General features: G+C 73.0%; 106 protein-coding genes and 1 riboswitch (2 of these 107 running past the window's edge). Of the genes, 59 read left to right on the forward strand and 47 right to left on the reverse strand.

Annotation, left to right across the window (positions count from 1 at the left end):
• The 4 genes from JYK04_RS37970 to JYK04_RS37985 all read right to left on the reverse strand — a co-directional run.
• A protein-coding gene (locus JYK04_RS37970) for an ABC transporter permease (protein ID WP_189744266.1) crosses the window boundary here: on the reverse strand, nt 1-272 show its beginning. The gene continues 793 nt to the left of window position 1, outside the view; the window shows 272 of its 1,065 coding nt (coding positions 1-272); it begins with the start codon at nt 270-272; the stop codon falls past the left edge of the window.
• Nucleotides 269-1,819, reverse strand: a complete 1,551-nt coding sequence (locus tag JYK04_RS37975; protein WP_189744268.1) for a sugar ABC transporter ATP-binding protein — start codon at nt 1,817-1,819, stop codon at nt 269-271. The genes JYK04_RS37970 and JYK04_RS37975 overlap by 4 nt, the downstream gene beginning before the upstream one ends.
• Nucleotides 1,820-1,951: 132 nt before the next feature.
• Complete coding sequence (locus JYK04_RS37980; RefSeq protein WP_189744608.1) at nt 1,952-4,771, reverse strand: SpoIIE family protein phosphatase; 2,820 nt, start codon at nt 4,769-4,771, stop codon at nt 1,952-1,954.
• Nucleotides 4,772-4,876: 105 nt separating this feature from the next.
• Nucleotides 4,877-5,824 carry a cyclase family protein gene (locus tag JYK04_RS37985; protein WP_189744270.1) on the reverse strand — a complete coding sequence of 316 codons (948 nt, stop codon included), beginning with the start codon at nt 5,822-5,824 and terminating at the stop codon, nt 4,877-4,879.
• Nucleotides 5,825-5,915: 91 nt separating this feature from the next.
• Here JYK04_RS37985 and JYK04_RS37990 point away from each other — a divergent pair, with 91 nt between their 5' ends.
• Nucleotides 5,916-6,866 (forward strand): NAD-dependent epimerase/dehydratase family protein, encoded by a 951-nt coding sequence (locus tag JYK04_RS37990; protein ID WP_189744272.1) that lies wholly within the window; start codon nt 5,916-5,918, stop codon nt 6,864-6,866.
• Nucleotides 6,867-6,885: 19 nt separating this feature from the next.
• Nucleotides 6,886-10,236 (forward strand): aminotransferase class I/II-fold pyridoxal phosphate-dependent enzyme, encoded by a 3,351-nt coding sequence (locus JYK04_RS37995; protein WP_189744274.1) that lies wholly within the window; start codon nt 6,886-6,888, stop codon nt 10,234-10,236.
• Between the two features lie 10 nt (nt 10,237-10,246).
• Here the strand turns inward: JYK04_RS37995 and JYK04_RS38000 are convergent, their stop codons facing one another.
• The 14 genes from JYK04_RS38000 to JYK04_RS38065 form a co-directional block, all read right to left on the reverse strand.
• Nucleotides 10,247-10,819 carry a toxin gene (locus JYK04_RS38000; protein ID WP_189744276.1) on the reverse strand — a complete coding sequence of 191 codons (573 nt, stop codon included), beginning with the start codon at nt 10,817-10,819 and terminating at the stop codon, nt 10,247-10,249.
• Nucleotides 10,816-11,280: a helix-turn-helix domain-containing protein gene (locus JYK04_RS38005; RefSeq protein WP_189744278.1), complete on the reverse strand. Its 465-nt coding sequence runs from the start codon at nt 11,278-11,280 to the stop codon at nt 10,816-10,818. Before JYK04_RS38005 ends, JYK04_RS38000 begins: the two co-directional genes overlap by 4 nt.
• A gap of 298 nt (nt 11,281-11,578) precedes the next feature.
• Nucleotides 11,579-12,730, reverse strand: coding sequence for an MAB_1171c family putative transporter (locus tag JYK04_RS38010; protein WP_189744280.1), 1,152 nt, complete (start codon nt 12,728-12,730; stop codon nt 11,579-11,581).
• Between the two features lie 229 nt (nt 12,731-12,959).
• A complete protein-coding gene (locus tag JYK04_RS38015; RefSeq protein ID WP_189744282.1) occupies nt 12,960-13,679 on the reverse strand; it encodes a TetR-like C-terminal domain-containing protein in 720 nt (239 codons plus the stop codon).
• A 127-nt stretch (nt 13,680-13,806) separates the two neighbouring features.
• Nucleotides 13,807-14,526, reverse strand: a complete 720-nt coding sequence (locus JYK04_RS38020; RefSeq protein WP_189744284.1) for an LmeA family phospholipid-binding protein — start codon at nt 14,524-14,526, stop codon at nt 13,807-13,809.
• Complete coding sequence (locus tag JYK04_RS38025; RefSeq protein WP_189744286.1) at nt 14,523-16,808, reverse strand: MMPL family transporter; 2,286 nt, start codon at nt 16,806-16,808, stop codon at nt 14,523-14,525. The genes JYK04_RS38020 and JYK04_RS38025 overlap by 4 nt, the downstream gene beginning before the upstream one ends.
• Nucleotides 16,809-16,905: 97 nt before the next feature.
• Complete coding sequence (locus JYK04_RS38030) at nt 16,906-18,294, reverse strand: HAMP domain-containing sensor histidine kinase (protein ID WP_189744288.1); 1,389 nt, start codon at nt 18,292-18,294, stop codon at nt 16,906-16,908.
• Nucleotides 18,291-18,977: a response regulator transcription factor gene (locus tag JYK04_RS38035; RefSeq protein WP_189744290.1), complete on the reverse strand. Its 687-nt coding sequence runs from the start codon at nt 18,975-18,977 to the stop codon at nt 18,291-18,293. The genes JYK04_RS38030 and JYK04_RS38035 overlap by 4 nt, the downstream gene beginning before the upstream one ends.
• Nucleotides 18,978-19,131: 154 nt before the next feature.
• A complete protein-coding gene (locus JYK04_RS38040) occupies nt 19,132-19,905 on the reverse strand; it encodes an enoyl-CoA hydratase (RefSeq protein ID WP_189744292.1) in 774 nt (257 codons plus the stop codon).
• Nucleotides 19,902-20,804 (reverse strand): 3-hydroxyisobutyrate dehydrogenase, encoded by a 903-nt coding sequence (gene mmsB, locus JYK04_RS38045; protein ID WP_189744294.1) that lies wholly within the window; start codon nt 20,802-20,804, stop codon nt 19,902-19,904. Before mmsB ends, JYK04_RS38040 begins: the two co-directional genes overlap by 4 nt.
• A complete protein-coding gene (locus JYK04_RS38050; protein WP_189744296.1) occupies nt 20,801-21,892 on the reverse strand; it encodes an enoyl-CoA hydratase/isomerase family protein in 1,092 nt (363 codons plus the stop codon). The genes mmsB and JYK04_RS38050 overlap by 4 nt, the downstream gene beginning before the upstream one ends.
• Nucleotides 21,889-23,043, reverse strand: a complete 1,155-nt coding sequence (locus JYK04_RS38055; RefSeq protein ID WP_189744298.1) for an acyl-CoA dehydrogenase family protein — start codon at nt 23,041-23,043, stop codon at nt 21,889-21,891. Before JYK04_RS38055 ends, JYK04_RS38050 begins: the two co-directional genes overlap by 4 nt.
• Nucleotides 23,040-24,539 carry a CoA-acylating methylmalonate-semialdehyde dehydrogenase gene (locus JYK04_RS38060; protein ID WP_189744301.1) on the reverse strand — a complete coding sequence of 500 codons (1,500 nt, stop codon included), beginning with the start codon at nt 24,537-24,539 and terminating at the stop codon, nt 23,040-23,042. The genes JYK04_RS38055 and JYK04_RS38060 overlap by 4 nt, the downstream gene beginning before the upstream one ends.
• Before the next feature lie 185 nt (nt 24,540-24,724).
• Nucleotides 24,725-24,895, reverse strand: a riboswitch (cobalamin riboswitch).
• Nucleotides 24,896-25,004: 109 nt separating this feature from the next.
• Nucleotides 25,005-26,420, reverse strand: a complete 1,416-nt coding sequence (locus tag JYK04_RS38065) for a short-chain fatty acyl-CoA regulator family protein (RefSeq protein ID WP_189744303.1) — start codon at nt 26,418-26,420, stop codon at nt 25,005-25,007.
• A gap of 385 nt (nt 26,421-26,805) precedes the next feature.
• Here JYK04_RS38065 and aceA point away from each other — a divergent pair, with 385 nt between their 5' ends.
• The 3 genes from aceA to JYK04_RS38080 all read left to right on the forward strand — a co-directional run bounded on the left by aceA (nt 26,806) and on the right by JYK04_RS38080 (nt 30,634).
• Entirely contained in the window at nt 26,806-28,092 is a 1,287-nt protein-coding gene (gene aceA / locus JYK04_RS38070; RefSeq protein ID WP_189744305.1) for an isocitrate lyase, read from the forward strand.
• A 74-nt stretch (nt 28,093-28,166) separates the two neighbouring features.
• Entirely contained in the window at nt 28,167-29,759 is a 1,593-nt protein-coding gene (gene aceB / locus JYK04_RS38075; protein ID WP_189744307.1) for a malate synthase A, read from the forward strand.
• Nucleotides 29,756-30,634, forward strand: a complete 879-nt coding sequence (locus JYK04_RS38080; protein ID WP_189744309.1) for a 3-hydroxybutyryl-CoA dehydrogenase — start codon at nt 29,756-29,758, stop codon at nt 30,632-30,634. The genes aceB and JYK04_RS38080 overlap by 4 nt, the downstream gene beginning before the upstream one ends.
• A 132-nt stretch (nt 30,635-30,766) precedes the next feature.
• On the opposite strand, the gene JYK04_RS38085 is transcribed toward JYK04_RS38080, so the two are convergent.
• Nucleotides 30,767-31,699, reverse strand: coding sequence for an aminoglycoside phosphotransferase family protein (locus JYK04_RS38085; protein ID WP_189744311.1), 933 nt, complete (start codon nt 31,697-31,699; stop codon nt 30,767-30,769).
• A gap of 91 nt (nt 31,700-31,790) precedes the next feature.
• On the opposite strand from JYK04_RS38085, the gene JYK04_RS38090 reads away from it, so the two are divergent.
• Nucleotides 31,791-31,955 (forward strand): S1 RNA-binding domain-containing protein, encoded by a 165-nt coding sequence (locus JYK04_RS38090; protein ID WP_189744313.1) that lies wholly within the window; start codon nt 31,791-31,793, stop codon nt 31,953-31,955.
• A gap of 21 nt (nt 31,956-31,976) precedes the next feature.
• Here the strand turns inward: JYK04_RS38090 and JYK04_RS38095 are convergent, their stop codons facing one another.
• Nucleotides 31,977-32,696 carry a ZIP family metal transporter gene (locus tag JYK04_RS38095; protein ID WP_189744315.1) on the reverse strand — a complete coding sequence of 240 codons (720 nt, stop codon included), beginning with the start codon at nt 32,694-32,696 and terminating at the stop codon, nt 31,977-31,979.
• A gap of 180 nt (nt 32,697-32,876) precedes the next feature.
• On the opposite strand from JYK04_RS38095, the gene JYK04_RS38100 reads away from it, so the two are divergent.
• The 3 genes from JYK04_RS38100 (at nt 32,877) to JYK04_RS38110 (ending at nt 36,550) form a co-directional block, all read left to right on the forward strand.
• Nucleotides 32,877-35,549: a winged helix-turn-helix domain-containing protein gene (locus JYK04_RS38100; protein ID WP_189744610.1), complete on the forward strand. Its 2,673-nt coding sequence runs from the start codon at nt 32,877-32,879 to the stop codon at nt 35,547-35,549.
• A gap of 175 nt (nt 35,550-35,724) precedes the next feature.
• Nucleotides 35,725-35,922 carry a hypothetical protein gene (locus JYK04_RS38105; RefSeq protein ID WP_189744317.1) on the forward strand — a complete coding sequence of 66 codons (198 nt, stop codon included), beginning with the start codon at nt 35,725-35,727 and terminating at the stop codon, nt 35,920-35,922.
• Nucleotides 35,923-36,196: 274 nt separating this feature from the next.
• Complete coding sequence (locus JYK04_RS38110; RefSeq protein ID WP_229876660.1) at nt 36,197-36,550, forward strand: DUF7144 family membrane protein; 354 nt, start codon at nt 36,197-36,199, stop codon at nt 36,548-36,550.
• Nucleotides 36,551-36,616: 66 nt separating this feature from the next.
• Here JYK04_RS38110 and JYK04_RS38115 read toward each other — a convergent pair whose 3' ends face one another.
• The 3 genes from JYK04_RS38115 to JYK04_RS38125 form a co-directional block, all read right to left on the reverse strand.
• Entirely contained in the window at nt 36,617-37,342 is a 726-nt protein-coding gene (locus tag JYK04_RS38115; protein ID WP_189744322.1) for a class F sortase, read from the reverse strand.
• Nucleotides 37,339-38,163, reverse strand: a complete 825-nt coding sequence (locus JYK04_RS38120; protein WP_189744324.1) for a hypothetical protein — start codon at nt 38,161-38,163, stop codon at nt 37,339-37,341. The genes JYK04_RS38115 and JYK04_RS38120 overlap by 4 nt, the downstream gene beginning before the upstream one ends.
• Before the next feature lie 681 nt (nt 38,164-38,844).
• Nucleotides 38,845-39,447, reverse strand: coding sequence for an HD domain-containing protein (locus JYK04_RS38125; protein WP_189744326.1), 603 nt, complete (start codon nt 39,445-39,447; stop codon nt 38,845-38,847).
• 74 nt (nt 39,448-39,521) lie between these two features.
• Between JYK04_RS38125 and JYK04_RS38130 the strand changes: the two genes are divergently transcribed.
• Complete coding sequence (locus tag JYK04_RS38130) at nt 39,522-40,082, forward strand: hypothetical protein (protein ID WP_189744328.1); 561 nt, start codon at nt 39,522-39,524, stop codon at nt 40,080-40,082.
• A gap of 238 nt (nt 40,083-40,320) precedes the next feature.
• Nucleotides 40,321-40,560 carry a chaplin gene (locus JYK04_RS38135; RefSeq protein ID WP_189744330.1) on the forward strand — a complete coding sequence of 80 codons (240 nt, stop codon included), beginning with the start codon at nt 40,321-40,323 and terminating at the stop codon, nt 40,558-40,560.
• A gap of 67 nt (nt 40,561-40,627) precedes the next feature.
• Here JYK04_RS38135 and JYK04_RS38140 read toward each other — a convergent pair whose 3' ends face one another.
• Nucleotides 40,628-41,374 (reverse strand): carbonic anhydrase, encoded by a 747-nt coding sequence (locus JYK04_RS38140; RefSeq protein WP_189744332.1) that lies wholly within the window; start codon nt 41,372-41,374, stop codon nt 40,628-40,630.
• Nucleotides 41,375-41,662: 288 nt separating this feature from the next.
• On the opposite strand from JYK04_RS38140, the gene JYK04_RS38145 reads away from it, so the two are divergent.
• A complete protein-coding gene (locus JYK04_RS38145) occupies nt 41,663-42,313 on the forward strand; it encodes a hypothetical protein (protein ID WP_189744334.1) in 651 nt (216 codons plus the stop codon).
• 68 nt (nt 42,314-42,381) lie between these two features.
• On the opposite strand, the gene JYK04_RS38150 is transcribed toward JYK04_RS38145, so the two are convergent.
• From JYK04_RS38150 to JYK04_RS38165, 4 genes are all read right to left on the reverse strand, one after another.
• Complete coding sequence (locus JYK04_RS38150) at nt 42,382-43,869, reverse strand: cellulose binding domain-containing protein (protein WP_189744336.1); 1,488 nt, start codon at nt 43,867-43,869, stop codon at nt 42,382-42,384.
• Nucleotides 43,870-44,047: 178 nt separating this feature from the next.
• Complete coding sequence (locus JYK04_RS38155) at nt 44,048-44,419, reverse strand: VOC family protein (protein ID WP_189744338.1); 372 nt, start codon at nt 44,417-44,419, stop codon at nt 44,048-44,050.
• A 39-nt stretch (nt 44,420-44,458) separates the two neighbouring features.
• Nucleotides 44,459-45,565 (reverse strand): PP2C family protein-serine/threonine phosphatase, encoded by a 1,107-nt coding sequence (locus JYK04_RS38160; RefSeq protein ID WP_189744340.1) that lies wholly within the window; start codon nt 45,563-45,565, stop codon nt 44,459-44,461.
• Between the two features lie 124 nt (nt 45,566-45,689).
• Complete coding sequence (locus JYK04_RS38165; RefSeq protein ID WP_189744342.1) at nt 45,690-46,511, reverse strand: LysR substrate-binding domain-containing protein; 822 nt, start codon at nt 46,509-46,511, stop codon at nt 45,690-45,692.
• Between the two features lie 58 nt (nt 46,512-46,569).
• On the opposite strand from JYK04_RS38165, the gene JYK04_RS38170 reads away from it, so the two are divergent.
• Nucleotides 46,570-46,974 (forward strand): DUF5997 family protein, encoded by a 405-nt coding sequence (locus tag JYK04_RS38170; RefSeq protein WP_189744344.1) that lies wholly within the window; start codon nt 46,570-46,572, stop codon nt 46,972-46,974.
• 115 nt (nt 46,975-47,089) lie between these two features.
• On the opposite strand, the gene JYK04_RS38175 is transcribed toward JYK04_RS38170, so the two are convergent.
• Nucleotides 47,090-47,668 carry a YdeI/OmpD-associated family protein gene (locus tag JYK04_RS38175; RefSeq protein ID WP_189744346.1) on the reverse strand — a complete coding sequence of 193 codons (579 nt, stop codon included), beginning with the start codon at nt 47,666-47,668 and terminating at the stop codon, nt 47,090-47,092.
• A 336-nt stretch (nt 47,669-48,004) separates the two neighbouring features.
• Between JYK04_RS38175 and JYK04_RS38180 the strand changes: the two genes are divergently transcribed.
• Nucleotides 48,005-49,213, forward strand: a complete 1,209-nt coding sequence (locus JYK04_RS38180; protein WP_229876625.1) for a sensor histidine kinase — start codon at nt 48,005-48,007, stop codon at nt 49,211-49,213.
• Nucleotides 49,210-49,899 (forward strand): response regulator, encoded by a 690-nt coding sequence (locus JYK04_RS38185; RefSeq protein ID WP_189744350.1) that lies wholly within the window; start codon nt 49,210-49,212, stop codon nt 49,897-49,899. The genes JYK04_RS38180 and JYK04_RS38185 overlap by 4 nt, the downstream gene beginning before the upstream one ends.
• A gap of 32 nt (nt 49,900-49,931) precedes the next feature.
• Here the strand turns inward: JYK04_RS38185 and JYK04_RS38190 are convergent, their stop codons facing one another.
• Nucleotides 49,932-50,387, reverse strand: coding sequence for a DoxX family protein (locus JYK04_RS38190; RefSeq protein ID WP_189744352.1), 456 nt, complete (start codon nt 50,385-50,387; stop codon nt 49,932-49,934).
• A 420-nt stretch (nt 50,388-50,807) separates the two neighbouring features.
• Between JYK04_RS38190 and JYK04_RS38195 the strand changes: the two genes are divergently transcribed.
• The 7 genes from JYK04_RS38195 (at nt 50,808) to JYK04_RS38225 (ending at nt 56,483) form a co-directional block, all read left to right on the forward strand.
• Nucleotides 50,808-51,764: a tellurite resistance/C4-dicarboxylate transporter family protein gene (locus JYK04_RS38195; RefSeq protein WP_229876628.1), complete on the forward strand. Its 957-nt coding sequence runs from the start codon at nt 50,808-50,810 to the stop codon at nt 51,762-51,764.
• A gap of 79 nt (nt 51,765-51,843) precedes the next feature.
• Nucleotides 51,844-52,278: a VOC family protein gene (locus JYK04_RS38200; protein ID WP_189744354.1), complete on the forward strand. Its 435-nt coding sequence runs from the start codon at nt 51,844-51,846 to the stop codon at nt 52,276-52,278.
• 87 nt (nt 52,279-52,365) lie between these two features.
• Nucleotides 52,366-52,998, forward strand: coding sequence for a GNAT family N-acetyltransferase (locus JYK04_RS38205; RefSeq protein WP_189744356.1), 633 nt, complete (start codon nt 52,366-52,368; stop codon nt 52,996-52,998).
• Nucleotides 52,999-53,108: 110 nt separating this feature from the next.
• Nucleotides 53,109-53,795, forward strand: coding sequence for a Rossmann-fold NAD(P)-binding domain-containing protein (locus JYK04_RS38210; RefSeq protein WP_189744358.1), 687 nt, complete (start codon nt 53,109-53,111; stop codon nt 53,793-53,795).
• A 57-nt stretch (nt 53,796-53,852) separates the two neighbouring features.
• A complete protein-coding gene (locus tag JYK04_RS38215) occupies nt 53,853-55,061 on the forward strand; it encodes an RNA ligase (RefSeq protein ID WP_189744361.1) in 1,209 nt (402 codons plus the stop codon).
• Nucleotides 55,062-55,064: 3 nt separating this feature from the next.
• Complete coding sequence (locus tag JYK04_RS38220; RefSeq protein ID WP_229876629.1) at nt 55,065-56,093, forward strand: phosphatase domain-containing protein; 1,029 nt, start codon at nt 55,065-55,067, stop codon at nt 56,091-56,093.
• Between the two features lie 21 nt (nt 56,094-56,114).
• Entirely contained in the window at nt 56,115-56,483 is a 369-nt protein-coding gene (locus tag JYK04_RS38225; RefSeq protein WP_189744363.1) for a PIN domain-containing protein, read from the forward strand.
• A gap of 49 nt (nt 56,484-56,532) precedes the next feature.
• Here JYK04_RS38225 and JYK04_RS38230 read toward each other — a convergent pair whose 3' ends face one another.
• On the reverse strand, nt 56,533-56,979 hold the full coding sequence (locus JYK04_RS38230) for an SH3 domain-containing protein (protein WP_189744365.1): 447 nt from the start codon (nt 56,977-56,979) through the stop codon (nt 56,533-56,535).
• A 479-nt stretch (nt 56,980-57,458) separates the two neighbouring features.
• Here JYK04_RS38230 and JYK04_RS38235 point away from each other — a divergent pair, with 479 nt between their 5' ends.
• The 4 genes from JYK04_RS38235 to JYK04_RS38250 all read left to right on the forward strand — a co-directional run bounded on the left by JYK04_RS38235 (nt 57,459) and on the right by JYK04_RS38250 (nt 59,752).
• Nucleotides 57,459-57,833, forward strand: a complete 375-nt coding sequence (locus JYK04_RS38235; RefSeq protein WP_030717675.1) for a YbjQ family protein — start codon at nt 57,459-57,461, stop codon at nt 57,831-57,833.
• A gap of 50 nt (nt 57,834-57,883) precedes the next feature.
• A complete protein-coding gene (locus tag JYK04_RS38240; protein ID WP_189744367.1) occupies nt 57,884-58,384 on the forward strand; it encodes a GNAT family N-acetyltransferase in 501 nt (166 codons plus the stop codon).
• 526 nt (nt 58,385-58,910) lie between these two features.
• Nucleotides 58,911-59,546 (forward strand): class I SAM-dependent methyltransferase, encoded by a 636-nt coding sequence (locus tag JYK04_RS38245; protein WP_189744369.1) that lies wholly within the window; start codon nt 58,911-58,913, stop codon nt 59,544-59,546.
• Nucleotides 59,543-59,752, forward strand: a complete 210-nt coding sequence (locus JYK04_RS38250; RefSeq protein WP_189744371.1) for a hypothetical protein — start codon at nt 59,543-59,545, stop codon at nt 59,750-59,752. Before JYK04_RS38245 ends, JYK04_RS38250 begins: the two co-directional genes overlap by 4 nt.
• Here the strand turns inward: JYK04_RS38250 and JYK04_RS38255 are convergent.
• On the reverse strand, nt 59,736-60,698 hold the full coding sequence (locus JYK04_RS38255; RefSeq protein WP_189744373.1) for a DMT family transporter: 963 nt from the start codon (nt 60,696-60,698) through the stop codon (nt 59,736-59,738). The genes JYK04_RS38250 and JYK04_RS38255 overlap by 17 nt on opposite strands.
• A gap of 29 nt (nt 60,699-60,727) precedes the next feature.
• Between JYK04_RS38255 and pdxR the strand changes: the two genes are divergently transcribed.
• Genes pdxR through JYK04_RS38275 form a run of 4 tightly spaced genes read left to right on the forward strand, consistent with a single transcriptional unit; the run spans nt 60,728 to nt 63,969 of the window.
• A complete protein-coding gene (gene pdxR / locus JYK04_RS38260; protein ID WP_189744375.1) occupies nt 60,728-62,257 on the forward strand; it encodes a MocR-like pyridoxine biosynthesis transcription factor PdxR in 1,530 nt (509 codons plus the stop codon).
• A 43-nt stretch (nt 62,258-62,300) separates the two neighbouring features.
• Entirely contained in the window at nt 62,301-62,771 is a 471-nt protein-coding gene (locus JYK04_RS38265) for an LPXTG cell wall anchor domain-containing protein (RefSeq protein WP_189744377.1), read from the forward strand.
• Nucleotides 62,772-62,779: 8 nt separating this feature from the next.
• Nucleotides 62,780-63,466 (forward strand): RNA polymerase sigma factor, encoded by a 687-nt coding sequence (locus JYK04_RS38270; RefSeq protein ID WP_229876632.1) that lies wholly within the window; start codon nt 62,780-62,782, stop codon nt 63,464-63,466.
• Entirely contained in the window at nt 63,463-63,969 is a 507-nt protein-coding gene (locus JYK04_RS38275; RefSeq protein ID WP_189744378.1) for a hypothetical protein, read from the forward strand. Before JYK04_RS38270 ends, JYK04_RS38275 begins: the two co-directional genes overlap by 4 nt.
• Nucleotides 63,970-64,158: 189 nt before the next feature.
• On the opposite strand, the gene JYK04_RS38280 is transcribed toward JYK04_RS38275, so the two are convergent.
• Nucleotides 64,159-64,611, reverse strand: a complete 453-nt coding sequence (locus JYK04_RS38280; protein ID WP_189744380.1) for a MarR family winged helix-turn-helix transcriptional regulator — start codon at nt 64,609-64,611, stop codon at nt 64,159-64,161.
• Between the two features lie 217 nt (nt 64,612-64,828).
• Between JYK04_RS38280 and JYK04_RS38285 the strand changes: the two genes are divergently transcribed.
• From JYK04_RS38285 to JYK04_RS38295, 3 genes are all read left to right on the forward strand, one after another.
• Complete coding sequence (locus tag JYK04_RS38285; protein WP_189744382.1) at nt 64,829-66,061, forward strand: MFS transporter; 1,233 nt, start codon at nt 64,829-64,831, stop codon at nt 66,059-66,061.
• 77 nt (nt 66,062-66,138) lie between these two features.
• A complete protein-coding gene (locus JYK04_RS38290) occupies nt 66,139-66,567 on the forward strand; it encodes a GlcG/HbpS family heme-binding protein (RefSeq protein ID WP_189744384.1) in 429 nt (142 codons plus the stop codon).
• Nucleotides 66,568-66,629: 62 nt separating this feature from the next.
• A complete protein-coding gene (locus tag JYK04_RS38295) occupies nt 66,630-68,273 on the forward strand; it encodes a beta-N-acetylhexosaminidase (protein WP_189744387.1) in 1,644 nt (547 codons plus the stop codon).
• Nucleotides 68,274-68,301: 28 nt separating this feature from the next.
• Here the strand turns inward: JYK04_RS38295 and JYK04_RS38300 are convergent, their stop codons facing one another.
• Both JYK04_RS38300 and JYK04_RS38305 read right to left on the reverse strand, forming a co-directional pair.
• Complete coding sequence (locus JYK04_RS38300; RefSeq protein WP_189744389.1) at nt 68,302-68,622, reverse strand: DUF3040 domain-containing protein; 321 nt, start codon at nt 68,620-68,622, stop codon at nt 68,302-68,304.
• Nucleotides 68,623-68,736: 114 nt separating this feature from the next.
• Nucleotides 68,737-69,555, reverse strand: coding sequence for an endonuclease I family protein (locus JYK04_RS38305; protein WP_189744391.1), 819 nt, complete (start codon nt 69,553-69,555; stop codon nt 68,737-68,739).
• A 217-nt stretch (nt 69,556-69,772) separates the two neighbouring features.
• On the opposite strand from JYK04_RS38305, the gene JYK04_RS38310 reads away from it, so the two are divergent.
• Nucleotides 69,773-70,339: a DJ-1/PfpI family protein gene (locus JYK04_RS38310; RefSeq protein WP_189744393.1), complete on the forward strand. Its 567-nt coding sequence runs from the start codon at nt 69,773-69,775 to the stop codon at nt 70,337-70,339.
• Between the two features lie 76 nt (nt 70,340-70,415).
• Here JYK04_RS38310 and JYK04_RS38315 read toward each other — a convergent pair whose 3' ends face one another.
• On the reverse strand, nt 70,416-71,237 hold the full coding sequence (locus tag JYK04_RS38315) for a glutamate ABC transporter substrate-binding protein (RefSeq protein WP_189744395.1): 822 nt from the start codon (nt 71,235-71,237) through the stop codon (nt 70,416-70,418).
• 445 nt (nt 71,238-71,682) lie between these two features.
• Between JYK04_RS38315 and JYK04_RS38320 the strand changes: the two genes are divergently transcribed.
• Complete coding sequence (locus JYK04_RS38320) at nt 71,683-72,225, forward strand: TerD family protein (protein ID WP_189744396.1); 543 nt, start codon at nt 71,683-71,685, stop codon at nt 72,223-72,225.
• Between the two features lie 157 nt (nt 72,226-72,382).
• Here the strand turns inward: JYK04_RS38320 and JYK04_RS38325 are convergent, their stop codons facing one another.
• Nucleotides 72,383-73,015 (reverse strand): TetR/AcrR family transcriptional regulator, encoded by a 633-nt coding sequence (locus JYK04_RS38325; protein ID WP_189744397.1) that lies wholly within the window; start codon nt 73,013-73,015, stop codon nt 72,383-72,385.
• 153 nt (nt 73,016-73,168) lie between these two features.
• Here JYK04_RS38325 and JYK04_RS38330 point away from each other — a divergent pair, with 153 nt between their 5' ends.
• The 7 genes from JYK04_RS38330 (at nt 73,169) to JYK04_RS38360 (ending at nt 80,355) form a co-directional block, all read left to right on the forward strand.
• Entirely contained in the window at nt 73,169-74,029 is an 861-nt protein-coding gene (locus tag JYK04_RS38330) for a phosphatase PAP2 family protein (RefSeq protein WP_189744398.1), read from the forward strand.
• The gene (locus tag JYK04_RS38335; RefSeq protein WP_189744399.1) at nt 74,026-74,919 is read left to right on the forward strand and encodes a DMT family transporter; all 894 of its coding nucleotides are present in this window, start codon (nt 74,026-74,028) and stop codon (nt 74,917-74,919) included. Before JYK04_RS38330 ends, JYK04_RS38335 begins: the two co-directional genes overlap by 4 nt.
• Nucleotides 74,920-75,005: 86 nt before the next feature.
• Nucleotides 75,006-75,272, forward strand: coding sequence for a GlsB/YeaQ/YmgE family stress response membrane protein (locus tag JYK04_RS38340; RefSeq protein WP_189744401.1), 267 nt, complete (start codon nt 75,006-75,008; stop codon nt 75,270-75,272).
• Nucleotides 75,273-75,450: 178 nt separating this feature from the next.
• Complete coding sequence (gene rraA, locus JYK04_RS38345; protein WP_189744403.1) at nt 75,451-75,930, forward strand: ribonuclease E activity regulator RraA; 480 nt, start codon at nt 75,451-75,453, stop codon at nt 75,928-75,930.
• Between the two features lie 115 nt (nt 75,931-76,045).
• The gene (locus JYK04_RS38350; protein ID WP_189744405.1) at nt 76,046-77,677 is read left to right on the forward strand and encodes a peptide-N4-asparagine amidase; all 1,632 of its coding nucleotides are present in this window, start codon (nt 76,046-76,048) and stop codon (nt 77,675-77,677) included.
• A gap of 27 nt (nt 77,678-77,704) precedes the next feature.
• Nucleotides 77,705-79,396 (forward strand): serine/threonine-protein kinase, encoded by a 1,692-nt coding sequence (locus JYK04_RS38355; protein WP_189744406.1) that lies wholly within the window; start codon nt 77,705-77,707, stop codon nt 79,394-79,396.
• Between the two features lie 53 nt (nt 79,397-79,449).
• Complete coding sequence (locus JYK04_RS38360) at nt 79,450-80,355, forward strand: phytoene/squalene synthase family protein (protein ID WP_189744408.1); 906 nt, start codon at nt 79,450-79,452, stop codon at nt 80,353-80,355.
• 223 nt (nt 80,356-80,578) lie between these two features.
• Here JYK04_RS38360 and JYK04_RS38365 read toward each other — a convergent pair whose 3' ends face one another.
• Together JYK04_RS38365 and JYK04_RS38370 are read right to left on the reverse strand one after the other, a co-directional pair.
• Nucleotides 80,579-81,310, reverse strand: coding sequence for a transglycosylase SLT domain-containing protein (locus JYK04_RS38365; protein WP_189744410.1), 732 nt, complete (start codon nt 81,308-81,310; stop codon nt 80,579-80,581).
• Between the two features lie 405 nt (nt 81,311-81,715).
• Nucleotides 81,716-82,624 carry a dihydrodipicolinate synthase family protein gene (locus JYK04_RS38370; protein WP_189744412.1) on the reverse strand — a complete coding sequence of 303 codons (909 nt, stop codon included), beginning with the start codon at nt 82,622-82,624 and terminating at the stop codon, nt 81,716-81,718.
• A 71-nt stretch (nt 82,625-82,695) separates the two neighbouring features.
• Between JYK04_RS38370 and JYK04_RS38375 the strand changes: the two genes are divergently transcribed.
• The 3 genes from JYK04_RS38375 to JYK04_RS38385 all read left to right on the forward strand — a co-directional run bounded on the left by JYK04_RS38375 (nt 82,696) and on the right by JYK04_RS38385 (nt 86,289).
• Nucleotides 82,696-83,682, forward strand: coding sequence for a LysR family transcriptional regulator (locus JYK04_RS38375; protein ID WP_189744414.1), 987 nt, complete (start codon nt 82,696-82,698; stop codon nt 83,680-83,682).
• A gap of 73 nt (nt 83,683-83,755) precedes the next feature.
• Complete coding sequence (locus JYK04_RS38380; protein ID WP_189744416.1) at nt 83,756-84,841, forward strand: S-(hydroxymethyl)mycothiol dehydrogenase; 1,086 nt, start codon at nt 83,756-83,758, stop codon at nt 84,839-84,841.
• 137 nt (nt 84,842-84,978) lie between these two features.
• Complete coding sequence (locus JYK04_RS38385) at nt 84,979-86,289, forward strand: alpha/beta fold hydrolase (protein WP_189744418.1); 1,311 nt, start codon at nt 84,979-84,981, stop codon at nt 86,287-86,289.
• Nucleotides 86,290-86,354: 65 nt separating this feature from the next.
• Here the strand turns inward: JYK04_RS38385 and JYK04_RS38390 are convergent, their stop codons facing one another.
• Nucleotides 86,355-87,146 carry an MBL fold metallo-hydrolase gene (locus JYK04_RS38390; protein WP_189744420.1) on the reverse strand — a complete coding sequence of 264 codons (792 nt, stop codon included), beginning with the start codon at nt 87,144-87,146 and terminating at the stop codon, nt 86,355-86,357.
• 18 nt (nt 87,147-87,164) lie between these two features.
• Between JYK04_RS38390 and JYK04_RS38395 the strand changes: the two genes are divergently transcribed.
• Both JYK04_RS38395 and JYK04_RS38400 read left to right on the forward strand, forming a co-directional pair.
• Entirely contained in the window at nt 87,165-87,926 is a 762-nt protein-coding gene (locus JYK04_RS38395) for a PIG-L deacetylase family protein (RefSeq protein ID WP_189744422.1), read from the forward strand.
• 73 nt (nt 87,927-87,999) lie between these two features.
• On the forward strand, nt 88,000-88,833 hold the full coding sequence (locus JYK04_RS38400; RefSeq protein WP_189744424.1) for an enoyl-CoA hydratase/isomerase family protein: 834 nt from the start codon (nt 88,000-88,002) through the stop codon (nt 88,831-88,833).
• Here the strand turns inward: JYK04_RS38400 and JYK04_RS38405 are convergent.
• The 3 genes from JYK04_RS38405 to JYK04_RS38415 all read right to left on the reverse strand — a co-directional run bounded on the left by JYK04_RS38405 (nt 88,820) and on the right by JYK04_RS38415 (nt 91,797).
• The gene (locus JYK04_RS38405) at nt 88,820-89,623 is read right to left on the reverse strand and encodes a hypothetical protein (protein WP_189744426.1); all 804 of its coding nucleotides are present in this window, start codon (nt 89,621-89,623) and stop codon (nt 88,820-88,822) included. The genes JYK04_RS38400 and JYK04_RS38405 overlap by 14 nt on opposite strands.
• Nucleotides 89,624-89,659: 36 nt before the next feature.
• On the reverse strand, nt 89,660-90,565 hold the full coding sequence (locus JYK04_RS38410; protein WP_189744428.1) for an SDR family oxidoreductase: 906 nt from the start codon (nt 90,563-90,565) through the stop codon (nt 89,660-89,662).
• Nucleotides 90,566-90,657: 92 nt separating this feature from the next.
• Complete coding sequence (locus JYK04_RS38415; RefSeq protein WP_202185967.1) at nt 90,658-91,797, reverse strand: hypothetical protein; 1,140 nt, start codon at nt 91,795-91,797, stop codon at nt 90,658-90,660.
• A gap of 226 nt (nt 91,798-92,023) precedes the next feature.
• Between JYK04_RS38415 and JYK04_RS38420 the strand changes: the two genes are divergently transcribed.
• The 3 genes from JYK04_RS38420 to JYK04_RS38430 are packed head-to-tail and all read left to right on the forward strand — an operon-like array spanning nt 92,024 to nt 95,303.
• On the forward strand, nt 92,024-93,001 hold the full coding sequence (locus JYK04_RS38420) for an NADPH:quinone oxidoreductase family protein (protein ID WP_189744432.1): 978 nt from the start codon (nt 92,024-92,026) through the stop codon (nt 92,999-93,001).
• Nucleotides 92,998-94,191 carry an acyl-CoA dehydrogenase family protein gene (locus JYK04_RS38425; protein WP_189744434.1) on the forward strand — a complete coding sequence of 398 codons (1,194 nt, stop codon included), beginning with the start codon at nt 92,998-93,000 and terminating at the stop codon, nt 94,189-94,191. Before JYK04_RS38420 ends, JYK04_RS38425 begins: the two co-directional genes overlap by 4 nt.
• The gene (locus JYK04_RS38430) at nt 94,188-95,303 is read left to right on the forward strand and encodes an acyl-CoA dehydrogenase family protein (protein ID WP_189744436.1); all 1,116 of its coding nucleotides are present in this window, start codon (nt 94,188-94,190) and stop codon (nt 95,301-95,303) included. The genes JYK04_RS38425 and JYK04_RS38430 overlap by 4 nt, the downstream gene beginning before the upstream one ends.
• Before the next feature lie 419 nt (nt 95,304-95,722).
• On the opposite strand, the gene JYK04_RS38435 is transcribed toward JYK04_RS38430, so the two are convergent.
• Nucleotides 95,723-96,952, reverse strand: coding sequence for an MFS transporter (locus JYK04_RS38435; RefSeq protein WP_229876633.1), 1,230 nt, complete (start codon nt 96,950-96,952; stop codon nt 95,723-95,725).
• 333 nt (nt 96,953-97,285) lie between these two features.
• On the opposite strand from JYK04_RS38435, the gene JYK04_RS38440 reads away from it, so the two are divergent.
• Nucleotides 97,286-97,834: a hypothetical protein gene (locus JYK04_RS38440; RefSeq protein ID WP_189744440.1), complete on the forward strand. Its 549-nt coding sequence runs from the start codon at nt 97,286-97,288 to the stop codon at nt 97,832-97,834.
• A 140-nt stretch (nt 97,835-97,974) separates the two neighbouring features.
• Here the strand turns inward: JYK04_RS38440 and JYK04_RS38445 are convergent, their stop codons facing one another.
• Nucleotides 97,975-98,982 (reverse strand): NAD(P)H-dependent glycerol-3-phosphate dehydrogenase, encoded by a 1,008-nt coding sequence (locus tag JYK04_RS38445; protein ID WP_189744442.1) that lies wholly within the window; start codon nt 98,980-98,982, stop codon nt 97,975-97,977.
• A gap of 291 nt (nt 98,983-99,273) precedes the next feature.
• On the opposite strand from JYK04_RS38445, the gene JYK04_RS38450 reads away from it, so the two are divergent.
• The 4 genes from JYK04_RS38450 to JYK04_RS38465 all read left to right on the forward strand — a co-directional run bounded on the left by JYK04_RS38450 (nt 99,274) and on the right by JYK04_RS38465 (nt 103,986).
• Entirely contained in the window at nt 99,274-99,960 is a 687-nt protein-coding gene (locus JYK04_RS38450; protein WP_229876634.1) for a VC0807 family protein, read from the forward strand.
• A 5-nt stretch (nt 99,961-99,965) separates the two neighbouring features.
• Nucleotides 99,966-101,174: an aromatic ring-hydroxylating oxygenase subunit alpha gene (locus tag JYK04_RS38455; RefSeq protein ID WP_189744444.1), complete on the forward strand. Its 1,209-nt coding sequence runs from the start codon at nt 99,966-99,968 to the stop codon at nt 101,172-101,174.
• A 326-nt stretch (nt 101,175-101,500) separates the two neighbouring features.
• Nucleotides 101,501-101,941, forward strand: coding sequence for a hypothetical protein (locus tag JYK04_RS38460; protein ID WP_189744446.1), 441 nt, complete (start codon nt 101,501-101,503; stop codon nt 101,939-101,941).
• On the forward strand, nt 101,938-103,986 hold the full coding sequence (locus tag JYK04_RS38465; RefSeq protein ID WP_229876636.1) for an SEL1-like repeat protein: 2,049 nt from the start codon (nt 101,938-101,940) through the stop codon (nt 103,984-103,986). The genes JYK04_RS38460 and JYK04_RS38465 overlap by 4 nt, the downstream gene beginning before the upstream one ends.
• Here JYK04_RS38465 and JYK04_RS38470 read toward each other — a convergent pair.
• Nucleotides 103,983-106,196 (reverse strand): serine/threonine-protein kinase, encoded by a 2,214-nt coding sequence (locus tag JYK04_RS38470; RefSeq protein ID WP_189744448.1) that lies wholly within the window; start codon nt 106,194-106,196, stop codon nt 103,983-103,985. The genes JYK04_RS38465 and JYK04_RS38470 overlap by 4 nt on opposite strands.
• Nucleotides 106,193-108,700: a protein kinase domain-containing protein gene (locus JYK04_RS38475; RefSeq protein ID WP_202185968.1), complete on the reverse strand. Its 2,508-nt coding sequence runs from the start codon at nt 108,698-108,700 to the stop codon at nt 106,193-106,195. Before JYK04_RS38475 ends, JYK04_RS38470 begins: the two co-directional genes overlap by 4 nt.
• A 969-nt stretch (nt 108,701-109,669) precedes the next feature.
• Here JYK04_RS38475 and JYK04_RS38480 point away from each other — a divergent pair.
• The 4 genes from JYK04_RS38480 to JYK04_RS38495 form a co-directional block, all read left to right on the forward strand.
• Complete coding sequence (locus JYK04_RS38480; protein ID WP_189744451.1) at nt 109,670-110,758, forward strand: sugar ABC transporter substrate-binding protein; 1,089 nt, start codon at nt 109,670-109,672, stop codon at nt 110,756-110,758.
• A 159-nt stretch (nt 110,759-110,917) separates the two neighbouring features.
• Entirely contained in the window at nt 110,918-111,457 is a 540-nt protein-coding gene (locus tag JYK04_RS38485) for a GNAT family N-acetyltransferase (protein WP_189744452.1), read from the forward strand.
• A gap of 59 nt (nt 111,458-111,516) precedes the next feature.
• Entirely contained in the window at nt 111,517-111,885 is a 369-nt protein-coding gene (locus JYK04_RS38490; RefSeq protein ID WP_189744454.1) for a tyrosinase family oxidase copper chaperone, read from the forward strand.
• A gap of 31 nt (nt 111,886-111,916) precedes the next feature.
• Nucleotides 111,917-112,220: the 5' portion of a tyrosinase family protein gene (locus JYK04_RS38495; protein WP_189744456.1), read on the forward strand. The gene runs 560 nt beyond the window's last position; 304 of the gene's 864 nt are visible here — the first part of the coding sequence; its start codon is at nt 111,917-111,919; the stop codon falls past the right edge of the window.

The following is a 112,220-nucleotide window of genomic DNA, read 5'->3' on the forward strand; positions in this document are numbered from 1 at the left end:
GGGATGGTCGCGCCGAGGGCCAGGATGGCCGGGATCGACTGGTTGGACAGGATCGAGGAGACGTTGTCCCGGGTGGGGAAGGTGTCCGGCAGGACGAGGGAGAAGACCAGGAAGAGCAGGACGGCGAGGACGAGCAGGCCGTAGGTGCCGATGTGGTGGCCCCGCAGGCGGTCCAGCAGGGACCGCGGCGGGGACGGACGAGAAGACGAGGGCGAGGGCGAGGGGGGCGGGGACGGGGGCGGGGACGGGGAAGAGGAAGGGGGCATGGTCATCGGTCCGTCGTGGGGCCGGTGATCGCGGGCATGGCCGAGGCGGTTCGGGTGAGCTCGGCGACCGTGAGGGCCGCACCGCTCAGCTCGGTGCTCACGCTCCCGCGGACGAACACCAGGGCGCGATGGCACACGTCCGCGACCTCTTCGAAATCGGTGGAGATGAGCAGGACCGCCAGGCCCGAGGCCAGCGCGTCGTAGAGCAGCCGGTGGACGGTCGCCTTGGCCCCGACGTCCACACCGGCGGTCGGCTCCTCCAGGACGAGCAGGCGCAGGTGCCCCCGGAGCCACCGGCCGACCATGACCTTCTGCTGGTTGCCGCCGGACAGGGTGGCGATCGGTACCTCGCTGTCGCGGGGGTGCACCGAGAACCGGTCGATGAGGGCGGTGGCCTGGGCGCGCTCGCGGCGGGGGCTGATCCAGTGCGCCGCCGGCGCGCCGGACGCGCGCGGGTTCGCCAGGAAGTTCTCCCGTACGGTCAGGTCGGCGGCGCAGCCCTCCTCCTGGCGGTTGGCCGCCACGAAGCCGACGCCGCGTTCGAGTGCGGAGTGGACCGTGTGCGGGTGGTACGGCCGGCCGTCGAGCAGCACCTGCCCGCCGAGGATCGGCCGGGCGCCGGCGAGGGCGCGGCCCAGCTCCATGTGGCCGGCGCCGGTGAGGCCCACCATGCCGAGGATCTCACCGGCGCGCAGCTCCAGACTGACCTCTCCGGTGGACCCGGTCCGCACCCTGTCGAGGCTCAGCAGGTGCGGGCCGGCGGCAGGGGGAGTGCCCGGCGCCCGTCCGGCCGGTGCGTGGCCCACGATCGCGTGCACCAGCCGGTCCGGGCTGTGACCGGCGAGCGGGCCCCGGTCGACGAGCCGGCCGTCCCGCAGGACGGCGAAGGTGTCGGCGACCCGGTAGACCTCGTCGAGCCGGTGGCTGACGTAGAGGATGCCGTGGCCGCGGTCGCGCAGGGTGTGGAGTACGTCGAAGAGCCGCGCGCAGTCGGCGGCGGGGAGGGTGGCGGTCGGCTCGTCGAGCACGATGAGCTCGGCCCGGGTGGCGAGGGCGCGGGCGATGGCGACGAGCGAGCGCTCGGCGGGGCCGAGGCGGGCGATCCGGGCATCGGCGTCCAGGTGCCCGGCGACGATCCGCAGGGCGTCGTCGCAGCGCTTCCGGGTCCGCCGCCAGGAGATCAGTCCGCGGCGGCGGGGGTAGCCGGTGCCCAGGGCGATGTTCTCGGCCACCGTCATCCACGGGACGAGGCCGAGATCCTGGTGGATGAAGGACATGTTCCGGGTGGCGGCGTGGCTGCCGAGGGGATGGCCGGCCACCGTGACCTGGCCGGTGTCGGCCCGGTGCACTCCGGCGAGCACCTTGATGAGGGTGGACTTCCCGGCTCCGTTGGGGCCGAGCAGGGCCAGGACGCTGCCGCGCCGGATGTCGAGGTCGACCGATTCCAGCGCGAGCGTGCCGCCGAACCGTTTGCTCAGGCCGCGTACGCGGACGAGCGGTGCGGCACCGGACTGCGAGGGTGGACTCGCCCAGGTGTCGGGAGCGTCATGCACAGACTTCTCCGGGGGTCGGCCTCCGAGTTCTTCCCGACGGTACGGGGCACTCTACGGGGACATCACAGTGCATTCCCGGCATGTCGGCGCGCTGTCTGACCCCAATGGCCGAACGGACGGAGTCTCGGGGGGTCATGCGGCGGCCAGGCTGCACTCGGCCCAGATGACCTTGCCGTCGGTGGTGTAGCGGGTGCCCCAGGACTGGGCGAGCTGCGCGACGAGGAAGAGGCCGCGGCCGCCCTCGTCGGTGGTGGCCGACAGGCGCATGCGCGGGGCGCTGCTGCTGGCGTCGTGCACCTCGCAGATCAGGTTCCGGTCGTGGATGAGACGTACCCGGATGGGCGCGGTCCCGTACCGGACGGCGTTCGTGACCAGCTCGCTGAGCAGGAGTTCCGTGGCGAACGCGGACTCCTCCAGCCCCCACCGGTTCAGCTGGCTCACGGAGGCCGCGCGGACCTCGGAGACGAGTGCCGGGTCGGCGGCCAGCTCCCAGGTGGCGATCCGGTCCGCGGGTACGGCGTGGGTGCGGGCGACGAGGAGCGCGATGTCGTCGTCAGGATGCTCGGGTGCCACGGCGTCGAGGACGGCCTGGCAGGTTTCCTCCGGGGCCCGGTCCGGGTGGGCCAGCGCCCGGTTCAGGGCGTCGAGGGCCACGTCGATGTCGCGGTGGCGGTCCTCGATGAGCCCGTCGGTGTAGAGGACGAGCTGGCTGTGCTCGGGGAGCCGGATCTCGGCCGACTCGAAGGGCAGGCCGCCGAGGCCGAGCGGGGGACCGGCGGGCAGGTCGAGGAGGGACACCGTGCCGTCGGGTCGGACCAGCGCGGGCGGAGGGTGGCCGGCCCGGGCCATCGTGCACTGCTGGGAGGTGGGGTCGTAGATGGCGTACAGGCAGGTGGCGCCGACGATGCCGGTGCTGGCGGAGCCGGGGCCGTCCCCGCCCTCCTCCCGGTCGAGGCGCACCATCAGGTTGTCGAGGTGGGTGAGGAGCTCGTCGGGGGCCAGCTCCAGCTCGGCGAAGTTGCGGGCGGCGGTCCGCAGGCGGCCCATGGTGGCGGCGGCGTGCAGTCCGTGGCCGACGACGTCGCCGACGAGGAGGGCGACCCGGGCCCCGGACAGGGGGATGACGTCGAACCAGTCGCCGCCCACGCCCGACTCGGCGGGCAGATAGCGGTGGGCGACCTCGACGGCGCTCTGCTCGGGGAGGTCGCGGGGGAGCAGGCTGCGCTGCAGGGACAGGGCGAGGGTGTGTTCGCGGGTGTAGCGGCGGGCGTTGTCGATGCAGAGGGAGGCGCGGGCGGCGAGTTCCTGGGCCAGGGAACGGTCGTCGTCCCCGTAGGGGGCCGGGTCCTGCGAGCGGTAGAAGCTCGCGACGCCGAGGACGGCGCCACGGGCGAGCAGGGGGACGGTGATCAGGGAGTGGATGTTGTGGGCGAGGAGCAGTTCGGCGTGCTGGGGATCCTGGGCGATCCAGCCGAAGGCGGCCTTCAGATCCTGTTCGAGCACCGGCTGCCGGGTGGCGATGCAGCGCATGTGGGGCGTGGTGGGCCGCAGGCTGATCTGCGAGCCGACCGGGTAGAAGGGGCAGTCCTCGCGGATGCCGTGGACCACCGTGCGGTGCATCTCGGTGGTGGGGTGGGGGGACTCCTCCCCGAGGAGTACGCCCCCGGGCAGGTCGACGGTGACGAAATCGGCCAACCTCGGGACGGCCGTCTCGGCGAGCTCCCAGGCGGTGCGGCTCACGTCCAGCGTGGTGCCGATGCGGTTGCTGGCCTCGGCCAGCAACTCCAGGCGCCGGCGCGCCGCGACGGCGTACTTGCCCACCTCGGGCTCGCCCACCAGCACCAGCCCCCTGACCCGGCCCCGGGCGGGGCCGGCGGCGGGCGCCGCGACGGCCTCCCCGGCGGGGCCTTCGGCGAGCGGTGCGCCGGGTGCGCGGACCGTCACCGGTTCCGGACCGGGGGTGACGCGGGGGTGGAGCCCGGGCGGCGCCGCGCCGGGGGAGGGGGCGTGCGGGTGGGTGGGGGCGGGGGCGTGCCGCTCCGAGTCCTCGGGGAGCAGTGCCTCGACGACGACCCCCTCCACCCCGGCGGCGCTCGTCACGGGGCGGCTGACCAGCGTGACCCACCGGCCGCGGGACAAGGGCACCTCGGTGGCGGCCCTCCGGTCCCCGGACATCAGTTCCGTGGCCTTCTCCTTCAGGGTGGCCTGGTCGCTCTGCTCCAGTTCGCTCTGGAGGAAGTCGGCCATCGCGACCGGGTGCCCGTCGAGTCCGTGCTCGCTGCTCAGGGCGAGGCTCGCGGTGTCGAGATAGGCCTGCAGCAGACCGTGCTCGCGCGCCGAACTCTGGTCCATCAGGCGTCGTTCGATGGCTTCGGCCGCCTTGCGCACCACGGGGATCAGCGCCGGGTCGGCCTCGGTGTAGGGGTAGCCGAGGCACAGGACGCCCTGGATGTGCCCGCTGAGCTGGTCGCGCAGGGGGATCGCGGTACAGGCGCTCGACTGTGACCGCTCGGCGAAGTGCTCGGCGCCGTAGACCTGGCACAGCCGCCGCTCCGCGAGGGTGAGGCCGATGCCGTTCGTCCCGGCGAACTGCTCGGCGAAGACGAACCCGGGCACGGTCTGGATCGGGGCGAGACGGCGGGCCATGGATTTCTCGCCGAAGCGGCGCGCGAGCACCATGCCGTGGCCGTCGGCGAGGCTGATGTTCGTCTGGCTGCCCGCGAAGATGGCCTGGAGCCGGTCGAGCACGGGCTCTGCGGCGCGCAGCAGCGGACCGTCCAGGTCGACGTCCTCCTGGAAGGGGAGCTCGGACTGGTCCGGCGACAGCCCCAGCAGACGGCTGCGCTGCCACGAACTCAGGATCGGACTTCTCACGCTCCCCTCGACCGACTCGCCTTGCAGGAATCGGTCACGGAAGCGCACGGGGCCGATGCGGTCCCCGACGACCCCCATGTGCATCACGTCCCCTCACCGGAGCGCCCTCGATCACAGGATTTGAGTATATTCCTCACATTTCGGCGATGAGTAAGGGAGCGAAGTGATCAGCGGGCGCGGGCGTCACAGGATCGCGACCGGATTGACGGGTGAACCCGTTCCGCCGGGGACGTTCAGCGGGGCCACGACGAGCAGGAACGCGTAACGGCCCGCTTCGGCGCACGCGGCCGAGAGCGGTTCGAGGTCGAGGTTGTCCAGCAGCGGCACGCCCATCGCCGTGACGGCGAGCGCGTGCACGGGGGAATGCAGCCCCTCGACCGGCGAAGGCCGTACATCGCTGTCGCCGTCGCCGCCCAGCAGCGCGACGGCCCGCTCGGCCAGCAGCGGCAGGGCGTGCACGTGCCAGCCCGCGCTCGCCGCGTCCGGGTTCCAGGGGCCGAGCTCCCGGCGCCGGCGCAAGGCCCCGGAGCGCAGCAGCACCGCGTCGCCGTCCCCGACGGTCACTCCGAGCGCCTCCTCCGCGGCGACGAGGTCCCGGGCGTGCACCGCACGGCCCGGTTCGAGCCATTCGACGCCGAGGACGGCGGGCAGGTCGACCAGGACGCCCCGCGCGACCAGGGGGCCGAGCGCCGACACCGCTCCGAAGCGGGCACCCGCCGCATCGACGTGGTCACGCGCCGCGCGCCCGTCGTACAGTCGCCCCCGGTAGGCGACGTGTGACAGCGCGTCGAGGTGCGTCACGGCCTTGCCGTGATAGTCCGCGGCCAGGAAGTCCTTGTGGACGGACGGCTCCGGGGCCTGTACGTCGCCGAGGTCGGACATGTAGTGGAGCGCGGGCTTCGCGTTGTCCGGGCCGGGGCGGGTGTCCCAGGGCCGTGCCATCGGGACGACCGTCCCGTCGCGGACCGTGGCGGTGGCCCTGCGCGCGTGTTCCGCCGTCACCCGGTTCCAGGCCCCGCGGTCGGCCGCCGCCCACCGGCCCCACGTACGGACCGACGCGAACAGCGCGTCGAACTCCTCGCGGGAGACGGCGGGCCCGTTCGCCGGCCCGCCGGCGGGGACGTCGCTCATGTCACCAGTGTCCGGCCGTTCGCACCGCGGCGCTGGCCGGGAGACGTTCTCCGCGGAAGGGGCCGCCGGTCGCCCGCGCTAGGGTGCGCACGTGAGCTTCCATGTCGTCATAGGTTATGGACCCGCCGGCGCCGCGACCGCCCGGCTCCTCGCCGAACAGGGCCGTACCGTAAGGGTCGTCACCAGATCGGGCCGAAGCCCGGAACCCGGGATCGAACACGTCGCGCTGGACGCGTCGGACAGCCGGCGGCTGGCCGACGCCGTGCAGGGCGCGGCGGCGATCCACAGCTGCGCCGCACCGCCCTACCACCGCTGGGCGGCCGACTGGCCGCCGCTGGCCTCGTCGCTCTGCGCCGCGGCCGAGGCGACCGGGGCCGTCCTGGTCATGCTGGGGAACCTCTACGGCTACGGCCCGGTGGACGGCCCCATGACCGAGGAACTGCCGCTCGCCGCCACCGGTACCAAGGGGCGGGTCCGCGCCGCGGTCTGGGAGCGGGCGCGGGAACTGCACGAGCAGGGCCGGATCAGGGCGGTCGAGGTACGCGCCTCGGACTTCTTCGGACCCGGCGTCACCGATGGCGGCCACCTGGCCGCCCGCGTCGTGCCGCCGCTGCTGCGCGGCAAGCCGGTCACCACGCTGGGGGACCCGGACGCCCCGCACAGCTGGACCTATCTCCCCGATGTCGCCCGGACGCTGGTCGAGGTCGCGGGCGAGGAGCGCGCCTGGGGGCGTGCCTGGCACGTCCCGACCCAGCCGGCCCGGTCCGTACGGGAGATGGTCGAGCGGCTCTGCTCCCAGGCGGGAACGGGACCGGTCGCCGTGCGCGGACTCCCGTCCGCCGTGGTCGGCGTGGCGGCGCTCTTCTCCCCGCTGATCCGCGAACTGAAGGAGATCCGCTACCAGTTCGACCGTCCGTTCGTCGTGAATTCGAGCGCCTACGAGGCGGCGTTCGCGGTACGGTCCACCCCCGTCGACGAGCAGGTCAAGGCGACCGTGGAATGGTGGCGCGAACGGCTCGCGGCCGGTGACCGACACGGGTGACAGGACAGGGATGGCCCACATGGAGGACCCCGTAAGACCGCGGCGGGACGACATCGCCGTCGTGGGGATGGCGTGCCGGTTCCCGGGAGCGCGCCATGTGAACCAGTACTGGCGGCTCCTGACGGCACCGCAGCCGCAGTTCGGGGCGGTCCCGGACTCGCGGTGGCGCACCGCGGCCTTCCTGAGCGACAACGTCCGTGACACCTCGGCGGCGTACACGGACACCATGGCGCTGCTGCCGGACGTGGGCCACTTCGACGCGGCCCACTACGGCATCCCGCCGCGCCGGGCCCGGGCGATGGACCCCCAGGCCCGGCTGCTGATCGACCTCGCCCGCGAGGCCATCCAGGACGCGGGGTGGGAGGCCGACGGCTTCGACCGCGAGGAGACCTCGGTGATCACGGCGCTCACCGAGGGCGGCTACCGCGAACTCAGCACCATGCGGATCCGGATGCGCCAGCTGGCCGGTGGCGAGTTCGGGGCGCGGCTCGCCCACCCCCGCCTGCCGGAGACGGTCCGCGCCGTCGACGGACTCAACGGCACCTCGGTGGCCGGGCTCCTGCTCAACATGGGCCCCAACACCATCAGCTCCGTCTTCGACCTGCACGGCGAGAGCTACGCCCTGGACTCGGCCTGCTCGGGCGGACTCATGGCCGTGGCCAACGCCGTGCACGCACTGCGCGCGGGCCGCTCCCGCATCGCCCTGGCGGGCGGCGCCCAACTGATCCTCACCCCCGACCTGCTGGTCGGTCTGTGCCGGATCGGCGCCATCTCGCGCAGCGGCCGCTGCCTGCCCTTCGGCGCCCGGGCCGACGGCTTCGTCCTGGGCGAGGGCGCCGGAGTCCTGGTCCTGCGGCCCCTGAGCGACGCCCTGGCGGCGGGCGACCGGGTCTACGCCGTGATCCGCGGTGTGGGAACGGCCAACGACGGGACCGTGCAGGGCGGTATGCACCCCCAGGCGGCCGGCCAGCTCCGCACACTGCGCCGGGCCTACCGGGACGCGGGACTGGCCCCGGACGCGGTGGGCTACCTGGAGGCGCACGGCACCGGAACCACGGTCGGCGACCCCGTCGAGCTCGCCGTCCTGCGCGAACTGCGCGGTGAACACACCGAACCCGCCCACCTCGGCGCCGTGAAGGCGGTGGTCGGCCACTCGCTGAACTCCGCGGGGATCGCCGGGCTCATCAAGTCGGTCCTGGCCGTACAGCGGGGCGTGATACCCCCGCAGCCCGAGTGCGACCTGGCCGATCGCGCCGGGCTCGACGCCGCTCGGCTGACCGTGGCGTCGACCCCGACCCCGTGGCCGGACCGCGCCGGTCCGCGCCGGGCGGGGGTGAGCGCCTTCGGCTTCGGCGGCACCGGTGTCCACCTGGTGGTGGAGGAGTGCACCACGGCGCCGGCCGGCCCGGCGGCGCCCGCAGCGCGCGGCGACGGACCGTACGTACTGGCCCTCAGCGCGCGCGACCGGGACGGACTGGCCCGCTACGCCCGGGAGCTCGCCGAAACCCTCGCCGAGGACCGGCTCCCGCTGGCCGCGGTGGCGGACACCCTCGCCCGCCGCACACCCCTCACGCAGCACCTCTCCCTGGCGGCCCAGGACACCGCCGACGCCTGCGCCAGGCTGACGGCGGCGGCCGCCGCCGTCGAGGCGGGCCGTACGGAGGAGCTCGGCGACCCCGCGGCCGCCACCGGCGCCGTGTCCCCGCCGCCCGCGACGGTTCGGACACCTCCGTGCACCCTGCCACCGAGCCCGCTGGCTCCGCGCCGCCACTGGGTCGTGGACGATGCGGCGCGCGAGCTGCCGGATCCCGGCGAGGCGATACCCGAGGCACCCGCGGCATCCGCCGTGCCGCTCCCCGGCGGCGCGCCGGCCGCGTCCGCCGCGTCCGCCGCCTCCCTCGTGCTCGAAGAGGTCTCGCGGACCGGTGTCTTCCCGCTCTCCGAGCTGAGCGGGCACCTGATCCTGGTGGCCGATCTCGGATTCGACTCCCTGATGCTGCAGGAGCTCGGGGTCAACATCGCCAAGCGGATACCGGGCTTCCGGTCCGAGGAGCTGTTCTCGCCCGAACTCACCGTCGACCGGCTGATCGCACTCGTGGACCCGGGCCCGGACCCGCACACCGGCCGGGACCGCACGGCGTGGGACGCCGGGACGGCCGTCATCGACGCGTTCCCCGAAGTCGGCGAGTTCGAGGAGCGCCTCGGCGAGATCACCGACGGTGGCGCGGCCAACCCGTACTTCCGGGTCCATGAGGGCAACATCCGCGACACGACCGTCATCGGCGGCCGCACCCTGCTGTCCTTCGGCAGTTACAACTACCTCGGGCTCTCCGGCCATCCCGCGGTCGACGAAGCCGTGCACCGGGCGGTGGACCGGTACGGCACCTCGGTCTCCGCGAGCCGCGTGCTCTCCGGCGAACGGGACCTGACCGTACGGCTGGAGCGGGCGCTGGCGGACTTCCTCGGCGTCGGCGACTGCCTGGCCCTGGTGAGCGGCCACGCCACCAACGTCACCGCGATAGGGCACCTCGTCGGCCCCGAGGACCTCGTGGTGCACGACGCGCTCGCCCACGACAGCATCCTCCAGGGCTGCGCCCTGTCCGGGGCGGCGCGACGGCCCTTCGCCCACAACGACATGGGGCAGCTGGAGCACATGCTGCGGCTCAACCGGCCCCGGTTCCGACGGGTGCTGATCGCCGTCGAGGGCGCCTACAGCATGGACGGCGACCTCGTCGACCTGCCCGCCGTGGTCGAGCTGAAGAAGCGCTACGGCGCCCTGCTCATGGTCGACGAGGCCCACAGCATCGGCACCGTCGGCGAACGCGGCCGGGGAGTCGGCGAGTTCTTCGGGGTGGACCGGTCCGACGTGGACCTGTGGATGGGGACCCTCTCCAAGGCCTTCGCCAGCTGCGGCGGTTACCTCGGCGGTTCGGCCCGGACGGTGCGCTGGCTGCGGCACACCCTCCCCGGATTCGTCTACAGCGTCGGCCTGACTCCGGCCAACGCGGCCGCGGCGCTGGCCGCCACCGAGCTGCTCACCGCGCAGCCGCAGCGGGTGCGTGCGCTCAGGAGGAACTCCGAGCTCTTCCTCCGGCTCGCCGCGGGGGCCGGTCTGGCGACGGGCACCAGCGCGGGCACGCCCATCGTGCCGTGCATCCTCGGTGACTCCGTGAGGACCCTGCGCGTCGCGGACGGACTGTTCACGCGGGGCGTCGTCGCGGACCCGATCTTCCACCCCGCCGTGGAGGAGGGGCTGTCGAGACTGCGGTTCTTCATCACCAGCGAACACCGCGAGGAGGACATCGGGCGGGCCGTGTCGATCCTGGCCGAAGAGGTGGCGGCCGCCGGGGGCCGGCGAGACGTCCCCTAAGTGGTCCATGTCAGATCAGGGTGCGTTCGATGCGGCTGAGCGTGGCGCTGCTGGCGGGATCGCCGTCCTCGCCCCCTGCCGCGGCCGCGCCGTGGGGCTGCCCGGCGTCGCCGATCCGCTGGGACAGGAGGTAGGCGATGATCTCCGCCTCCTGTTCCTGGACGTCGTCGTAGGTCGCGCGCAGGAGCATGTCGCGTACGAGCTGGGGGTCGAGGTTGGGGAAGAGGAGGCGCGCGGCCGCCTCGTCCAGCCCGCCCGCCCCGCGATGGCAGCAGATGATGTGGCCCAGCTCGTGCAAGATGATGTGCTCCTGATGCGCGCCGGTGGTGTTGGCGTCGTAGAAGATGAGGTCCTCGTCGCGAGCGGCCACCCACATGCCGCACGGATGCGACGAGGGCATCTGCATCGGGACCAGCGTGATCGGCCGGTCGCGCACCTCGCCGAGGTGGCGGCACAGTTCGGCCACGTCGGCCGCCGCCGGCAGATCGAGTTCGGCGATCCGCTGCGCGCCCGCCTTCCGGAGCTTCTTGAGCCGGCTGCGGCGTTCCTGGTCGGCCGCCCGCTCCTTGCGGGCGCCCCTCATCCCGACTCGGAGGGGTCGGCGACCGGCGGCAGGCCCTGCATCTGCCGGTACTGGTCCATGATGGCCGTGATGGCCTGGAGGTTCTCCTTCTTCATCCCGGCCGCCCGCATCGCCACGGCGCGCACCCCGGACTGGCGCAGCGCCTCGATGGCGGCGAGTTCGCCGAGCACGGACTCGGCGACCTTGTCGTCGAAGAAGTAGGCGACCGAGACCCCGAAGAAGCGGGCCAGGGCGGACAGCAGGTCGGGTGACGGGTTGGAGCGCTTCCCCGTGCGCAGCTGCGACAGGTACACACCTCCGACCTTGAGTTCGGGGTTGACCCGCTTCAGCTCGTCCGCGACCTCGGCGTTGGTCCAGTGCTTGCCCTTGGGGCGGACCGTTCGGAACAGGTCGTCGAGGCGCGTCGCGAGCAGGGGGCGTTCCTCACTCCCGTTCCCGGTGTCGTTCTCGGTCCCGGTCATGGTGAACCATCCTCCCGTCGCCTGTCGGTATAGCCCTCAGCTATACGTCAGTTTCACAGATTAGCTGTCAGTTGACAATTGACCAGGACTCGGCGAACGTGGGGTCCAGCCGATAGCTGGCAGCTAACTTGCGCTCACGGGGGACGCACGTTGGTCGCCGGTGACATCGGACTGGCCCGGCCCTCGGGGGATGGGCCGGGCCAGTACGGGCGGGAGCAACCCGTCCGGCCGCCGCGAAAGCGGCGGGAAACGGGATACCCGCCCGGTTTGACGGGGGATGCAAACCGGGCGGGAGTTCTCAACTCGCCTTGTCGAGCTTACTGTAGGCGGCTGCCACTTGGGTGAGCCATGCGAGCTCTGCCGCGAAGTTGCTCGTATCACGGTCGTCGAAGTCGCCCGCGTCCTTGTTGTTCCGGGGCACCGTGTGGGTCAGTTTTGCCTGCAAGGCGCGCTTGATCTGTGCAGCTTCGGTGAAGGCCTGCCGCGATTCCGCGCTCGCCTCCTTGGCCGGATCGCGACCCTCGTCGGCGGTGCGGTCGATGTACGGACGCAAGTCCCGCCACCCGTCCCGTATTTCGACGACCCGGCGGTGAAGGCGGTAGTCGAGGTCGGACACCGAGGCGCCGGGCGGCTCCAGGGCGATGTCCGGGGAGGACTCGTACAGGTCCCGCCAGAGCGGGTAGAGCGCCCGGTACGACCGGTACGTGCGGGCCCATTCCAGGAGCCGGGTCGCCGCCGGGCCCCAGGAGGAGTTGGTCAGGCTGAGCGAGAGCATGACGATGCCCGCCGCGCTGAAGACCGACGCGGCCACCTTCCAGGCGCCGATGTCGACCCCGGCCGCCGCCGTGAGGATGTTGACCGTCCTGGCCAGGCAGTAGAGGAACAGCACCACCGCGGTGACCGAGAGCAGCCGCAGCGCCTGGCGCAGCGAGGCGTTGCCGGTCATCCGGGCGTACGGCCCGCACTGGAGGTGGATCGTGACGCACGGGATCGCCTGGGAGACGATGAACGCCAGGAGATAGGTGAGCAGCAGCGGCTCGCTGGTGCCGTCGAAGTCCGAGGCGGGTCGGCCGGTGCCGTCGGCGAGGAAGAAGAGGGCCGTCAGCAGCACGTCGAGGGCGATGCCGGTGATCACCCAGTAGCGGGCCTTGCGCACGGACTCCTCGTCCGCGGCGGCCCAGCGCAGCAGGATGATCTGCGCGCTGACGCAGAAGGCCACCGCCGACAGGTGCATGAGGAGGACGGCGAGGTTGCCGACCCCCAGGAGGGGCGCGCCCCCCATGGCCAGGGCCCCCATGGTGAAGGTGAGGCACTGGAGCAGCAGAGTGGCGATCAGCGCACGGTACGCGCCGTCCTTCCAGCTGCGCCGCGCCTGGCAGAGCCGGTAGACGAGCGCCGCGTACGACGAGAGCGCCGCGATGACGAAGCAGAGGGTTCTGGTGGTGTTCACGTCCTGGTTTTCTCCCGGTGCCGCGCGGGCGGCGGACGGGTCAGTCGGTGTTGTAGGCCGTGTCCGCAAAGTAGCGCCGGCCGCCCGGAGGGCGGGCCCCGCGGCGTCTGGTGCCGTGTATCGCAAGGCGGAGGGTCGCCCGTGTACTGGACGTACTTGGGCGTGCCCGACAACGCGGCGAGGTGCGGTGCCAGGCGTCGCGGGGCAGGCGGGACTTTGCGGACACGGCCTAGGCCGGGGGGACCACGAGGCCGATGCTCTCGGCGGCCACGGCGATGGCGTAGTCGAAGAACGCGGCCTCGTCCCGGACGCTGTCGTGGGTACGGCTGAAGACCTGGAACACCAGGAGGCCGATCAGACCGCTCCACAGGACGATGCCGCGCTCGACGATGTCCGAGAACGGGGCCTCGGGCGTGCCGCCGAAGAGCTGCACGGCCTCCGGCAGGAGCAGCGGCGGGCCGGGCACCGGCCGCCGGGGCGGGGTGAGTTCACCGGCCTCCAGCGCGGAGCGCACGATGCCGGCGAGGACCGCGGGGGTGCGCGAGGCGGACGGGACCGTGTCCTGCGGCGCGTGGTAGCCGGGTACCGGCGAGCCGTAGATCAGGGTGAACTCGGCCGGGTTGTCGAAGGACCACCGCCGCAGCGCGCGGGTGACCGCCAGGAGCCGTGCGCCCCCGGATCCGCCGGCCGCCGTGGCAGCGCCGTCGGCCTGCTCCATCGCCTCGCCGGACGCGTCGTAGGCGTCGACGATCAGGGCGGTCAGCAGATCGTCACGGTGCTGGAAGGCGGCTTCGACATCGGCGACGGGAAGGCCGCTGTCGCGCGCCACGGCGTCCAGGGACAGGCCGGCGGCGCCCACCTTCACCAGCTGCTGACGCGCGATGTCCTTGATCACCACCGCCGGAGTGATGTCGTCGTCCTCGGCCGGACTGATTGCGGAAACATCCATGCCGGAACCGTACCCGCCGCCAACTGCCGCCGTGTGTACGGTCTTTCGAACGCCTTGGTCATGCGCTGTGATCCGGCCACCGGGCGGGTACGGAACGTTCCGGGCGAATGGGGTCGAGCGGTGGCCGTCAGGTGTCGGACAGGGTGCTGGGGCCGCCCGTCAGCGCGACGTGCAGGCCGTCCAGCCGGACCTCGGCGGAGGTGGCGGCGAGCCCGAGCGGGTACTCCTTCGTCGCGCCCGCCTGCGGGCCGAGGCCGCCGGAGGCGATCCCGAGCCGCTCGGTGGGGACGGAGCGGCCGAACAGGGTGAGCCCGTCGACGGCGAGCGTGACCTTGCCGTCCGCGAGCACCGGACGCAGCGTCAGCCGCCCGAGGCCGCCCGGGCCGACGTCCGCGTGCACCGTCCCCTGCCCCGGGTCGGCCGTGACCGCGGCCACCGCCACGGACGGGACGGCCCCGCGGATCGCGGCGGCGAGGGACTGCGTGGAGACCGTCACGTCCGCGTGGGTGGCGCCGACCGTGGTCGTCCCGCCGAGGCGGACGTCGTCCAGCCGGGCCCGGACGCGGACCTGGGAGAGCCGCCCGACCCGGGCGTCGTCGCTGCTGATGTCGAGCCGGGGGATGCTCTCGTGCGCCAGGTCCCACAGGGCCGAGCCGCCCGCGACACCGACCGTCAGGTCGTCACCGAGGCCCGGAGCCGCTCGCGCGACACGGTTGTGGATGTGGTGGCGGACCGCGTACTCGGCCGCGCCGGTGGCGGCGACGGCCGGCAGGAGCACGGCGACCGTGACCGTGAGGACGGGACGGCGGCGCAGGGCGGCCCGGGTCCTCGCCAGGGGGCGCTTCATCGCCGTTCTCCTCGGGCGGGTGCGAGATCGGGTGCGGTGTCGGACGCGGTACCGGGGTCGGCTGCGGGATCCGCTGCCGGATCCGGTCCGGCCAGGGGCTCCGGCGGCACGGCGGGCCCTTCCGGGTCGAGGTGCGGAAGCAGCCGGTCGAGCCAGCCCGGGAGCCACCAGTTGGCGCGTCCGAAGAGGTACATGGACGCGGGAACCAGGAGCAGGCGGACCACGGTGGCGTCGATGATGACGCTGACGCCGAGGCCCAGAGCGAGCATCTTGACGGCGACGTTCGTGGAGAGGAGGAAGGCCAGGAACACGCTGGTCATGATCAGTGCCGCGCAGGTGATGACGCGGGCGGTGGCGGCGAGGCCGGTGGCGACGGCCAGGTGGTTGTCCTCGTGCTGCAGCCAGGTCTCGCGGATCCGGGAGAGCAGGAAGACCTCGTAGTCCATGGAGAGCCCGAAGACGATCGCGAACATCATCATCGGTACGTAGGACTCGACGGGCACCTTCTCGGTGACGCCGAACCACGCGCCGCCCCAGCCCCATTGGAAGACCGCGACGACCACGCCGTAGGCGGCGGCGATGGAGAAGAGGTTGAGCACGGCCGCCTTCAGCGCCACCAGCAGGCTGCGGAAGACCGTGAGCAGCAGCAGGAACGCGGCGCTGACCACCACGGTGATGATCAGGGGCAGTTTGGCGGTGAGGGTGTCGGTGAAGGTCTGGGCGGCGGCGGTCGTGCCCGTGAGGTAGCCGGTGGCTCCGGTGTCCGACAGCGTCCGCGGCACCGTCTCGTCCTGCAAGGTGTGGATCAGGTCGGCGGTGGCCGCGTCCTGCGGGCCGGTGGTGGGCACGACCGTGGTGATGAGCAGGGCGCGGTCGGGGCTGGGCACCGGGGGAGTGACGGAGGCGACGCCCGGTACGGCGGCCAGCTCGCGCCGGAGCGAGGCCGCGAGGTCCTGGCGCAGGCCCTCGCTCTCGGCGTGGCGGCTGTCGAGGTGGGTGACGACGGTGAGCGGACCGTTGGCACCGGGGCCGAAGCCCTCGGTGATCAGATCGTAGGCGCGGCGGTCGGTCCTGCTCGTGGACTGGGCGCCGGCGTCGACATGGCCGAGCTGTATGGACGCGAGGGGGACCGCGAGTACGCCGAGCACGAGCAGGCCGCCGACCAGGAAGAGCCATGGGCGGCGGCTCACCCTGACGGCCCAGCGGTGCCAGACGTCCGCCTCGCCGGTGGGTTCCGCGACCGGCCGCCGGACGTGGAAGCGGTCGATGCGGCGGCCGAGCAGACCGAGGAGGGCGGGAGTCAGGGTCACGGACGCGGCGGCGGCCACGAGGACGCTGAGCCCGGCCGCGACACCGAGGGTGCCGATGAAGCCCACGCCGGAGGCGCACAGCCCGCCCAGCGCCATGGCCACCGTGGCGGCGGCGACCAGCACGGCCCGGCCGCTGGTGGCGACCGTACGGCCGACCGCTTCGGCCGGTTCGGCCCCGGCGTGCAGCAGGGCCCGGTAGCGGGTGGCAAGGAAGAGCGCGTAGTCGATGCCGACGCCGAGGCCCATCATCGCGGCCAGGGTCGGGGCGGCCTGGGCGAAGCCGAACCGCCCGGCGAGCAGTCCGAGCCCGGCCAGGCTCACGGACAGCCCGATCACGGCCGTCGCCAGGGGCAGGCCGGTGGCGGCGACGCTGCCGAAGCCGATCAGCAGCACGAGCACGGCGACGGCCAGACCGATCGCCTCCGAGGCGCGGTCGGCGGACTTGGGCGTGGCCAGCTGGCCGAGCGGAGCCCCGTACTCGACGGTGACGCCGTCGGCGCGCAGCGGCTCGACCGCGGTGTCCACCTCGGCGAGGTAGGCGGGGTCGAAGCTCGCCGGGTTGCCGTCGAAGCGGACGGTCACCTGGGCGGTCCCGCCGTCCGCGGAGACCGCACCGGGGGTGGTGAGCGGGTCGGCCACCGACAGGACGTCCGGGAGCCGGCCCAGGCCGGCGACGGCCGCCTCGATCGCCGCCCGGTGATCGGTGACCGCGCCCCCGTCGGAGGTGAGCACGAGGGCGGAGGCCGTGCCGCCGGACCCGGTGGTGTGGGCCGTCAGCAGGTCGGCACCGGTCTGGGTGCTGGTGCCGGGGAGGGAGAAGCTGTCCGCGTAGGTGCCGCCCCAGGTGTGGTTGGCGAGCCCGAGGCCGACCAGTGCCAGTACCCACAGGGCGACGACCCGCCAGGCGTGCCGGGCGCACCAGCGCCCGCTCCGGTGGAGGAGCCCCGGCCCCTCGGCCGATTCAGTGTTCATAGGGGCCACTGTGCGCGGTGTGTGTAAGGGGGGCGTGGGCGCATTGTTCGGGGAAGGTAAGGGAGGGGAGAGCAAGGGAGCCGCCGCACCTGGGCGCTCAGGCGGCGGGCGCGGACGGGAGGGTGACGGTGAAGCAGGCGCCGCCTTCCGGACCGTGCCCCTCGACGCGGATGCCGGCGCCGAGCCGGCCGGTCAGGCGGTGGGCGATCGCCAGCCCCAGGCCGCTGCCGACCGGGCGGGTGTCCCGGTAGCGCTCGTGGAGGGCGCCGTGGTCGAAGGCGACGCGTACGTCGTCGTCGGTGAGGCCGGGCCCGCCGTCGCGGACCTGCAGCTCCGCCCCGCCGCCCGCGGCGGCCGGGCGGACGGCGAGGACCAGGGGCGTGCCCTCGGGCGTCACGCGCAGCGCGTTCTGCACCAGGCCGTCGATCAGCTGCCGGACCCGGAAGGCGTCCGTCGCGACGACGACGGGCCCCTCAGGCCGTTCGAGCCGGAGATCGACGCCGTGGCGGGCGCACAGGCCGGTCCAGAACGCGGCGGCCTCGGAGACGAGTGCGCGGAGGTCGGCCGGGGCCACGTCCAGGCGGAAGTCGTCGGCCTCCAGCCGGGCCAGGTCCAGCAGGTCCCCGAGGAACCGGTCCAGGCGCCGGGTCTCGTCGGCCAGGATGGAGCCGACCTCGGGCACCCGCTCCGGCTCGATCAGGCCGTCGGCGAGGGCCTCGGCGTAGCCCTGCAGCGCGGTCAGCGGGGTGCGCAGGTCATGGGAGACGGACAGCAGGAACTCCCGCTGCCGGTTCTCGCTGTGGGCCAGCGCCTCGTCCAGGACGTTGAGGGCGCGCCCGATGTCCGCGGTTTCCCGGGGGCCGTCGACCGGGGCCGGTACGCCGCGTTCGCCGTCGGCGAGCCGGTGCGCGATCTGCGCGGCCGTCACGAGCGGACGGGCGATCCGGCGGGCGAGGAGCGCTCCGGCCAGGGCCGCGCCGAGCATGCCGAAGACCAGCGGGGCGATCACGTTGCGGCGGATCTGGTTCGTGTTCTCGGTGACCACCGCGTACGGCTCGGTCAGCACGACGGCGCCGCCGCGTACGCCGGGCTGCCCCACCAGCAGTACCTCCTGGCCGCCGAGGATGCCGGTGGTGGAGACCGGATCCCCGGCCAGCAGGGCCGCTCTGGACCTCCGGTCGACGGCCGGGCCGGCGGTTCCGGTCACGGTGCCGTCCGCGGCGACGACCGCGAGCTGCACTTCGTTCGGCCCCGCCAGGACCTGGGCGCCGGTGAACAGCGCCTCGGACACGGCCGGCAGCCGGCTGAGCACCGTCGCCTGACGGGTCAGCTGGTCGCGTTCCCGCTGTTCGGCGCCGTGCGCGGCGGTCTGCCAGGCGATCAGTCCGGTCAGGGCCACCGCGAGCGCCGCCACCGCGGTGGTCAGCACCACGATCTTGCGGGCGAGGGAGCTACGGTGCGGACCGGTACGGGGGCGGCCGGTCACGGGCCGGGAGCCGTCGCGCTGTACCCGACGCCGCGGACCGTACGGATCGGGCTCGCGTCGCCGAGCTTGGCGCGGACCTGTGAGACGAAGACGTCGACCATGCGGGTGTCGCGGTAGCCGGGGTACCCCCACACCTGGGCGAGCAGTTGCTCGCGGGTGAAGACCTGGCCCGTGTGCCGGAGCAGGTGGGAGAGCAGGTTGAACTCGGTGGCGGTGAGCTCGACCGGCTCGCCGTCGCGGCGCACGGTCCGGCTGACCGGATCCACGCTGAGCCGGCCGGTGCTCCCGGGCGGCGCTCCAGGAGGGCCCGCCGCCCGGCGCAGTACGGTCTTGACGCGGGCGACCAGCTCGCGCGGCGAGAACGGCTTGGTCAGGTAGTCGTCCGCGCCGAGTTCGAGGCCGAGGATCCGGTCGGCCTCCTCACCGCGGGCGGTGACCAGCAGGACCGGCGTCCAGTCGCCGGCGTCCCGCAGGGCGCGGCAGAAGGCGATGCCGTCCATGCCGGGCAGGCCGATGTCCAGGACGATCGCCACCGGGTGCATGCGTCGCGCGGCCGCGAGACCGGCGGCGCCGTCGGCCTCGACGTGCACCCCGAAGCCTTCTCGGGTCAGGTAGAGGCGTTGCACGTCGGAGATGTGGCGCTCGTCCTCGACGATCAGTACGAGGCCCCTGGACTCCGTCATCACTGCCTTTCAACCGCGGTTGGCAGCATCGATGCTAACCGCGCCGCCGCGCCCTTCCGGCGGGCGCGCCGCCATCCGTACATTCCCCGAACAATGCGCCGGCCGCGGGCCGGGTACGGCGCGGTCGCGCGCCGTACCCGGTTCGGGCCCTGCCTCAGCCGTGGCTGAAGCGGGGCGGGCGCTTGTCCACGAAGGCGGACATGCCCTCCTTCTGGTCGGCCGTGGCGAAGACCGCGTGGAACAGCCGGCGCTCGAAGCGGACGCCCTCGGCGAGGGTGGTCTCGAAGGCCCGGTTCACGGCCTCCTTGGCCATCATCGCGACCGGCTTCGACATCCCGGCGACGGTCCCGGCGACCGCGAGGGCTTCGGACAGCAGTTCGCCGGCCGGGACGATCCGGGAGACCAGTCCGGCCCGTTCGGCCTCGACCGCGTCCATGGTGCGGCCCGTCAGGCACAGTTCCATCGCCTTGGCCTTGCCGACGGCCCGGGTGAGCCGCTGGGATCCGCCGATCCCCGGGATCACCCCGAGCTTGATCTCCGGCTGCCCGAACTTCGCGGTGTCCGCGGCGAGCAGGATGTCGCACATCATGGCGAGCTCGCAGCCGCCGCCCAGGGCGTAGCCGGAGACCGCCGCGAGGGTGGGCGTGCGGACCTGGCCGAGCCGGTCCCACGCCGTGAACCAGTCCGAGAGGTACATGTCCGTGTAGCCGCGCGGCCGCATCTCCTTGATGTCGGCGCCCGCCGCGAAGGCCTTCGCGGAGCCGGTCAGGACGATGCAGCCGACCTCCGGATCCCGGTCCAGCTCCTCCGCGGCGGCCACCACCTCGGTCATGACCTGGAGGTTGAGGGCGTTGAGGGCCTGCGGCCGGTCGAGGGTGAGGACGGCCACCCGCCCCTTGCGCTCCAGCAGGATGGTTTCGTAGGTCATGCGGGTGTTCCGTTCCGGGGTCGCAGGGTGTGGACGATCGCCGAGAAGTCGAGCCCCGCGCCCTCGCCGGCGGCGAAGTCGGCGTACAGCTCGGCGGCTTTCAGGCCCAGCGGCGCCGCCACCCCGCCGGCCCGCAGGGCGTTCGCCGCCAGGGCGAGGTCCTTGGCCATGAGGGGCGCGGCGAAGCCGGGAAGGTAGTCACGGTTGGCCGGGCTGTCCGGGACCGGTCCGGGCACCGGGCAGTTGACGGTGAGGGCCCAGCACTGGCCGGAAGCGGTGGAGGCCACGTCGTACAGGGCCTGATGGTCCAGGCCCAGGCTCTCGGCGAGGACGAAGGCCTCGCTCACCCCGATCATCGAGACGGCGAGGATCATGTTGTTGCAGATCTTCGCCGCCTGCCCGGCGCCCGCCGTCCCGCAGTGCACGGCCTTCCTGCCCATCGCGCCGAGCAGCGGCCCGGCCGCCGCGAACTCCTCGGCGCCGCCGCCCGCCATGAAGGTGAGGCTCGCCGCCCGCGCGCCGACCACCCCGCCCGAGACGGGCGCGTCGAGGGAGTGGTGACCCGCCGCCCCGGCGGCCTCGTGGGCCGCCCGCGCGTCGGCCACGTCGATGGTGGAGCAGTCGACGAACAGCGTGCCGGGCCGCGCCGCGGCCAGCAGCCCGCCCTCCCCGTACAGGGCGAGGACGTGCGCGCCCGCCGGCAGCATGGTGATCACCACATCGGCCTCGGCGGCCGCTGCGGCGGCCGACACCGCCGGCTCCACCCCCGTCGCGGCGGCGGTGGCCAGCAGCTCCGGCACCAGGTCGAAGCCGAGGACGCGATGTCCGGCCCGCACCAGGTTGGCCGCCATCGGGCCGCCCATGCGGCCCAGTCCGACGAACGCCACGGTCCTGCTCACCAGGGCACCTCCTGAGTCGAATCCGCACGGGCCAGCCGCAGTTCGCGCGCGCCGAGCGGGGCGAAGAACCGTGCCACGTCCGCCGGCCCCACCTCCGCCAGGGAGGGCGGCGACCACCGCGGGCTGCGGTCCTTGTCGATGACCTGCGCGCGGATCCCCTCCACCAGGTCGGGTGAGGACAGCGCCGCGCAGGAGATCCGGTACTCCTGCTCCAGAGCCCGTTCCAGCGGGCCGAGTCCGCGCACCCGGCGCAGGGCGGCCAGGGTCACCTTCAGCGCCGTGGGCGACCTGGCCGCAAGGGTGGCCGCGGCCTCCTTCGCCGCCGGGACACCGCTGCCGAGCAGGCGCTCCACGATGTCCTCCACGGTGTCCGCCGCGTAGCAGTGGTCGATCCACTCGCGGTCACCGTCGAGCGCGCCGGCGGGCGCCGGACCGACGTACCGTTCCAGCACCTCGTGTACGGAGGACCCCGCCAGGTCGGCGGCCAGCCGCGGCAGCAGCTCGGAGGGCACGAAATGATCGGCGAGCCCGCAGAGCAGCGCGTCCGCCGCCCCGGCCGGCGCCCCCGTCAGAGCCAGGTGCGTGCCCAGCTCTCCCGGTGCCAGCGCCAGCAGGTACGTGCCGCCGACATCGGGGACGAAGCCGATGCCCGTCTCGGGCATGGCCACGCGGGAGCGTTCGGTGACGATCCGTACGGTGCCGTGGGCCGAGATCCCGACGCCGCCGCCCATGACGATGCCGTCCATGAGGGCGACGTACGGCTTGGGATAGCGGGCGATGCGGGCGTTGAGCCGGTACTCGTCGCGCCAGAAGCCGGCCGAGGCCGTGCCGCCCGAGCGGGCGTCCTCGTGGATCGCGCGGATGTCACCGCCCGCGCACAGGCCGCGCTCACCGGAGCCCTCGATGACGACGGTCGCGATGTCCGGGGCGTGCTGCCAGTCGGCGAGGGCCTCGTCGATGCGCAGCACCATGGCGTGGGTGAGGGCGTTGAGTGCCTCGGGGCGGTTGAGGGTGATGTAGCCGGTATGGCCCTCGGTCCGCAGGAGCACGTGGTCCTGGCCGTGGCCCCCGGGGGATCCGTGGTTCATCGCAGGGCCTCCGTGAGCCCGCGGGCGACGATGATGCGCATGACCTCGTTGGTGCCTTCCAGGATCTGGTGGACCCGAAGGTCGCGGACGATCTTCTCGATGCCGTACTCGCTCAGATAGCCGTATCCCCCGTGGAGCTGGAGGGCCCGGTCGGCTACGGCGTAGCCGGTGTCCGTGGCGAACCGCTTGGCCATCGCGCACAGCTGCGGGGCCAGTGGGTCGCCCCGGTCCAGCGCGTCGGCGGCCTGCCGGACCAGGGCGCGGGCCGCGGCCAGCTCGGTGGCCATGTCCGCGAGCCGGAACTGCAGGGCCTGGGCGTCCAGCAGCCGGGCCCCGAAGGCCTCCCGGTCGGCCAGGTACGCGAGGCTGCGGTCCAGCGCGCTCTGCGCACCGCCCAGCGAGCAGGCGGCGATGCCGAGGCGGCCGCCGTTGAGGCCGTTCATGGCGATGCGGAAGCCGTCGCCCTCGGCACCGAGCCGCCGGTCGGCGGGGACGCGGACCCCGTCCAGGATCACCTGGCGGGTGGGCTGGGCGTTCCAGCCCATCTTGCGCTCGTCCGGGCCGAAGGAGACCCCGGCATCTCCCCGCTCGACGACGAACGCGGAGATGCCGCCCGGGCCCTCCCCGCCGGTGCGCGCCATGACGATGTAGACCTCGGAGGCGCCGGCGCCGGAGATGAACTGCTTGACCCCGGTCAGCACATAGCCGTCGTCCGTGCGCTCGGCCCGGGTGCGCAGCCGGGCCGCGTCGGATCCGGCGCCGGGTTCGGTCAGGCAGTAGCTGCCCAGCGACCGGGCGGAGCACAGGTCGGGCAGCCAGCGGGCCCGCTGGTCCGCGTCCCCGTACCGGTCGATCATCCAGGCGACCATGTTGTGGATGGAGAGGTATCCGGCGATGGAGGGGCAGCCGGTGGCGAGGGCCTCGAAGACGAGGACGCCGTCACCGCGGGTGAGGCCGGAACCGCCGTGCTCCTCGCGGACGTAGACGCCGCCGAGCCCGAGGTCCGCCGCCTTGCGGAGCACGTCCAGCGGGAAGTGCTTGTCCTGGTCCCAGGTGACGGCGTACGGGCCGAGCTGCTCCTGGGCGAAGTCCAGCGTGACCTCGGCGAGGGCGAGCTGATCGGGGCTGAGGGTGAGGGTCACCGGGCTCATCCCATCGTCGGGATGGTGAAGCTCGCGCCCTCCTTGGCCCCGGAGGGCCAGCGCGAGGTGACGGTCTTGGTACGGGTGTAGAAGCGGATCGAGTCGGGGCCGTGCTGGTTCAGGTCGCCGAAGCCGGACCGCTTCCAGCCGCCGAAGGTGTGGTACGCCACCGGGACGGGGATCGGCACGTTGACGCCGACCATGCCGGCGCCCACCCGCCGGGTGAAGTCGCGGGCCGTGTCCCCGTCACGGGTGAAGATCGCGACGCCGTTGCCGTACGGGTGCTCGGTGGGCAGGCGCAGGGCCTCCTCGTAGTCGGCGGCCCGTACGACGGACAGCACCGGGCCGAAGATCTCCTCGCGGTAGATCCGCATCTGCGGGGTCACGCGGTCGAAGAGGCTGGGGCCGGCGAAGAAGCCGTCCTCGTGTCCGGGCAGGGTGAACCCGCGCCCGTCCACGACGAGTTCGGCGCCCTCGGTGGCTCCGATGCCGACGTAGCGGTTCACCCGGTCGAGGGCGTCCTGGCTGACCAGCGGCCCGAAGTCGGCTCCGGGGTCGTCGGAGCGGCCCACGCGCAGGGTCGCGATGCGCTCCGTCAGCTTGGTCACGAGGGCGTTCGCGGTCTCCTCGCCGACGGGGACGGCGACGGCGATGGCCATGCAGCGCTCGCCCGCGGAGCCGTAGCCGGCGCCGATGAGGGCCTCCACGGCCTGGTCGAGGTCGGCGTCGGGCATCACGATCATGTGGTTCTTGGCCCCGCCGAAGCACTGGGCGCGCTTGCCGTGGGCCGCGGCGGTGGCGTAGATGTGCGCGGCGATCGGGGTGGAGCCGACGAAGCCGAGGGCCTGGACGCGCGGGTCCTCGAGGAGGGTGTCGACGGCCTCCTTGCCACCGTTGACCACATTGAGCACGCCCGGCGGCAGGCCGGCCTCCAGGAACAGCTCGGCGAGGCGCAGCGGTACGGAGGGATCGCGCTCGGAGGGCTTGAGGATGAAGGAGTTGCCGCAGGCCAGGGCGGGTGCGGCCTGCCACAGGGGGATCATCGCCGGGAAGTTGAAGGGGGTGATGCCGGCGACCACGCCGAGCGGTGAGCGCAGGGAATGCACGTCGATCCCGGTGCCCGCGTTGTCGGTGAACTCGCCCTTCAGCAGGTGCGGGGCGCCGGCGGCGAACTCGACCACCTCCAGGCCGCGTTGCAGGTCTCCGTGGGCGTCGGCGACGGTCTTGCCGTGCTCGGAGGACAACAGCCGGGCGAGGGAGTCGCGTTCGCCCTCGACCAGTTGGAGGAAGCGCAGCAGTACGCGCGAGCGGCGCTGCGGGTTCCACTGTCCCCAGTCGGCCTGCGCCTCCTCGGCGTTCGCGATGGCGGCCTCGGTGTCGGCCCGCCCCGCGAGCGGGACCCGGGCCTGCACGGAGCCCGTGTTGGGGTCGTGGACGTCGGTGAAGAGACCGGAGGATCCGGTGGTGTGCTTGCCGCCGATGAAATGGGTGAGTTCACGGACCATGGGTGCCTGCTCTCGTCAGGTTGGATCCGGGGATGGCACGGCCGGCCGGCGGACGGCACCCGATGGGGTGCTCCGCTGGGAGGGGCGTGGGACTACGAGCGTGCGAAGGGGTGCGCGCGCTCCGCCGGATCACCAGGGTCGTGGGTACAAACCGGTGCCATGCGTGTCTGCTCCATCCTCGTGGACAACACGGAACATCCGCGGCCGGTATCCTGACTCCCGGATCCCCGCGTGCCGCCCGCCTTCCCGACAGACCTCGTCAGTGGCGTGTGGATGGCAGCACACTCCCCGGTCACAGTGGCGGGACCGTGCCGGTTTCTCACCGGCTTCCCTGCACCGCGGACCTTGTGCCACGAACATATAGTTGGACGTCCTAGTAAGTCCAGGGCCGCCGCCGCGCGCCTTCCGTCCGGTCGCGCCGTCTCCGTCGTACCCGCCGTCTGCGGCCCGCGTTCTGACGCCCGCTCAGTCCCGCGCCGGGGCGGGGTTCCGGGTCACCGGGTACGGGATGAAGGTGCTGCTGTTCTCGTCGACGGCCAGCGCCCGCCCGAGCGGCGGCACGGCCCGCTGCGGGCAGTCGAGGCGTTCGCAGAGGCGGCAGCCCATGCCGATCGGAGTGGCGGCCGCCGCATTGTCGAGGTCGAGCCCGTCGGCGTACACCAGCCGCGAGGCGTGCCGGATCTCGCAGCCCAGCCCGATCGCGAAGGTCTTGCCGGGCTCGCCCCAGCCGCCGCGGTGGCGGGTGACGGCCCGGGCGGTCCACAGGTACCGCTGCCCGTCGGGCATGGCGGCCACCTGGACGTGGATGCGGCCGGGCGCGGCGAACGCCTCGTACACGTTCCACAGCGGGCAGGTGCCGCCCGCGCGGGAGAAGTGGAATCCGGTCGCCGACTGCCGCTTGGACATGTTCCCGGCCCGGTCCACCCGGACGAAGGAGAAGGGCACCCCGCGCAGCCTGGGCCGCTGCAGGGTGCTCAGCCGGTGGCAGACCGTCTCGTAGCCGACCCCGAAGTGGTCGGTGAGCCGCTCGATGTCGTACCGGAACTCTTCGGCGGCCGCGTGGAAGGCGCGGTACGGGAGGATGAGCGCGCCCGCGAAGTGGTTGGCGATGCCGATGCGGGCGAGGGCGTGGACCGGGGTGCCGGGCGGGAAGTCCTCGGCGGCCAGCCGGTCCAGCTCGTCCCGGTACTCGATCAGCGCCAGCTGGGTGGCCATCCGGAACGCCTGCTGTCCCGGCCGGAGCCGGTTCGACAGGTGCAGTACCCGGGCGGCGGGGTCGTAGTGGTGCAGCCGGTCGGAGTCCGTGGCCGTCCGGATCCCGTGCCGGTCGGAGAGCCGGCGGGTCAGCGCGCGGATGACGTCCCCCGGGCGGATGCCGATCTCGGCGGCGAGGTCCTCGGCGGCGGCATCGGTGTCGTGCAGGTAGTTCTGCCGCCGGTAGAAGAACTCCCGGATCTCCTCGTGCGGCGAGCGCGGGCTGTCGGCGGCCAGGTCCCGGCCGTCGGCGGCGTCGGCGAGGCGCTCGGCCAGGAGCTGGCCGCGCCGGCCCAGGTCCAGCAGGACCGAGGCGACCGCGGGCATACGGGTGGCCAGTTCGGCCAGGTCGGAGGGGGAGACCCGGGCCTGCGCCACCTCGTTCGCGAGCGCCTCGCGCAGGTCGGCGACGAGCCGGCTGGTGTCGCGCTCGGAGAAGAAGCCCGGATCGACGCCGAAGGCCTCGGTGAGCCGCAGCAGGACCGGAACGGTGAGCGGCCGGGAGTCGTGCTCCATCTGGTTGAGGTAGCTGGGGGAGATGGCGAGCACCCGGGCCAGGTCGGCCTGTGTCATCCGCCGCTCCTCGCGCAGCCGCCGCAGCCGCGCTCCCGCGTACGTCTTGCTCACCGCACTCCCTCGCCGTTCCGGGCTCGACACGCGTCGCCAGAATACGGGGATCTTCATGACCCGAACCCTTCGCAACCTTGGCAATTCCGATGCTGAAGATTCGCAGACCTTGGCAGATGTACCTCCTTGATGGCACTCGGTGTCAATGCCAGAGTCGGTGCAGCGGCCCGCCGGACACGGAGGCCGGGAAGGACGAACTGGCCCGATTCACGCCCTGATTTCGGCCAACCAGGTAGTTCGACCGGCGGTTCGGCAGCATTGCTCAGCTTCGGCCCAGGCTCGGGTTCGGCGGCCGCATCTCCTTACCAGGCACAGAGTGCCAACGCTTCGGGTCCACGGCCCGGCTCATTGGCAAGACAAGCGACGGATGGAAACGGTGACGGTCATGGCAGAGGCGAACACGACGGCGGCGGCCGAGCAGCTCAAGCAGCGGTGGGCCGACGACCCTCGCTGGGCGGGCATCGAGCGCACCTACACGGCCGAGGACGTGGTGCGGCTCTCGGGCAGCGTCCGCGAGGAGCACACCCTGGCCCGGCGCGGCGCCGAGCGGCTGTGGCGACAGCTCCACGAGCAGGACTACATCCACGCCCTCGGTGCCCTCACCGGCGGCCAGGCGGTCCAGCAGGTGCGGGCCGGACTCCAGGCGATCTACCTCTCCGGCTGGCAGGTGGCCGCCGACGCGAACCAGGCCGGGCACACCTACCCGGACCAGAGCCTGTACCCGGTCAACTCGGTCCCGCAGGTGGTGCGCCGCATCAACAACGCGCTGCTGCGCGCCGACCAGATCGCCACCGCCGAGGGCGGCACCGACACGACGGACTGGCTCGCGCCGATCGTCGCGGACGCCGAGGCCGGCTTCGGCGGCCCCCTGAACGCCTTCGAGCTCACCAAGGCGATGATCGCGGCGGGTGCGGCCGGCATCCACTACGAGGACCAGCTGGCCTCCGAGAAGAAGTGCGGCCACCTCGGCGGCAAGGTCCTCGTCCCGACCTCGCAGCACGTCCGCACCCTCAACGCGGCCCGCTTGGCGGCCGACATCGCCGACACCCCGACCCTGATCATCGCCCGTACGGACGCCCTCGCCGCCACCCTCCTGACCAGCGACGTCGACGAGCGCGACGCCGAGTTCTGCACGGGAGAGCGCACCGCCGAAGGCTTCTACCACGTCCGGGGCGGCATGGCCCCGGTCATCGCCCGCGGCCTCGCCTACGCCCCGTACGCCGACCTGATCTGGGTGGAGACCGGCACCCCGGACCTGGCGCAGGCCCGCGAGTTCGCCGAGGCGATCCACGCGCGGTACCCCGACCAGATGCTGGCCTACAACTGCTCGCCGTCCTTCAACTGGAAGGCCGCGCTGGACGACGACCAGATCGCCAAGTTCCAGCGGGAGCTCGGCGCGATGGGCTACCGCTTCCAGTTCATCACCCTGGCCGGCTTCCACTCCCTCAACCACGGCATGTTCGACCTCGCCCGCGGCTACGCCGAGCACGGCATGACCGCCTACGTCGACCTCCAGGAGCGCGAGTTCGCCGCCCAGGCCCAGGGGTTCACCGCCGTCAAGCACCAGCGCGAGGTCGGCACCGGCTACTTCGACCTCGTCTCCACCGCCGTCAACCCGGACTCCTCCACCACCGCGCTCGCCGGCTCCACCGAGGAAGAGCAGTTCCACTAGGCCGTCTGCTTCCGACGGGTGCCCGACGGACCTCCCCCGGGCACCCGCCCACCGCCCCCGCTGAGGAGAACCGCATGCCCCTCTCGCCACTGACCAGCAGCGTCCAGGTCCTCGGTGCGCCGGGTGAGCGCCACGAGGAGATCCTGACCCCCGAGGCCCTGGAGTTCATCGGCCGGCTCGACACCGCGTTCGCGCACCGCCGCCTGGAGGTCCTCAAGGAGCGCGACCGCCGCTCGGGCCACCTGGCCGGCGGCACCCCGCTCGACTTCCCGCTCGCCACCCGCGCGCTGCGCGAGGACCCGCACTGGCGCGTCGCCCCGCCCGCGCCCGGCCTCACCGACCGCCGCGTCGAGATCACCGGCCCGCCCGAGCGCCGGATGGCCGTCAACGCCCTGAACTCCGGCGCCAAGGTGTGGATGGCCGACTTCGAGGACGCCACCGCCCCGGCCTGGGCCAACGTCATCGGCGGCCAGCTGACGCTGCTCGACGCCATCGAACGGCGCATCGACTTCACCACCCCGGGGGGCAAGGAGTACCGCCTCGGCGAGCAGCTCGCGACCATCATGGTCCGACCGCGCGGCTGGCACCTCCTCGAAGAGCACCTGGAGATCGACGGCCGGCCGCTGTCCGCGTCGCTCGTCGACTTCGGCCTGTACTTCTTCCACTGCGCCCAGCGGCAGATCGACGCGGGCCACGGCCCGTACTTCTACCTGCCCAAGCTGGAGAACCGGTACGAGGCACGTCTGTGGAACGACGTCTTCCTCCTCGCCCAGGAACTCCTCGGCATCCCCCGCGGCACCGTCCGCGCCACCGTCCTCATCGAGACGATCACCGCCGCCTTCGAGATGGAGGAGATCCTCCACGAGCTGCGCGAGCACAGCGCGGGACTGAACGCGGGCCGCTGGGACTACCTCTTCAGCCTGATCAAGACCTTCGGCCACCGCACCGACTTCCAACTGCCCGACCGGGCCAAGGTCACCATGACCGCCCCCTTCATGAGGGCCTACACCGAGCTGCTGGTCCGCACCTGCCACCGGCGCGGCGCCCAGGCCATCGGCGGGATGGCCGCCCACGTCCCCAGCCGGGACGCGGAGGCGAACGCCGCCGCCCTCGCCAAGGTCCGCCTCGACAAGGAGCGGGAGGCAGAGGACGGCTTCGACGGCTCCTGGGTCGCCCACCCCGGGCTGGTCCCCGTCTGCCGAGAGGTCTTCGACGGCGTTCTGGGGGAGCGGCCGAACCAGCTGGACCGGACCCGGGAGGACGTCGAGATCACGGCCGCCGACCTGCTGTCCGTCCGCCGGATCGCCGCGCCCCCCACCCGGGAGGGCATCCGCTCGAACGTCGCCGTGGCCCTGCGCTACTTCGACGCCTGGCTGCGCGGCAGCGGCGCCGTGGCCCTGTACGGCCTGATGGAGGACGCCGCGACCGCCGAGATCGCCCGCGTCCAGATCTGGCAGTGGCTGCGCCACGACCAGGCCGACCGCGCGACGGTCCTCGACCTCCTCGACGCCGAATGCGCGGCCCTGGAGGAGGAGAACCCGCGGGCCCGCGTCGCCGAGGCCCGGGAGGTCTTCGTGAACACCGCGCTCACCCCACGCCTGCCCGCCTTCTTCACCCCCGAGGCGTACACCCGCCACCTCGTCCGCCGGACGGAGAACGGCTCATGACCACATCGATCGCATCGATCCACCGGGTCGGCATCGTCGGCGGCGGCCAGATGGGCGCCGGCATCGCCGAGGTGTGCGCCCGCGCCGGCCTCGACACCGTCGTCGCCGAGTCGGACGCCACCGCCGCCCGGGCCGCCCGGGAACGCGTCGCCATCTCCCTCGAACGGGCCGTACAGCGCGGCAAACTGGACCGGATGTCCGCCGAGGACGCCCTCGCCCGGCTCGTCTTCACCGGCGGCCTGGAGGACCTCGCCGACCGGCAGCTCGTCATCGAGGCCGTCACCGAGAACCCCGAAGCGAAGATCGAGGTCTTCGCCGGCCTCGACAAGATCGTGGCGGACCCGGAGGCGATCCTCGCCACGAACACCTCGGCCATCCCGATCATGCGCCTGGGCATGGCCACCGGCCGCGCCGACCGGGTCGTGGGCCTGCACTTCTTCAACCCCGTCCCCGTCCTGCCGCTCGTGGAGGTCGTCTCCTCCCTCCACACCTCGCGCGACACCCTCGACGCCGTGGAGACCTTCGCCCGCGACGCCCTGGGCAAGACCACCGTCCGCTCCCAGGACCGGGCCGGCTTCGTGGTCAACGCGCTGCTGATCCCCTACCTCCTCTCGGCCATCCGCATGGCCGAATCCGGGTTCGCCGCCCCCGAGGACGTGGACGCCGGAATGGAACTGGGCTGCGCCCACCCGATGGGCCCGCTCAAACTCGCCGACCTGATCGGCCTGGACACCGTCGCGGCCATCGCGGAATCCCTCTACGAGGAGTTCAAGGAACCCCTGTACGCGCCGCCCCCGCTGCTCCAGCGGATGGTGCAGGCGGGTCTGCTCGGCCGCAAGAGCGGCCGCGGGTTCCACACATACGGCCGGGGCTGAGGGGCCCCGGCTGGTCTCCAGGGCAGAGGGTGCGCCGGAGACGTACGGGAACGGCGCGGGTGGGGCGAGTGGTGTCGCCGCACCCGCGCCGCACCCCGCGTACGGGGGTACGGGGGTACGGGGATGCTGCGGTCAGGCGGGCCGCGTCAGCAACTGCGCCAGGTCGTCGGCGAACTCCGTGATCCAGTCGAGCGCAGGGCCGCCGCGGGCGACCCGGAAGCCGTGCCGACGACCCCAGAACGCGGCCTGCACGGCATGGAGTTGAGCCCAGCGGCGGACGCGCTCGCGATCGAGTTCCGCGGCCTCCACGAAGACGTCCAGCGTGCGGTGGACCGCCCTGCCGAGGTCCTCGGCCGCGACGAGGGACAGGGCGCGCGTCTTGAGCAGCGTGCCGCCGTCGTAGGCGGGGTCTCCCGCGTAGCCCTTGGGGTCGACCGCGAGCCACGGCTCGCGGTCCGCGCGCAGGATGTTCCGGGCGTGGAGGTCGCCGTGGATCAGGACGTCCGGCTGGGTGCGCCCCAGTTCGCGGACGGTCGCCACCGCCGCGTCCACGACGTACCGCGGCAGCGCGTGCGTCAACTCGACTTCGTCCATGCGGAGTTGCTCCTCCCAGGAGTCGGCCTGCTCCCGCAGCCGGGGGAGGTGGGCCGGTGCCGGGACGGCCAGCCGGCGGCTGAGCCGCCCCGCCACCGTCACCACCTCGTCGCCGTCCTCGACCTCCTCCAGCGTCGAGGTCCGGACCCGCTCCAGCAGCATCGCGAAACGTTCGTCGTCGCGCTCGTGCAGCAGGACGGCCCCACGTCCGCCCCACGCCTCGAACGCGTCCGGCTCGTGGACGTTGCCGGGATGGGGGAAGGAGACCTTCAGTACGGCCGGCACCGCCTCCCGCCGCCGCACCGGAACGATGATCCCGACACCCCCGTGCATGACCTCGCCGTCCGGAACGCACTCCCAGCGCGCCAGTAACTCATCCACGATGCGCGGCAGTTCGGCGAGCCATGCGGCTCCGGCCGCTCCCTCGCGCTCGACGGTGCAGCGCGTGAAAATCTCCGGTGTCCCGATCATCCCGGTACCCTACGCTGGGCCACGTGATCCAACTTTCTGTCCGTCCACGACCGGCCCTCAGGGCGACTTCGAGCCGCCGGGGGCGCTGAGGTTGCCGCCCCTCACCTACCGGCTCACCCCGGGTGTCGAGGGCCTGGTCCACGAGACCGAGTTCGCCGACAGGACCTTCGAGACGGGGGACGGCGTACGGGTCACCCTGCTCGCCGTGGACCTGGAGCGGCGCCGGATCAGCCTTTCCCCGGCCCCGGAGGCCTGAGCGGGCGGCCGCCGGCGGCGCTCACTCCAGGAGGGAGAGCGCACCGGCGGCCGCGAAGCCGAGCACGGTCGACAGGCCCGCGAGCCTGCCGCCCAGCTCGAAGGCCTCCGGCATCATCGAGTTCGCGAGCATGGTCAGGACCGCCCCGGCCGCGAACGCCTGCACCAGCCGCCCCTCGGTGCCGGGGACGAACCCCACCAGCCCGTACCCCAGCGCCGCGCACGCCCCCGAGATCGCGGTGATGCCCCACCAGATCCGGTACACCACACCCGGCCGCCGGCCCTCCTCGCGCAGGCCCGCGGTGGCGCCGAGACTCTCCGGGAGGTTCGACAGGAACACCGCCGCCAGGAACGGGACGCTGATCGAGCCGCCGGCGGCCAGACCCATCCCCAGTACCAGCGACTCGGGTATCCCGTCGAGCAGGGCGCCGAGCACGATCGAGCGGTTCGCGTTGTGCGCGCTCCCGGCCGACCGCTGCGCCGTGGCCTTCTGCGCGAGGGCTCCGTCGAGGAAGAAGAAGGTCAGGGCGCCGACGCCGACGACCAGGAAGTCCCACGCGCTCTCGAAGCGCTCCCTGGGCACGAGCTCGTACGCCACGGCCGCGATCAGCGCTCCCGCGCCGAAACCCAGGACGAGCCCGGTGACCCTCGCCGACGGACGAAAATGCAGCGCCAGCCAGGCACCGATGACCAGGGAGAATGCCGCGAGAGCGCCCCATCCGGCCGCCGCGAGAGCGTTCATCGGACCTCCTGGACGGCCGTCCCGCGTGGGGAAGGCGATCGGTGCCCATGCTCCGGGCCGCCGTGCGCCCCGGCATCCCCCGGACCAGGTGACCAACTGGTGATCACCACCGATCACCGGTTCAGTGGTGAGCGTGGGCCGATCACGAGCCGTATCCCCGCGGGAACCCCGGTGACCTCCATGGACCACCGCGCCCCGACCGGCGACCCCATGCTCACGGCCAGGTTCGCGCCGCCGGCAGTGCCGAAACTGCTGGTCCACCGGCCCGAGCTGCTGGGGCGGCTGACGGCCGGTGCACAGGGGCCGCTCACCCTCATCAACGGTCCGGCCGGATCGGGCAAGACGGTGCTCACCGCCCACTGGGCGGCCGGCGGACGCGCGCCCCGTGCCCCCGTGTGGCTCACCGTCGAGCCCGACGACGCCCCCGGCGCCTTCTGGGCGTACGTCCTGGAGGCCCTCCACCGGGGCGGGGTGGCCCTGCCGGCCGCGGTGGGCAGGCCGACCCGCGCCGAAGGGGTGACCCGGTCGTTCCTGGTGCGCCTGGCGGACGGGCTGGCCGCGTCCGCACAGCCCGCCGTCCTCGTCCTCGACCAGTTCGACACCGCCCAGCCGCCCGCGACGACCGAGGGACTGGACTTCGTACTCCGGCACGCAGCCGGCGGCCTGCGCATCGTGCTCACCAGCCGCTCGGACTCCCTGCTGCCCCTGCACCGCTACCGGGCGGCCGGCGAGATCACCGAGATCCGGCACGCCGACCTCAGGTTCACCGACGCGGACGCCGAGGCACTGCTGGGCGAGCACCGCCTCGACATCTCACCCGCCGGGATCCGTCTGCTCATGGAGCGGACCGAGGGATGGGCGGCCGGGGTACGCCTGTGCGCGCTGGCGATGCAGCGCAGCGCCGACCCGGAGGCGTTCCTGCGCCAGTTCGCGGCCGACCGCACCACCATCGCCGACTACCTCCTCACCGAGGTGCTCGACGCACAGCCGCCGCCCACCCAGGACCTGCTGCTGCGCGTCTGCGTCACGGACCGCGTCCACCCGGATCTCGCCGACGCGCTGACCGGCCGGGACGACGGCGCACGGACCCTGGCGGGGCTGGCCCGCGACAACGCGTTCCTGGAGCAGATCGACGCCTCGGCCTGGTACCGGCTGCACCCGCTGTTCGCCGAGGTCCTGCGCGCGCACCTGCGGCAACGCTGCCCCGGGCTGGAACCCCGGCTGCACGGGCGGGCGGCGCGCTGGCTCGCCCGGACCGGGCGGCTCACGGAGGCGGTGCTCCAGGGCGCCGCCGCCGGAGACTGGCGGTTCGCGGCGGAGCAGCTCGTCGACAACCTGGCGATCGGCCGCCTCCTCACCGGCCTGGAGGCCGATCAGCTGGGCCGGGCCTTCGCCGGGATGCCGGCCGGGACGACCGGGGTGGCGCCCGCACTCGTCGGCGCGGCCTGCCGGCTGGCCGAACAGGACCTGCCCGCATGCGAGGCCGCACTGCGGCGGGCCGATGCCGCCCTGGCGGACGCATCCCCCGAGGACGCCGCCCCCGCGGACTCCTGCGGTCCGGCGGCGCGGTTCGGCCGCGCCTTCCTCGGCGTACTCGCCGGACGCCCGGCCGGTGACGTCACGGCCACCGAACGGGACGCCGCCGACGCCGAGCGGCTCCTGCGGGAGCTGCCGCCGCACCTGGTCGCCGAGCGCCCCGAGCTCCGCGCCCTGCTGCTGGCGCACCTCGGCGCCGTCGAGCTGGGCGCGGGACGCCTGGACCGCGCCGGATCCACCCTCACGGCCGCCGTCGCCGCGTGCGGGCAGCCGGGCACGGAGTCCCCGCTCCGCGAGGCGCTCGGCTCACTGGCCCTGACCGAACTGCTGCGCGGCCGGCTGCGGCGGGCGGCCGAGCACGCCCGCGCCTCGCTCGCCGTCGCCGAGCGCTCCGCCCTTCCACCCGAGCGCCGGTCCGGTACCGATCACCTCGTCCTGGCCGGCGTCGCCCTCGAGCAGGACGACCTGCCGACCGCCCGCCGCCACTTCGACCTCGCCACCGCGGAGCCGGGGCCGGGGCCGCGCCCGGATCCGGCGACCGCCGTCCGGGCCGCCGTCATCGGAGCACGGATCTCGGCAGCCGAGGGCGACGGGGACGCCGCGCTCGCCGCCCTGCGCGCGGTCGGCCCGGACGGACTGCCCGCCTGGGCGGTGGACGAGCTGGCCGTGGCCGAGTCGGCCGTACACCTGGCCCGCGACGACGCCGCGGGGGCCCTGCGGGTCCTGGACGCGGTGGAGGCCCCGGACGGTGACCGGCCCGAGCACGCGGTGGCCCGGGCCCGGGCCCTGCTGGCCGCCGGCCGCGGCGCGTGCGCGGCGGGGGCGCTGGCGGGCGTACCGGCGGACGACGGCGTCGCCACCCCGGTACGGGCCCACGCGTACCTGCTCCACGCGCAGATCGCCGCGGCGGACGGCGACTCCCCGGAGGCGCACCGGTGCCTCGGCGAAGCGCTGGCGCTCGCCCGCCCCGAGGAACTGCGCCGGATGTTCACCGAGAGCGGTCCCTGGGTGCGCCGGACCCTGGGCCGGGATCCGCGACCGGCGCGAGCGCACGGCTGGCTGACCCCCCGCGCCCCGGCCCGCACGGCGCGCGCGCCGCAGGCCGACGGGCAGCCGCCGGTGGTGGAGCCGCTGAGCGCGCGGGAGACCGAGGTGCTGCGCAAGGCCGCGGAGCTGCTGTCGACCGAGGAGATCGCGGCCGAGCTGTACGTATCGGCCAACACGGTCAAGACCCATCTGAAGAGCATCTACCGCAAGCTCTGCGTCACCCGGCGCAGCGAGGCCGTCCACCGGGCGCAGGACCTCGGGATGCTCTGAGCCGCGAGCGGGCCGCCGCGGGCGCGCTTCTCGCCCGCACCGGGCGATGCCGGGCGCGGGGAGGGGGCCGACGATGGCGGGTGGAGGCCGGGAGGGCCCGGGCTCCGGCAACGGGCCCGGGCCCTCGCACCGGCCGGGCCCTGAAGCCTTCGTTCCGAGAGGAGTGGGTGCTCTCATGCGCTACGAATTCCGTATCTCGGGGGTCGTACCGGACACGCTCGCCGCGAGCTTTCCCGAGCTCGACCGGATCCCCGTACCGGAGCAGACGCTCCTGTTCGGCAGCGTGGCGGACGAGGCCCACCTGTACGGGCTCCTCACCCGCTTCCAGTCCCTGGGCCTGCGGGTGCTCGAAATGCGCCGGCTGCCCGCCTGAGCGGGAGCCGCAGGGCGGGCCCGGGTGAAGACCACCCGCTTCGGGTGATCACGGGGACCGGACCGCCGGACGACACTGCGATGTGGGCACCGAAGCCTGAGACCGACCGACGTGCCGGAGCAGGACGGTCCTGCGCTGTACCGCCAACTGTGAGGTGAATTCCATGGGCCAGCCGACACCGACCGGGGGAAACTGGAACACCGGCCCTGCGCCGGGCAGCAACGCACCGTCGTTCCCAAGCGGCGACAGTCAGGGCGCGGGGAACGTGGGCACGATGTTCGCCGCGGTCCTCCTCCTGGTGACCGGCTGCCTGGCGATCTTCCAGGGCATCGCGGCCATCGCCAACGACGACGTCTACGCACGCATCGGACACTACGTCTTCGAGTTCGACCTCACGGCGTGGGGCTGGATCCACCTCATCGTCGGGATCATCGTCGTCCTCACCGGCGTCGGCCTGTTCGCCGGGTCGAACGTGGCCAGGGGAGCCGGTATCGCACTGGCCGGCATCAGCGTGATCCTCAACTTCATGTGGCTGCCGTACCAGCCCTGGTGGTCGATCATCATCATCGCGATCGACGTGTTCATCATCTGGGCCCTGTGCACGAGCTGGACGCACGCCACCGACTGACGCGTGACGCGAGCACGCGGCGGCACCCGATCCGGCAACGGATCGGGTGCCGCCGCGTGGCTTCGGCTAGGCGGCGCCCGTCATGCGGGCGTACACCACCACGTTGCTGTCGTAATAGTGCTTCTTGGGGTCGAAGTTGCCGCCGCAGGTGACCAGACGCAGGCCCGCGTGGTCGATGTTCTTGTAGACCTCCAGCGTGGGGAATTCGGCCTTCGGATACTCCTCGACCTTGTCCACCGTGAACGTGACGGTCTTGCCGTCCTGTCGGGTCACCTTGATGGTGTCACCGCCCTTCATCGTCTTCAGCTTCTCGAACACGGCGGATGCGCCGTTCCACGTGACGTGCCCGGCGATCACGGCCGGTCCCTGGGAGCCGGGGGTCGGCCCCGGCTCGTACCAGCCCGCGAGCGCGGGGTCCTTCGGGGTCTGCATGGTGCCGTCCGGGTTCTGCCGGAGCGTCTCCAGGGTGCTGGACAGGTTGAGGGAGGGGATGGAGATCTTCTGCGGCGCCGACCGGGCCAGGGCCTGCTCGGCCTGGCCCCCGCCCGCACCCGCACCCGCGCCCGTGTCCGTACCGGGGCTCGCGCCGCCCTTCGATCCCGCGGCGGGCGCCTTCCCGGTGGGCGGGGCGCCGGCGGCGGCGGGGGCCCCGCCCTGGGCTTCCTGCCCCGCCGGGGCGGCCGACTTCGCCGCGTCCTGGCCGCCGCACCCCGAGAGGAGGAGCCCGGCGAGGACGGCGGCCGCCAGCGGGCCCACGGTTCGGCGGCGGAGCCGCCCGGGTGCCGGCTTCACGCGCCGCTCCCGTTGGTCTCCCTGCGGACGGGTCCGACACCGGCCCGCTTCCGCCCGATGATCACCGCACCGGCCACCACCGCGAGTACGGTGATCGCCACACCGTCGCGCACCGTCACCGGTACCGCCGTGTGCGCTTCGGTGCCGCCGCCGGTCTCGATGCCGCCGACGGGGATCGACCCCACGGCCGCGCCCTTGACCTCTCCGCAGTTGGTCGGGGCCGTGGCCTCCTGGGGCAGCTTCGGGTCGAGTTCGCTCTTGCCGGCCCCCTCGAAGTCGTACTTCTTGTTCTTGTTGCGGTCGATGCCGTGCTGTACGACGTGCAGGTCCTTGAGGTGGGTGACCACGTCCTGGCCGACTTCGATCGTCCGCTTGTAGCGGATCGTGCCCTGGGCGTCGGCGACCGGCATGCGCAGGACGTCGAGGCCGCTGGTGGGCTTGGTGTCCCCGCCCGTGGTGAGGGAGATGTTGATGTCGCCGTAGTCGTGCGTGGCCTCGGTGTTGCTGAGGACCCCGTCGCCGTCCTTGTCGTCGGTCATGTCGGGGCAGTGGAAGTCGTGCCCCTTCGTCGAGCCGTGCAGGTGCTGGGCCGACGGTTGTCCCGGCACCATGCCCTTGGACTCGATCTGGACGGTGAGCTGGTTGCCCTTGAGGGTGAGCATGACCGTACCGCTGGAGCCCGAGTTGTTCAGCTGCGCCAGGTCGATCTGGTACGCCTTTCCGCCCTCCGCGAGGGCTGGTCCGGAAAGACCGAGGGTCAGGGCCACGGCGGCGGGTATGGCGGCGAGAACCACGTGGCGACCGGCGCGCTTGACTATCACATTCGCTCCTGTTCCGTGGATCCCCAGGACGGGAATCGCAGATCGTACGGGATTACACGAGGCCTTGAAGAGGCTCTCGGTCCTCCTTCGGTGCCCAAACGCCTGTGGATGGGTGCCCATATGAAAAATTTTCAGACGACTTTTCTCGGCTGTGGGAGAGACAGCCTTGCAGAGGCTTTCCGGCAATCGGTGCAATTCCGTGTGCGGTGCACATCGGAACACGTTCACGTAGTGACCGGATCATCGCGTCGTCGAGGACGCGGCCCAAGGTGAGGTCCCTGAAGCTGCATGTCAGCGGCCTGTGTCAGGCCACAGCGGCGCCTTCGCCGAGCAGTAGGGAACAAGTGGGAGGAAACGCGCGGCCGGATACGCAGGGAGGAGGTCGGGGAATCCCTCCTCCCTGCGTCCGGGTCTGCAGTGCACCCGCCTATCGGTACTGGCCGAGGCGGGGCCGGGCGCGTCAGGTGAAGGAGTCGGAACTCGGTCTTCCCGAAAGTAATCTGACCGCTATCCATTCGATTCTGCCGCATCTACGCATGCGCATCCACCGCCTTAGACGTCATTCCGGTGGTCGACGGGTGGTGATCCCCGTCGCCGGTCCGGTCCGGTTCGGTCCCGACCTTTGTAGTCCGCCTGGCGGCGACCGGACGAATAGTTGACCTCTGATGCTAAGAAATGCCGTCAGGGGTGCGCGTGCACCGGGAAGGATGCCTGGAAGGCGAGCCGGCCGTCGGCTCCGTCACCGATGCGCGTGAGCAGATCGTCGAACGCGAGGTACTCCTCCCAGTGCTGCCCGCCCGTCGCCCGCGCCAGGCGCGCGATCACCAGGTCTTCGAGTTCCTGGATGCGCTTGTTCTTCCAGACCTTGTCGGCCGTGCTCACCAGCAGGTCCTCCAGCGTCGTACCGGGAGCCGTCCACGAGGCGTGGGTTGCGGCGAAGCGGGCCAGGTCCGGCCCGAACCCATGGGCCGCCAGCAGCTCACGGCCGGCCTCTTCGTGCGCGGAGCCGGGCCCGGACAGCTCCGCCGTGTGCACGGTCTTGCCGATGTCGTGGGTGGCCGCCCCGAAGAGCACGGCCGCGCGGTCGACGGCGATCCGCGGATGGCGGAGGTCCATCCATTCGACCAGTTCGACCGCCACGTCATGGACGGCACGCAGATGGGCGGCCAGCCGCGGCGGGGCGCCGAGGGACCGGAGCAGGTCCGCGACCGGCGACGGGAGCGGCCGCAGCGGCGGATCGGCAGGAGCGTTCAGGGCCTGGGACAAGGCATCCGAGAGGGACATCGGTTCAGCCTACCGACGGGGTCCCGGGCCGCCGACCGGCCGATGACGAAGGGCACTTACTACCATCTCCCCCCATGATCACATGGGTCGTCACCATCGTTCTGGCGTTCGTCGGCTACACCGTCACCTACTTCAACGGCCTGCGCCTGGCGCAGCGACAAGAGCGGCTCTCGCGCGTCAACCGGCAGCTCAGCGAGCTCTACGGACCGCTGTTCGCCCTCACGGAGGCCAACAGCCGGATCTTCGGCGCGTTCGTGGAGCGCCACGCCCGTTCCGACGGCCGGTCGCCCTTCGTCCATGAGGTGCCGCCCACCGAGGAGGAACTCGCCGAGTGGCGGCTGTGGGTCAAGACCGTCTTCCTGCCGAACATCCAGCGGATGCGCGACCTCGTCGTCAAGCACGCCGACCTCCTCGGCGAAGCGGAGATGCCGCCGATCCTGCTGCAGCTCTGCGCCCATGTCTCCGGCTACGAGATCACGGCCGCCCGGTGGGAGCAGGGGAGCTACGGCGAGCACCAGTCCGTGGTGCCCTTCCCCAGCGAGGAGATAGCCGCGTACGCGCGGCGCGGGTTCGCCGGACTGAAGCGGGAACAAGGCCGGCTCCTGGGGCGACGGCGGCACGGCGACGGATCTTGACGGCCGGGATCCGCGTCGGGGTCTGGGAGCCGGTCGGGCGGTCCGGCAAACGGGTCAGGTCGCCAGGGCCCGAAGGCGCTCCCGTACCCCCGAACGGAGGCGCGGGTCCACCTATTCGAGGGAACCGGGCGGCCGGAACCAGGCCGGGAGGCCGTCGGCTGCCGAAGGAAAGGACGACGACCCCGCTCGGGGCCGTGCGGTGCTCCGGCACCGCTGTGCGGTTACAAGGAGATGTCACGTGTCGCGTGTTCTGAAGAGTGCGGGTCTTGCCCTGGTGCTCGGCCTGGCGGTCATCGGCGGTGCGTCCTCGGCGTCGGCGGACGCCACCGCGGAGGGCCTCGCGGTCGGCTCGCCCGGTGTGCTTTCGGGCAACCTGATCCAGATCCCGATTCACGTTCCGATCAACCTGTGCGGCAACAGCGTCAACGTGATCGGCGCGCTCAACCCGACCGCCGGCAACGTCTGCGTCAACGCCTGACGGCTGTGAACCGTGGTCCGTCCCGGTCGGAGGCTCGACCGGGATGGGCCCGCACACGGCACCGCCCTCAGGCCAGGGTGCGTACGTGCTGGTCGCGCAGTTCGTAGCGGGCGGCGAGCACGGCCAGTTCACCCGACGCCACCTTCCCGGCGAGGTCCGGCTCGGCCGCGAGCCGTCTGCGGACGTTGCGCACGTGTGCGTTGATCGTCGCGTCGACGCGGGCCTCGCCGACCTGGCTGTGGTCGATGGAGGGCCGTATCTGATCGGCCAGGTACTGGACATGAGCGGGGAGCGGCTCGCCCGACGCGTCGGCGCGGACCGCCGCGGCGACCGCTCCGCACGACTCATGGGCGAGGACGAGCACGAGCGGTACGCGCAGCTCCAGAACCCCGTACGCGATGCTCCCCAGAACCGCCTCGTCCAGCACCTCGCCCGCCGACCGCACGGTCAGCAGGTCACCCAGCCCCTGGTCGAAGACCAGCTCGGGCGGAACGCGCGAATCGACGCAGCCCAGCACGATCGCGAAGGGCTGCTGGCCCTGCACGACCCGGCGGCGCACGGCCGCGGACTCGTGCGGGTGATCCTGGTGCCGGGCCCGCCACCGCTGGTTGCCGGCCGCCAGCCGGTGCAGGGCCTGCGCGGGGGTGGTCACGGGCGCGGGGCTCTCGGGATCCCGGGAGGCGGCGAAGGCGGGCAGGGCCGCGCCGAGGGTCAGACCCGCTCCGGCGGCCGCCGCCGTGCCCGCGACGGCGGTGCGCAGCAGTGCGCGGCGGCTGTACGGAGCGGGGAGGGTCCGTAGTTTCGAAGAAGGCATGGCCGGACCGTAACTCGCATGCAGTGCAAGGGAGTTGACCCGGCGCCCACAATGGCGGGATCCGCGCGGGGACGGGCTGGATGGGGCCGGGATCCTCTCGGCATGTGGGCAGTACGTGACCGGTGGCGCCGGGCGGGACGTCGCCGCCCCGGCCAGGAGGCAACGCGGAAAAGCGGGCCGAGGGTCGTACACCGGTTTCCCGGCCGCCGGGCCCATCCGGCCATCGGTATTTCGGCCGGCCCGGGCCCGCGTGCGAGGCTGGGGCGGTACCCGGGAGGAGATACCACGATGCACACGCCGAGCCGGCCCGAAGACCTGGAACACCCCGAACTGCTCTGGGCCAGGGCGGTGACCATGGCCCTGGTCGACACCGCGTGCTCGACGAGCACCGAGTTCGCCCTCGACGACGACGGCCTGTGGTGCCACTCCACCGGCGGAGACGGCTGGTGGCGCCTGACCGTGCTGGACGCCGGGCACGCGGTCTTCTGCGGCCAGGACCCCGACGGCAGCCGCACCCATGTCGGCGGAGAGCAGATCGACTTCCTCGCGGGCGGCCCCGACTGGCTGCCCTGGGACCTCCTGCGCGACGACGCCGCCGGCAACCTCTTCGGCTTCGTCTACTGGTGGGAGAACGGCGCGTGGCACCGCATTCCCTACCCGGACGAGGTGCGCGAGGACGGACTGGACGGGGCCGCCGCCTGGGTGGGCGCGGACGAGGAGGAGTTCCTCGGACTCACCGTGTCCTCGTTCGACGCCCCGTACGCGCTGCAGCGGAGCCTGACCGAGGCCGTCGCCCGGTTCGCGGCACTGGCACGGGAACGCAAGGCCGACGCGGATGCCGTGGCGTCGCTGCTGGCGGCCGCCCACACCGAAGGCCGCCCGGCCCCGCGCCTCGACGCGGCCCTCGACCTCGCCGCCCGCGCGGGCATCCTCGCCTAGGCCCGACGGGCCCGCCGCACTTGACGTGCGGCGGGCCCGTCGGCCGTTCCCCGTCCGGCCCCGCGCGGCTACTTCAGCGCGGAAAACGCCTTCGTGAAGGCCAGCGGCTGCTGGAGGATCGAACTGCACGTCGCGTCGGCGTGGTTGACGGCCCCGGCCGCGCACTGCTTGTCCCGCGTGGAGGACCACATGGCCAGCCGGCCGATCCCCTTCGACGCGGCGAACTGCACGAGCTGCGTCGCGTCCTCCACCGTGAAGATCTCGCTCGCGACATCGTTCACGCCGATCATCGGCGTGACGGCCACGGCCTTCCACGCCGCCGCGTCGGACAGCCCGAGCACGCCCTTGATCTGCGCCTGCGTGGCCGTCGCGGCCTGGATGGCGTACTGCCCCATGTCCCCGCTGTACGCCGGCCCGTAGTCCATCGCCATGATGTTGACGGCGTCGACGCGCACGCCGTTCTTCTTGGCGTCGGCCAGCAGCGCCACACCCGGCTGGGTCAGCCCCTCGGGCATCACGGGCAGGGTGAAGGCCACGTCCAGGCCCGGGTGGGACTTCTGCAGCCGGGCGATGGCCTGCGCACGGCGCGCGTTGGCCGCCGTGTCCGGCAGCGCCGCACCCTCGATGTCGAAGTCGACCTTGGTGAGCCGGTACTGGTCGACGACCTTCCCGTACGCGGCGGCCAGCTCGTCCACGGTGGCGCAGTTCAGCGCCAGTTCGTGACCGGCGGCCCCGCCGAACGACACCCGGACGTCGCCGCCCTTGGCGCGCAGCGCACCGATCTGGGCGGCGACCTTGTCGCTCGCGAGATCCGTGACGCCGCCCCACAGCGGGGCGCAGCCGCCGCCGGAGGTGATGAAGGCCAGGTGGAACTCCTTCACACCGGTCTGCGTCGCGGTGTCGAGCAGGTCGTAGGCGGGATACAGGGAGGTGTCCACGTACGGGGCGAAGCGCGCTCCGCCCCCCGGGGCAGGAGTGGTGGTGGGGGCGGTCGCCGTGGGGGAGGGCGACGCGGTCTTGGTGGGCGTGGCGGACGGGGCGGGCGCGGTCGGGGCCGGGCTCGCGGTGACGGTGGGCCGGGCGGTGGGGCGCCCGCTGGGCTGGACCGTGGCGCCCTGGTCCACCGAGCACTTCACCCCGTTGATCAGACACCCGGTGGGGTTGCCGAGGGTGCCGGTCCCGCTCGCGACGAAGCCGACGGTGACGGAGGCCCCGGCCGCCAGCTGTCCGTTCCAGCTCGCGGGCTTGACGGTCACGCGGCGGCCGGAGACGGTGTGGGTGCCGTTCCAGAGCGAGTCGATCTTCGTGCCCGCCGGCAGGTCGAACTGAAGGGTCCAGTCCGACTGCGCCGTGCCGGTGCTGTTGGTGATGACGTACTGGCCGGTGTAACCGCCGCTCCAGGAGCTGGACTTCGTGTACACGGCTCCGACGGAGGTCGCCTGCGCGGTCCCGGTGAAGGCGAAGGCCGCTCCGCCGATCACCGCCGCCGTCACGATCGCGCCCGTGACCTTGGCCGTACGACTCGTCCTGCGCCGGTGCCCGACTGTGCTGCCCATCGCGTGCCTACCTCTGTGTTACTGGGGAGTTGGGGATCCGGCAGCACGCTAGCCGCACCGAAACGGACATTCGTTCGTTTCGGCGCGGCCCTGATGACTCTTAGGTTCCGCTTAAGGCGGCGGTAAGGACCGGCCAAGGAAGCCGGGGACGCGCGTCCTGCTCCCGCGGTTTCCGGCCTCAGCCGTGCGTGGCGTCGATGACGCAGAAGCGGTTGCCCTCGGGATCGGACAGCACCACGAAATCCGGGTCCTCCGGGTAGGAATCCCAGTCGACGTGCCGGGCTCCCAGCAGGACCAGCCGCTCCACCTCCGCCGCCTGCTCCGCGGCGTCCGCCGCGTACAGGTCCAGGTGGACGCGCGGCCGCTCCTGTACGGGCGTGACACTGCGGCCGAGCGCCAGGCCCGGCCCGCCGCCGTCGGCCGGGACCAGGACCGTCCAGCCGTCGTCGACCCGGCCGTCGCGGGGTACGTACCCCAGCGCCCGGCTCCAGAATTCCGCGGCCCGCCGCACGTCCGCGGCTCCCATGACGATCGTTCCGAGGGTCAGCATGATCGGATTCTGGCAAACCGGCACCGGACAGGACACCTCCTACGGCGTCGCGGGCCGCTCGATCGCGACCATCGCCGCATCGTCGTCCAGGCTGTGGCCGGCCGCGTGCGCGAGCAGGTCCCGGCACAGCAGGTCCAGCAGTGCCTGCGGGCGCAGTCCCGACCATGCGCTCACGCGCCGGGCCAGCGGGTAGAAGGCGCCCGCCCGGTCCCGTGCCTCCAGGACGCCGTCCGTGTACAGGAGCAGGACGTCACCCTCGGCGAAGGCGAAGGTCTGCGCGGTGACCGGCGACGACACGAGCCCGGCGAGCCCCAGCGGCGGCGCCGGCCGCTCCACCTCCAGCTGCTCGGCGCCACCGGCGCGCAGCACGAGCAGCGGCGGCGGATGGCCGCAGCTGACGAGGTGCAGCACCGGCTCGGCGTCGGGGATGTCCAGGACGGCCGCGGTCACGAAGCTCTCGCCCTCGTCCCCGGCGCCGTCCAGGTCCCCGGAGACCGCCGCCTCCAGGTAGTCCACGAGGCCCGGCAGCCCGGCCACCTGGTGGGCGGAGGCCCGGAAGGCGCCCAGGACGAGCGCGGCGTCCCCGACCGCCTCCAGCCCCTTGCCCCGGACATCGCCGATGATCAGCCGCGTGCCGGTGGCCGTCCGGGCGGCGGCGTACAGATCGCCGCCGATCTGGGCCTCGGCCGCGGCGGCCAGGTACACGGAGGCGACTCCCAGCGGGCCGATCCGGTCGGGCAGCGGCCGCAGGACCACCTCCTGGGCGGTCTCCGCCACCGAGCGCAGCTGGGTCACCTCCTTTTCGTGCACCTCGCGCAGGTGGGCGAAGAAGGTCACGAAAACCGAGATCATCACGAGCGCGATGATCTGGAAGGTGTGATTCAGATCGGTCAGGCTGGTGCGCGCCGCCGCGACCACCACCTGGGCCAGTACGGCGACCAGACCGACGAAGGCCGTCATCCGGGGCCCCGCGAACGACGCGGTCACCGCGGGCGCGGCGGCCAGGAAGGGTCCGAGGTGCACCTCCGGCGGAGCGAGCACGTCGATCAGCGTCACGAGGGCGATCAGCGCGAACGGGACCGCCAGCTGTGCGTGGCCCACCTTGGGGGACCGGTGGTGACGGGGGTGAGACGGCCGGAGATCCATCCCTCCTGCATACACCGCGAGGTGAGCGGGATCCCCGAAGCCCGGCCGTCACGCGCGGCCCTGCCGGTCCTACGGACGACGGCCCGGCTCACGGAGACGGCCGGGCTTCGGGCGACGGCCGGGCTCAGGGGCGACGTCCGGGCCTACCGCCCTTGCCGCCCTTCGCACCCTTTCCGCCCTTGGGACCGCCGGAGGCCCCGCGGGGGTTCTTGCCCGCAGGCTTCCCGGACGAGGACTTCCCGGCACCCGACTTCCGCTGCGCGCCGGCGCCTGCGCCACCACCCGTACCCGCGTCCGGGCGCTTGCGCTTCGCCTTGGGCTGCGGCGGGGTCGGCGTGCGCCCCCGCGTGCTGTTCACGGTCCGGCCGCGGACGATCCCGATGAACTCCTCCACCAGATCGGTGGTCTCCTCCCGCGGCCACGACAGCGCGACCCGCGAGGCCGGTGCGTCGGACACCGGCCGGTAGGTCAGGTCCTTGCGGTGGTGGAGGCGGGCCAGCGACTGCGGGACGACGAGCACGCCCACCCCGGCGGCCACCAGCTCGATCGCGTCCGCCGTCGTCTCGGGGCGCTCGATCGCGGGCTTGCCCGGCAGCTGCTCCCAGTCCAGGGTGTCGTCGAGCGGGTGGAACACGATCTCGTCGGCGAGATCCTCGGTGGACACCTCTTCCGCGGCGGCCACGAGGTGATCCTTGGGGACCACGACCACCGTGGTCTCGGTGTAGAGGGGGATCGCGCTGAGATCGTCGCGGTCGACCGGCAGCCGTACGAACCCGGCATCGGCGCCACCCGCCCGCAGCACACCGCACGCCTCGATCGGGGACACCGCGACCAGGGTCAGCGGGACGTCGGGCAGCCGCTCGTTCCAGATGCGCACCCACTTGCTGGGTGTGACCCCCGGGACATAAGCGAGCCGGAACGAATGGGGTACTTCCGAGCCTGTCACCCCGCAAGGTTACCGGTCGTGGTCGGAGGTAGCGCACACGCTCGATACTCTTGACACCATGACGTCGCACCAGAACACCCAGACGATGAAGCCCGCGACCGCGGCGAAGAAGCTGGGCGTGTACCTCGAGGCCACCCCCGCAGAGTTCCAGGAGGGTGTCGTCTCGCGCAGCGAATTGAGTGCGCTCCAGGCCGATCCGCCCCAGTGGCTGAAGGAGCTGCGCGCCAACGGTCCGCACCCCCGACCGGTGGTGGCGGCCAAGCTCGGCGTGTCCATCGCCGGCCTCGCCCGCGGCGGGGTCACCGAGCCCCTCACCACGGAGCAGATCGAAGCGCTGAAGCATGAAGCCCCCGAGTGGCTCCAGCGTGAGCGCGCCACCCAGGCCGAGGTCCGCAAGGAAACGGTCCGCATCAAGGAGAAGCACGCCGAGAAGGCCGAGAAGGCCCGCGAGCAGCGTTCCTGACCTGCGACTCCGCCTTCCGCCAGGCCTGGTCTCCCCGTGGGGAGGCCGGGCCTGACGCCGTCTCCCGGCCCGTCGAGCCCCCTGCGCTCCTGTGCCCGCACGAGATATGCCCGGATCATCCGGCAGCCGCGTCTCCCCGCAGCAGCCGCACCGCCCGGTCGAGCCGGGCCCGTCTGGTCTCCGGCGTGAGCGCCTGCAGCAACGGCAGGATCACCTGGTAGCGCCCGCTCCGGTCGAGTGCCTCGAACGCCTTCGCGGCCGCCGGGTCCGACTCGAAGGCCGCCGCGAGGTCCGGTGGCACCGCCGCCGTCCGCTGGGACTCGTAGGCGTGCGTCCACCGCCCGTCCGCCTGCGCTCTGCGCACCTCCGCGAGCCCGGGCTCACGCATCCGCCCCGCGGCGCTCAGCTCCGCGACCTTGTCCACGTTCACCTGTGACCACAGGCTCTTGGGCCGGCGCGGCACGTACTTCTGCAGGTAGTACCGCTCGTCGAGGGCGCGCCGCTGCCCGGAGATCCAGCCGTAGCACAGCCCGATGTCGACCAGCTCGTCATCGGTGACCGACGGGATCCCGGACTTCTTCTTGGCCAGCTTGACCCACACGCCCTCGTGGCGCGTGTGGTGCTCGGCCAGCCAGCTCTCGAACGCCCCGGCGTCCGCGAAACCGATGACCTCCACCCCGCCCAGTTCCTCCATGCGCCCAGGCTATCGCCCGCCGTCCGGGCCGGACCCGGCCGACACGGTCCGGGAGCCGGAGCACAGTGGGCCCGGCACCCCCTCCAACATCGGCCTGCGGGCGCCGAGTTCGAGGATCACGATGCCGTGCCCGGCGGCCGGCTCGCCGGCCCGGCCACGGCGGTCCGGTCGCCGTGCGTCCGGTGAGCTCCCTGACCTCGATCACCGGGCCCACCCTGCCGGGGCGCCCGGCCCCCGGACATCGGACCGCCGGCGGAGAACGTCCGGCGGCCCCGCCCCGGGGTGTAAGCCCGGGGGCCGATGCCCGGGCCGGGGGCGGCTGGCTACGGTCACGCCATGGACAACCCACCGAAGAGCGCGAAGATCCCGAAGACCGCGCGGAGTTCGACACCGAGGCCCGGAGCGGCCGGCACGGCCTGGGGCGGCGCGGGCCTCTACGTCCTCGTCCTGGGCCTGCTGATCGGCGGAGTCCCGTACGCCATCGGGCCGCTCCTCGGGGTCGTGACGCTGCTGGCCGTGACCCCGCTCGTCCCCCTGCTGCGGCACCGGCCCCTGGCGGCACTGGCCCTGACCCTGCTCGGCGGCACGCTCGTCGCGGGGGCCGCCCAGAACCACAGCCCGGGCCGGTTCCTCGTCTTCCTCGCCTCGAACCTCGTCCTCGGACTCGTCGTCGCCACGCGCCCCCGGCGGGACGCGGTCATGGCGCTCGTCATGGTGTTCGTCGTGGAGCTTCCGGCCGTCGCCTTGGTCGCCTCCGGACCGTACGACCTGATGAGCACGAGCCTGATCGCCTTCCTGTCGCTGGGCGCCGTCTACATGACCGGCCTGCGCTTCCGTGAACGCCGGGAGCACACGGCCGAACTGCGCACGAAGCAGGTGGCCGAGGCCGTGACCGCGGAACGGCTGCGCATCGCACGCGAGTTGCACGACATGGTCGCCCACAGCATCGGCGTGATCGCCATCCAGGCCGGTGTCGGCAGCCGGGTCATCGACACCCAGCCGGAAGAGGCCCGCGCCGCCCTGCGGGCGATCGAGGCCACCAGCCGCGAGACCCTGTCCGGCCTGCGCCGCACGCTGGTCGCGCTGCGCCGGGCCCAGCCGGACGACACCCGCGAACAGGCGCCGCTCGGGCCCGCCCCCGGACTGGCGGACCTCGACGCGCTGGTGGCCACCACCGCCGACGCCGGAGTGCGGGTCGACGTACGGTGGGAGGGGGAGCCCGGTCGACTGCCGCCCGAGACGGACCTGTCGGCGTACCGCATCGTGCAGGAGGCGCTGACCAACGTGGTCCGCCACGCGGGCACCGGGCACTGCCGGGTCACCATCGGCTACGGGGAACAGGAGCTGACCGTGGAGGTCGTCGACGACGGGCGAGGCGCGCCCGACGGCATCGGACGTACGGGATTCGGCATCACGGGCATGCGCGAGCGGGTCGGCCTGCTGCACGGCCGCTTCAGCGCCGGTCCCCGGGCCGGGGGCGGCTTCCGGGTCGAGGCGGCGCTGCCGCTGCCCGTCGCCGCGGCGGCCGTGGACGGGCTCCGATGACCGACGTCGCTCCCGCGCGGGCGATCCGCGTCCTGCTCGTGGACGACCAGCCGCTGGTCAGGTCCGGTCTGCGGGTGCTGATGGCCGACACCACCGACCTGGAGGTCGTCGGCGAGGCCGGTACGGGCACCGACGCGGTCCGCCTCGCCGCCGAACTGCGCCCCGACGTGGTGGTGATGGACATCCGGATGCCGGGCATGGACGGCATCGAGGCCACCGGGCTGATCGCCAAGGGGACCGAGGCCGTCAAGGTGCTCGTGCTGACCACCTTCGACGAGGACGACCACGTCTACGGGGCGCTGCGCGCCGGCGCGAGCGGATTCGCCGTGAAGGACATGGCCGTGGAGGAGATCCTCGCCGCGATCCGGGTGATCGCCGCGGGGGACGCCCTGATCGCGCCGGGCGTCACCCGCAGGCTGATCGCGGACTTCGTCCGGGCGCCCGGACCGGCGGCGCCCGAGGCACGGGCGCCGCGGCTGGTCGCGGGGATCACCGAGCGCGAACGGGAGGTGCTGACCCTGGTGGGGCGGGGCCGTTCGAACGGCGAGATAGCCGAGGAGCTGTTCATCACGGCGGCCACGGCCAAATCGCACGTCTCGCGTCTGTTCACCAAGCTCGGCGCCCGGGACCGGGTCCAACTCGTCATCACCGCCTACGAGATGGGCCTGGTCGCACCGCCCCGCTGAGGGGCCGGCGCGAGCGTCGCCGAATCGATTCCTCAGGCGGTGACGGCCTCCGGGCGGTTCCCGTCCCGCCGCCCGGCGGAGGCCGACGAACGTGAGGAGAACAGCCCGTCCACGGCCAGCGCGCCGGGGCCGGTGAACACCAGCAGGAGGAAGGCCCAGCAGAACATGGCCGAGGCCTCGCCGCCGTTCTGCAGCGGCCACAGCGCACCGGGCTGGTGCACGGTGAAGTACGCGTACGCCATCGAACCGGAGGCGACGAAGGCGGCCGCCCGGGTGCCGAGACCCAGCAGGATCAGGGCGCCGGCGACGAGCTGGATGGCGGCGGCGTACCAGCCGGGCCAGGTGCCGGTGGCGACGGTTCCGCCACCGTGCGCGCCGCCGAGGACACCGAAGAGGGAAGCGGCGCCGTGCGAGGCGAAGAGCAGTCCGGTGACGATCCGGAACAGGCCGACGGCGTAGGGCTGGGCATGGTCGAGACGTGCGTTCATGGGGGGAGGCTCCTTCGGTTGGGGACGGGTCCCGAAGTCGTGCCGACGTTCTCGAGCGTGGGCGAGCCACAGGTTAGGTAGACCTAACCGAGCTGGCAAGCGCGAGTTCCGGCCACTCGCCGAGGGCGGTCCGACGCTACCCCGCATCCGGCACGCCGCACCGGTGGCGCGCGGAGTTCCCCGCCCTGGCCGGCAGGACACCCCTCGGGGATCGGGGACCTGCCGGTCCGCTCCCCTGTGACGGACCGGCAGGTCCGCGTCTGGGTCCGAGCCTAGGACCGGCCCCCGGCCCCGCCTGTGCATCGCGCGCAGGTTTGCTTGATCTTGCGTGCAGGAGGTTTCGCGTCCGGCCGTGTGGTTCCCGCGGCGCGTCGGCCCCGTCCGCCGGGAGCCGGCCGACCCGTGGGGTCCGCTGGACGCGTGAGCATCCTCCCCGGCCGTGACTGGTGGACCGGGCTCCCGCCCGCGGCGGGAGCCGCCGTCATGGCCACCGGCATCATCTCCGTCGGCCTGCACCTGACCGGGCACGAGGCGGCGTCGCTGGTCGCGCTGCTCGTCGCCATGGCGCTGTGGCTCGTACTGGCCGCCGACTTCACCTCCCGGCTCCTGGGCGACCGCGGGCGGTTCCGCGCCGAGGCCGACACACCGGCCGCGCTGACGGCAGTGGCCGCCACCACCGTCATCGGGGCCCGGCTCTCGCAGCAGGGCCGGCAGACGGCGGCCGCCGTGCTGCTCGTGCTGGCGGCGGTGCTCTGGCCCGGGCTGCTGTACAACGTCCTGCGGCACTGGCGGCGGCGCATGCCGGGAGCGGCCTTCCTCGGCTGCGTGGCGACCCAGGGGCTCTCCCTCCTCGCCGCGTCCCTCGCCGACGCCGGCCACCGGGACGTGCTGGCACGCGCGGCGATGGCCGCCTTCTGCCTCGGCCTGCTGCTCTACCTGGCGGCCCTCTTCCGCTTCGACCTGCGCGAGGTGGTGGGCGGTGCGGGTGACCACTGGGTGGCGGGGGGTGCGCTCTCCATCTCCGCCCTGGCCGGATCCAAGCTCACGGCATCACCCGTGTGGACCGGTTCGGCCCACACCGCCCTGCGTACCGTCACGCTGGCCCTGCTCGCACTGTCCCTCGGCTGGTACGTCGTCCTCCTCGCCGCCGAACTGCGCCACCCGCGGCCGCGCTACGACATCCGGCGCTGGGCAACCGTCTTCCCGCTCGGCATGACGGCCACCGCCTGCCTCTCCGTGGCGGAACCGGCCGGCGTCGCCTGGCTGAGCACACTGGGTGAGGTACTGCTCTGGATCGCCGTCGGCGCCTGGCTGCTGACCTTCGCCGCGCTGGTCGCCTCGCACCTCACCGCCGGGCGCGGGGCGCGGGGCCGATGACACCCGCGCCCACGGCCCCGCGCCCCACGCCCCCTCGCACCGTGTGGCGACGGCGGCGCCTCCTCAGTAGGGTCACGGCATGGCGTACACATTCCAGGTGACCATCGACTCGACCGACCCGCACACCCTCGCCGACTGGTGGGCCGAGGCCCTCGGCTGGGAAGTGGAGCCGAGCGACGAGCAGTTCATCCGCGGCCTGATCGAGGCGGGCCACGCGAGCGAGGACGACACCAAGACCCACCGGGGCACCCTCGTCTGGAAGGCGGGCGCCGCGATCCGCCACCCGGAGGGCCTGGAGCGCGCACCCCGCGTCCTCTTCCAGTTCGTCCCCGAACCCAAGACGGTCAAGAACCGGGCCCACTTCGACGTCCGTACCGGCTCCGACGACCCCAAGGCGCTGGTCGAACGCCTCATCGCCAACGGCGCCAAGCACCTCCACGAGGGCCACCAGGGCCCCAGCGTATGGACGACCCTCGCCGATCCCGAGGGCAACGAGCTCTGTGTCTCGCACTAGACGATCGAGCCCGAGGGGTTCGGCCGTCACCCCACGTGTGTAATATCCCGATTCGGATCTCAGTCATTACATCGGAGGGGTGTCCGGATGTGGGAGCTCGCGCGCTCGTGGGTCGACGGATGGGCCGTCTCGCGGCGGGCCCCGAAGCCGGTGGACGTGCCGTGGGGGCTGAGCGTCCCGGTCGGGCTCCCGGCCCAGGCGGTCCGTCACGTCCTGCTCGACGCCGATGCCGAGACCGCCCGCGGGCTCATCGGCACGATCACCGAACCGGCCACCTGGATCAAGGCCTTCCTGGAACCCGACGTCATGGAGCCGTGGTTCTCGCCCGAATGGGAGCCGACCGATCCCGGCTTCCTGATGGCCGTCGACCTGCGTCCGTCCGTCGTGCGCGCGCCTGACGGTTACACGGCCACCGCCGAGACCGACGGCGACGTCGTCGGCGTGCGCATCCTGGCCGCCGGCGGCGAGCTCGCCGCGCGCGGTCAGATCGGTCTGACCGGTACCGCCTGCGTCTTCGACCAGATCATCACCGAGGAGGCGCACCGGCGCCGCGGCCTCGGGACGGTCGTGATGGTCGCACTCACCGACGCGGCCGTCGAGAACGGTGCGGCCACCGGCCTCCTGGGCGCGACCGTCCAAGGCCGGGCGCTCTACGAAACGCTCGACTGGAAGGTCCTCGCACCACTGACCGGCTTCATCCACAAGCCCGTCGCCCCCTGAGACGCACCGCGTCCGACGCCGCGCGCCGCTCCGCAGGCGACGACCGGACACCGCTCCCCGATCCGGCCCGATCCGGCCTGATCGGCACGACACCCCCTAGGCTGCCCTGCGTGAACGTCATCCTCTTCGGCGCGACCGGCATGCTCGGCCGGGGCGTCCTGCGGGAATGCCTGCGCAGCGATTCGGTCGAGAGCGTCGTCGCCGTCGGACGCACCCCGCTCGGCGTCAGCCACCCCAAGCTGCGCGAGTGCGTCCAGAGCGATCCGTCGGACCTGGCCGCCGCCGGGATCGACCCGGCCGCGTACGACGCCTGCTTCTACTGCCTCGGGGTCTCCTCCGTCGGCATGAACGAGGAGGCGTACCGGCGCGTCACCTACGACCTGACGCTCGCCGTGGCCCGGCCGCTGGCCGCCGCCAACCCCGGCATGACCTTCGTCTACGTCTCCGGCGAGGGCACGGACAGCACCGAGCGGGGCCGATCCATGTGGGCCCGGGTCAAGGGGAAGACCGAGAACGACCTGCTGGAACTCCCCTTCCGCGCCTACATGTTCCGCCCCGGCATCGTCCAGCCGGTGCGCGGCGTGCCCTCCAAGGCCCGCCTGTCCCGGGTGTTCTACGCCGTCCTCGGCCCCCTCGTCCCCCTCGTGCGGCGGATCGCCCCGGACCTCGTCATCACCTCCGAGGCCTTCGGCCGCGCCATGATCGCCGTCGCCTCGCCCGGCACCGAGATCCCCGGGCACGTCCTGCGGCCCGCCGACATCAACCGCCTGGGCACTGCGCCGACCAGGCATAATTGACTACCGGGCACACCCTCCCGCACGTGAGAATGAGCCATCTCAAACCGGGAGGACCCCATGAGCCAGGAGACCCTGACTCTGCATGACCTGCTGCCCGCACAGGCACTGGCGGACTCGATCGACGCCGGGTACGTGACCCGCAAGTCGCACCCCGAACTGCCGCTGTCCATCTACACCTACACGCGGACGGCCCAGTACGAACGCGTCTGGAACGACGTCACCACCCGCTGCCGCGGACTCGTCGCCGACGACACCACCGGCGCGATCGTCGCGCTGCCGCTGCCGAAGTTCTTCAACGTCGGCGAGCACGAGTCGGGTCAGCCGTACGCCCCCGCCCTCCCGGACGAGCCGTTCGAGGTCTACGACAAGGTCGACGGCAGCCTCGCCGTCGTCTTCCACTACGCGGACCGGTGGCGGGTCGCCTCCAAGGGGTCCTTCATCAGCGCCCAGGCGACCTGGGCGCAGCGCCTGCTCGACGGCCGGGACACCGCGGCCCTGCGCCCCGGCACCACCTACCTCGCCGAGATCCTGTACCCGCAGAACCGCATCGTCGTCGACTACGGCGACCGCCGGGACCTCGTCCTCCTCGCGGCCTTCGGCCAGGACGGCACCGAGGTCCCGCTCGCCGAGGCCGCGCCCCACTGGGAGGGGATCGGATCCGTCGTCACGGTCTGGCCCGCCATGCCCATCGACGAGCTGATCGCGCTCACCGAGTCCAACACCCTGCCCGGCGGCGCCCCGGCGACCGGCACCCAGGCCGAGGGCTTCGTGCTGCGCTTCGCCTCCGGGGTGCGCGCGAAGGCCAAGCTGGCCGAGTACGTACGGCTCCACCGCGTGCTCACCAAGGTCACCGAGCGGGACATCTGGCGCGCCCACGGCATCCAGCGGTTCGCCGGCCTGCCCGTCAAGCAGCTCGCCCAGGGGCTCGGCACCACGGTCGGCGAGATCGAGGCCACGGGCGGCAAGCCGCTCGACGCGCTGCTCGACCAGGTGCCCGACGAGTTCGACGCGTGGGTGAGTGAGGTGATCGAGCGGATCGAGAACGAGGCCGCGCGGCGCGAGCGCGCCATCGACGAGGCGTACGCGGGACTCGCCCACCTGGCCGCCGACCGGGGGGCCTTCGCCCGGGCCGTGAAGGCACTGCCCGACCGCGAGGTCCGGGCCGCGATGTTCCTGCGCCTGGACGGCCGGTCCACGGAGCTGGCCGTATGGCGCAACGTGCGGCCGGAGACGTCCGACCCCTACACGAACGACGAGGAGAACTGACCCGTGTCCGAAGAGACCCCGACCAGCACGGACGCGACTGCGACTGCGACTGCGACTGCGACTGCGTCCGCGGCCGTGGCCGCCGCCGAGGAGACCCCGCTGCCCGTCGTGCACGTCATGACGGGCCTGCCGGCCTCCGGCAAGACGACGGCCGCGCGCGCCCTGCAGGCCGAGGCCGGTGGCCGCATGCGCCGCGTCAACCTCGACGACCTGCGGCTCATGCTCGACCTCCCGGATCCCGAGCGGGGCCGCAGCTTCCGGCACGAGCAGACCGTGCTGGCCGTCCAGGACGCGGCGGTCCGCGCGGCGGTCGACGGCGGTTTCGACGTGGTCGTCGACAACACCCACCTCACCAAGAACATCCCCAAGCGGCTCAAGGCGGCGGTCGGCGGGCTGGCGACCTTCGTCGTGCACGACTTCACCGACGTCCCGCTGGAGGAGTGCCTGCGCCGGGACGCCGCACGCGAGCGCCAGGTCGGCGAGGAGATCATCCGCATATTGGCCGAGAAGCACGAGAAGGCACGGCGGGGAGGCTGGCGGCTGACGTCGGAGTGGATGAACGGCGGGGCGAGCGGAGTGGCCGCGCCGCCCGTCACGGAGTACGTCCCCGACCCGGCCCTGCCGGCGGCGGTGATGTGCGACATCGACGGCACGCTCGCGCTGACCGGCGACCGGGGCCCGTACGACTTCTCGCGCTGCGAGCTCGACCTGCTCAACGAGCCGGTACGGCACGCGCTCGACGCCTTCCGGCGCGCCGACGGCGACGTGATCGTGCTGCTGTCGGGGCGCGGCGAGGAGTACCGTCAGCAGACGGAGTCCTGGCTGCGGCGCCACGAGGTGCCGTACGACGAGCTGTGGATGCGCCCGGCGGGCGACACGCGCCGCGACGACGTGGTGAAGGCGGAGCTGTTCGACAGGCATGTGCGCCACCGGTACGCGGTACGGGTCTCGCTCGACGACCGGGACCGGGTGGTCGCGATCTGGCGCCGGATGGGCCTGCCCACCTGGCAGGTCAACTACGGCGACTTCTGAGGCCCGGCCGAGGTGAATGCGGTGGACGCCACCGGTCCCGTGCGGAAGGTGCTGATCGTGGACGGCGCGAATGTCGTCGGCTCGGTGCCGGACGGCTGGTGGCGGGACCGGCGGGGCGCGGCCGTCCGGCTGCGTGACCTGCTGGCCGCCCGGGGCGGGGACGAGGAGATCGTCCTCGTCGTCGAAGGCGCCGCCCGGGGCGTCGAGTCCGTTCCCGGCGTACGGGTGGACCCGGCGCCCGGAAGCGGTGACGACCGGATCGTGGAGCTGGCCGCCGCCTGTGCGGAGCGCGGCTGTGTCGTGGTCACGGCCGACCGCGAACTGCGGGAACGGGTCCGGGCGTACGGCGTGGAGTGCGTGGGGCCCCGTGCCGTACGCCCGGTGGACTGACCGCTGACCTGCCTGCCCGCCTACTCACCGCCGGCCGGCCGGGTCGGGGTCAGCGGCAGTACTTCACCTCGGAGAGGTTCTTGACGTAGCGGGCGGAGACCCAGCGCTCCTTGTCGTACGCGCGCTTGGGCGCCTCGGCGTCGTGCTCCCAGCTGCCGTTCTTGTCGGCCAGGCGGTACCAGAGGCGGTTGCCGTCGACCTTCTCACCGCTCTTCTTGCACTCGATCTCGACCTTGCTGTGCGGGTACACGTGGCCGAGGGACTGCGAGTGGGTGGTCGGCTTGCTGCGGACCGTCAGCGGGCCCTTGGACACGACCTTGCCGGTGACGTACTTCTCGGGATACACACCGGGCTCAGCGGACCCTCCGCCGACGACGATCTCCCGCGGCGGCTGGTTCTCCGGACCGTCGTCGGCGACGGCGGCGCCCGCTCCGACCAGACCGAGAACCAGGCTGCCGGCGGCGAGAGCGAGGGTGGTTCTGGTGGGCTTCAGCATGAGCCGGCTCCTCTACGAAGACATCCACCCGGCCGCTTCGCGCGGCACGGGGCGGCAACCAGGCGGTTGCCAGGGACGACTATGACGAGGGCGGGGGGTGTAGGCCCGGTGGCTCACCGTCCTTTAACCCGATATGACCAATTTGCCCTATCGGAGTGCGCGGCCGTGCCCGCCCCCGAGCGGGCACGGCCGCGCAGCGCGGCCCCGGGGGAGAGGGCGGTGCCGGCCGGTGGACCGGCGGAGGAAAATCTACGGGCCGGACGTCCCCGCCGCGCCCGTCCAGGGGATGAGGCCGGAGTACCGCGCTGGGGGCGACGCCGTACAACCTGAGTAGTACACAAGGAGGTTGACGTGCGAACACGCACCCGTCCGGCGGCCGTCCGGATCCGCGCCGGGCTTCCAGCCCGAGCGCCCGGCTCGCGCCCCGCATCGCGTGGCTCGGGGTGCGGGTTGCGGTGGCCCGCGCGAGAGTGGGTGCCATGGGTATCGATGACTACGGCGGCGGCGCCGGCGCGCACGAGAGCGGCGTCCTCGTCGTGACGACCAACGACGTCCCCGGCTACCGGGTCGAGCGCGTCATCGGCGAGGTCTTCGGCCTCACCGTCCGCTCCCGCCACCTGGGCAGCCAGATCGGCGCGGGCCTGAAGTCGATGATCGGCGGCGAACTGAAGGGCCTCACCAAGACCCTGGTGGAGACCCGGAACCAGGCCATGGACCGGCTCATCGAACAGGCGAAGGCGCGCGGCGGTAACGCCGTGCTGATGATGCGCTTCGACGTCACCGACGCCCAGGACGTCGGGACCGAGGTGTGCGCGTACGGAACGGCCGTGGTCCTCGTCCCCGCCTCGACCTGACCCCTCCCCCCGGCCGCCGAGGGCGTGCGCCGGGATGCGATGCTCCCGGGGTGACCGAACCACGTGAGGTTGTCATCGTCCGCCGGCCGGGGCATGCCCTTTCGGCCCCGGACGGGCTGGCCGAGCTGCTGGCCGCCTACCACCTGCGCACGCAGGAGGAGAAGGGCGAGGCCGTCGCCGGTGTGGACGGGCTGCCCGACCGCTACCGCGCGGAGATCACCGATCCGCAGGTGGCGTTCGCGCGCGACGAGGTGCTGCTGGCCTCGATCGGGGGCACCGCGGTGGGCTGCCTGGTGGTGGCCGCCCCGGTGGACGGGCGTTCCGAGGTGAAGAGGCTCTGGACGGCCCCGGAGTTCCGCGGGCTGGGCATCGCGCGCCGTCTCGTCGGCGCCGCGCTGGCACATGCCGAGGAGAGCGGCCTACGTGCGGTCCGGCTCTCGGTCTGGCAGTGGCGGGCGGGCGCGATCGCGCTGTACGAACGGCTCGGATTCACCGTCACCGGGTCGTGGGACGAGCGGGACCGGCTGGTCTGCATGGAACGTTCCGTGTGAGGGGAAAGCCGTCGCAAGTGAGCCGGCCCGGCCCGTCGTGCTCACGCCCGGCCCGCGGCCGTACGGGTGGCGGCCGGTGGCCACGACCGCCGCGATCGGACCGAGCGGGAAGGCGTCGGCCGCGGCGGTGACCGTCCGGCCGGGCGCGTGCTCGGGGGACAGCTACTGCGGCGTCCCGATGAACCAGCCGCTGCGCGTCGGCTGCGTGGTGTCGGTGGCCCGCGCGATACCGAAGTCGATCGCCCACGGGCCGTTCGAACCGAGCGGACCCGGAAGTCCTGCTCCTGGGCGAACGCGCGGCGGATGACCTTCAGGGCGACCGGCTGGTTCCCACGGGTCCGCGAGAGGCAGACGGAACCCATACCGCCTTCGCCGATCTTCCGGACCGAGCGGTCTCGGTACGGCGTCGTCGGCGTTGGACCTGGGCTCCGGCCTTGATGATCACCGGACTCGGATCCTGACGGGGGCGTCGCCTGCCGAGGCGCCGCGCCAGTACGGTGGTGCTCCGGAGACGAAGGGCGGCCCGATGAGTCAACGCAAGTCCGCGGCAGAGGTGTTCGATGATCTGGGAGAGCGCTACGAGGAGGTGTTCGGGCGGGTTCCCGGCCAACTGGCGGCCCTTGACTGGCTCACCGGCCGACTGCCCGCCGGGGCCCGGGTGTTGGACGTGGGAAGCGGCACGGGCCGGCCTACCGCCGAGACGCTGGTCCGGGCCGGCTGCGCCGTCACCGGCATCGACGTCTCGGCGGCCATGGTCGAACTGGCCCGCGCCAGAGTGCCGCAGGCCCGCTTCGAGCAGGCCGACGTACGGACCTACACGCCCGAGCCGGCCGGCTTCGACGCGGTGTGCTCCTTCTTCCCGCTGCTGGTGATGGACCAGCCGGAGGTGGCGGAGGCACTGGACCGCATGGCGTCCTGGCTCGCGCCGGGCGGGTACTTCGTGATGGCCACGGTGCCGGGGGACATCCGGGGCCTGGACATCGAGTGGATGGGCCACGAGGTCACCGTCAGCAGCCTCTCCACGGCGGACCACCTGGCCAGGCTCGCCGACCTGGGCCTGGAGGTGCTGCACCACCACACCGCACACTTCCAGCCCGCCGACGACCGGGCGGTCCCGGAGGAGCACCTCTTCTGCTACGCGCGCCGGAGCGCGGGTTCATGACGGAGCCGGCCCCCGCGTGGGACGCGCGCATCCGGCACGCGCCGGAAACCGACGACTTCGAGGCCCCGGACCGCAGACCGGAGTTCCGGGTCCGGGACGTCCGGCCGCAGGACCGGTCGCGCGAGCCCGTCCTGTGGACCTACGACGTCCACGCCGCGGTACGCGAGCTGGAGCGGCTGACCGCGGACCTCACGCCGGCAGCGTAGGCGTGGACCGCGGGGCGCGGTCCGGGCGCAGGCCCGCGGCCAGCCCCGCGATCACCACCAGCAGGCCCAGCCACACCGCCGGGCCCGGGATCCCGCTGCCCGTGAGGACCCCCGCACCGGCCGCGGCCAGGGGCGCGATCCCGGTCAGCAGGCCGGCGCGGCCGGCGCCCACGGCGGCCACCGTGCGGTACCAGAGCAGGAAGGCCACCGCCGTCACCATGACGGCGAGGTAGCCGGTGGCCGCCCACTGGGCCCGACCCAGCGACGACAGCGCGGCCGGGCTCTCGAAGACGGCCGCGAGCCCCGCCAGCATCAGCGCGCCCAGCCACACCGCGTGCACGGACACCCCCCACGCCCCGTGCCGGCGCAGCACCGGCACCGCGAGCAGGGTGAAGGCGGCCTCGCAGCCCAGTGCGAGGGCCGCCCAGGCCACCCCCGCGGCGTCCGTCCGGCCCGTCCCCTCGACCAGTACCGCCCCGGCCACCACCACCGGAGCCGCCAGCAGCACCCGACGGCTGGGCCGCCGCCCTTCCAGCAAGGGGCCGAGCAGACCCAGCAGGACCGGTACGGAGGCCACCGCGACGGCGATGACGGCCGGTTCGGCATGCGCGACCCCGCGGACCACGGCCACGTTGAACAGCACCAGTCCGGTCGCCGCGATCCCCGCCAGCCACAGCCACTCCCGTCCGCGCGGCCGGTGGACCGGCACCCGGGCGGCCCGGGCCAGACCGAACAGCAGCAGTGCGGCGGCCGCGTACCGGACGGCCTGGGTGGCGAACAGCGGGGCGTCGACGAGCGCCCGCGAGACCGTGACGCTGCTCCCGACCAGCGCCATCCCCGCGATCCCCGGAACCAGGTCACGGAACGCGGCGGAGCGGGCGGGCGCGGCGGAGCCGTTGGGCGGGGCGGACGTAGGGGCGGCGGTGGAAGCGGGCGGTGTCTGCATGGCATCCAGCGTGGCCGCACAATGGCCCCATGAGCAGGTCCAATGAAGGCGCCTATCAGGGGTCCAAAAGCCCGAGCGGCTCGGACTTCCTCCAGCTCGACGTCGGCCAGGCCCCACCGGGCGGCCGCACCGAATGGCTGGCGGGCCGGCTCCGCGCGGCCATCGCCGACGGAACCCTCCCGGTCGGCAGCCGGCTCCCGGCCAGCCGGGTGCTCGCCGCCGAACTGCGCGTCTCCCGGGGGCTCGTCACCGAGGCCTACCAGCGCCTCGCCGAGACCGGCCAGGTCAGCGGCCGCGGCCGGGGCGGCACCGTGGTCGTCGCCGCCCCGCCACCGGTGGCCGGCGCCTCCCGCCCACCGGACCGCGGCGGACCCGTCGACGCCCTGCGCGCCGTGCCGTGCCGGATCGACCTGTCACCCGGGGTCCCCGACCTGACCGCGTTCCCGCGTACGGCCTGGCTGCAGGCCGAGCGCCGGGTCCTCGCCCAGCTCACCCCGGCCGACTTCGGCTACGGGAACCCCCAGGGCGCGCCCGCACTGCGCGAGGCGGTCGTCGGCTGGCTGGCCCGGAACCGGGGGATCCGGGCCGACCCCGACGAAGTGGTCGTCGTCGCGGGCGTCGCCCAGGCGCTGGCGCTGCTGGCGCACGTCCTGCGGGAGGAAGGCGTACACCGGATCGCGGTGGAGGACCCGGGCTCGCTGGGGGCCCGGCAGCAACTGGAGTACGGGCGGCTGGAAACGGTCCCCGTACGGGTGGACGAGGCCGGGCTGGACGTGGCCGCGCTGCGCGCGAGCGGAGCCGGGGCCGTCCTGCTCACCCCGGCGCACCAGTTCCCGACCGGTGTCGTCCTCGACGGCGAGCGCCGCCGGGACCTGCTCGGCTGGGCGGCCGCCGGGGGACTGGTCATCGAGGACGACTACGACGCGGAGCACCGCTACGACCGGGCCCCCGTCCCCGCCCTGCGCGCCCTGCTGCCCGAGGCGGTCTGCTACGCCGGCAGTGTGTCCAAGCTCCTCGCGCCCGCCCTGCGCCTGGGCTGGCTGCTGGTCCCGCCGCGCCTGCGCGACGCCGTGACCGCCGCCAAGCGCTACGCCGACCTCGGCAATCCCGTTCTCGCCCAGCTGGTCCTCGCCCGGCTGATGGACTCGGGCGAACTGGAACGGCACCTGCGCTTCGTCCGGCGCCGTCACCGCCGCCGCCGCGACGCCATGCTCCGGGCCGTCGCCGAGCTGCTGCCCGGCGCCCGGGTGCACGGCGCGGCCGCCGGGCTGCACCTGATGGTCACCTTCGACGGCGCCGGCTTCGACGACACGGCTCTGGCCTCGGCGGCCCTGGCCCTGGGGGTCAAGACCCACCCGCTGTCCTGGCACCGGGTCCGGCCCGGCCCGCCGGGCCTGATCCTCGGCTATGCGGCGGGCTCGGCCGGAGAGATCGAAGAGGGCATCGCCACCCTGGCCACGGCCCTGGAGGGCGTCCTGGACGGGCCCCCGGAAACCGGTCGGAAAGTTTTTCCGGAACGGCGGCAACCTCCCGGGGGGTCGCGCGTCGTGCGGGGGTGAAGGGCGCAGTCCCGCGTCCTCGACCCGACCGTGGAGAACCACCGTGAAGAACCTGAAGCGTGTCCCCCTGGCCTTCCGCCGGACGGCCGTCACCGCTGCCGCCACCGGAGTGGCCGTCGCCCTCGCCGGACCCGCCTTCGCCGCGAGCGGCAGCTCGGCCACGCCCTCCCCGTCGGTCAGCGTGCCCGCCGGTGCCTCGCCCACGGCGGGCGGGCCCAAGCCGTCCCCGTCGGTGAGCACCCCGACGAGCGGGGGATCGGACTCGCCGAGCGCGTCCCCCAGCGTCGCGCCCGGCGTCCGTCCGTCGGCCCCGTCGGCCCCCTCGGACGCCCGTCCCAGCGCGTCGCCCTCCGAGCCCGGCGCCGCACCTGCCGCACCCTCCGCACCCGGCGCGGCGGAGCTCGCGCATACTGGCTCCTCGGCGACCACCGTCGCCATGGGGGCGGGGGCCACGGGCCTGGTCCTCGCCGGCGCGGGAGCCCTGTACGCCGTACGGCGCCGCGCGAACAGCTGAGGAATCCCGTGCTCCAACTCGCATCACCCGGCGGCCCCCTCACGCCCGGCTTCGGCCGGGCGTGGCGGGGCCTTTGGTCGTTGCTGCGCCGGGAACGTTCCGCCCCGCCGGTCTCCCCGCGGTCGTACGACTCCCCGTACGGGTCCCCGTACGACTCCCCTTACGGCTCCTCGTCCGTCCACGACCGCACGGGTCACGGCGACCAGCGGCCGCCCACCGTCACCGAGCTCTACCACGCGCACCGGCTGCGGATGGTCCGGCTCGCGGTGCTGCTCGTCGACGACTTGGCCACCGCCGAGGACGTGGTCCAGGACGCCTTCACCGCCCTCTACCGGCGGCACGGGGAGCAGATCGCCGAGGTCGACAACGCGCTCGGCTACCTGCGCACCGCGGTGGTCAACACCTCGCGCTCGGTGCTGCGCCGCCGGCGCACCGTCCGGGCCTGGACCCCGCCGGTGGCGGCCGACCTGCCGTCCGCCGAGGACCACGTGGTCCTGGACGAGGCGCACCGCGAGGTGCTCGCCGCGCTCGGCCGGCTCACGCCGCGTCGCCGCCAGGTGCTGGTGCTGCGGTACTGGGCCGATCTCAGCGAGGCGGAGATCGCGGCCACCCTCGGGATCAGCCGGGGTGCGGTGAAGTCCAATGCGAGCCGCGGACTGGACGCCCTGGAACGGATTCTGGAGGGACGGATATGACGCGAGACGGCGAACGCCTCGCCGAGCGCCCCGTCGAGCGCCGGCTGCGGCAGGCCCTCGACGCGCGCGCGGACAGCATCGACGTCCGACGGCTGCGGCCCGCGGAGCCGCCGGGGGCGCACCTGGGGCGGCTGCCGATGGCCGGGCTGCGGCGGTTCGCGCTGCCGCTGGCGGGCCTGGCGGCGGCAGCGGCCGCCGGGATCGGATACCTGCTGCTCGCCCCGGATCCGTCACCCGGCCCGGGGCTGCCGGCCACGCCGCCGCGGATCACGGCCCCCGGTCCGTCCGCGCAGGACCCGGCCTCACCCGACCCGCAGCCCTCCGGATCCGGTCGGCGGACCACCCCGTCCGTGTCCACGCCCCCCACCGGGTCGGTGGGCCCGACCCCGTCGGCTCCGAGCTCACCCAGGGCATCGGGATCGCAGCCCCCGTCGGCGAGCCCGTCCACCGCGCGGGGAGGCATCGCCACCTCCTCGCCGCCGCCGAGCCCCGCTCCGCGCTAGGCCGTGTCCGCAAAGTAGCGCCGGCCGCCCGGAGGGCGGGCCCCGCGGCGTCTGGTGCCGTGTATCGCAAGGCGGAGGGTCGCCCGTGTACTGGACGTACTTGGGCGTGCCCGACAACGCGGCGAGGTGCGGTGCCAGGCGTCGCGGGGCAGGCGGGACTTTGCGGACACGGCCTAGCGGGCCGCCCGGTCAGCTCCGGAGGTTCTCCACCGCCGTGACCAGCGGGGCGAGTTCAGGGATGCGCGAGGCCTCGTCCAGGGCCTCGCGCAGGGCGGTGTCGTTGGTGGGGCGGGCCGCGGCCAGCAGGGTCAGGCCCGCCTCGCTGACGTCGGTGTAGATGCCCCGCCGGTCGGTGTCGCAGAGGTAGCGGTTCAGCAGGCCGCGGTCCTCCAGCCTGCTCACCAGCCGGGTCGTCGCGCTCTGGCTGAGCACCACCGAGTCGGCGACCTGGTGCATCCGCAGGTGCCCGCCCGGGCCGCTGTGCTGGCGGCTGAGGACGTCGAGCAGCGAGTACTCGCGCACGCTGAGGCCGTGGCCGGCCTGCAGGGCCCGTTCGATGTGCGCCTCGATCCGTCCGTGCAGGAGGGAAAGGGCGCACCAGCCCTGGGATAGGGCGGTGAGCGCGCTGTCCGTGGCCGTCATGGGCTCCTCCGTCGAAGCGTCCCGGGCTGGGGTGTGTGACCACCAGGATAGTCCACATGTGCAATAGCCCGCGCTTGCAAATATCCCGCGTCTGCAATTAATGTGGACGCACGTAAGCGGCGACCGCATTCAACTGCCTGGGCGTCGTCGATCGCTCCCGATCGCGCCGCCCCCGCCGCACCCCGCACCACCCCCCTCCCTGAAGGACACCTCCCCCATGCCTCTCGCACTCCTCGCCCTCGCCGTCGGGGCCTTCGGGATCGGCACCACCGAATTCGTGATCATGGGCCTGCTCCCCGAGGTCGCCGGCACGTACGGGGTCTCGATCCCCACCGCAGGCTTCCTGGTCACCGGCTACGCCCTCGGCGTCGTCCTCGGCGCACCCCTCATGGCCGTGCTCGGCACCCGCGTTCCCCGCAAGCGCATGCTGATGCTGCTCATGGGCCTCTTCATCGCGGGCAACGTGCTCTCCGCGCTCGCCCCAGCCTTCGGCGTCATGCTCGCCGGCCGCGTCGTCGCCTCACTCGCCCACGGAGCGTTCTTCGGCATCGGCGCGGTCGTCGCCGCAGAACTCGTCGCCCCCGAGAAGAAGGCCGGCGCGATCGCCATGATGTTCACCGGGCTGACGGTCGCCAACGTCGTCGGCGTCCCCCTCGGCACGTTCGTCGGGCAGACCCTCGGCTGGCGCGTCACCTTCCTGATCGTCGCCGCGCTCGGCGTCGCCGGCCTGCTCGGCATCGCCCGGCTGGTACCCGAGCTGCCCCGGCCCGGGGGCGGGGTGCGGATCCGCCGCGAGCTCGCCGCCTTCCGCAACGTCCAGGTGCTGCTCGCGATGGCGATGACCGTCCTCGGCTTCGGCGGCGTCTTCGCCGCGATCACCTACATCACGCCGATGATGACCGACGTCGCCGGCTTCGCCGACACCTCCGTCACCTGGCTCCTCGTCCTGTTCGGCCTGGGCATGGTCGCCGGCAACCTCCTCGGCGGCCGGTACGCCGACCGCGCGCTGATGCCGATGCTGTACGTGGCCCTGGGCGCCCTGGCCGTCACCCTCGCCGTCTTCACCTTCACCGCCCACACCAAGGCCGGCGCGGCGCTCACCCTCGTCCTGATCGGCGCCCTCGGCTTCGCCACCGTGCCGCCGCTCCAGAAGCGCGTCCTGGACCAGGCCGCCGGGGCGCCCACCCTGGCCTCGGCCGTCAACATCGGCGCCTTCAACCTCGGCAACGCCCTCGCCGCCTGGCTCGGCGGGCTGGTGATCGCCGCCGGCCTCGGCTGGACCGCCCCCAACTGGGTCGGCGCGGCGCTGGCCGCCTCCGCCCTGGTGCTCGCCCTCGTCTCGGGCGCGCTGGAACGCCGTACGGCGCGGCGCGCGGCCCGCGGCGACCGGGGCTCGGTCGTGGCGGCCGACGCACCCGAGGCGGCCGTGGCCGTCCCCGCCCACCACTGATCCGCCCCTTCCCCGGTACGCACCCGCACGTACGCATCCCGCACGTACGCACTCCCGCCCGCAAGGAGAAGCACCGCATGTCCACCCCCACCCGCACCGCCGTCGCCCCCCTGACCACCGAGGACGCCGAGCTGCTCGTCGCCACCGCCAAGGCCGCCGCCGAAGCGGCCGGAGCCACGGTCAGCGTCACCGTCCTCGACGCCGGTGGGCACCTGCTCGCCTTCCGCCGCGACGACCGCGCCGTGCTGATCTCCGGCGAGACCAGCACCCGCAAGGCCTACACCGCGCTCCAGCTGAACGCGCCCACCGCCGAGCTCGTCGACACCGTCCTGCCGGGCAGCCCCTTCCACACCCTGCCCACGGCCCTCGACCGGCCCCTGCTGTTCATCGCGGGCGGACTGCCCGTCCACCGCGACGGCAGGCTCATCGGCGCCATCGGCGTCGGCGGCGGCGCTCCCGACCAGGACCACGGCTTCGCCGCGGCCGCGCGGGACGCCCTCGTCTGAGATCGCCGGGTCGCGCACCCGTGTCCCCCGTGCCACGTTGGTACGGGGGACACGGGCACATGATGAGCACACCGAGACGGCACACGAGGGTCCGCACCATCGCGACGGCAACGGTCGCCGCGCTGGTCACCCTTGCCCTCCCGGGCTGCACGGCCGCCTCGGACGCGGCGCGCGCCCGCGGCCCCGCGGACGCCGCCACCGCCCCCGCCCCTGCCCCCGCCACGAAGGCGGCGCCCCCGGCCGAGGCCGCCCCCACCCCCACACCGACCCCGACCTACCCCCTGTCCACCGCCCCGCGCACCATCCCGGCGGTACGGGAGCACGTGCCCGCTCGCGGGCCCGGCTGGAAGCCCACCCCCGACGCCCGCGTGGTCGTCGCCCCGGACGACACCGCCGAGCTCTCCGACGAGGCCAAGCTGCTCGCCGGTGAACTGCGCATCGGGTACGGGGAGTCGGCGGCGCCGCGGGCCGGGGACGTGGAGCTCTCCCTGGACGCGGGAGCCGCGGGCGGGCCCGAGTCGTACACCCTCGACGTCAAGGACGGCCGCGTCCGGATCAACGGCCCCGACCAGGCCGGGGTCTTCTACGGCACCCGCACCCTCAAGCAGGCGGTCAAGAGTGCGGGTTCGGCCCCCGAGGGCACCGTGCGAGACGCCCCCGCCAAGCCGCAGCGCGGCCTCAACCTCGACATAGCCCGCAAGTACTTCTCACCGGACTGGATCGAGGACCGGCTGCGTGAGATGGCCGACCTCAAGCTCAACCAGCTCGGCCTGCACTTCTCCGACGACCAGGCCTTCCGCATCCAGTCCGACACGCACCCGGAGATCGTGTCCACCCCGCACCTGACCAAGGCCCAGGTGCGGGAGATCAACGCGCTCGCCGCCCGGCTGCACATCACGGTCGTTCCCGAGATCGACTCGCCCGGCCACCTCGGCGCGGTCCTGCGCGCCCACCCCGACCTCCAGCTGCGCGATACACAGGGACGGGCGGTCAAGGGGGCCGTGGACATATCGAACCCGGCGTCCGCCAAGCTCGTCGACGAGCTGCTGCGCGAGTACATCCCGCTCTTCCCCGGCGGAGCCTGGCACCTGGGCGCCGACGAGTACCAGGCGCTGGTCTACCGCGACCCGCAGGCCTCCTTCCCCCAGCTCGCCAGCGCCGCCCGGCAGCGGTACGGGCCCTCGGCGCGGGTCCAGGACCTGGCGACGGGCTGGCTGAACGACCGCGCCGCCGTGGTCCGGCCGTCGGGGAAGGCGCTCAAGGCGTGGAACGACGGGTTCTTCGCGGGCGGGGTGACGAGCGCCGCCAAGGACATCCAGGTCGAGTACTGGACCGGCAAGGAGAACGGCGCCCGGCCGCCGCTGGAGTACCTGCGCGAGGGCCGCAAGCTCGTCAACCTCAACGACGAGTTCCTCTACTACGTACTGGGGGAGCCCAACCAGTTCACGTACCCGACCGGGAAGCGGATCTACGAACAGTGGACCCCGCTCGTACTGCGCGGCACCACCCCCGTGCCGGCCTCGTACGGGCCGCAGATCCTGGGCGGGCGCCTGGCCGTCTGGAGCGACCTGTCCGGCGCCCAGACCCAGGCCCAGGTGGCCGCGGGGATCCAGGCGCCGCTGGCCGCGCTCTCCCAGAAGGTGTGGGACGCGCGCACGCCGCGGCTGCCCTGGTCCGACTTCAAGGCCCTCGCCGACCGGCTCTGACCGCTTCCCGGACCTCCGCGGGCCCTGCCTACAGGATCTGGCTGCGGCCGCCCGTACGGTCGACGCGCTGCCGGCGCCGCTGGAGCCACTGGCCGACCAGCGGCACCGCCAGGATCACCGCCGACGTCCAGACGGCGGCGAAAACCCAGATCAGGAGCGGGGAGACGGTGAGCGAGGCCGTCACGAACAGCACCGCCGCCACCACACCGAGCAGCCAGGCGGCCACGGTGCGCCGGCGCCGGTGCGACGTGGACCGCAGGATCCGGTCGAGGGAACGGTCACCCTTGAGTTCGGCCTCGATCGCGGAGAGGGCGCGCTGCTCGCGATCGGAGAGTCCGGCTCCGTCCATCACGACGTACCTCCGCCGGCTGCTGCCGTCGGGCGCGGGTCGCAGCCTCTGGCCGGGGAATACCCTGCCTGACGCCGCCCAACCCCCGGAGGACGCCGTGAGTACGGGCGCCGGTCACCAGATGGAGTCGACCCACTCCGGGTGGTCGATGAACGGGTTGCGGTTGTGCTGGAACCGGTCGAATATGACCTGGTTGCGGCGCTGCTCGAAGGCGTCCGGCGGGTCGATCCGGTTCCACTGCTTCAGCAGGCTGATCCGGCCGAAGAGGGGCGCGGAACCATTGTTGACCTTGTCGTTCAGCTCCAGGTCCGCGAAGCCGTCACCACCGTCGTAGCGGACGGCCATGTACAGCAGCATCCGCGCCACGTCGCCCTTGACCGCGTCGCGGGGCTCGAAGGAGTCGGCGTCGGTCAGGCTGCCCGGGGCCTCGCTCACCGGGCTGCCGCCCTTGTCGAAGTCCTTGTTGCCGCGGGTGCTGTTGACGGTGACGTCCTCCGGGCGCAGGTGGTGCAGGTCGGTGCCCGGGCCGGTGGCGGTGCCGAAGTCGCCGTGGCTCTTGGCCCAGACGTGCTCGCGGTTCCAGTCGTTGACCCCGCCGCCGTTCGTCGCCTTGGACTGGGAGCGGCCGGAGTAGACCAGGATGACGTTGTTCGGGTTCGCGGGATCCTCGTCGGTCACCTTCAAGGCGTTCCACACACCCTCGTAGGTCACCCTGGACTGGGTCTTGATGATGTCGTGCAGGGCGGTCTTCAGGGCGGGCCCGGTCTTGCCCTGGGCGCTCGCGTAGTAGTCCGCGTACGGGTCCGCCGCGGCGGCCGCGGGGTGCTCTGCGGCGGCTTGGCGCTGCTGGCCGGCGGACGCGGCCGCCGGCACGGCGAACAGGGCGGCGGCTGCGAGGCCGGCCGCCCAGGGGGTCAGGCGCGAGATTCTCATCGGGTGGGGGGTACCTCTCCGTACGCACCGTCCCCGCCCGGGGAATTGGCGGAGTGTCAGTGGCAGTGCGAGGGTCACATTGTCATGTGCCGAACAGGTGAAAACCACGTGTCGGGAGTGGGGGATCTTCGTGTGTGCCGGTCGCGCGCCGCGGGCAGGGTAGCGGTGGCCCCGGTGGGGCCGGAGCGACCGTGACCAGCCCTATCTGGAGCAGCCCATGGCAGTGAAGATCCTCATCGTGACCGGCGACGCGGCCGAGTCGCTGGAGGTCCTGTATCCGTACCAGCGCCTGCGCGAGGAGGGGTACGAGGTCCACATCGCGGCGCCGCAGGTGAAGAAGCTGCGGTTCGTGGTCCACGACTTCGAGGAGGGCTTCGACACCTATACCGAGAAGCCGGGCTACACCTGGCCCGCCGACCTGGCCTTCGCGGACGTCGTCACCGACGACTACGCGGCCCTGGTCGTCCCGGGCGGCAGGGCGCCGGAGTACCTGCGCAACGACCCCGAAGTGCGCCGGATCCTGGCCGCCTTCGCGGAGTCCGACAAGCCGATCGCGCAGATCTGCCACGGGCCGCTCATCACGGCCGCGGCCGGGGGCCTGGCCGGCCGCCGGGTCACCGCGTACCCGGCGCTGGAACTGGACATGAAGGCGGCCGGGGCCGAGTTCGAGGACTCCGAGACCGTCGTCGACGGCACCCTGGTCTCGGCCCGGGCCTGGCCGGACCACTCACGCTGGATGCGGGAGTTCCTGACCGTGCTGCGCGGCAAGGCCCCGGTGGCCTGAGCGGGAACACGGATCACACAGGCGGCCGTGACCCCCGTGCGAGGGGGTCACGGCCGCCTGGTCGTGTCGTCGGACGTCAGCTCACGGGGGTGATCGCCGGAGCCGGCTCGTACTTGTAGTTCGCGCCGAAGTTCTTCTTCACGGCCGTCTCCCAGGAGCCGTCCGCGACCATCTTCTTCAGTGCGTCGTTGATCTTGCCCTGGAGTTCCTTGTTGCCCTTCTTGACACCGATGCCGTAGTTCTCGTTGCTCAGGCTCTGGCCGAGCAGCTTGAACTTGCCCTCGTTGCCCTTCCGGGCGGCGTAGCCGGCCAGGATGGAGTTGTCGGTGGTCATGGCGTCGACGCGGCTCTCCTGGAGGGCGACGACGCAGTCCGAGTAGCCGCCCATCTCCAGCAGGCCCGCCTTGGGGGCGAGGTTCTTGCGGAGGTTCTCGGCCGAGGTGGAGCCGGAGACCGAGCACAGGCTCTTGGAATTGAGGTCCTCGGCCTTGGTGATCGAAGCGTCGCCGGCGCGCGTCAGCAGGTCCTGGTGCGCGACGAAGTACGGGCCGGCGAAGTCGACCTTCTCCTTGCGCTTGTCGTTGATCGAATAGCTCGCGACGACGAACTTGACCTCGTTGTACTGGAGCAGCAGCTCGCGGTCGTTGCTGTAGACCTGCTTGAATTCGATCTTGTCCGGCTTGTAGCCGAGCTCCTTGGCCACATAGGTGGCGACGTCGACGTCGAATCCGGTGAAGGTGCCGTCGGTCTCCCGCATGCCTATACCGGGCTGGTCGAATTTGATGCCGATGGCGAGGGTCCCGTCCCCCTGGCCCCCATCGTCGAAGACGCCGCACCCGGAGGCGGTCAGGGCGATCGCGATCACTGCGGCGACCGCACCGGCCTGGGGAACCTTCATGCTGCACTCTTTCCTGGGGAACGCGGGGCACGTCACCGGGATTGCCGATGGCGTGGGGAACCGCGCGAATGTGGGGGACGTCTGGACGCGTGTACGAGGAAGCTAGGAAGCGGAACGGCTTATCGTCACTAGATTTGAGCAAAACTTGAGGATAACGATCCGGACAGCCGCCGATCGTGCGGTTGGGGCAGGTCGGAGCGGGGGATAGGGGCGGGCGCGGAGCGGGTCCGGTGCACCCGGACGGAAATGCGTCGCTCATGACTTAAAGGTGGTAAATCGGTTTTGTCCACACCGGGTGGCGCCCGGGAATCCGGCATGCGCGCACGCCCGTCCGTCCGGGTGGCCCAATCGGCCGAAATGGCTGGAAACATAAGGTCGTTCAGGCCGGGCCGGGGGGCTCGTGGGATCATGGACGGGCAATGCCCGTGGACGAAGGGGGAGTTCGGTGACCGGTGTACGCAAGGGGCTGGCCAAGGTGGAGTTCGCGCTGCGGTGGGACCCCAGCCCGGCGGGCACGCCCGCGAACGACCTCGACGTAGTCGCCGCGGTCTACGGCGCCGCCGACCCGCACGGGACGCCCGTCCAGCTCGTGCACTTCGGCAGCCGGTCGCCCGACGGAACCATCACCTTGAACCGGGACAGCCACACCGGCCAGGGCTTCGGCTTCGACGAGGTGATGACCATCGAGCTGGACCGGATGGCACCGGAGGCGAGCCGGGTGGTGGTCGGCGTGGTCATCCAGAACACCGACGGCGGCGTCGCCGGCCGTATGAAGACCTTCGCCGACATCGGCGGCACCGGGTTCCGGATCCGCGAGGGCCACACCGACCTCGCCCAGGGTGACTTCGCGGCCGTGACCGCGGCCACGGCGGCCACCGTCGCCGAGTTCACCCGCGACGCCTCGGGCCCCTGGTCCTTCGACCTGCGGCTGCACGGCTTCGAGGCCGACCCGGAGGCGTTCGCCCGGACCATGGGCGCGCTCCGCTGACGCCGGCCGTCCGGGCCGGTGCGGAGCCGCGCGGACCCGGCGGCGGCCACCCCTGGGGTGAGTGGCCGCCGCCCGGTCCGGGTGGCGCGCTGCCGCCGTCCCCACGAGGCAGCGCGGGCAGGTCGCCGTCAGGTCATCAGGACGGCGGCCCGCCGGTTCAGGGGGCCTGGTCGGCCGGGGGCCCGGTGGGCCGGGACGGCGCGAGTCCCAGGGACGGGAGCATCACGGCGTCGACGAACCGGACCAGGTAGTCCGCGTCCGCGTACCGTCCCTCCAGCACCGGCCGGATCCGGAGCACGCCCATCAGCTGGGCGGGCAGGAACTCCACGGCCGGATGGTCCGCGGCGATCTCGCCGCGCGCCACGGCCCGTCCGACCATCTCGGCGAACGCGGCCAGCTCCGGCTCGACCAGCGCCTCGCGCAGGGCGGCCTGGAGTTCCTCGTCGCTGAGCACGGCGTGCCCGAGGGCCTGCGTCAGCCGGGTGTCCCTGCCGGAGGTCCCGGCCGCGATCCGGGCCGCCTCGCGCAGATCGCCGGCCAGTGACCCGGTGTCCACGGCGACGAGCGTGCCGCGCCGGCCCGCGCGCAGGGCGGCGGCGACGAGCCGGGGCTTGGTCTTCCACTGCCGGTAGAGCGTCGACTTGCCACAGCTGGCCCGGGCGGCGACGCCCTCCATGGTCAGGGCCTCGTAGCCGGACTCGCGCAGCTGCTCCAGGACGGCGTCGTAGAACTCCTGCTCACGCTCCGGGGTGATCTTGGAGCGGCGCGCGGGGGTCGGCGTCGACGTCATGGATGCGGCTCTCCTCAGGGGCGCCTCGGCGGCAGGTTCCACTACGGAAGTGTACGGGAACGCGACCGTATCGGTACACCCGCGTATCGATACGCCAATGTATCGATACACTGGCGTGTCGCTGTGCGCGTCAACAGGAAGAGAGACCGGGGGATGAGCTCCCACACCACACCTGCCGGGCCGGCAGCCGGACCGAGAGCCGCGCGCCGCCGCCTCATACGCGAGCTGCTGCTCGTCGCGGGCTTCTTCACCGTCTACAAGGCGGGCCGGCTGCTCTCGACCGACCGCACCGACGAGGCCTTCCGCAACGCGGCGCGCACCTGGGACGCCGAGCGCTTCCTGCACCTGCCCGGCGAGGGCGCGGTACAGCGGCTGCTGCTGCACGGGGACGCCCTCGTCACCACCGCGAACACGTACTACGCGGGTGTCCACTTCCCCGCGACCGCGCTCTTCCTGGTCTGGCTCTACCTCCGGCGCCCCGCCCACTACCTGTGGACGCGCCGGGTACTCGCCGGACTCACCGGAGCCGCCCTCGCCCTGCACCTGGCCTTCCCGCTCGCGCCCCCGCGACTGCTCGACGCCGCGGGGCTCATCGACACCGCACAGGTCTACGGGCCCACTGTCTACAAGGCCGCGCCGGTCGAGGACACCCTGGCGAACCAGTTCGCCGCCATGCCCTCACTGCACTTCGGCTGGGCGCTGATGCTCGCGCTCGGCATGATCGCCGCCACCTCCTCGCGGTGGCGCTTCCTGTGGCTGCTGCACCCGCTGCTCACCCTGCTCGTGATAGTCGGCACCGCCAACCACTACTGGCTCGACGCCGTCGTGGCCGCCGTCCTGCTGTGGGCGGCCCTGCTGCTCGTCCCGAAGCCGCGCACGGGCGACCCGGATCCGGACGGGGGTGCGGGCCCGGACCCGGACCGGAGGGCGGTCCCGGAGCCCGGACAGGACCTCCCCGTACGAGGCCTGCCGAGCCCGCGGGGAGCGGACGAGGCCGTAGGAGCCGGACGATGAACGACACCGCCCTCGCCGTCGGGCTCTGCCTGGCTTCCGCCGTGGCCTACGCGGCCGCCGCCGTCGCCCAGGAACGGCTCGCCCGGGCCGCCGTCGCGCGCACCGCCAAGGCCCTGCTGGGCTCCGGCGCCTGGTGGTGGTCGGCCGGGCTGAACGCCGCAGCCGCGCTGCTGCACGCGGCGGCCCTGCGCTACGGCCCCCTCACCCTGGTGCAGCCGCTCGGCGCGCTCACCCTGGTGGCCGCCGTCCCGCTCGGGGCGCGCAGGTCCGGCCGCCGGGTGGTGGCCACCGAATGGCGGGGCACCCTGGCCACCGTCGCCGGGCTCGGCCTGCTGCTCCTCCCGGCCTCCGGGCCGGCCCCCGACGACACCCTCACGCTGATCGAGGCGCTCGCCGTCTCCGGCGCGACCCTCGCCGTGATCATGATGCTGACCGCGGACAAGGACCCGCGCTCGGGCCTGCGCCACGCGACCGCCTCCGGACTGGCCTCGGCGGCGGCCTCCGCCCTGACCCAGACGGTGGCCGTGGCGGCCGGCCGCGGCGGAGCCCTGCTCAGCGTCCGGGTCGTCTCCGTGGCCCTGCTCGTCATGGTGTTCGCCGTCGGCGGGATGCTCCTGTCGCAGCGGGCCTACCGCGGCGGACTCGGCGCCCCGCTGGCCGTGGTGAACCTCGCCAACCCGCTGGCCGCGGCCGTCATCGGCATGGTCCTGCTCGGCGAACGGCTGCAGGGCGGAGTGCCGGGACTGCTGCTGGCCGGCGCCGGAGCCTTCCTCGCGGCGCGCGGGGTGGTCCTGCTCACCCGGACGCCCTCGACGGGTGCGGGTCCGGGCGGCGCCGGCCCCGTCACCGGCGCCGAGCTCCCCGTGCCGGCCGGCCGCGTGGCGGTCTGAGCGGTGGAGAACCGATCCGCCGCCGGACGCGTCCTCCCGGGAGAACAACCCGAACGACAGAAACGACAGAAGCGGAGTGACGGGACATGGGGATCGTCAGCTGGATCATCCTGGGACTGCTGGCAGGGGGCATCGCCAAGGTCCTGCTGCCCGGCCGGGACCCCGGCGGTCTGATCGGGACCACCCTCATCGGCGTCGCCGGAGCCTTCATCGGCGGCTGGCTGTCGGCGAAGGTGCTGGACAAGCCCATCCAGACCGAGTTCTTCGACCTCGCCACCTGGGGCTCGGCCATCGCGGGCTCACTGGTCCTGCTGATCGGCTACCGCATCCTGTTCGGCAACTCCCGGAACTGACCCGGCCGCACGCGGTCCGGGCACCGGCGCCGCCCGGTCGCCCGGCCGCCCGTCACGTTCCGGCCGATCCGGGCCGCCCGAGCCGCGTCCCTGAGACGCCGCTCCGGACGACCGGCGGATTACGCTGGCCGCACCACCGCGACGTACGCGCACGAGCAGCGAGGAAACCGGCAGCCCGATGAGTGTCACCCCCGTCCCCACCGCAGACCTGTACGACGAGTTCGGCGAGACCCTGGCCATCTGTGCCACCGGGTTCCGCCAGTTCGGCGGCCGCCGGCTGTTCGCCGGACCCGTACGGACCGTGCGCTGCCACGAGGACAACGCACTGCTGCGCACCCTCCTCCACACGCCGGGCGAGGGCGCGGTCCTCGTCGTGGACGGCGGTGGCTCGCCGCGGACCGCCCTCGTCGGCGACCTCATGGCGGGTGCGGCCGAGGCCAACGGCTGGGCCGGCCTGATCATCAACGGCTCGGTCCGCGACAGCGTCGCCCTCGGCGGGCTCGACCTCGGCATCAAGGCGCTCGGCACGGTCCCCCGCAAGAGCGGCAAGACCGGCGAGGGCGCCGTCGACGAGCCCGTCACCATCGGCGACGTCACCTTCCGCGCGGGGGACACCGTCCACGCGGACGACGACGGCGTGGTCGTCCTGCCCCGCTGACGTCCGGACCGGCCCGGTGGGACCGGCCCGGTGGGGCCGGGGCGGTCCAGAACCGGCCAGGGCCGCAGCACCGGCCCTGGCCCGGCCCCGCCGGGCCGGGTTTCACTGCGGGCCCATGAGACGACGACACAGGATCACCGGCCTGCTCGGCGCGCTCGCGCTGACCGCCGCCGCCCTGGCCGCCGCGGGACCCGCGAACGCCGCCGGGACCCCGGCCGCGGACCCGCCGCCCGCCGAGTTCGGCACCGACTGGCACGACCCCCTCACCGCGGCCCCGCCCGTCGCCCGCCCCGCGACCCGGTCCTGCCAGGTGACCCTCGCGGAGGCGCAGTTCCGCGACTTCACGCCCTACCAGGGCAGTTACACACCGCCCGCCGCCTGCGGCACGGCCGGCTGGGCCAAGGTGGTCCTGCGACTCGACGGCAAGGTCAAGGGCCGCCAGTACGACCGCCTCGGCCACCTCTCCCTCGGCGGGGTCGAGATCCTGCGCACCTCCACCCCGCAGCCCTCGCCCGACGGCATCACCTGGTCCGTCGAGAAGGACGTCACCCGCTACCGCGACACCCTCGCCCGCCCGCAGCCCGTCGAGATGCTCATCGGCAACGTCGTGAACGACACGTACACCGGTGTCATCGACGTCAAGGCGACCCTGACCTTCTACGCCGCCGACGGCCGCAACCCGGCCCCGGACACTCCCGACCGCGTCCTGCCCCTCACCTCCCCGTCGGTCACCACCCCGCGCAACACGGAGCGCCTCCTCGCCGAGGTGTACGCCACCGGCTCGGGCGGCGGCTGCGAGGAGTACTGGTACATGACCACCCCGGACGCGGCCCCGTACTCCTGCAAAGCCGCCGACGGCCCCTACCGCGAGGTCCGGGTCTCGGTCGACGGACAGCTCGCCGGCATCGCAGCGCCGTTCCCCACCGTCTGGACCGGCGGCTGGTCCAACCCCTTCCTCTGGTACGTCACCCCCGGCCCGCGCGCCTTCGACGTCCAGCCGATCCGCTACGACCTCACCCCCTACGCCGCCCTCCTCAACGACGGCCGACCGCACCGCGTCGAGGTCTCCGTCGCCGGGGTTCCGGCCGGGCAGAGCGGCTGGAGCACCCCCACCAACCTGCTCCTCTGGCAGGACGAGGCCCGGGAGGTCGTCACCGGCGCCCTGACCCGGTACGAGCGGAGCGAGCCGGCCGGCCACTCCCGGTGGACGCCCGCGGCCCCCGGCGGGCAGCACCGCCTGGACACCGAGGGCGGGCACCGGCTGACCGTCGCCGGACACCTGAACACCTCCCACGGCCGCGTGGCCACCACCGTCACACGCGCCGTACGGGGCACCTCCGTGCACCGCTGGACCGACGGCGAGAACCAGGACGCGCTCACCGCCACCTGGACCGACGAGGAGAGCGTGACGCGAGGGCCGGCCACCACGCGGACCGACCGCACCTACACGATGGACGGCGAGACCACCCTCGGAGCCGGCGACCGGCTGCGCACCGTCATCTCGCTCGGCGACCGCGCCGAGACCGTCACCCTGCACGGCGGCAAGGCCGTCGACCGCTCCCGGCTCGACGACCGGTACACCGGCGACGCCACCTACACCGCCAACGTCCCGCGCGACCAGCGGCACGCGGTCGCCACCACGTCCGCCCGCCACCGGTTGTACGGGTCCGCAGCACCCGGCGGCTGTTACGACCGGACGGTGGCCACCATCCAGGGCACACTCACGGTGGACCGCCGACGCTGCTGAGCCGGCCGCCCCCTACGATGAGCGCCCATGGATACGAGTGAGGCCGGCAGACAGCTGATCGACGGCCGTTTCGAGCTGGTCGCACCCCTAGGCAGCGGGGGCATGGGTACGGTGTGGCGCGCCCGCGACATCGCCCTGCACCGCGAGGTCGCGCTCAAGGAGGTGCGCCCGCCGGACCCGGCGACCGCCGCCGCCCAGCCCGGCCTCGCGGACCAGATGCGCGAACGCGCCGTCCGCGAGGCCCGCGCCCTCGCCCGTCTCGCCCACCCCCACGTGGTGACGATCCACCACATCGTCGAGCCCGCGCAGGGCACGGACGGGCACCCGTGGATCGTCATGGAGATGGTCCGCGGCGGCTCCCTGCACGACCGCCTGGAGTCCGGCCCCATGCCGCCCGCCGAGGTGGTGCGCCTCGGCCTCGACGTGCTGTCCGCGCTGCGCGCCGCGCACGCCGAGGGGATCCTCCACCGTGACGTGAAGCCCGCCAACGTGCTGCTGCGCCCCGACGGGTCGGCCGTGCTGACCGACTTCGGCATCGCCGCGCTGCACGACTCCACCGGACTCACCGCGACCGGTGTGCTGATCGGCTCCCCGGAGTACATCGCGCCCGAACGTGTCCGCGGGGAGGAGGGGCTGGCCGCCTCCGACCTGTGGTCGCTGGGCATGCTGCTCTACGTGGCCGCGGAGGGGGTCCACCCGCTGCGCCGGGCCACCAGTCTGGCCACGGTCGTCGCGGTGCTCGACGAGCCGATCCCGGCGCCCGTGCGCTCCGGCCCGCTGGCGCCCGTACTGGAACGCCTGCTCGTGCGGGACCCGGCCGCGCGGCCCGACGGCGCACAGCTGGAACAACTGCTCCGGGACGCGAGCGCCGCTCTCGGATCCGGCTACGGCGCGCCGGGCGCCGCGCCGGCCGTGTCCGGACCGGCGGTCCCGGCGCCCGCCGCGCCGGTCGTCCCGGGTCAGTACGGCCCGTACGGCGGCCCGTACGGGTCGCCCACCCCGCCGCCGTTCGGCCAGGGCGGCTCCCCCTACGCGGCCCCCACCACGCCCGTCGTGCTGACGCCCGCACCGCGCAGGCGCCCGGCCCTGATCGGCGCCGCGCTCACCGTGGTGCTGGCGGCCGCGGTCGTCGGGATCGTGCAGCTGATACCCGACGGGAACTCCGGGGACGACGCTGCCGACTCCCGCGCCACCCGGCCCGCCGTCGCCACCCAGGCCGGTACCCCGGCTTCCACACCCGGTGCGAAGGCGAGTACCTCCAAGACCGACACGGCCCGCGGCAGCATGCTCACCCCGCAGAACATCCGGATCGCCCTGGACGCGCTCAAGGAGAAGACCGGCACCACCACCTTCGTGGACCTCAAGGTCTACGAGGGGTACGTCCTCGCCTCGATCCCCACCGCCCCCGGCGCCGATACCGTCGACGCCTGGCAGTACCGCGACGGCACCGCCAAGCGCACGGGCCCGGACGGCACGGTCGAGGAGGGCGAGCCGCTCATCGACATGGCCACCGTCAACTGGGACGCGCTGCCCGGCCTGCTGGAGCAGTCCAAGAAGGACCTGGGCGTCGAGAAGCCGACCTCGACCTACGTGATCGTCGAGCCCTGGATGATGGACCAGGTCCCCTGCATGCGGCCGTACATCACCGACGAGTACGGTCGCGGCGGCTACGTACTGGCCGGGACCGACGGCAAGGTCAAGAAGGTCACCAAGCTCTGAGATCGTCTACCCGTACGCACGTACGGACCGACGCGTTCAGGAGTACGACCACGATGCCCAGTTGGCGCACCACCCTCACGGGGGCCGGCATATCCGGCCCCCGGCTGCGCGACGACTACACCCACGCCGCCCGCCGGGTGCTCCGCCGCGAGCCCGCCCCGTACCTGGCGCTGCGGCTGCTCGCCGCGCCGCCGCTGGTGCCCGCGCTCGCCGCGGGTCTCGCCTTCATGAACCTGGTCGACGACGTCGCCGAGACCGGTACCCCGCAGCAGCGGGCCGCCGGTCTCGCCGCGCTGTCCGGGCGGGTGGAGGCGGCCCTGGAGTCCGGGGACAGCCCCGACCCCCTGCTGCGGGCCTACGCGCACGCGGTGGACTCCCGCGGCCTGCCCCGGCACTGGGTCTCCCGGTTCCTGCGGGGCGCCGCCACCGCCGAGGCCGGCTTCGACGGCTTCGCCGCGGAGGAGGACTTCCAGGCGTACCTCGACGCCTACGCGTGGCCCGGGGTGCTGGTCTTCACCGGGCTGCAGTACCGGGGCGGCCCCGACCCGGAACAGGCCGCGGGCTGGCGGCGGTTCGTCGACGCCGCCCAGCGCGTGGACTTCCTCGCCGATCTCCGCGAAGACCTCGCGGACGGCCGGCTCTGCATCCCGCGGGCCCGGCTGGAGGAGCACTCCGTGACCCGGGCCGACCTGGAACAGGCCCGTGACACCCCGGCCGTGCGCGCCCTCCTGGCCGCCGAGTGCCGGCGGGCCCGTACGGCCCTGGACGCGGCCCACGGCATCGGCGGCCTCGCCGAACCCGGGCTGCGTCCCGTCGTCGCGACCATGACGGAGCTGATGGCGCACCAGCTGACCGCCGTGGAGCGGGCGGGAGCCGCCGCCCTGCGCCGGGACATCGGCTACGGCATGGCGGCGCCCCTGCGGATCCTCGTCCGCGCCGCCCGCCGTCGTCCGGCGTGAACCGGCGCGGGGAGTTCCCCGGCTTCTAGGCCGTCTCTTCCGGATCTTGCCGGGCCCGCGACGCCCGGCACCGCACCTGGCCGCGTTGTCGGGGCGCCCGAGTACGTCCAGTACACAGGCACCCCTCCGCCTTGCCATGCTTCCCCTCGGCCCTGGCGGGCCTGGGGAGGCCCCATGGCACCGGACGCCGCGGGCTCGGCCGACAAGATCCGAAAGAGACGGCCTAGTAGGCCCCGTTGACGTTGTCGATCGAGCCGTAGCGCGCGGCCGCGTAGTTGCAGGCGGCGGTGATGTTGGCGACCGGGTCGTAGGAGTTCGTCGAGGTGCCGGGCACGTGGTAGGCGCGGAAGGTCGGATCGATGACCTGGAGCAGCCCCTTGGAGGGGATGCCGTTCCGGGCGTTGATGTCCCAGTTGTTGATCGCCAGCGGATTGCCCGAGGACTCCCGCATCACATTGCGGTGAATTCCGTTGTAGGAGCCGGGAATACCGTGCTTGGCCATGACGGCGAGGGACTCGCGGATCCACCCGTCGAGATTGTTCGGGTAGGCGGTGACGGCGGCGGGCTTGGCGGCGGGCTTGGCGGCGGGCTGGGCAGCGGGCTTGAGCGCGGTCCGGGCGGCGGACCTGCTCGCACGGTCGGGCTCCGCCGCCTGGGTGCCGAGCTTCAGTTTGATGCCGGGCCGGATGATCGACGGGTTGTCACCGACGACGCTCCGGTTCGCCGCGTAGAGCTGCTGCCAGCCGCCGCTCACGGAATGCTTCGCCGCGATCTCCGAAAGGGTGTCGCCCGCGAGCACGGAATACGTCGTGGGGGCGGCGGCCGTCTCCACCGCCCCGGCGGTGGTCGCACTGATCAGCGGGAGAGTGAGGGCCGCCCCGCCGGTGCCGGCGAGCGCCAGCTTGCGGGTGATCCGGTAGTGCTTCGGCCGACGGTGCTTACCCTTTGCAGGCATGGCGGAATTCCTCACGTGGGGGGACGGGAGATCCCGGGCGGGGGCCGGATTCGGCAGCTGACCACCAGGAACGAGGTGACCGTAGGCGAGCCCGACGCGCGGGAACAAGACCCGAATTCCACCGATAGATCGACATCTCGTTATCGGTCGGGTAAATGACCTTGAAGGCGTATCGGCGCAATAGCCGATTCCCTTTCCGGGAAAAGGGAATCGGCTGTTTGCCGGAAATGATGTTGAGATGTCCGGTGTGGCTCACATCACGGTTTGCCGACCGGATGGCCAATACGGGCAAGTCCGCCCTCTAGGCGTCTCATTCGGGCTACTGGCCCTTAGGTGTCGAATCGCCCATTCAGGACTCTTTCCGGCAGGCTTCCGGCAGGCTTCCGGCCGGTGCGCGCCCCGGGGTCACGCCAGCCGCTCCAGGGCGGCCGTCACGGCCGTCACCGCCCCTCGCGAGGCCGGCAGCAGGGGCAGCCGGACGTCCGGGGTCGGGATCCGCCCCTGGGCGTGCAGGACGCCCTTGAGCACCGCCGGATTGGGCTCGGCGAACGCCGCCGCCGACATCCGGGCCAGCGCGTGCCCCAGCGGCCGCGCCCGGGCCACGTCGCCCTCCCTCCAGGCCTCGGCGAGCTCCACGAAGCGCTCCGTCGCCAGATGCGCCGAGGCCAGGATCCCGCCCACCGCACCCAGCGCCAGCAGCGGGGACAGGTGCGCGTCGTCACCGGCCAGCACCTCGAACCCGGCCGGCAGGTCACCGAGCAGCGCCACCGCGTCCTCGCCGATGCCGCCGCCCGCGTACTTCACCCCGGCGACCCCCGGCAGTGCCCCGAGCGCCCGCAGCGCGGCCGCGTCCAGGGGCTGCCCGGTCCGGTACGGGATGTGGTAGACGATCAGCGGTACCGGGCTCACCTCGGACAGCCGCGCGAAGTGCGCCAGCACGCCCGCGGCCGAGGGGCGGACGAACGGCGGCACGGTCACCAGCGCCGCCCGCACCTGCGGCCACCGGGTCAGCCGGGCCAGCGAGGCCTCGGCGGCGCGGGTGCCGCCGGCCCCCGCACCGACGGTCAGGGGCGCGCCCCGCTCCCCGCAGACCCGGGCGCACACCCCGGTGGCGAGGTCGCGCTCCGCCTCGTCGAGACCGGCCGCCTCCGCGGTGGTGCCCAGGGCGACGATGCCGGAGGCGCCCGCGTCGAGCGCCTCGTGGGCGAGTGCCTCCAGCGCCTCGGCGGCGACCTCCCCGGTGCGGGTGAAAGGAGTGATCAGCGGTACGTGGATCCCGTGCAACGGGAGGTTCCCTGCGATGTCCTGTGCCATGCCCAAGAGCCTCGCCCGCCCGAAGGATCAAATCCAGTTCGCTTTCCTTACCCAACCCGTAAGCTGAGCCGATGCTCGATGTACGACGCCTGCGCCTGCTGCGCGAACTCGCCCGCCGCGGCACCATCGCCGCCGTCGCCGAGGCCCTCAGCTTCAGCCCTTCGGCGGTCTCCCAGCAGCTCGGCGTCCTCGAACGGGAGGCCGGCCTGCCCCTGCTGGAGCGCACCGGCCGCGGGGTCCGCCTCACCCCGGCCGGCCGGCACCTGGTCGGACACGCCGAGGCGGTCCTCGAACGGCTGGAACAGGCCGACGCCGACCTCGCCGAAGCGCGCGGGGGCCTCGCCGGAGCCCTGCGGATCGGCGCCTTCCCCACCGCCACCCGGGCCATCGTCCCGGCCGCGCTGACCGCCCTCGCCCGGCGCCACCCGGGGCTGGAGCCCATGGTCTCGGAGACGGACCCGGCGGCGGTGGCCCACGCCCTGCGGGCCGGGGACCTGGACGTGGCCCTGGTGCACGAGTACGACTTCGTACCCGCCGAGCCCGAGCCGGGACTGGCCACCGAACCGCTCTACGTCGAGGCGATGTATCTGGCCGCGCCCGCCGCCGGGACCCCCGGCGAGGCCCCCGCCGAGACCCCTGCCGGAGCCCCCGCCCCGCCCGGGGGACCCGCCGGGTCCGGGGGAGCCGACCAGGGTGCGGTCCTGCGCGGGCACGCCCGGGCGCCCTGGATCACCGCCACCCCCGGCACCCTCTGCCACGCCATGACCGTCCGGGCCTGCCAGGCCGCCGGTTTCACCCCGCGGGTCCGCCACCAGGTCGACGAGTTCGCCACCGTGCTCGCCCTCGTCGCGGCGGGCCAGGGGGTGGCCGTCGTACCGCAGCTCGGGGTCACGGGCCCGGCCGATCCGGCCGTACGCCTCACCCGCCTGCTCATGGAGCGCCGCACCAAACTCGCCTTCCGCAGCGGAGCCGGCGCGCACCCGGCCGTGGCGGCCTTCGGCACGGCACTTCGGGCCGCCGTACCACCGGACCTGGCCGGGTCGCGCGCCGGAACGTGACACAACTCCCGTACCGCGTGCCGTCCGTGTACGTTCGTTGATCCAGACGGATACGATCAGAGCGGGGTACGACGTGACACATCGCGTACGAGGGGTCATCGCCCGGAGCAAGGGCGCACCGGTGGAGACGACGACGATCCTCGTGCCCGACCCGGGACCCGGCGAGGCCCTCGTCCGGGTGCAGGCCTGCGGGGTCTGCCACACCGACCTGCACTACCGTGAGGGCGGAATCAACGACGAATACCCCTTCCTGCTCGGCCACGAGGCCGCCGGGGTCGTCGAATCGGTCGGCCCGGACGTCACCTCCGTGGCCCCCGGCGACTTCGTGATCCTGAACTGGCGTGCGGTGTGCGGCACCTGTCGCGCCTGCAGGCGCGGACGCCCGTGGTACTGCTTCGCCACGCACAACGCCACCCAGCCCATGACCCTCGAGGACGGCACCCCGCTCTCCCCGGCCCTCGGCATCGGCGCCTTCGCCGAGAAGACCCTGGTCGCGGCCGGACAGTGCACCAAGGTGGACCCGGCCGCAGCCCCGGCCGCCGCCGGACTACTCGGCTGCGGGGTGATGGCCGGCCTGGGCGCCGCCCTGAACACCGGCAACGTCGGCCGGGGCGACTCCGTCGCCGTCATCGGCTGCGGGGGAGTGGGCAACGCGGCCGTGGCCGGAGCCCGCCTCGCGGGCGCCTCGCGGATCATCGCGGTGGACCTGGACGACCGGAAGCTGGAGTGGGCCCGGGGCCTCGGCGCCACCCACACCGTCAACGGGCGCACGGAAGACGTGGTCAAGGCCGTCCAGGCCCTGACCGGTGGCAACGGCGCGGACGTCGTCATCGACGCCGTGGGCCGCCCCGAGACGTACCAGCAGGCCTTCTACGCGCGCGACCTGGCCGGGACGGTGGTCCTGGTGGGCGTGCCGACCCCGGAGATGAAGCTCGAACTCCCGCTCCTGGACGTCTTCGGCCGCGGCGGCGCCCTGAAGTCCTCCTGGTACGGGGACTGCCTGCCCGAGCGCGACTTCCCGCTGCTCATCGACCTCTACCTGCAAGGCCGGCTCGACCTGGACGCCTTCGTCTCCGAAACCATCCCGCTCGACGGCGTCGAGGACGCCTTCGCACGGATGGAACGCGGCGAGGTCCTCCGCTCGGTCGTCGAGTTCTGACACCCCGGCCGGGCCGTCCGGCCCGGTCCGGTTCGGTCCGGTCCTGCCTAGACTCGGACCGCCACACCCCCCGCGCCCCCGCCGCCACCCGGCCGGGGCGCGGTCCTTCATCTCCTCGTACCCCTGGGGGCCCGTCCGTGACCACCGCGCACACCTACCGCCAGCCCGGCACGGTCCTCACCGACCACCGGTTCTCCGTCCCCCTGGACCACGCGCGCCCGGACGGGGAGCGGATCGAGCTGTACGCCCGCGAGGTCGTGGCCGCCGGCAGGGACCCCGAGGCGCTGCCGTGGCTGCTCTACCTGGAGGGCGGCCCGGGCTTCGGCGCCCGCCGCTTCATCGGCCGCCAGGCCTGGCTGGAGCGCGCGCTGACCGAATTCCGGGTGCTGCTCCTCGACCAGCGCGGAACCGGCCGCTCCACCCCGGTGAACCGGCAGACCCTGCCCCTGCGCGGCACCCCCGCCCAGCAGGCGGAGTACCTCGCCCACTTCCGCGCCGACTCCATCGTGCGCGACGCCGAGGCCATCCGCCCCGGCCTGACCGGCGGCGCGCCCTGGACCGTGCTCGGCCAGAGCTTCGGCGGCTTCTGCACGACCCACTACCTCTCCACCGCGCCCGAAGGCCTCACCGCCGCCCTGATCACCGGCGGCCTCCCGTCCCTGACCGCCACCGCCGACGAGGTCTACGAGGCCGCGTACCCCCGCATCGAGCGCAAGAACCTGGCCCACTACGCCCGGTACCCGATGGACGTCGAGCGCGCCCGCCGGATCGCCGCCCACCTCGCGGAGCAACCGGCCGAACTCCCCGGCGGCCACCGCCTCACCGTCGAGGGCTTCCAGTCCCTCGGCATCCTCCTCGGCGGGGGCGACGGCAGCCACCGGCTCCACTACCTGTTGGAGGACGCCTTCGTACCGACCCCCGCGGGACCCGCCCTCTCCGACGCCTTCCTGGAGAACGTCCGCGCCGAGCTCTCCTTCGCCGGGCACCCCCTCTACGCGCTGGTCCACGAGGCGATCTACGCCCAGGACCCCGCCACCCCCACCGCCTGGGCCGCCGAACGGGTGCGCGCCGGCCACCCCGGCTTCGACGCCGGCAAGACCCTCGCGGGCGACGAGCCGCTGCTCTTCACCGGCGAGACCATCCACCCCTGGCACTTCACCACCGACCCGGCCCTCGCCCCGCTGCGCGAGACCGCCGAACTGCTGGCCGCCCGCACCGGCTGGCAGCCGCTCTACGACCCGGCGCGCCTGGCCGCCAACGAGGTGCCGGTGGCCGCCGCCGTCTACCACGACGACATGTACGTGGACACCGCGCACTCGCTCGAGACGGCCCGGTCCGTCCGGGGTCTGCGGACCTGGGTGACGGACGAGTTCGAGCACGACGGCGTGCGCGCCGGCGGCCCCCGCGTCCTGGACCGCCTGCTGTCCCTGGTCCGCGACGAGGCCTGAGGCGGCCGAGGCCTGAGGCGGCCGAGGCCTGAGCCGGCCGAGGCCCGGGTCAGCCGAGGCCCGGCTCAGCCGGGCTCCACGAACGCGCGGGTCAGGTGCGCGGTGGCCAGCACGGCGCCGCGCTCCCTCGCGCGGGTCAGCAGGGCCCGGCGTGAGGCGCGGGCGGTGTGCCGGTCGCGTTCGTGGGAGTACGGCACCGCCGGGTCGGCCAGCTGCACCGCGTGCACCAGCGCGTCCCCGGTGACCACCACGTCGCGGGCTCCGTCCCCCTGGTCCACCAGCACCGACTGGTGCCCCGGGGTGTGCCCGGGCGTCGGCAGCAGGGTGATGCCGGGCGCCAACCGGTGGGCCCCGTCGACCTCGTGCAGCTGCCCGCTCGCCCGCAACGGCGCCACCGTCCAGTCCCACACCGGGTCCGCCCGGTCCAGCCCGGCCACCTCCGCGCGCTGCACCACGTACCGCGCCGCCGGGAAGAACGGCTCCCCGCCGGCCCCCGACGACCAGCCCGCGTGGTCCTCGTGAAGGTGGGTCAGGACCACCGCCTCCACGTCGGCCGGAGCGATACCGGCCGCCGCGAGGGCGTCCGGCAGCCGCCCAGGCACCGGCGCCCAGGCGGCGGCCGGGGACCGGGCCGGCCCGATCCCGGCGTCCACCAGCACCCAGCGGCCGCCGGGCCGGGCGACCGCGAAGCACCGGAAGTCCAGCCTCCATGCCCCGTCGGGCCCGGACGCGCCCGGATCCAGCCGCCCGGCCCGCTCCCACGCGGCCTCGCTCGCCCCCGGGAAGGCCGTACGGGCCGGCTCGAAGAAGATCCCCGTGGCGTCGAGCAGCGCCACCACCTGCCCGTGTCGGTCCATTCGCCTATTGTGCGAGGCATGACCGAACAACCTGACCAGCAGCCCGCATTGCAGCCCATGCCCACCGACTGGACGCGCGCCCTCGCGGTGGTCGCGCACCCCGACGACCTGGAGTACGGCTGTGCCGCGGCCATCGCGCACTGGACGGACGGGGGCCGGGAGTTCGTCTACCTCCTCGCCACGCGCGGCGAGGCGGGCATCGACAGCATCGACCCCGCCGACTGCGGTCCCCTGCGCGAGGCGGAGCAGCGGGCGAGCGCCGCGGTCGTCGGCGTGTCCGAGGTGGAGTTCCTGGACTACCGCGACGGCGTCGTCGAGTACGGCCTCGGCCTGCGCCGGGACATCGCCGCCGCCATCAGGCGGCACCGGCCCGAGCTGATCGTCACCCTCAACCACCGCGACACGTGGGGCGGCGCGCAGGGCGGCGGCTACTGGAACACCCCCGACCACAAGGCCGTCGGCCGGGCCGTGCTGGACGCGGCCGGCGACGCCGGGAACCGCTGGATCTTCCCCGAGCTGATCGAGCAGGGCCTGGAGCCGTGGAACGGCGTGCGCTGGGTCGCGGTGGCCGGATCCGCCACCCCGACGCACGCGGTCGACGCGGGCCCCGGGCTGGAGCGCTCGATCAAGTCCCTCCTGGAGCACAAGGCGTACATCGAGGTGCTCACGGACCAGGACCCCGAGGAGTACGTCCGCACCTTCCTCACCGGGAACGCCGAGCAGGCCGCGGCCCGGTTCGGCGGCCGGCCGGCCGTGGTGTTCGAAGTCTTCCCCCGCTGACCGGCCGCCCCTAGTCTGACGATCCGTCAATTAGGCGGATCGTCAGACATCGGGGCCGGGGGTGCGGGACACGGTGATCGACACCATCTCCACGGAGATCGCGGAGGGCGAGGAGCGGATCAGGCTGGAGGTCGCGGACGGCGTCGCGGTCCTCACCCTGTGCCGCCCGGACCGGCTCAACGGCTGGAGCTGGGAGTCCACCCGCCAGCTCGGCCTGCTCGCGGACCGGATCCGCTTCGATGCGTCCGTACGGGCGGTGCTTCTGCGGGCCGAGGGCCGGGCCTTCTGCGCGGGCATCGACGTGACCGCCCCGGGCGGCGCCATCACGGGCGACTCGCCTGCCGAGCGCACCCGCAACTACTACGAGGGCATCCGCTGGGTGCACGAGCGGTTCGCCGTCCTCGCCCGCCTCCCGCAGCCGGTGGTGGCCGCCGTCCAGGGCTACTGCCTCGGCTTCGGCTTCGAGCTGGCGCTGATGGCCGACATTCGGGTGGCCGCCGAGGACGCCGTCTTCGCGCTCCCGGAAGCCGGGCTGGGGGTGGCGGTGGACGCGGGCGGCGACCTGCGCATCGCCCGCGAGGCGGGCGCGGGCTGGGCCAAGTACCTGGCCCTGACGGGCCGGCGGATCGACGTGGCGACGGCGCAGCGACTCCATCTCCTCCAGCTGGTGGTCCCCGGCGAGGAGCTGGAGGCCGCCACCCGCGCCGTGGTGCGGGAGATCGCCGATAACGCGCCGCTCGCCGTCCAGGGCATCAAGCGCGCGATCGACGGTTACGCCGACGCCGCCCTCCCCGCGGCCCTCGACCGGGTGGCGATGACCGCGGCCCTCACCCTCACCTCGGACGACTGCCGGGAGGGTTACACCGCCAAGGCGGCCCGCAGGCCCCCGCGCTTCAGCGGAGGCTGAGCACCGGCCGGGTCGAGAACTCCTCGTACATGCCCTCGCCGTCCGGGCCGTACGTGAACTCGGCCGCGGACGGGTTGCGGTTGGCGGTGGCCAGCGGCAGCCAGCCGAGCAGATCGCCGTACCCGCCGCAGACGGCCTCCCCGCCGTCGCCGCCGTGCACCCGGGTCGGGTCCGCGCTGAGCTCCGTGCCGTAGCTGTCGTAGGCGATGTGCAGCCCGAAGGCGTTCGGTTCGTGCCGCCGGCCTGAGCCGCCCCCGTACGGCGGCTCGTCCAGGGGGCACTCGTTCCCCCACCGGAACAGGGTGCCGGCCCCGGCCCCGCAGGCGTGCTCCCACTCGTCGGCGCCGGGCATGCGCAGCCCGTGCGCCGCGAGCGCGGCCGGCATGTCGGCCGCCGCCTCGGTCAGGGCCTCGTCCTCCACGGCCATGAGCACGGTGGCCAGCGTCGCGGTGCGCGGCGGGCTGAGCACGTCGGCGAGATAGGACTTCAGGTCCTCGTGCCCGTACCCGTACCCCTCGTCCACGCTCGCCGCGTAGTCGGCGGTCTGAGCGGGCGTCGGCTCCCAGGCGTCCGGGTCGAAGCCCAGCCGCACCGTCCCGCCGGGCACGAGGGCGAACTCCCGCCCCTCGCGCTCGATGCGCACGCGGTGCAGCGGACGGCCCAGGTGTTCGACGGCGTCGAGCAGCACCACCCGGCCGCCCACCTGCGCGGCGGCCTCGTGGGCGAGGCGTCCGGCGGCGCCCGGGTCGAGCGAGCGCCAGCGGTCAAGGGTCAGATCGGCGAGAGACATGCTCCGATCCTCGCACCGCCCACCGACAACCGGCGCTCAGGGGGAGGGGGTGAAGGGGCCGCGGCCCAGCTGCGTGCGGACCGGGACCACCTCGGGGCTGACCACCGACCGGCGCTGCCAGTTCGCGCCGTCCACCACCAGCGTGTGCCCGGTGATGAACCGGGCGTACGGGGAGGCCAGGAAGGTGGCGGCCCAGCCCAGTTCACGCGGCGCGCCGACCCGCAGGGCGGGCTGCCGTGAGTCCCTCGCGCCGGGCGCGGCGCGCTCCAGGCCGCCCCGGATGTCCTCCGTCATGTCGGCGTGCGGGAACAGCCCGGGGACGAGCCCGTTGATCTGGATGCCGTACGGGCCCCACTCGACGGCGAGCGTCTCCACCAGGCTCTTCACCCCGGCCTTGGCCGCGGCGCTGTGGGCGAAGCCCGGCCCGCCCGTCCAGGCGTACGAGGCACCGAGGTTCACGATCGAGCCGCCGGTGCCCGCGGCGAGGTGGCGGCGGCCGAACTCGCGGGTCATCAGCCAGGTGCCCGTCAGCGTGATGTCCACGACCGCCCGCCAGGCGTTCGGCGAGAGGTCCTCAGCGGGGGAGGGGAAGTTCGCGGCCGCGTTGTTGACCAGCACGTCCGGCAGGCCGAAGGCCGCCTGCGCCGCGTCGAAGACCTCGGCGACCCGCTCCGGATCCCTGATGTCGCAGACGGCGGCCGTCACCCGGCCCGCGCCGGGGACGGCCGCCAACTCCTCGCGCGCCGCCTTGAGCTGCTCGGCGCGCCGACTCGCGATCACCAGATCGGCGCCGAGCCGGGCGAACTCGGCGGCGATGGCCTTGCCCAGCCCGGTGCCGCCGCCGGTCACGAGGACCACCTGGCCTTCGAAGGTCCCGGAGGGCAGGGCGGCGGCGCCGAGCGCCGGTGGCGCGGGCAGCCCGCGCCGGATCTCGTCCGTCATGGGGCATCGATAGCGCGCGGGCGCCGAGATCGCCATCCCCCGGACAGGACCGGCTCGGGACCGGGGGCCGGGGGTCCGGGACCCCCGGGCGGTCAGCCCTTCGGGGCGTACGCCTGCTTGCTCGCGCAGGTCCAGACAACGGCCTTGCCGTCCCGCGTCTCCCGGTCGGTGATCATGCCGGCGACACGGTCGTCGTCGGTGGCCGCGAAGGCCCGGCTCAGCGGCACGCCCGGGGTCCCGGCGGGGAAGGGCAGCACCAGCGGCTCCCCCTTGCCGGGCCAGTAGACGGCCTGGAAGGAACTGGGCCAGCTCTCCTCGAAGTTGGTGGCCGTGCCGACGGCCACGTTCGTGGTCGGGCTGCTGCCGTTGAACTCCAGGTCGTGGTAGCCCTTGGCCCGGCCCGGGTCGGCGGGCAGGGCGTCGTACGGCTTCTTCCAGACGGCCGGGGTCAGCTTCGGGTCGTTGCGGTAGTAGTAGTCCTCCAGGCCCACCACCCGGCCGCGGTCGTCGATGTCCCGGCCGGCCGTCACGAACGAGGAGTGGTAGCCGTTCCACACCTGGAGGCTGTAGGGCGGGTAGCCGCCCCCGGCCGGCCAGACCACCGGGAAGGTCTTGGTGACCATGATGTCGTTCTCGGCGTCGAAGTAGGAGCCGGAGACCGTGCCGACGATGTCACCGCGCTTGTTGATGCCGTTCAGCGAAGTGACCGTGCTGCCGGCGATCGCGTCGGCCGGGACCGGCAGTTCGCGCACGACCTTCCCGTTCACCCACTCCTTGGCGACGCCCCCGTCGGCGTAGACGACCCGCCCCGACTCGTTGACGTCGACATCGGCGAAGCGGCCCTCCTTGCCCGGCGCGGTGAGCGGCTCGGAGGTCGTGGCGCCCCGCTGGTGGGTGAAGGCGACCATGGCCTGATCCGAGGTGCGGGTGGCCGTGCCCACCATCAGGCCCTTGGCGCTGACCGCCTTGACGCTGCCCCGGTCGAAGCCGGCGGGCAGCGGGACGGCGTGGACCGTGTGCTCGGTGCCGGTCCAGTAGACGGGCAGACCGGCACTGTCGCCGACCACGATGCCGCCGGTACCGAAGCCCACCGCCGTGGAACCGGTCGCCCCCGGCAGCGCGGGGAGGATCTCGATCCCCGGGGTGCAGGAGGCCGCCGTGCCCGCCGCGGCGGCCGGACCGGCCGCGGTGATCAGGCCCGCCAGAACGATGGCGGCTCCGGCCGCGGACATGCTTCTTCTCATGTGGTTGTCCCCCCTGGACAGGTGCTGTTCCCCGTTGAGTCATGACACGTGCACGCCACATGTTGCCTGATCTTGAGGAGGAAGTGGCCTGAATGACGCGTGTTGAATCGTTCCGGAGGGTTCTCCACCCCGGCCGGTGGTTCCCAGAGAGGCAAGCGACTGCTTAGTATGCCCGCGGAGCGTGTGGTTCCTCGACGGCGGCTGGAGGCCCCGGATGCAGGCATGGCGAGTACATACCCCCGGCGAACCCCGAGAGGCACTTCGCCTCGAAGAGATTCCCGAACCGGTACCCGGCGAGGGCGAGGTGCGGCTGCAGGTGCTCGCGGCGAACCTCAACTTCCCCGACGCGCTGCTCGTCCGCGGCCAGTACCAGATCCGTCCACCGCTGCCCTTCACCCCCGGCGTCGAGATCTGCGGCCTCACCGACGACGGCCGCCGCGTCATCGCCACCCCGAGCCTGCCCCACGGCGGCTTCGCCGAGTACGTGATCGCCTCCGAGCGGGCCCTGCTCCCGGCCCCCGAGAGCCTGAACGACGCCGAGGCCGCGGCCCTGCACATCGGCTACCAGACCGGCTGGTTCGGCCTGCACCGCCGGGCGCGCCTCCAGCCGGGCGAGACCCTCCTCGTGCACGCCGCGGCCGGCGGGGTCGGCAGCGCCGCCGTCCAGCTCGGCAAGGCCGCCGGGGCCACCGTCATCGGGGTCGTCGGAGGCAAGGCCAAGGCGCGCACCGCCGAGGAACTCGGCTGCGACCTGGTGATCGACCGAACGGCCGAGGACGTCGTCTCCCGGGTCAAGGAGTTCACCGGCGGGCGCGGCGCCGACGTGGTCTACGACCCCGTCGGCGGCGCCTCGTACACCGCCTCCGCCAAATGCGTGGCCTTCGAGGGCCGGATCGTCGTCGTCGGCTTCGCGAGCGGGGACATCCCCGCCCCCGCCCTCAACCACGCCCTCGTCAAGAACTACGCGATCCTCGGCCTCCACTGGGGCCTGTACGCCGCCAAGGACCCGGCCGCGATCCTGGCCTGCCACACCGAACTCACCCGCCTCGCCGCCGCAGGCGCCATCAAGCCCCTGATCAGCGAACTCATCGCACTCCCCGCCGTCGCCGACGCCGTCCAGCGCCTCGCCGACGGGACCACCACCGGCCGGGTCGTCCTGGCCATGCCCCGACAGCCGGGTGTGTCCCGATGACCGCGATCACCGCCGACCACCTGCTCACACGCGTGCGGGGCCTGCTCGCCGCGCACCCGCCCGCCGACACCGACCGCGCCGACTTCCTGCGGGCCCGCTTCGACGCGGGCCTCGCCTGGGTCCACTACCCCGAGGGCCTCGGCGGACTCGGCGCGCCCCGCTCCCTCCAGGCCGTCGTCGACGCCGAACTGGCAGCCGCCGGCGCGCCCGACAACGACCCGCGCCGGATCGGCATCGGCCTCGGCATGGCCGCCCCCACGATCCTCGCGTACGGCACCGACGAGCAGAAGCAGCGCTTCCTGCGGCCCCTGTGGATCGGCGAGGAGGTCTGGTGCCAGCTCTTCAGCGAGCCCGGTGCCGGATCCGACCTCGCCGCGCTCGGCACCCGGGCGGTCCGCGAGACGGGCTCCGGCGACTGGATCGTCGACGGGCAGAAGGTGTGGACCTCCAGCGCCCACACCGCCCGCTGGGCCATCCTGATCGCCCGCACCGACCCCGGGCTCCCCAAGCACCAGGGCATCACCTACTTCCTCTGCGACATGCACGCCCCGGGCGTCGAGGTCCGGCCGCTGCGCCAGATCACCGGCGAGGCCGAGTTCAACGAGGTCTTCCTCACCGGCGTCCGCATCCCCGACTCCCACCGCCTCGGTGCCGTCGGCGAGGGCTGGGCGGTCGCCCGCACCACCCTGATGAACGAGCGGGTCTCCATCGGCGGCATGCGCATCCCGCGCGAGGGCGGCATGATCGCCCCCGTCGCCGCCGCCTGGCGCGAACGCCCCGAACTGCGCACCCACGCCCTCCACCAGCGGCTGCTGGAGCTGTGGGTCGAGGCCGAGGTCGCCCGCCTCACCGGGGAACGGCTGCGCCAGCAGCTCGCCGTCGGACAGCCCGGCCCCGAGGGGTCGGGCATGAAGCTCACCTTCGCCCGGCTCAACCAGGAGATCAGCGGACTGGAGGTCGAACTCCTCGCGGAGGAGGGCCTCCTGTACGACGACTGGACCATGCGCCGGCCCGACGGCGTCGACTTCACCGGCCGCGAGGCCGGCTACCGCTATCTGCGCGCCAAGGGCAACAGCATCGAGGGCGGCACCAGCGAAATCCTCCTCAACATCGTCGCCGAACGCGTCCTCGGCCTGCCCCCCGAGCCGCGCGACGACAAGGACCTCGCCTGGAAGGACCTCAACCGATGACCACCCCGGCGGCACCGACCGACCTGCTCTACTCCGGGACCGAGGAGGAGCTCCGCTCCGCCGTCCGCGCGCTCCTCACCGACCGCTGCGACGCGAAGAGCGTCCTCGACCGGGCCGGGACGGACCGGCCGCACGACCCGGCGCTCTGGCACACCCTCGCCGTCGAGATCGGCGCGGCCGGTCTCCTCGTCCCCGAGAAGCTCGGTGGACAGGGCGCGAGCCACCGCGAGGCGGCCGTGGTCCTGGAGGAGCTGGGCCGGGCCGTGGCGCCCGTCCCGTACCTGACGAGCGCCGTGCTCGCCACGGAGATCCTGCTCGGCTGCGATACGGCGGAAGCCGCCACGCTGCTGCGGGAGCTGGCCTCGGGGCGCACGGTGTGCGTGCCGGCCGTGCCGCTGACCCTCGCTCCGGGCGCGCCCCTCCCGGCCCCCGTCCGCGACCTCGGCAGCGGGAGCCTGACCGGCACGGTCACCTCCGTGGCGGACGCGGTGGCCGCCGACGTCCTGCTGGTCCTGGCCGACACCGGGCTGTACGCCGTCCCGGCCGCCGCGGCCGGGCTGACCCCGAGGGTTCCGCTGGACCTGACCCGCCCGCTCGCCACCGTCACCCTGGAGGCCGCGGCCGGCACCCGTCTCGCCGACGCCGGAACGGCCCGGGCGGCCGTTGCCGGAGCCCTGCTCTCCGGGGCCGGACTGCTCGCCTCCGAGCAGCTCGGGCTCGCCGAGTGGTGCCTGACGGAGACGGTCCGCCACGTCCGGGGCCGCCACCAGTTCAACCGCCCCGTCGGCTCCTTCCAGGCCCTCAAGCACCGCCTCGCCCGGCTCTGGCTCGACGTGGCCTCCGCGCGCGCGGCGGCGAGGGCCGCGGCCGACGCCCTGGCCACCGAGGCCCCCGACGCCCCGCTGACGGTCGCCGTGGCCCAGGCCTACTGCTCGGGCGTGGCCGTCCGCGCCGCCGAGGAGTGCGTACAGCTGCACGGCGGCATCGGCATGACCTGGGAACACCCGGCCCACCTCTACCTCAAGCGGGCCAAGGCCGACTCCCTGGCCCTCGGCACGGCGGGCCACCACCGCGGCCTGGTAGCGGACTTCGCGGAACTCCCCGCGCCGTAGTACGGCCATGGTCTTTGCCTGACCGGTCGGCAGCTTTCGGCGGTGTGCGGAGGGTGAGGCGGATGAGCTGGGAGGATCCGTCTCTGCTGTCCCGGCGTCAAGTTCCCGGGGCGTGGGCGGCGATGGCACGGTGGCGATGAGGCTGGACCGGCTCGTCGAGCGCGGCTTCGGCGGGGCGGTCTCGTCGGACCTGCGGACGCTTTGCCGGGCGATCACCCAGTGCCGGCGGTCTTCGCGGTGCCGGGGACGGGCCTCCACCCGGACCCGGCCGATGACGCGGCGCGGGCCATCGAGCAGGCCTTTCGGGCACACCCGGACGCGGCGACGCGACGACAGGCGCCGGTTCGCCACGGCACGTGCGGGCTCTGCGGCACCTGTTCAACAGCGCCGCACCGCGAACCGGATTGACCTGCCCCACCTCATTTCCGACGCAGGCGACGGATCGGCTTCAGGACGAGCCCCGTGATCCCCGCGGCGCAGACACCCACCGCGCACACCGCCGCGGCGAGCGGGGCCCCCTGGGCGTCGGCGAGTGCGCCGAGCGCGTTGTTGCCCACCACCAGCGCCAGGCTCTGAACGAGCACCAGCAGCGACTGCACCCTGGCCAGGTGGGTGTCCGGGATGTTGGTCAGCACCAGCGGACCGATGTGGCAGGCGAACATCCCGGAACCCGCACCGACGACGATTCCTCCGGCCACAGCCACGGCGGCGGTATCGGCCAGGGCCGCCGCGGCGATTCCCGGCGCCGACGCACACAGCCCCAGCGCCGCACCCCTACCGATCCGGCCCAGGGTGCCCCGCCGCGAGACCACCAGCGCCACAGCGATCATCCCCAGGCTCTGACCACCGGCGACCAGACCGGCCGTCCCCGCACCCCAGCCGTGCTCCCGCGCCAGGAGCGGGTTCAGCAGGGACACCACCGGCAGGAGCAGGCCCGCGGCAGCGGCCGTCAGCAGCAACGCGGGCCGCAGGACCGGATCCCCCACGGCGGTCCGCACCCCGTCGACCGCCCCTGCCAGGAGGCCCTCCCCGCGAGGGGACCGTTCGACGTCGAAGGCCGGCCGGACGCAGACGAGCACCACGAGGACGATCGCGAAGGTGCCCGCATCGGCGACCGCCGCGCCGGTCAGCCCCGCGGCCGCGACGAGTACGGCACCCACCGGAGCCCCGAGCAACGAGGCGATCTGGCCGCCCGCCTGCTGCAGGGCCAACGCCCGGGGGAGCTGGTCCTTCCCCACCAGGCGGCGGGGCATGGACCCGGTGGACGGCAGATAGAACGCGTCGACCGTGCCGATGACGACGGCGACCACGACGAGGAGCCAGGGCGATGCTCCCAGGCGCAAGCCCACCAGGGCCAGTACGAGCGTGGCCGTGAGCATCACGGCATCCCCGGTGATCACCACCCGGCGAGCGCCGAACCGGTCACCGACGGCACCACCCGGCAACAGCAGCAAGGTACGCGGGACGGTGATGGCGGTCAGGACCAGAGCGCCCGTCCCGCCACCATGGGCACTGGCCGCCCAGCCGAGCGCGAAGTACAGGACGGCATCACCGAGCAGCGAGGCACGGGTGCCGATGAGCCAGAAGAGATACGCGCGAGGAAGGGCCGGGCGCGCTGAGACGGGCCGGGCGGTGTCGACGGATGCCATGGGCGCCGACGCTAAGGCCCTCGAGTAGGTCGAGGGCAAGCGCCTGCGGCGAGACCGGGGCATACGAGCTCGATCCGGGGCCCTGCGCCACCGCTCATGTGCCTTCGGACAGTTCGCGCCGGTTCTTCGGTCCCTGAGCCAGGCTGCTGCCGACGAACTGCTCAACGTGTCACGGCAGGTCATGAAGCACAGATGGTGCGACGGGCCGCCCACTGACCCGCGGCAACGCATGCCGTATACACCGACTCTGGCCGAATGTGCCTCTGGCCCATGCGCGACGGAGACGGAAGCATCCACGCTGTCGGCAGAACGGCCACGAGACAGGAGTGACCCATGTTTGCTCGTACGTCACGTATCGCCATCGCAGCAGCCACCACCATCCTCGCCCTGAGTACGGCCGCCGCCACCGCGACCGCGGCCCCCGCCCCGAGGAACTGCGTGCTCGACATCGATTCAGGCAGCATGCAGTGCTACGACACGTTCCAGGAGGCAGTCACCGCTTCCACCAATGGACGGATCACCGACGCCCCGCTGTCGGCGAAGCACATCGACGAGAAGCTGGCCGACCGTCTCAAGGGCTCCTCGAGCACTGCGGGGGCGGAGGCCGTGCAGCTCGGCGTCATCTACACGGACTCGAATTACGGTGGCTCCGCCCTGGTCTTAACCGGCGGCAGCGGCTGCCAGAGCGGCAACGGCCGGGACGCCCAGATCAACCTCGAAGGGACCTGGAACAACTCCGTCAGCTCGCTGACCACGCTGTCTTGCTGGCTGGAGCTGTGGGATGCACCCAACACCTCCGGTGTCCACCAGGAGTACCAGCAGTCGACCTCGTACATCGGGGACGCGATGAACGACCGGGCGAGTTCGATCGCCCTGCTGTAGGACCCCCGGCACGCAACAGCGCCCCGCCCCGCGAAGAGTTGGGGCGGGGCGCCGCCGACGCCGGACCGCGGCGCGGTCCGGCGGCCCGCTGAGAGGGGTCCTCGCATCGGGTGCTTGCCTGCCGGCGGAACCGGCGGTGGTCAGGCGGCGTACCTCTCGGCTCCGGGGGGCCGTTCCATGAGGCGGGTGGCGGCCTGGCCGGTGGTGAGCCGGCCGTGCAGTACACCGACGACGACTTCGGTGATGGGCATGTCGACGCCGTGGCGGCGGGCGAGTCGGAGTACCGACTCGGCGGATTTGACGCCTTCGGCGGTCTGGCTGGTGGCGGCGGTGGCCTGGGCGAGGGTGAGGCCACGGCCGAGGTGTTCGCCGAAGGTCCGGTTCCGGGAGAGGGGGGAGGAGCAGGTGGCCATGAGGTCGCCGACACCCGCGAGGCCGGAGAAGGTGAGGGGGTCGGCGCCGAGGGCGAGGCCGAGCCGGGCGGTTTCGGCGAGCCCGCGGGTGATGAGGACGGCGCGGGCGTTGTCGCCGAGCCGCATGCCGGCGGAGAGGCCGACGGCGAGCGCGATGACGTTCTTGACGGCGCCGCCGAGTTCGCAGCCGATGACGTCGGTGGTGGTGTAGGGGCGGAAGTACGGCGTCTGGGCGAGGGCCTGGAGGCGGGTGGCCACGGCGCTGCTGGTGCAGGCGATCGCGGAGGCGGCCGGCTGCCGTACGGCGACCTCGCGGGCCAGGTTCGGACCGGACAGGACGGCCACGCGGTCGCAGGGGATCCCGGTCACGTCGGTGATCACCTGGCTCATGCGCATGCCGGTACCGCTCTCGATGCCCTTCATCAGGCTCACCACGATGGCGTCCTCGGGGATGAGCGGCGTCCATCGGGTGAGGTTCGCGCGCAAGGTCTGTGCGGGGATCGACACCAGGACGACCTCGGCGCCGCAGACGGCCTCGGACTCGTCGGTTGTGGCGGTCACCTGTTCGGGGAGGGAGACGCCGGGGAGGTAGCGGGGGTTCTCGTGCCGGGAGTTGATCGCTTCGGCGAGTTCGGGGCGGCGGGTGTGGAGAGCGACCTGGCTCCCGGCGTCCGCGAGGACGGCCCCCATGCTGGTGCCCCATGATCCGGCTGAGAGGACCGCGAGGCGGGTCATCGGCTCTCCAAGGTGGTAGGCGCGTCGGTGCAGCGTAGTGGGCGGCGGCGCGTGAGAGCGACCGCCCGTCGGCCGTCCAGGGCGGGCCGGCGGCGGGCCGCTTCGGCGAGCATGCCGCAGGCGTCGCTGGGCCGCCTGCTGGTCGGTGTCAGGGGTGCCCCTGAGCTCGGGATATTGAGGTCGGCCGCCCAGCATCGACAACTTGGCTAAATAGGTACATCAAAGGATGTACATCACATATCGTCCCTCGCGTCGATTCGGTGATCCTTGCCGGTCTCTACGGTTTTTCGTATGGCATCACTGAACGGTGGGACCGGAACACGAGCCATGCCGGCGTGGCGGACCGTGGCCACTCCGATCCTGTTCACCGTGGCTCTTCCACTGGCCGTGTTCTATGCTCTGCGGTCGCAGGGGATCGGACAATGGCTGGCACTGACCGCCAGCGGGGCGGTCCCGGCGGTGCGCATGGCCGTCGTGGCCGCCGCACGGCGTCGCGTGGACAGCTTTGAGGCGTTCATGATCGGCATGCTGGCGGTGCGCGTCGTGACGTCGCTGCTCGTCGGCAGTCCCCGGGTCATCCTCGTCAAGGACGCCGGACTCGCGGCGGCCGCCGGGCTCTGGATCCTGGGCTCGCTTCTCGTGGCGAAGCCTTTCGCCTTCCAGGCCGGCCAGTCCTGGCACGGGCCCGCTGCCGCGCGCACCCGGGAAGCGGCCTGGAGCGTCTCGCCGGCGTTGCGCAGCGGACTGACCCGGCTGACGGTTCTGTGGGGCTGCGCCCAACTGCTGGACTGCGGTGCAGGAGTGCTCGTCGCCCTGCTGCTTCCGGTGGAGTCGGTCCCGGCACTCAACCGCGCGAAGGGACTGGCGCTGCTGTGCGTCGTCGTCCTCATCACCGTCTCCTACAGCCGCCGCTACGGGCGGCGGCACGCACTGTCCCTCTTCGGTTCGTCACCCCTGATCACCAGAAGGGAAGGCTGATCACCATGACTCTCCACCGGACTGAGGCCAAAGAACCCGCAGCCCCCTCATCCCTCGCCCCCGAGGGACTGCGCGCGACGCTCGCGGAGCTGCGGCGTCTGGCCGAACTCCCGCTCGAACGCGGCCAAACGCTGCCATCCCAGGCCTACACCTCCCCCGAGCTGTACGAATGGGAAGTCGAACGGATCTTCCGGCGGGAGTGGCTGTGCGTGGCGCGGGCCGAGGAGATTCCACAGCCGGGAAGTTACCTGCGATTGGACATCCTCGGCACGCCACTGGTGATCACCAGGGACGAGGAGGGCGAGCTGCATGCCCTGTCCCGGGTGTGCCGCCACCGGTTCATGGACCTCCTGCCGCCGGAGACCGCGCCCGAGCACGGCTGCCTGGAACGGCTGACCTGCCCCTACCACACCTGGGCCTATCGGCTGAACGGCCAGTACGCGGGGCAGCTCGCCGGTGCTCCACTGATGCAGCGGGTCGACTTCGACCGGGCCGGCTGCCGACTCCCGGCGCACCGCGTCGAGGTCTGGAACGGCTTTGTCATGCTCAACCTCGACCCCGGTGCGGGGCCGGCTGCGCCCGAATTGCGCGGGCTGGACCTGCGGCTGAACAGCCATGGCATCGCAAACTGGGTGAGTGTCCACACCCAGACCTGGGAGGGCGTACCCGCCAACTGGAAGGTGGCGGTGGAGAACGGCTCCGAGAACTACCACCACATGGGTACGCATGCGCAGAGCCTGGATCCGGTGCTCCCGGGCCGCTACACGGAGGTCGACGAGTGCGACGGCCGCTGGTTCACGATGTTCACCCCGCTGTCGGACGCCGAGCGGGGCGGCACGGGTCTGGGAAGGCATTCAAGATCCGGCCGGGGAGCGCGGCCGGGGATGCTCATCGCCGGAATCTTCCCGCAGTTCGTCCTGGCGGTACTGCCTGGCAGCGCGATCAGCATCCGCTGGCTGCCCACCGGTCCCGCCACCCACGACACTCGGATAACGGCCATGGTTCCGCCCGGAGTGCCGGACACACCCGGATTCGCAGAGCAGCTGGTCGACATTCGCGCCCAGATCGCCCGGATCCAGGAAGAAGATCTGGTGGCCGTCCGCGGCGTTCAGCGTGGCCTGGACTCCCACCCGACCCCGTCCAACGGCCGGTTCTCCCATCTGGAACGCCCGTTGTGGCAGTTCCAGCGCTACCTCGCGGAGCGACTGCTGTGACCGCTGTCAGGCATCGCCGCCCGCGTCGGCCGCATGCGGGAATCGGGGTTCGCACCTGGGCCGCCCGGCGCGCATCCTGTGTGCGCTGACGCAGCAGGGCCGCGCGAGGCGGGCGCGTCCCCACGGCGACTCGGCCCGACTGCACCGGTTGTTGGGGTCGTGGAGCTGCGCGGGCAGCGTGTACGTGTACCGCCACGCACGTACTGCCCGAGGCTCGACCAACCTGTGCCCTCGTTGGCGGAGTTGCCCATTTCCCCCGTGCCCGCACCTGTGCGCATCCCCCTTGGTACGGTCGAAGGATCACAGGTGCGGGCGAGGGGGCGAGCATGCTGGAAGAGGCTTTGGCCGCGCTGGCGGTGGCGAGTGGTACTGCAGTGGTACAAGCCGCGGGTACCGACGCGTGGAACGGGTTCCAGGTGCGGGTGGCTCGCCTGTTCGGCCGTGGGGACGCCCATCGCGAGCGGGCGGAGCTGGAGCGACTCGGCCGGACGGCCGAGCTGTTGGCGGCGGCCGGTATGGAAGAGCCAGAGCAGGTGCGGATCCGTCAGGAGGTTTCCTGGCAGACCCGTTTCGAGACGCTGTTGGAGAGTCTGACTGCCGAGGAACGTGAACAGGTCGCCGCCGAGCTACGGAGCCTGCTCGCGGAGAAGACCGAACACGGCCGGCGCGTCGGCGGGGTGGTGTCCGGCAACACCTTCCATGGCCCGACCGCAATTCAGGTCGGTGACCGAAATCGGCAGGACAACCACTTCGGTCCTGGGGCATGACCAGCAGTTCATCCTTTCACGGCCCTGGCGCGGTGCAGAGCGGTGACCACAATTTCCAGCACAACACCTTCGTTCTTCCCGACGCGGGTATCGGCGTCCCGGTTGACGAGCCGCGCCCCGTGGTGCGGTGGACCGCGCAGGAGCTGGGCGTCCACCCTGCCATCACCGGTACCTCGGGGCCGACCGCCGACGGTGCGTTCGTACTGCCGGAATACGTCGAACGCGAGCACGACGGGTGGCTGCGCGCCCGGTTGAACGAAGCGGCGGCCGGTCAGCGGACGGTCCTGGTCGTCGTGCGCGGAGAGTCGTGCACCGGCAAGACCCGTACCGCATTCGAGGGCGTGCGCAGCTGCTTGGCGGACTGGAACCTCATCTTCCCCAAGACGACCGCCAGCCTGCTCGCTGTGCTGCGCCCTCCCGCGCTCGCCGCGCGGACCGTGCTCTGGCTGAACGAGGCCCAGGAGTACTTCACCGGCCCCGACGGCGAGGCGGCGGCCGCCGCGCTCCGTACCCGGTTGGAGCACCCCGGGCCGGTCGTGATCATCGCGACCCTCTGGCCGACCCATCATCATGCCCTGACCGCAACCGCGGAATTCGGCACTGCCGACGTCCATCCGCAAACCAGGGCGCTCCTCGGGGCCGGCACACCCATCGACGTACCCGGATCTTTCCCCGCGCAGGTTGTGCGGAGCCTGGTGGACTGCCCGGACCCCTCAGTGGCCCTCGCGGCCCGGACCAGTCCCCATGGGACGGTCATCCAGACCCTGGCGGCCGGTCCGCAGCTCATCGACCACTACGAGCAGGCCGTCGGGCGGCACGGCTGCTACGGCCGGGCGATCATCGCTGCGGCCATGGACGCCCGACGGCTCGGGCACGGCATCGTGCTGCCGGCCGAGCTGCTGCGAGCCGCCGCCCCCGGTTACCTCAGCGACGACCAGCGGGCCGCGGCCGCGGAAGACTGGTTCGCCGATGCCCTCGGCTACGCGCGAACCAAGGTGAAGGGCGTCGTTGCGGCGCTGGAACCGGTTGCCGACCCGAACGGTATGGGAGCCCTCCCCGAGATGTACCGCCTGGCCGACTACCTCGACCACCACGCCCGCCTCACCCGGCGATACGACTTCCCGCCCGACTCCTTCTGGACGGCGGCGCTGGGTGGTCGCACACCGGACCTGATGCGTCTGGCGGCTGCGGCCAGGTTCCGAAGCCGGTACCGAATCGCCGCGACTTTGTACCGGCGGGGCGCGGATGCCGGCGACTCCGGTGGTCTGCTGGAGCTGGCGGCGTTGCGCGGGCGGGTGGGGGACCTGGCTGGTGCGGAGCGGCTGTACCGGCAGGCTGCGGATGCCGGTGACTCCCGTGGCCTGCTGGAGCTCGCAGCGCTGCGTGCCCGGCACGGAGACCTGGCTGGTGCGGAGCGGTTGTACCGGCAGGCTGCAGAGGGCGGCGACTCCCGTGGTCTGCTGGAGCTGGCAGCGCTGCGCGTCCGGCAAGGGGACTTGGCTGGTGCGGAGCGGTTGTACCGGCAGGCTGCGGGCGCCGGCGCTCTGCTGGACCTCGCGGAGTTGCGACAGGTGTCGGGCGGCCTGGACCGTGCTGCCCTGGAGTTCGAGCGGGACGCCGATGCCGACCGGACCGGGGTCCTGTTGGAGCTGGCCCGGCAGCGGGAGCAGGTCAATGATCTGGCGGGTGCCGAGAGCCTCTATCGGCTGGCCGCGTCCGCTGGTACTCCGTTGTTCAGGCAGCTGGTGTTCCTGCAGATGCGGAGCCGGGACGCTGAGCTCGTCGGCGTGGGGGCCGATGGGCAGAATGCCCCGCAGACTCCCGATCCTGGGCCCCTGTTGTGGTCGGCATTCCTGCGGAACCGGGGCGGTGACGCGGCGGGTGCCGAACGGGCTGCCCTGCACGCCGCCAACGTCGGCGACCCCGGAGCCCTGCTGACCCTGGCGGCGTTGAAGGAGCGAGCCGGGGACCGGGACGGTGCTGCGGTGCTGCGTAGATTCGGGCTGGCGGCGGACGGTACCGCCGCCGGCCCGTGGGAGGTCTAGGCCGTCTCCAGGGCGAACGCCAGCAGCGTGGAGTTGCCAGAGACCCAGAGACGGTTGCCCGACACCACGGCGGCCCAGGAAGGCGCCTGCGCGCCTGCGACTTGGTACGAAAGGTGCCAGACCTGCTTGCCGTCGGCGAGGTTGTACGCGTACAGGCCGGGGTGGCTGCCGCCGTCGACACCGAGCAGCACCATGCCGGCCGGTGCCGCCAGCACCTGGGCCAGGCCCTTGCCGAGGTCGGGGGTGCGCCAGCGTTCCCGACCGTCGCGCAAGCCGTAGGCCACCAGAGGCCCGTTCCCAGCGGTGACTGTGCCCACCGGGGGAGCCGGGGTGGTCAGGAGCGTTCCGCCGAAGGGACTCAAGGTTTGCACGCCTGGTGTGTGTTGACGCCATAGGACGCTGCCGTCGGCTGAGTCCACGGCGGCGAAGGAGCCGCTCGCGCTGCTCTGCTTGAAGATCACCGTGCGGCCGTCACCACTGAGCAGGACCTCGCCCGCCAGCGTGACGTCCGTGATCTGATCACTGGGGTCCAGGCCGGTGGGGACTGTCCAGAGCGCGTGGCCGTCCCTGAGCCGCAGGGCGGTCAGCTCCGCTGTGTCGTAGCGGAGCGCAACGGCAAGATCCGTGCTCGGGTTCCGGCCGATGCCGAAGATCTCCGGGGCATGGCTCCACAACGGCTGGCCGGAGTGCGGATCCACAGCACGGACAATGCGGCGGAAGTCCGAGCCGCTCCGTGCGGGCACCACGCACAGCAACACACCGCCGCATGGATGGATGATGGCGAGCGGCGCGGACTGGTGCCAGCGCAAGGTGCCCTTCTCGTCGAGGGCGTACAGTTCGCCGGTCTTCGTGGAGGTGACGTACGCCCATCCGTCGGCGCCCGCCCGGGCTGTGAGGTCGCTTTCGGTGGGCTGTGCGTCATCAGGCGGGGTGAAGTGCCAGCGGCTCGCCCCGGTGGCCACGTCGCGCGCGTGCAGGGCGCCGTCCACCTCGACGGCGTACACGGTGTGGCCGTCCGTCACAGAGGGAGCAGGACCGAACGGTTTGCTCTGCCACACCAGGTTCCCAGTGTCCGGGTCGAGGGCGGCCACGCCCGCCCCCTTCGTGTTCGAGACCAGCAGGCGCCCGCCAGCCCGCTGCCACACTTTGGAGAAACCTTCGGGGAGCGGCTTTTGCCACAGCAGCCGGGGCGGGCGCGGTTCCCGCGACGGCCGGCCCCGATACGTCAGGTACCCGCCCACGCTCAGTGCGGTGGCAGCCCCGGCTGCCACTGCGAGTATCCGCCGTCTGCCCAACTGGGGGGCCGGCTCGCCACGCAGGGCGTCCCGTGCGGCCGTCTGCCGATCGCGCAACTCGCGCGTCAAGGATTCCGGCAGCCAGCCGGCACTCGGCAGTGCGGTGGCGCCGAACATCGCAGCCACCTGGGGAAGCGTCGGTCGCTCTCTCGCTTCCTTCATGAGGCAGGCCGCGAGCGCCGGGCGCAGTTCCTCGGGCAACCCCGTCAGATCCGGCTCCCCGCGCGCGGAGCGGTACATCACGGTGTGGAGGGGACCGTCCCCGAAGGCGCCATGCCCGGTGGCGGCGAACACCAGGGTGGCTCCGAGCGAGAAGACGTCCCCCGCCGCGGTGCACGTGCGTCCGGCGAGCTGTTCGGGGGGCATGTAACCAGCGGTGCCGACCAGCCGGTCGGCACCAGTGAGTCCGGACCGGTCCACGGCACGGGAAATCCCGAAGTCGATGACGTAGGGGCCGTCCTCGGTGAGCAGCACGTTGGAGGGCTTCAGATCACGGTGCACCAGCCCGGCGGCGTGGATGGCGGCCAGCGCCTCGGTGAGCCCGGCAGCCAGCCTGTGCCAGGTCCGCTCCGGGAGAGGGCCGTGCGCGGTGACGGCTTCCTCCAGCGAGGGCGCGGGCAGGTAGGCAGTGGCCAGCCAGGGCTGCTCGGCATCGGGATCCGCGGACAGCACCGGGGCGGTGAACGCACCACTGACCTTGAGGACGGCTTCCGTCTCGGCGCGGAACCGTTCCCGGAAGCGGGGATCCCGGGCGTAGCTCTCTCGTACGACCTTCACCGCCACTGCCCGCCCGCCCGGCGTGGCTGCCAGATAGACGCGCCCCATGCCGCCGGACCCGAGTGGCCGGATCACCCGGTACGGGCCGATGGTGTCCGGATGGGAGACCGCCGGTGGCAGGTGCGGCGGGGCCGTCACCCGGCATCCGCGTGGTATGCCCGGATCCGCCCCGCGCCGCAGATGTACACCGTGGAACCGTGTACCGCCAGTGCCCAGCTTTCGAAGTCGGTCAGCATGTCGACGGCTGAGGGCACGAGGGGACTGGACGTCGGCAAGGGCGTGGGCGTTGGCGTGGCGGAGCCGGGCTGCTCCCGCAGCGCCCAGATCTGCTTGCCGTCCGAGGTGCGCAGCACCAGGCAGCCGGCCGTCCCGCCGTTCAGGGTCAGGCCTTTCGCGCCGAACCCCGTGGTGTTGAACAGAGCGGCGGTGACCTGGGCGGAGGCAGCGACGGAAGGCCCCATCCCGAACAGCGGGACGGGGCTGATCACGGTCCACTTGACCTGGCCGCTGTGCAGGTCAACGGCGTAGACGCGGCTGCTGTCACTGGTCAGGACCAGGTTGCCGGCCACCGTCGGGGGCGTGCCTGCAGTCATCGCCACGGCCCAGCGGCGCTGTCCGGTCTGCGCGTCGTACGCGGCCAAGCCGTTGGCGGCATTCAAGGTGATCAGCAGTCCGGGTGCTGCCACCATCGACGTGCGGAGGGCGCCGCTGCCCACCTGCATGAAGGGCGGAAGCTGACTGTTGGGATTGGGGGGGACCTCGGCGGTCCAACGGGAGCTGCCGTCGGTCGCGTTCACGGCGTCCACCGTCAGGCCGGTGTCGGTCTCCCGCGTGTAATAGAACCCGTACTGGTCGGCGGCGAAGTACTTGTTGTAGAGGGAGACCGATGCAACGGGCCGTTGCCATCGGACGCCACCGTTCACCAGGTCGACGGCCACGATGAAGGCGCTCGGGGAGGGAGGCGGCAGTGTGGGCTGCGGGCTGCCGCCGACGCTGCCGGCCTGGAGGGAGATGGCCTGGAAATAGGCGGTGTCGCCATACGTCGACAGCAGCACGGCGGGTGAGAGGGACTTGCCCGTGTTGACCTTGGAGCCCGGCCGGGCCGTGGCCGGGTCCAGCCTCTCGAGGTAGTTGCGCCCGGCGGAGGACGGATCGGTGTCCATGCCCGAGGCGAGCAGGGAGCTGCCGGTCGTGCCCAGGATTCGTGTCCCGAAGGGAAGCGCGGTGTCGTCCTTCAGAGGGAGCGAGTCGGGCCCTGACCCGCACTTCCAGCGGACGGCGCCGGTCGTCGCGTCGAAGGCGGCGGCGGTGGTGGAGCCGTCACCGAGAATCACCGTCGAGTCGAACGGATAGAGCTTGGGCATGATGTCGCTGACGGGTATGGCGCTCGCCCACAGTGGCTTGGGCGCGTCGGTGAGTTTGAGGACCGGAGACGCAGTAGCGATGGGGGTGGCACCGGTCCGCTTCTTGCCATCGCCGATGTTCGCCCAGACCAAGGCGCCCGCTCCACCCGCGACCGCCACCCCGAGGGCGGACAGCCCGCCGATCAGCACCCGTCGGCGGCCGGTGAGCTGCCGGACACCGGGCGGCCTGCCGGGCGGGGGCGGGACCACCGCCATGAGCTCGGCTTCCCGCGCCCGCACCTCCAGTTGCTCGCGCAGCGCCGGGGTCAGCAACGCCTCGGGATCGGACGGCGCGAGCTCGGCGAGCACCTGCTCCAGAGCCGGCCGCTGGGCCGGAGTCTTGTCCAGACAGCGCACCAGCAGCGGATGCAGGGCGGGCGGGACGCCATGAAGGTTCGGCTCGTCCGTCACCACGCGATGCAGGACCCCCTCGTCGCCCGGGCCGAACGGTCCCTCCCCGCAGGCCGCGTACACCAGCACCCCGGCGAGGGCGAAGACATCGCACGCCGGGTCGACCTCGCGGGAGGACACGATCTGCTCGGGGGCCATGAAGGCGGGAGAACCGACCACCGTGCCGGTCCGGGTCAGCCGGGTCTCCTCCACCGCCTTGGTGATGCCGAAGTCGATCACTCTGGGACCGTCCGGGGCCAGCAGTACGTTGCCAGGCTGGAGGTCGCGGTGCACCAGTCCGGCCGCGTGGACCGCCTGCAACGCCTCGACCAGGCCGGTACCGAGCGCGCGCAGCGCCGGCTCCTGGAAGCTGCCGCAGTCGCGTACCGCCTGATCGAGCGTCGGCCCGGGAACGTACACCGTGGCCACCCAGGGCCGGGGCCCGTCGGTGTCGGCGTCGACGACCGGCACCGTGTACACGCCGCTTACCCGACGGGCAGCCGCGACCTCCCGGCGGAAGCGGCTGCGGAACGCGGGGTCATCCGCATATTCCTCAGGCACCTGCTTGACCGCGACCAGTCGCCCCGAGCCCGCCCGGCAGAGGGACACCACCCCCATTCCGCCGGAACCGAGCTCACGCAGCACCACATACGGCCCGATCGTGGCCGGCGCCGCGTCGGGCCCGACTTCCTCATCAGCTGTTCCAACGTCCTTGACCATGTCAATCCCCCTGATTTCCTGGCCAGTCGGCGACTCAGCGTACGGATCTACGAACATTGGCGTACATGGAATGGTGAAGGCCGGCGGCGCAACCGGCGATGCGGGCTGCAATAGCGCCACTACCTCCACCTATGAGGGGCCCGCATCCGCAAGATGGCAGGTCATGGGGTCTGGCATGGCACGGGGGCGGGTGCTCACGCCGGTCGGTGGCGGCAACCACCCAAGCGCGGACCGGCTGCACCGGCGAGGACGCTGCCGGGCGGCCGGTGCTGCGATCCTGGCCTGGGTGAGCCCGCTGGTGGATACCGCGCTCGCCGCTGCCGATGTCGCCGCGGTCGTCTACGAAGTCGGCAATACCTTCGCCCGCCGCCATGTCCTGGCGGTTCAGAACACGATCCGAGCCGCCCGTGCCACGGCCGCCCCCGCGTGGGACGGAGCCCCGGCCACGACCGCATCGGCGGCCGTGAGCCCCTGTCGGGGGCCGGGCGAGCCGGACCCCTTCCGGGCGCGCGCGGGGCGCCCCGCTTGCCGAGAGCCGCGGGCGCACCGAAGTCGGCTGAAGCCGACACAGCCCGAACGGACCGCCGTTTCGGGCGGCCATGCATCTTGGGCGATGTCCTTGCCCGCTCGGCACAGCGGGGAGACCTCGATCCGGAGGAGACGGCCGACCAAGGCAGCACGGCCTGGCAGACTCGCGCCGCCGTCACGCGAATGCCCGGTGCCGCCCAGGCGCGGCGCTCTGGCGTGATGCTCGCTGGCGCACGCCCGGGTAGCACTTGGCCCTGGCAGCACCGCTCACCGCCGCCCCGGGACGGCACGGCGGCACCCGCGCCGACGGCTTCTGAGGGAGTTCACCCTGCCGAGGGAGGGTGATACCCATGGACGGCGCCGTCGACCCCGCGCCCGGCGCACCCCCGGATCGTGCTGTGTGGCAGTGGCGAAACCACTGCCGTCTCACGGGAGCGCTCGGTGGATCCCGGTCCCGGCCGCGGCGTGTACGCTCCCGCGGAACGATGCCCTCCGGCTCAGCGGAAAGGGCACGGTGTTCCGCGCCACCTCGGCCGTTCGAACACGGCCCCATCAGGGAGGTCCCACCGCATGAACCCGTATCTGCGCACCCCCACTGCTCTGACCGTGCTGGCGCTCACCGCCACCCTCGCCGCCTGCGGCACCACCGAGGAGGGCGCCGCGAGCGGGAGCAACAATGTCACGATCGGCCTGCTGCTCCCCGAGAACGAGACCGCGCGGTACGAGAAGTTCGACAAGCCGCTGATGGAGAAGAAGGTCGCCCTGCTGACCCTCGGCAAGGGCAAGGTGGTCTACGCCAACGCGATGGGGGATGCGGCCAAGCAGAACGCCCAGGCCGACGCGATGATCGCGAGCAAGGTCGATGTCCTGGTCGTCGACGCGGTGGACTCCAAGGCGATCGCCGGCGCGGTGACGAAGGCCAAGGCGGCGGGCATCCCGGTCGTCGCCTACGACCGCCTGGCCGAGGGCCCGGTCGATGCGTACGTCTCCTTCGACAACGAGGACATCGGCCGCCTCCAGGGCAAGACCCTGCTGGATTCCCTGGGCGAGAGAGCCAGAAACGGGAAGATAGTCATGATGCACGGCGCCCTCACCGACCCCAACGCCGCCCGCTACAAGGCCGGCGCCCGCACCGTCCTCGACGGCAAGGTGAACATCGGCAAGGAGTACGACACCGCCGAGTGGAAGCGGGAGAACGCGAGCGCCAACATGACGGCGGCGATCTCCGCACTCGGCAAGGACAAGATCGTCGGCGTCTACTCCGCCAACGACGGCATGGCCGGCGGCATCATCTCCGCCCTCAAGGCCGCCGGCGTCTCCCCGCTGCCGCCGGTCACCGGTCAGGACACCGAACTCCCCGCCGTGCAGCGAATAGTGGCGGGCGAGCAGTTCATGAGCGTCTACAAGCCCTACTCCCGCGAAGCCGAGTCCGCGGCCGAACTCGCCGTCCTCCTCGCCCAGGGCGAGAAGATCGACGGAATCATCAACCAGGTGGTCAGCAGCCCCACCACCAAGCGCGTCCCCTCCATCCTCATCCTCGGCGTGTCCGTGACCCGCGACAACATCAAGAGCACCCTGGTCCTCGACAACGTCTACACCGTCGAGGAGATCTGCACCGAGGCCCTCAAGGCCGCGTGCGACGGGATCGGCCTGGAATAGGGCGGCAGGCGGGCGGGGCCCCGCAAGCGCGCCGGCAGCGCGAAGGACAACGACGGCACCGGCCATGACGGGCCGTGTGCCCGGCCCGGTCCGGGGCCCGCGGCGACCCGCGCCCGCCCCGCCTTCGGCGGGTTCCGCGCCGCTCCTTATCCTCGCCCCATGACGGCCACCATCACCGCGCTCTCCGCCGCCGGACTCCGTGCCCACCGCGACGAACTCGCCGACCTGCTGCTCGCCGTGGTCGACGGCGGATCGTCCCTGGGCTTCCTCGCCGGGCTCGACCAGCGGGGCGCCGCCGCCTGGTGGGACTCCCTGCTGCCCGCCGTCGAGGACGGCTCCCTCGCGCTGTGGGTCTCCCGCACCGGCGGCGACGGCCGGATCGACGGCACCGTCAGCTGGCACCGGGAGACCAAGGCGAACGGCCGCCACCGCGCCGAGCTGCGCAAGCTCATGGTCCACCCGGCCGCCCGCGGCCGGGGCACCGCCCGCGCCCTGCTCGCCGAGGCCGAGTCGGCCGCCGCCCGAGCCGGCGTCGTGCTGCTCTTCCTGGACACCGAGACCGGCAGCGGAGCCGAGCGGGTCTACCGCCGCGCGGGCTGGACCGAGGCCGGCACCATCCCCGACTACGCCACCGACCCGGCGGGCCGGCTCCACCCCACGACCCTCTACTACAAGCAGCTCCGCGACGCCCACGGGTGACCTCGCCCGCCGCGCGGCGTTAGACCCGTAGCCGCCGGCCACCGAGCGAGGGAGACCGTATGTCCGCAGCATCGCCCGCCGCACCACTGACCCGCCGCGCGGTTCTCCGTACGGCCTTCACCGCGGCCGTGCTCGCCGGTACGGCCGCGGCCCTGGCGCCCGTACTGCGCGCCCGGCGTCCCCGGCAGACCCTCACCCCGGCGCCGCTCGCCGAGGAGGAGACCTACCGCGGCCGGCACATCGCCGTCGACGTCGCCGGGGTCCGGATCGACGGCCGCCCGCTGCACGTCATGCGCCGGGCCGACGGCAGCTACCTCAGCGGGATCAACCACTTCCAGTCCTATGCCACGCCACTGGAACTGGCCCGGGCCGCCGTCGACGAACTGGGCACCGCCCAGCTCGCCTTCGCGGCCCCGCACCACGGCTGAACTGACCCAAGGGAACCGGAGGAGCCCCGCATTGCACACCCGGCAGAACCAGAAGAACCTCACCAGCGCCCAGAAGAAGCGGTTCACGGCGGCGGTGCTGGAGCTCAAGCGCGACGGGGCCTACGACGCCCTCGTGCGCACCCACGACAAGTACTTCGTGCCCGACCGCGACCGCAAGCTGCGCGTCGGGCACATGTCCCCGTCCTTCTTCCCGTGGCACCGGCGCTATCTGCTGGAGTTCGAGCGGCAGCTGCAGGAGATCGACCCGGGCGTGAGCGTCCCGTACTGGGACTGGACCGCCGACCCCAGCCCGGTCTCCTCCCTGTGGGCCGACG

This window comes from Streptomyces nojiriensis (assembly GCF_017639205.1).
Lineage (GTDB): Bacteria > Actinomycetota > Actinomycetes > Streptomycetales > Streptomycetaceae > Streptomyces > Streptomyces nojiriensis.

Bases quoted from the DNA above. Each gene is read 5' to 3' on its own strand.
- JYK04_RS38305 (WP_189744391.1), bottom strand. From the start codon at position 69,555: ATGAGAATCTCGCGCCTGACCCCCTGGGCGGCCGGCCTCGCAGCCGCC.
- JYK04_RS38430 (WP_189744436.1), top strand. From the start codon at position 94,188: ATGACCACCCCGGCGGCACCGACCGACCTGCTCTACTCCGGGACCGAG.
- JYK04_RS38005 (WP_189744278.1), bottom strand. From the start codon at position 11,280: ATGACCGGGACCGAGAACGACACCGGGAACGGGAGTGAGGAACGCCCC.
- JYK04_RS38455 (WP_189744444.1), top strand. From the start codon at position 99,966: ATGACTCTCCACCGGACTGAGGCCAAAGAACCCGCAGCCCCCTCATCC.
- JYK04_RS38190 (WP_189744352.1), bottom strand. From the start codon at position 50,387: ATGAACGCACGTCTCGACCATGCCCAGCCCTACGCCGTCGGCCTGTTC.
- JYK04_RS38295 (WP_189744387.1), top strand. From the start codon at position 66,630: ATGAGCACACCGAGACGGCACACGAGGGTCCGCACCATCGCGACGGCA.
- JYK04_RS38445 (WP_189744442.1), bottom strand. From the start codon at position 98,982: ATGACCCGCCTCGCGGTCCTCTCAGCCGGATCATGGGGCACCAGCATG.
- JYK04_RS38155 (WP_189744338.1), bottom strand. From the start codon at position 44,419: ATGCTGACCCTCGGAACGATCGTCATGGGAGCCGCGGACGTGCGGCGG.
- JYK04_RS38310 (WP_189744393.1), top strand. From the start codon at position 69,773: ATGGCAGTGAAGATCCTCATCGTGACCGGCGACGCGGCCGAGTCGCTG.
- JYK04_RS38315 (WP_189744395.1), bottom strand. From the start codon at position 71,237: ATGAAGGTTCCCCAGGCCGGTGCGGTCGCCGCAGTGATCGCGATCGCC.
- JYK04_RS38330 (WP_189744398.1), top strand. From the start codon at position 73,169: ATGAGCTCCCACACCACACCTGCCGGGCCGGCAGCCGGACCGAGAGCC.
- JYK04_RS38170 (WP_189744344.1), top strand. From the start codon at position 46,570: ATGACGTCGCACCAGAACACCCAGACGATGAAGCCCGCGACCGCGGCG.
- JYK04_RS38080 (WP_189744309.1), top strand. From the start codon at position 29,756: ATGACCACATCGATCGCATCGATCCACCGGGTCGGCATCGTCGGCGGC.
- JYK04_RS38025 (WP_189744286.1), bottom strand. From the start codon at position 16,808: ATGAACACTGAATCGGCCGAGGGGCCGGGGCTCCTCCACCGGAGCGGG.
- JYK04_RS38440 (WP_189744440.1), top strand. From the start codon at position 97,286: ATGTTTGCTCGTACGTCACGTATCGCCATCGCAGCAGCCACCACCATC.
- JYK04_RS38150 (WP_189744336.1), bottom strand. From the start codon at position 43,869: ATGGGCAGCACAGTCGGGCACCGGCGCAGGACGAGTCGTACGGCCAAG.
- JYK04_RS38200 (WP_189744354.1), top strand. From the start codon at position 51,844: ATGGCGTACACATTCCAGGTGACCATCGACTCGACCGACCCGCACACC.
- JYK04_RS38050 (WP_189744296.1), bottom strand. From the start codon at position 21,892: ATGAACCACGGATCCCCCGGGGGCCACGGCCAGGACCACGTGCTCCTG.
- JYK04_RS38040 (WP_189744292.1), bottom strand. From the start codon at position 19,905: ATGACCTACGAAACCATCCTGCTGGAGCGCAAGGGGCGGGTGGCCGTC.
- JYK04_RS38205 (WP_189744356.1), top strand. From the start codon at position 52,366: ATGTGGGAGCTCGCGCGCTCGTGGGTCGACGGATGGGCCGTCTCGCGG.
- JYK04_RS38290 (WP_189744384.1), top strand. From the start codon at position 66,139: ATGTCCACCCCCACCCGCACCGCCGTCGCCCCCCTGACCACCGAGGAC.
- JYK04_RS38285 (WP_189744382.1), top strand. From the start codon at position 64,829: ATGCCTCTCGCACTCCTCGCCCTCGCCGTCGGGGCCTTCGGGATCGGC.
- JYK04_RS38160 (WP_189744340.1), bottom strand. From the start codon at position 45,565: ATGGATCTCCGGCCGTCTCACCCCCGTCACCACCGGTCCCCCAAGGTG.
- JYK04_RS38230 (WP_189744365.1), bottom strand. From the start codon at position 56,979: ATGCTGAAGCCCACCAGAACCACCCTCGCTCTCGCCGCCGGCAGCCTG.
- JYK04_RS38350 (WP_189744405.1), top strand. From the start codon at position 76,046: ATGAGACGACGACACAGGATCACCGGCCTGCTCGGCGCGCTCGCGCTG.
- JYK04_RS38300 (WP_189744389.1), bottom strand. From the start codon at position 68,622: ATGGACGGAGCCGGACTCTCCGATCGCGAGCAGCGCGCCCTCTCCGCG.
- aceA (WP_189744305.1), top strand. From the start codon at position 26,806: ATGGCAGAGGCGAACACGACGGCGGCGGCCGAGCAGCTCAAGCAGCGG.
- JYK04_RS38435 (WP_229876633.1), bottom strand. From the start codon at position 96,952: ATGGCATCCGTCGACACCGCCCGGCCCGTCTCAGCGCGCCCGGCCCTT.
- JYK04_RS38000 (WP_189744276.1), bottom strand. From the start codon at position 10,819: ATGAGGGGCGCCCGCAAGGAGCGGGCGGCCGACCAGGAACGCCGCAGC.
- JYK04_RS38130 (WP_189744328.1), top strand. From the start codon at position 39,522: ATGATCACATGGGTCGTCACCATCGTTCTGGCGTTCGTCGGCTACACC.
- JYK04_RS38405 (WP_189744426.1), bottom strand. From the start codon at position 89,623: ATGTCTCTCGCCGATCTGACCCTTGACCGCTGGCGCTCGCTCGACCCG.
- JYK04_RS38185 (WP_189744350.1), top strand. From the start codon at position 49,210: ATGACCGACGTCGCTCCCGCGCGGGCGATCCGCGTCCTGCTCGTGGAC.
- JYK04_RS38020 (WP_189744284.1), bottom strand. From the start codon at position 14,526: ATGAAGCGCCCCCTGGCGAGGACCCGGGCCGCCCTGCGCCGCCGTCCC.
- JYK04_RS38180 (WP_229876625.1), top strand. From the start codon at position 48,005: ATGGACAACCCACCGAAGAGCGCGAAGATCCCGAAGACCGCGCGGAGT.
- JYK04_RS38415 (WP_202185967.1), bottom strand. From the start codon at position 91,797: ATGTCCGCGGCCGGAGCCGCCATCGTTCTGGCGGGCCTGATCACCGCG.
- JYK04_RS38485 (WP_189744452.1), top strand. From the start codon at position 110,918: ATGACGGCCACCATCACCGCGCTCTCCGCCGCCGGACTCCGTGCCCAC.
- JYK04_RS38215 (WP_189744361.1), top strand. From the start codon at position 53,853: ATGAGCCAGGAGACCCTGACTCTGCATGACCTGCTGCCCGCACAGGCA.
- JYK04_RS38325 (WP_189744397.1), bottom strand. From the start codon at position 73,015: ATGACGTCGACGCCGACCCCCGCGCGCCGCTCCAAGATCACCCCGGAG.
- JYK04_RS38420 (WP_189744432.1), top strand. From the start codon at position 92,024: ATGCAGGCATGGCGAGTACATACCCCCGGCGAACCCCGAGAGGCACTT.
- JYK04_RS38465 (WP_229876636.1), top strand. From the start codon at position 101,938: ATGACCAGCAGTTCATCCTTTCACGGCCCTGGCGCGGTGCAGAGCGGT.
- aceB (WP_189744307.1), top strand. From the start codon at position 28,167: ATGCCCCTCTCGCCACTGACCAGCAGCGTCCAGGTCCTCGGTGCGCCG.
- JYK04_RS38460 (WP_189744446.1), top strand. From the start codon at position 101,501: ATGCTGGAAGAGGCTTTGGCCGCGCTGGCGGTGGCGAGTGGTACTGCA.
- JYK04_RS38395 (WP_189744422.1), top strand. From the start codon at position 87,165: ATGACCGAACAACCTGACCAGCAGCCCGCATTGCAGCCCATGCCCACC.
- JYK04_RS38140 (WP_189744332.1), bottom strand. From the start codon at position 41,374: ATGCCTTCTTCGAAACTACGGACCCTCCCCGCTCCGTACAGCCGCCGC.
- JYK04_RS38490 (WP_189744454.1), top strand. From the start codon at position 111,517: ATGTCCGCAGCATCGCCCGCCGCACCACTGACCCGCCGCGCGGTTCTC.
- JYK04_RS38410 (WP_189744428.1), bottom strand. From the start codon at position 90,565: ATGACGGACGAGATCCGGCGCGGGCTGCCCGCGCCACCGGCGCTCGGC.
- JYK04_RS38335 (WP_189744399.1), top strand. From the start codon at position 74,026: ATGAACGACACCGCCCTCGCCGTCGGGCTCTGCCTGGCTTCCGCCGTG.
- JYK04_RS38035 (WP_189744290.1), bottom strand. From the start codon at position 18,977: ATGACGGAGTCCAGGGGCCTCGTACTGATCGTCGAGGACGAGCGCCAC.
- JYK04_RS38360 (WP_189744408.1), top strand. From the start codon at position 79,450: ATGCCCAGTTGGCGCACCACCCTCACGGGGGCCGGCATATCCGGCCCC.
- JYK04_RS38145 (WP_189744334.1), top strand. From the start codon at position 41,663: ATGCACACGCCGAGCCGGCCCGAAGACCTGGAACACCCCGAACTGCTC.
- JYK04_RS38280 (WP_189744380.1), bottom strand. From the start codon at position 64,611: ATGACGGCCACGGACAGCGCGCTCACCGCCCTATCCCAGGGCTGGTGC.
- JYK04_RS38125 (WP_189744326.1), bottom strand. From the start codon at position 39,447: ATGTCCCTCTCGGATGCCTTGTCCCAGGCCCTGAACGCTCCTGCCGAT.
- JYK04_RS38100 (WP_189744610.1), top strand. From the start codon at position 32,877: ATGGACCACCGCGCCCCGACCGGCGACCCCATGCTCACGGCCAGGTTC.
- JYK04_RS38055 (WP_189744298.1), bottom strand. From the start codon at position 23,043: ATGAGCCCGGTGACCCTCACCCTCAGCCCCGATCAGCTCGCCCTCGCC.
- JYK04_RS38275 (WP_189744378.1), top strand. From the start codon at position 63,463: ATGACGCGAGACGGCGAACGCCTCGCCGAGCGCCCCGTCGAGCGCCGG.
- JYK04_RS38015 (WP_189744282.1), bottom strand. From the start codon at position 13,679: ATGGATGTTTCCGCAATCAGTCCGGCCGAGGACGACGACATCACTCCG.
- JYK04_RS38375 (WP_189744414.1), top strand. From the start codon at position 82,696: ATGCTCGATGTACGACGCCTGCGCCTGCTGCGCGAACTCGCCCGCCGC.
- JYK04_RS38250 (WP_189744371.1), top strand. From the start codon at position 59,543: ATGACGGAGCCGGCCCCCGCGTGGGACGCGCGCATCCGGCACGCGCCG.
- JYK04_RS38245 (WP_189744369.1), top strand. From the start codon at position 58,911: ATGAGTCAACGCAAGTCCGCGGCAGAGGTGTTCGATGATCTGGGAGAG.
- JYK04_RS38095 (WP_189744315.1), bottom strand. From the start codon at position 32,696: ATGAACGCTCTCGCGGCGGCCGGATGGGGCGCTCTCGCGGCATTCTCC.
- JYK04_RS38235 (WP_030717675.1), top strand. From the start codon at position 57,459: ATGGGTATCGATGACTACGGCGGCGGCGCCGGCGCGCACGAGAGCGGC.
- JYK04_RS38370 (WP_189744412.1), bottom strand. From the start codon at position 82,624: ATGGCACAGGACATCGCAGGGAACCTCCCGTTGCACGGGATCCACGTA.
- JYK04_RS38255 (WP_189744373.1), bottom strand. From the start codon at position 60,698: ATGCAGACACCGCCCGCTTCCACCGCCGCCCCTACGTCCGCCCCGCCC.
- pdxR (WP_189744375.1), top strand. From the start codon at position 60,728: ATGAGCAGGTCCAATGAAGGCGCCTATCAGGGGTCCAAAAGCCCGAGC.
- JYK04_RS37980 (WP_189744608.1), bottom strand. From the start codon at position 4,771: ATGGGGGTCGTCGGGGACCGCATCGGCCCCGTGCGCTTCCGTGACCGA.
- JYK04_RS38340 (WP_189744401.1), top strand. From the start codon at position 75,006: ATGGGGATCGTCAGCTGGATCATCCTGGGACTGCTGGCAGGGGGCATC.
- JYK04_RS38390 (WP_189744420.1), bottom strand. From the start codon at position 87,146: ATGGACCGACACGGGCAGGTGGTGGCGCTGCTCGACGCCACGGGGATC.
- JYK04_RS38085 (WP_189744311.1), bottom strand. From the start codon at position 31,699: ATGATCGGGACACCGGAGATTTTCACGCGCTGCACCGTCGAGCGCGAG.
- rraA (WP_189744403.1), top strand. From the start codon at position 75,451: ATGAGTGTCACCCCCGTCCCCACCGCAGACCTGTACGACGAGTTCGGC.
- JYK04_RS38110 (WP_229876660.1), top strand. From the start codon at position 36,197: ATGTTCGCCGCGGTCCTCCTCCTGGTGACCGGCTGCCTGGCGATCTTC.
- JYK04_RS37985 (WP_189744270.1), bottom strand. From the start codon at position 5,824: ATGAGCGACGTCCCCGCCGGCGGGCCGGCGAACGGGCCCGCCGTCTCC.
- JYK04_RS38105 (WP_189744317.1), top strand. From the start codon at position 35,725: ATGCGCTACGAATTCCGTATCTCGGGGGTCGTACCGGACACGCTCGCC.
- JYK04_RS38480 (WP_189744451.1), top strand. From the start codon at position 109,670: ATGAACCCGTATCTGCGCACCCCCACTGCTCTGACCGTGCTGGCGCTC.
- JYK04_RS38060 (WP_189744301.1), bottom strand. From the start codon at position 24,539: ATGGTCCGTGAACTCACCCATTTCATCGGCGGCAAGCACACCACCGGA.
- JYK04_RS38355 (WP_189744406.1), top strand. From the start codon at position 77,705: ATGGATACGAGTGAGGCCGGCAGACAGCTGATCGACGGCCGTTTCGAG.
- JYK04_RS38450 (WP_229876634.1), top strand. From the start codon at position 99,274: ATGGCATCACTGAACGGTGGGACCGGAACACGAGCCATGCCGGCGTGG.
- JYK04_RS38365 (WP_189744410.1), bottom strand. From the start codon at position 81,310: ATGCCTGCAAAGGGTAAGCACCGTCGGCCGAAGCACTACCGGATCACC.
- JYK04_RS37995 (WP_189744274.1), top strand. From the start codon at position 6,886: ATGGAGGACCCCGTAAGACCGCGGCGGGACGACATCGCCGTCGTGGGG.
- JYK04_RS38425 (WP_189744434.1), top strand. From the start codon at position 92,998: ATGACCGCGATCACCGCCGACCACCTGCTCACACGCGTGCGGGGCCTG.
- JYK04_RS38175 (WP_189744346.1), bottom strand. From the start codon at position 47,668: ATGGAGGAACTGGGCGGGGTGGAGGTCATCGGTTTCGCGGACGCCGGG.